Source organism: Rhizobium sp. N324, assembly GCF_001664485.1.
Classification (GTDB): Bacteria; Pseudomonadota; Alphaproteobacteria; order Rhizobiales; family Rhizobiaceae; genus Rhizobium.
Genome location: NZ_CP013632.1, coordinates 168,748 through 284,090, shown reverse-complemented (window position 1 = coordinate 284,090; position 115,343 = coordinate 168,748). Strand labels below are relative to the sequence as shown.

Genomic DNA, 115,343 nt, shown 5'->3' with positions numbered 1-115,343 from the left:
CCGAAAACCGCTCACACTTTTCGGCATCACGCTCTAGGAGTCGTGGACTCTTGGGATTCCCAAAGGTGAGCAAATCAGATTCAAGACTGTCTTTTGGAGGCAGTCATGGGTGTGTTAGATCGTCTCATTCTTCGAGATGACCAGTGGGAGCGGATGTCTCGCCATATCATTGGCGACGATCGCACGCGTGGTTCGTCTGGACGTGACAATCGCATGTTTGTGGAAGCGGTCTTGTGGATCGTGCGGACGGGTTCGCCCTGGCGCGATCTGCCGGAGGTGTTCGGTGATTGGAACAGCGTGTTTCGCCGCTTCAGCCGCTGGAGCCAAAAGGGTGTCTGGTGGCGTGTCTTTGAGGCGATGTCGGAGGATACCGACTTCGAATATCTGATCGTCGACAGCACTATTATTCGCGCCCACCAGCACGCCTCCGGCGCAAAAAAGGGGCTGAAGATCAGGCCCTTGGCCGTTCCCGCGGAGGCTTGAGCACCAAAATCCATATGGCCGTGCGTGGCCTTGGATGTCCCGTTCGTTTCATTCTGACCGCCGGTCAGAAAGGGGATGCCCCGCAAGCCGATCTCCTGATCGAAGACCTGCCAGCCGAGGTCGTCATGGCCGATACGGCCTACGACAGCGACCGGCTACGCAAACTCATTGCCGACAAGGGCGCGCAAGCGGTCATCCCGAACAATCCCTCGCGTGCCAAGAAGTATCCGCTCGACAAGCAACTCTATGCTCAGCGTTATCTCGTCGAATGCTGCTTCTCGAAGCTCAAGCAGTTTCGACGCATCGCCACACGATATGAGAAAACCGTTCGAAATTACAAAGCCATGATCGCTCTGGCCGCAACAATCCTATGGCTCAGATAAGTGTCCACAGCTCCTAGCGCCCGATCATGGCAGCTGGTGGATGGTGACCTCAGGAACGACGTCCCGCGCGATCTCGCAGAGATGCCAGTGATGCGTGAGGTAGATGACCTGTCCGACATTCGCCATTGCGCCGAGCAGGCGGAAAACCTCTTCGGAGCGAGGATTGTCGAAGCTCTCCATAATGTCGTCGGCGACGAAGGGCACGGGCCGGCGAAGCGCTGCGAATTCCTCATAGCCTGCAAGGCGAAGCGCCAGATAGAGCTGGAACTGCGTGCCGGTCGACATCGCGTCCGCAAGCTTCGAGCCGCCGTCACGTGATACGCCGATCAGTATTTCCTTGTCCCGATCGGGCTGGGTCGTCAGGCCGGAATAGTTGCCGCCGGTGATCAGGTGAAAGGCTTCCGATGCGCGGTTCATCATCGAGCTGCGATGTTTTTCGCGATAGATGTGCAGCGCCTGTTCGGCCGCGAGCGTGCCGGCGCGCAGCGTCAGATGCCGCACCGCCAGTTCCTCTATTTCGAGGAAGATGGTTCGGCGCTTGGCCTCGATCCGAGCCACCGCGTCATCGCCGCCGACGGCCTCGAGCTTCTGCCGCGCCAGCGACACGTCGGAATAGAGAAGCTTCGCCCGTTCGGTGAGATCTTCGATCCGCGCGGCAAGCTCCATCGCATCGCGCTCGACGGCATCGGCGTCGATTTCGGCAAGGCGTCGTTCGGCTTCGGAAAAGCTCGTCGCGCGCAATGCCTCGGTGATCTGGTGGCGCAGGATGGAGGCCCGCTCCTCCAGCCGGTCCCGCTCCCGGGCCTGATTCAGGAATACCTCAACTGAGGCAAGCGAGTCCGTGCCGAAATAGCCGGTCAGTTCGTTCTTACGGGCGTTGTGAACAGCCAGGTCTTCTTCCAGCGCTCGTCGTTTCTCCAATTGTTTTTCGCGATCCGCCTGCCGGTCTGCCCGAAGCTGAGCCGCATGGCGGGCTGCCTCATGGCGTTCCGCGAGCGCATTGGCGGAGGCGAGCGTATCGGATGCCGCGCGGCTGAGGCCGCAATCTGCGAGAAGACCGGCAATATCGCCACGGAATTGCTCTTGGTCGCGCTCCATCGCGGCAACGCGGCTGGCGAGGTCATCCCGTTCCTTCAGGATGGCGGGCAGCGCGCCAAGCGCGTTCAGCATGGCGCGGACGGCGGCCATCGAGCCAGCCTTATCGGCAAACCAGGCTCGCGACAACGCCTCCGCCCATTCCCGGTCCCAGGCCGCCATGATGGCTTCCGCCTCCTGCTGGTCGCGCTCGCGCTCCCTGAGATCATGGCTGAGATCGCCGATTGCCTTCTCTTGCGCCTGCCGCGCCGCCCGCTCGGCTTTGGCGGCGGCGAGCATATCATTGGCGGCCTGCATCAGGCCGGCAACCGGCAGATCGTCGGCGTCACGATGGCCGGCATCCGCAAGGCTCGCTGCAAGCGTCGCGGCATGGCTGTCCAGTTCACCGCGAAGCATGTCCGCCGCGTCTTCGGCCCGCTGTAGATCGTCCCAGGCAGCCAGCGCCGCGGCGCGTTCGATGCTCCATGCGTCGAGTGCTGCAATGCGCGCCGCAGCTTCGGCGTCATATTCGATTGCCTCGGGCAGCAGGCCACGGATGCGCTCGGCGAGCGCATCATGTTCGGCGCGCGCCTCGGCAAGCAATTCCTTTTGCCGTTCGACCGCCGCTGCCGTTACCGCTTCCGTCTGGCGGAGTTGCCGCAGATCCGCCAGCTCCTGCGCCCGCGACAGCCGGCCGGCGGACACCACGTCGTCCTGCCGCATCCGCTCCTCGAATGTCCGGGCCGTCGCCGCATCCAGGCTGGTGAGATGCGCCTGCCAGGCGGCATCGCGTTCATCGCGCAGCCTCACGGCCTCGGCATCATCGATCGAACCGCCAGCGACGAAGGCGGCGATCCGGGCTCTGATCAGCGTCTGTTCGGTGCCGAGATCGCGCAGCCGCGCCTCGTGATCCCCGATCCGCTTGTCGATAGCAGTCGCCTGGCCACGCCAGGCCTCGATCTGCCGAGGCTCCGCCGCGCTCGTCAATTGCAAGGCCGCGGCGTCGCCGGTCCAGGGTGCGAGTTGGGCGAAGTGGTGCGCCTGCACTCGTTTCGCCTGGACAAGGGAACGTTCTTCCATGGTCAGCCGCACGGCGAGATCGGACCCGGTCAGCCGGCCGAGGGCGGCCTCGATGCGGCCAAGCCGCGCGGGATCGAGCACTGCGGCTCCGTTTTGCGAGCCGTCTTCCTGGCCCAGTCTTTCGAGATTCTCTCGCGCCCGCACCAGCTCGCGACCCGCGGCAGCCAGTTTCGCCTCAACGCCGGAACGCCGCTCGATGAGGTCGCGGATGGTGCCGATCAGCGAGGCGGGCAGCAGCAGCGCCTCGGGCGTCGTATGGCCCGGCTGCTCGAGATCGGCGAGCAGCCGCACCAGCACACCGTCCTGTTCGGCCAGCGCCAGCCGGCGTTTCGGCAGGTCGCTTTCAGCCGCGAGATAACGCGCCCGGCCCTGATCCAGCAGGTCCATATGGGCGGCGACCGCCAGTGCCTTGTCGTCGATCGCGATCGCCTCGATCTCGTCGGCAAGCTGCTGCAGCGTGCGGTCGGCGGTTTCGACAAGCGCCTGCAGCCGCGTCTCGTCGCGGAAAAGCTGCGGTAGCAGGGTGAACCATTCGGATGGCGGCCGCGGCAGATCGCCCAGGCCGGCCGCATCAGTGTCCAGCCGCCGGAGTTCCAGTGCCGCGGGCAGGGCGCCGAGAAGGCGCGTCAGCTGCTGATGCCGAGCCTTGGCCTCGGCCAGTTCCAGGGTGGTCCCGGCATAGGCGGTCTCGGCCTGCTCGTGGGTCGATTTCAGGGCCGAATAGGTGGAGGCAAGCGTGTCGATGGCACTGCGCTCGGCCTTCAGCGCTTCGAGCGAGCGTTTGTGTTCCGCGAGCTTCGTGCTCGACGACCGCTTCTTGTAGATCACATTGGCTTCGTCGGCGGCCGTCACCAGCGAACGGCTGAGGCCTGCGAGGCCGGAGCTTGCCGAGAACAGCAACTCGCCGAGTTCGCCCTTGCTTTGTATGATGGCGTTGCCGCCTTCCTTGAGCGACTGGTCGTCGAGCGAGAACATGGTGCGATAGGCCTCGCGGCCGATGCCGCCGAGCGCGCCGGCGAGCAGCGCCTCGTTCACGGCTTGCCCCCGATCGTCGACGAGGCTGCCGGTCCGCAATTTGAGCCGCGCCAGTTCGTATTCCGCATCATCGAATTCCAGCCGCGCGCCGACCTTCATCGTGTTGTAGGGATGCAGGAAATTGTAGGTGCTGCGCTCGCCTATGCCGTAGAGCAGATCGAGATAGGCGGCAAAGGTGGTCGACTTGCCCGCTTCGTTTAGGCCGTAGACGATATGCAGGTCGGGCGAGCCCTGACGGGCCGGACCGAAATCGATCGAGTGGTCGGTGAATTTGCCATAGCGGGTGAGGTCGAGGCGGCGCAGGCGCATCAGCTTTCCCCCCGGTCCGCAGCCTTCATCCGGGCGGCGATGTCCTCGGCGCCGTTGGCAAGAAGGTTGTCGATGAAACGTTCGAAGCCCGCCTCGTCATGCCCGGCAAAGGCTCGGCTCTCGGCCGGCAGGTCGGCGAGCAGGTCCCGAACCATCTCCCTGATATCGTCGCGAAAGCCGCTGTGGGCGATCACTTCGTCCCGCATCAGCGCAGCCAGCCCCACGACGGGATCGGCAGCAGAGGCGTCTGCAAGGGTCGAGTGCGCTTCGAAGGCAAGCTCCAGCTTCTCGATCCAGGTCCGGCCGATGAGATCGCCGCGCTGCTCGGCTTCCGCCTGCATGAGGTCGATATCGCGGCGAAGCTGCCAGGAGAGCGGCGTGCGGCCGGAAAGCCGGAGGCGGGCGACGAGGTGCGGCGAGGCGGTACGGTCGCGCTGCGCTGCGAGCGCCGCTTCGATCGCCATGGCCGCATCGCGCCAATCATCGACGCCGGTGAGGTCGACATCGACGCGCTCGAACTGCGCGATGCTGGTGCGCCGCTCCTCGACCGTCACCGTCCGATCGTCGGCCACGGTCACCAGCGACACCGTCTTGACGCCCGACTCATTGATGTCACGGCCCTGCGGCATGCCAGGCATGATGATCGTCGCCGCGCCGGGATGCTGGCTGCGCTGGTGGAGATGGCCAAGCGCCCAGTAATCGAATCCCGAGGCATGAAGGTCGAGCACGTTGCAGGGCGCATAGACGTCGTGGCCGGCTGATCCGGCGAGGCTCGTATGCATGATGCCGATATTGACGGCACCCGCCACCGGCGGCTTGAATTTCGGCAGCAGCGGGTCCGGCGCATGGGGCTTGGCGAAGCTCATGCCGTGGATCGCCACCGACAGGCTGCCTTTCGTCGCCTCCACGGTTTCGGCGTGGCCGCCGAAGATCTTCACCGTATCGGGCATCACCAGCTCCCCGGCGATCTTCGACATCGCATCGTGATTGCCGCGGATCTTGAAGACGCAAATCCCCGCGCGATGCAGCCGCTCCAGCTGGCTTGCCAGGAAGCGCGCCGTCTTCATCGAAGTCTGCTCGCCGTCATAGAGATCGCCGGCGATGACGAGCGCATCGACCTCTTCTTCAAGGCACAGATCGACGATCGCCACCAACGCCTGCCGGCTGGCGTCGCTCACGAGATCGGCCAGCTCGGCGTTGCGAAGCGCCAGCGACCGCAGGGGAGAATCGAGATGGAGATCGGCAGTGTGGACGAAACGATAAGCCATGAATGCAGAATCGTGTTGCGATAGGATGGTGTAACAGATGCGGTCCGACCGATATTCGTGCGGTCGTTGTCACCTGGCCGTAAACATCGGAATATGGAGCACGCGTCCAAGAGGCGCGAGCGAAATGGGCCTGGCAAACCGACCCATCCACAATCAATGTTGCGCGGCCAGCGCCGGTACCGCAGCCAATGCCCTGCTGTCTGAGCCGATCGGCGACCAGCATGAGGAGGTACAGCAGGCAAGCTCTTGTTCCATAACAGAACTTATGCCATTTTGTTACGTTATAACATAGCGCTTAAACTTACAGCACGCTTATGAGGATCGCCTTTCCCTGGCCTCTCCCCGCGAAACCGAACTTGACGGTTTGCTGCAGCTTGAAACTCATTGTATTTGTCGTGTCGACAAGAGGAGTTTTTATGCCCGCCATCGACCCCGGTTCTCTTCCCGAACGCAAACGCGGCTCCGGCGTGAAAATGGTCTACGACCTGCTGCGCGATGAGATACTCGACCTCAAGCTCGCCCCCGGCAGCCCGATCGACGAGGTGCAGTTGGCGGAGCGGTTCAAGATGTCGCGGACACCGATCCGCGAAGCGCTGGTGCGCCTCGCCGGTGACGGGCTGATAGAAACGCTGCCGAACCGCTCGACCATGGTGTCGAACATCGACTTTCTCAATCTCAGCACCTTCTTCGACGCCCTTGTTCTTATGTACCGGGTAACGACCCGGCTGGCGGCGCAGAAGCATCGCCTCGAGGATCTGCCTCCTATCCGTGGCTTCCATCAGGACTATTCGGCGGCAATCGAAGCGCGCGACACGCTGGCGATGATCGCGACCAACGCCGCCTTCCACGCCGCCATCGCCGAGGCTGGACGCAACCCCTATTTCACCGGGCTTTTTCGCCGGCTGCTCGATGAAGGCCGGCGCATTCTCCGGCTTTATTACCAGTCCTACGATGAGCATTTCCCCCGGCAGTTCGTCGATGAACATGCCGAGATCATTGCCGCGATCGAGGCGCGCGATGTCGAGGAGGCCGATCGTCTGGGCAAGGTTCACGCCGAACAGATCGTCGCCCAGGTGCAGAAGCTTTTCAGCCGCACCGGCAAGCTCGACATAGCGCTATAACAGATCTTGTATTTTTCTTGTCGACAAATAGAACACAAGATGTTATCTCCATCCGCGACAGGTCGGCGACCTTTGCCGATCCAGCATCCCCCAGCGCTGAAGGAGATCGACATGAAGGCCACAATTTTTTCCGGCGTCATTCCCGCCCTGATGACGCCCTGCAAGGACGACCGCACGCCGGACTTCGACGCACTGGTGCGCAAGGGCAAGGAATTGATCGGAAAAGGCATGTCCGCCGTCGTCTATTGCGGCTCGATGGGGGACTGGCCGCTGCTGACGGATGAACAGCGCATGCAGGGCGTAGAGCGTCTGGTCAAGGCCGGCATTCCGGTCATCGTCGGCACCGGCGCCGTCAACACCGCCTCTGCCGTCGCGCACGCCGCGCACGCTGAGAAGGTCGGTGCCCAGGGCCTTATGGTGATCCCGCGCGTCCTGTCGCGCGGCACAGTCGTTGCCGCTCAGAAGAGCCACTTCAAGGCGATCCTTTCGGCTGCCCCGAACCTGCCGGCCGTCATCTACAACAGCCCCTATTACGGCTTTGCCACCCGCGCCGATCTGTTCTTCGCGTTGCGCCAGGAGCACAAGAACCTCGTCGGCTTCAAGGAATTCGGCGGCGCGGCCGACATGCGCTACGCGGCCGAAAACATCACCAGCCGCGACGATGACGTCTCGCTGATGATCGGCGTCGACACCTGCGTCTTCCACGGCTTCGTCAACTGCGGCGCCGTCGGCGCGATCACCGGCATCGGCTGCGTGCTGCCGAAGGAAGTCATCCACATGTGCAACCTCGCCCAGGCTGCGGCGGCCGGCGATCCGGATGCCCGCCAGCGTGCGCTGGAACTGGAATCGGCGCTTGCCGTGCTCTCCTCCTTCGACGAAGGCCCGGATCTCGTTCTCTATTTCAAGCACATGATGGTGCTGAAGGGCGACAAGGAATACACGCTGCACTTCAACGAGACGGATGTGCTCTCCGAAAGCCAGCGCGGCTATGTCGAAGCCCAGCTGAAGCTGTTTGACACCTGGTACGCAGAATGGAGCAAGCTGCCGGGCGCCGTGCAGAGATATAAAGCCTCGGCATAATCCGTCGGTTCAAGGTGACGGCCCTCCTCGCGGAGGGCCTTTTTATTTGTAAACCGGCGGAAAAGATGCCGTCGTCACGAGATCGCGTCGAGACCTTTGTCGAGAAGACGATCAAGCAGCTCCAACTCGGCTGCCGACAGTAGGACGCCTTCCGTCTCGGACTTCCGGCGGGCGGCGAAGCGGCGCTGCGACGGCAGGCGGGCGCCGCTGCCGACGATCGCCTCGAAAAGCAGCTCGGCGCGGGCGAAGGGATCGCCGGGGCGGCTGGCGGCAAAGGCCTGCGGCGACATCGCGATGATGAGTTCGCCGTGGAACGGGGCAAGTGTCGTCGTGCCGAGATAGTCGAGCACCTCGGGACTGGTGAGATCGCCGATCATGATGCCGGCGAGGAGTTCGATCATCGTGCCGATCGCCGATCCCTTGTGTCCGCCGAAGGGCAGCATGGCGCCCGCAAGGGCGGCTTCCGGATCGGTCGTCGGATTGCCGTCGGCATCGATCGCCCAGCCTTCGGGAAGCTGCTTGCCGGCGCGGCGGTGGAGCTCGATTTCTCCGCGGGCGGCGACGGAGGTGGCAAAGTCGAAGACGTAGGGCGACGTGTCCCTGCGCGGCCAGCCGAAGGCGAAGGGGTTCGTGCCGAGCAGCGGCTTGTTGCCGCCGGCGGGCGCGACGGTCGCATAGCTCGGGCACATGACGAGGCCGGCAAGGCCCTCTTTGGTCACCGCCTCCACCTCAGGCCAGAGCGCGGAGAAGTGGCTGCAATTGTTGATGACGAGGGCGGCAATGCCGAGCCTGCGGGTGCGTTCGGCCAGCGCCGGCAGACCGAGTTCGAAGGCCGCATTGGCAAAGCCGCCATTGGCGTTGACCTTGACGATGGCGGACCCTTCGTTGAGATCCAGTCCCGGTACGGCGTCCGGCTTCACCTTGCCTGATTTGACGGTGCGCAGCGCGCCCTCGATACGGTAGATGCCGTGCGATTTGCAGGCGTCGCGCTCACCGGCAACGATGACGCGGGCAAGCGCGCCGGCCTGCGCGCTGTTGAGGCCGGCCTTGCGGAAGATGGCTTCGACACGGCTATGCAGGTCGACAATCGTCAAGGTGGTCATCGTCATGCTGCGCTTCTCCTCGGTGAGGATTTATGTTTATCCTGCATACATATAGTATGCAGGATAAATCAACGTCTGCAATTCGCTCGATGGCAAATTTGCCAGGACACTCCCGCCTTTCCTGCCTATTGTAGCATCATGATTATTTCGCTGCCGGAGAACCTGAAGCACTTCGTCGATCAGCAGGTCGTCGAGCAAGGCTATGCCACCTGTAGCGAATACGTATGCGACTTGATCCGCCGCGACAGAGATCGACAGCGTTTGCGCGACCTCCTGCTTGAGGGTGCTTCATCCGAGACGACCGCGCCAGTCGATGCCAACTATTTCGACAATTTGCGCGACCACGCGTTGAGACAAGGGTCCAGGTGACCGCAAGGTCAGATTCCACCGAATTCCCTTGCGATGTTCCATCATGAGGAGCGCAGCAAGGCGCTGATCTCGGCGCGTGACGGCATGGCGGGGGCCGTTCCCGGCCGGGTTACGGCGATTGCGGCGGTCGCAGAGCCGAAACGGACGGCCTCGATCGGCGTTTGTCCTTCGGAAATCGCCGTCGCGAAACCGCCGAGAAAGGCGTCCCCCGCCCCTGTGGTGTCGATGACATTTCCTGCCGAGAATGCAGGAACGAATTGGCTCTGATCGACGGTGTGATAATACGCGCCGCGTCCGCCAAGGGTGATGACCGCCGCCCGCGCCCCTCGATCCAGCAGGGCGCGGCCCGCCGCACGGACCTGCTCATCGGTTGTGATCGCATGGCCCACCAATTCGGCGGCTTCCACCTCATTGGGCACGATGAAATCGCACAGGCCGTAGATTTCGTCCGGAATGGCCCGCGCCGGCGCGGGGTTGAAGATTGTCGTGACCCCTGCCCTTTTCGCCATCGAGAGACCGTGCACGGCGGCCTCGAGCGGCTGTTCGAGCTGCGTCATGAAAATCGAGGCGCTTTCGATCGCCGCCCGGTTCGCATCGACGTCTTCGATGCCGATAAGGCCCGCGGCACCCGGCACGACAATAATGGCATTGTCGCCGCTCACTTCGTCGACGAAGATGAAGGCGGCGCCGCTGGAAACACCATCCATCTTCATCACATTGGCTTTGACGCCCGCCTGCGAATAGGCCGCAAGGGCCATATCGCCGAACGGGTCGTTGCCGACCCGTGAGATGAAGGTCACCTTGCCGCCGGCCTTTGCTGCGGCGATTGCCTGGTTGGAGCCCTTGCCTCCCGGCCCGAGCGTGAAACCCGACCCCATCAGCGTCTCGGCAATATGGGGCAGGCGTTTTGCCTTATAGGCGGTGTCGGCTGCAAAAATGCCGAGGATGACGATCCCGCTTTTCTCGCTCATCTCAGAGCCTCCTCCGCCGGAATGACGCCCTTGGTCAAAAGGAAACATCCATAGAAGCGCAGTTCCCCCGTTGCGATGACGCAATAGGCCTTTTTGGCGATGTCGTAGAAGGCCATGCGTTCGACAGGATACATCGGCGATGGCTTGCCCTCGGCGCGATCGACGATCGCCTGGACTTCCTGCTGAATCGGAGGAATTTCATCCGGCTTGCCGATCACCTCCATGCGGCCCACCGACGGCTGGATCGGCGTGTCCAGCGGCAAGACCGAAAGGATCGCATCGATTGCCTGCGGCGCGGGAATGTTTTCCATGGTCAGCAGCGTTCCCAGGCGAGTCTGCCGGGCAATCGAATCCGACGGAAAATTCATGTCTGAGATGACGAGATAATCGCCGTGTCCCATATTGCAAAGTGCTTGAAGAATGTCGCCGTTGAGTTCGGCCCGAATTCCCTTGAGCATCGATCTTCCATCCTTTTCTCGTTGCCGGAGCACCGGCCTGCTTCAATTCGTATGGCCGGCGCTTTCCGCCTTGGGCTGCGGGCATGGGCCGCTCGAACCGCGCACGATCAGCGATCCGTCGACCATTTCATCCTCCGCACCCGGCGGTTCCGCCAAGAGAAGTCCGACCGCGCGCCGGGCCAGCATGTCGGCCGGCTGACGTATGGTCGTCAACCTGGGAACGACGAGATTGGCGAGCGAAATATCGTCGAACCCTGTCACCGACAGTTTGCGCGGCACGTCGATCTTCAGGTCGCGCGCTGTGCGCAGCGCGCCGATGGCCTGCTGATCGCTGGCAGCCGCAATCGCCGTCGGCCGGTCCTGTGGCGGGCGCGAAAGCAGGTCGCGGGCAATTCTTTCCCCGGACTCGTAGTCGAACCTGCCATAGGCAATTTCCAGTTCAACCGGTTCGCCGGTCTTGCTGAAGCCGTCCATACGGCCGACAAAGCCCTCCTTGCGCGTGCGCCCCGCCTCGGTGTCAACCGGCCCGGCAATATAGGCGATGCGGCGGTGCCCGAGCCCGTAGAGATGGTCGGCAATCAGCGCGGCCGCCTGCGCATGGTTGGTCGACACCAGGGGAAAGGTGCCGAAGCGCCGGTCCAGCGAGATGATCGGCACAGATGCCGGCAGCTGGAGGCCTGAACCGTCGCTCGAAGCTACGACGATGATGCCGCGCACCGACCGGTGGAGGAAGGCTGAAACATGGCTCTGCTCCGCCTCGCGGTCGTCATGCGAGCTTGCCAGCATCAGGCTGTGCGCACGCTCGAGCGCCGCGCGCTCGACGCTTGCCGCAAGCTGCGCGAAGAACGGATTGGTGATGTCGGGAACGATGAGGCCGATGACGTCGGTTCTGCTGGTGCGCAGCGCTCTCGCGGTGACGTTCGGGCGGTAACCGAGCGCTGAAATAGCGTCGTTGACCTTTTCCCGCAGCATTGGTTTGACCGCGGCTTCGCCCGACAGCACACGCGAAACGGTGCCGACAGAGACGCCTGCATATTCGGCAACATCCTTGACTGTCGGCATCTTTGACATATTCGACATCCCGCAGCTACTTGACGGCGCCCGCGGTCATCCCGGCGATGATATGCTTTTCCAGGACGACGCCGACGACAACAAGCGGCAGGATGCCGGCGGTGGAAAGGGCAGCCATCGACCACCAGTTGATGCCCTGGCTGCCTGTCTGGCTGGCAATCATCACCGGCAGCGTGTTGGTATTGGTGGAGGTCAGCAGTGCAGCGAAGAAATATTCGTTCCAGCACAGGATCAGCGCCAACAGGAAGGCGGCCACCATGCCCGGCAGAACGAGCGGCACGATGATGCGGGCAAAGGCGCCCCAGATCGACAGGCCGTCGACCAGGGCTGCCTCCTCGAGCTCCACCGGGATCGTGGCGAACTGGTCGCGCATGATCCAGACGACGATCGGCAGGACCATCAGCGTGTAGACGGCGATCATGCCGGCATAAGTGTCGAGCAGCGCCAACTCCTTATAGAGAACCAGGAACGGCAGGGCGAGGACGACCGGCGGCATGATCAGCTGCGACAGGAAGAAAAACGAAATGTCGGAATTGCGCATATGGCCGAACTTGTAGGAAAAGCGACTGAGGCCGTAGGCCGCCAGCGATCCGAGTACGACCGCAAGCGCGGATGCGGTAACGGAGATGATGACGCTGTTCCAGAGCCGGCGCATAAACTCGTCGCGCACCGTCGATACCTGGGAGATCGTATCGGGAGAGAGCCCGAGCGAGCGCCAGCCGAGCCAGCTGGGCGTAAAGTTGAACCAGGGAACCAGATTGCCGCGCATGACATCGGCGGCTGTTTTGAACGAGGTCGAAACCGTCCAGAACAGCGGGAAGATGCAGACACACGCCCAGGTGACGAGCAGGCCGTAGACGGCCAGACGCATGGCCCACCAGCGAATGCGCTGAGCCCGCCCGTATTTTTCGAAATCGATGCGAACCATCAGAGCCTTCCTGTCATCCGCTTCACGATACGGTCTGCGATCTTCATCAGCCCCGTCATCCCGAAGACGATGATCACCAGATAGACGAGCGCAAGCAAGGTACCGTATCCGACATTCGACCGGTCGCGGTATTCACGATAGATGAAACTGGTGATGGAGTCGGTCGCACCGCCCGGGCCTCCCGACGTCACCGTGATAATGATGTCGGCGAGCTTGAGCTTGAAGATCACGCGGATCATCACCGCCGTCACCGAAACCGGCAGCATGAGCGGGAAAGTGACCTTCCAGAAGCGCTGCCATTTGGTGGCTCCATCGACTTCGGCCGCCTCCAGCACCTCCCTGGACAAGCCCTGCAATCCGGCAAGCAGCATGATCATCATGAAGGGAATGAAGGTCCAGGCATCCATGATCATGATCGACAGCTTCGCCGTCAGCGGATCGCCGAAGAAGGAGGGATTTTCCCAGCCAAGCCAGCGGGCAAAGCGCGCGATCGGGCCGAAACGGGTCTCCAGCATCGACTTGCCGACCATCCAGCTCACCGCGACCGGCGACAGCATCAAAGGGATGAGGAAGGTTACCCGCCAGAATTTTCGGGCGATAATTTCCTGGTTGAGGAGCAGCGCCAGCCCGAAGGCGATTGCATATTCGACCACGATCGCCAGGCAATAAAGGACCATGTTCAGCAGGGCATTGGCATAGAACGGATCGGCAATCATCCGGCGCACATTGTCGAGCCCATTGAAGCGCCGCCCGGTCGAGGAGGCTAGGTTCCAATCGGAAAAGCCGATCCAGAGCGCAAAGAGCAGCGGGAAGACCACCATCGACACGACGAAAAGCGCGGCCGGCAGAACAAAAAGCGCCTTCTTGCCCGGCTCGCCGTAGATGACGACGCGCGTGACGCAAAGAACAGCGGCCCAGAGAAAATAGGCATAAAGAACCGGCCGCCAGTTCGCAAAACCCCAACCGGTCCAGCCGAGTTCATGCGCCCCCTGCAAGACAAAGGATGTGATGAACCATATGGCGCTCAGCCACAGAGCCGTGCGGCCCCAGAAACGACGGCTCGCGGAAATGGAGCCGGCTTCGACCGTGTGCAGCAGGTCGCCTTCGACTGTCGACATGATTTTCCTCGCCCGGACAGAATGGGCGCCGGCGAACCGCTTCCGGTCCGCCGGCGTATTGGTGTCAAACGATCAGAGCCCGAGGCTCGCCCGATAGAGTTTCAGCTGGCTGTCACGGCCGATCTGGTCGGTGATCTTTTCCCAGGCGGCCGCAATCGCATCCGCGGTCTCCTGCGCCGACTTGTACTGTCCGGCAAAGCCCTTTGCCAATTCGTCCTCGGCGACGGAATAATATTGGAAGATACCGGGAATGCGCGGTTCGATGGCGGCGTTCGGGTGGTTGTAGCTGTCCGCGTTCGAACCCAGATAGTCCTCGATATAGGCGCGGTCGTAACCTGCCTTTTCCCATTCGTCGTAGTTGAAGTTGGACTGGCGATAGGGCTGGAAACCGGAGGGATAGGCCGACGTCCACAAGGACAGATCCTTGCCGCCGAGATGGGCGGCGGCGGACCAGGCCGCCTTGCGCTTCTTCTCGTCGCCGGAGACCTGCTTGGTGACATAGATGCCCCAGCCGAGATAGGCCATGTTGGGCGCTTCGTTATACTTGTCTTCCCATTGCCCGGTCTTGCGGTTGTAGACCCGGTTGGAGCCGCGGTTGATACCGAAGCCGACCACATCGCCGACGACCGACGAGTCCGAGGTGCGCGCGCTGGAGCCGACATCGCCCCACCACATCAGCATGGCGCCGGTGCCCGCCAGGAACTGCGAGAAGGCCGTCGTGCCGGGGTCGGCATTGATCTGATCGGCCGGATAGGCCTTGGCCGCGATCAGATCCAGGACGTCCTGGATCGCCTGGACCCATGCGGGGTTATTGACCAGCGGCTTCATGTTTTCGGGATCGAACAGCCAGGCCGGATCGCCGGGATATTTGGCATAGGCCGTCGCGCGGTTCTCGATGAAATAGAAGCCGAAACCACCCCAACCTTTCAGCGGGTCGAGATAGCCGTAGGCCGGCTGGCCGGTCAGCGGATCGGTCTTGCCGATCAGCGCCTTGGAGGCCGCGTTGACCTCCTGCCAGGTCTTCGGCGGCTCGGCCATGCCGCTGATGGAGCCCTCTCCGAAGTAATCCTTGCGATAGGCGAAGGTGTGGCAGTCGCCGTCGATCGTGACGCGATAGGTCTTGCCGCCCCAGGTGCCGACCGGCGGCTTCAGGTAACTCACCAGGTCGTCGGCCTCGATCTGCTTTGCAGCCCAGTCCGGCATCTCGTCCAGCAGCCCGCGTCCGGCAGTATCGCCTTCGAACGGGGCGCCCATTTCCAGAATGTCGAAATCGACCGTGCCGGTCGCGATCGATTGCTGAAGGCGGGCGTTGTAGTCGGCTTGCGCAAGGTCGATCCAGTTAATCTTGGCGCCGGTATAAGCCTCCCAGGGCTTCAGGAAGCCGCGGAACAGGAAATTGTGCAGGTTTTGATTGTTGAGCCCCATGAAGGTCAGCTCGACACCGGCAAATTCGCCCTGCTTGACGTTGGCCTTGGTCGGGCCGAGGCAGAGTTCGCCGACCTTCTGCCAGTCCGCATCCGTTGGCGAGCCCTTGCCGACGCCCGGTATCTGCAGGATCTGGGCGCGCAGATCATCGGCGGCGAACGCCATGCCGGGAATTCCGCCTACCGCGCCGGATAGACCGAGCAGAGCCGCAGCACTCGCCGTTCCGCGCAGGACGTCGCGGCGACTGGCCTGACGGCGCATCAATGCATCGTATATTTCGACTTTCATACTTTCCTCCTCCACGTTTTTGCGCTGCCGCCAGCCCATCTTTCCGGATTGGCTCCGGTCCGATTTTCGCACTGGTCTCGTGCAGAACTATCTGGTAAACAAAAAAATGAAACGTTTCATATTGATGTTCGAAACCGCTCCTCTCGGCCTCGCCAGCGAGAATTAGACGGCAAGCGGCAAAAGTCAACAAGAAATGAAACGTTTCATGGAGGAGCTCCGATAGTATCTTCGAGCAGCGGCAGAGCGCGGTTTCGCCAGGCCTCATGCCTTGGATATTGTCGAGAGATGCATATCTCCGGGGACTGCCGGGGGAGCTGGGAAAGCGAGTGGGAGGCATATGGCTGAGGTCAATATTTCAGAGGCGCGCAAGGCCTATGGCGCCGTAAATATCCTGCATGGCGTCGATATCGACATTCGCGACGGCGAGTTTGTGGTGCTCGTCGGCCCGTCCGGTTGCGGCAAATCGACATTGCTGCGCATGGTCGCGGGGCTCGAAAGCATCACCGGCGGCACGATCTCGATCGGCGGAAAGGTCGTCAACAATCTGCCGCCGAAGGATCGCGACATCGCCATGGTCTTTCAGAGCTATGCGCTCTATCCGCATAAAACCGTTGCCGAAAACATGGTCTTTGCGCTCCGTCTGCAAAAGCAGCCAGCCGATATCATCAAGCAACGGCTGCAGGCGGCGGCGGAAACGCTTGACCTCGTGCCCTATCTCGACCGCTATCCGCGCCAGCTTTCGGGCGGCCAGCGCCAGCGCGTGGCGATGGGACGCGCCATCGTCCGATCGCCGCAGGTCTTCCTGTTCGACGAGCCCTTGTCGAACCTCGACGCCAAGCTGCGCGTGCAGATGCGCAAGGAGATCAAGGAACTGCACCAGCGGCTGAGAACCACGACGATCTATGTCACCCATGACCAGGTCGAAGCGATGACCATGGCCGACAAGATCGTGGTCATGCAGGGCGGCAAGGTCGAACAGATCGGCACGCCGCTGGAACTCTACGATCGTCCCCGAAATACATTCGTTGCGGCCTTTATCGGCTCACCGTCGATGAATCTGCTGAAGGGCCGCTACAAGGCCGATGGTGCGATCTTCGTCACCGAGACCGGCGACGAGATCGCGCTCGGCTTTAACCCGCAGGCGTCCGAGGGGCAGGCCGTACTTCTCGGCGTGCGGCCCGAGCACCTGTCGCTCAGCCCAAGCGGCCTCGACACGACCGTCAGCGTCACCGAACCCACCGGCCATGAGACGATGGTCTTCCTGCGCTACGGGTCCGGCGAGCTTGTCGCGGTGCTGTCCGACCGTCACGATTTTAAACCGGGGCAGGTCGCGACGATCGCCGCCCGGCCAGGAAAGCTTCATCTTTTCGATGCGGAATCCGGCAAGACATTGCGACCGGATTGAGCGGGCATCGCTTCAAAGGAGCCGCGAGGAGCGGGTCTGAAAGATCGCGACGCGCTCTAGCGGCGGCTCAGTTCAATTTCAGCTGCAAAATCAATTGTGCTGGAAGATCGTTGGCTATTGTCGACCCGTCGGTTTGGGCAAAGGCCATTTCGCCCTCCTGCCATGCATCATATTCCATGTCGATCCGTATCCCGCCGCGCTCAAGGACAGCCCAGGAGAAATCGAGGCCGCCACCCTTTCGGACGGACCAGCCGGCAGCCCCCAGCGTTTCGATGACCGCTCGCCAGCTTTCTTCCGATAGGCCGGAAAGATAAATCCGATCAGACATGCCCTCTTTCATCCCACAACGAGACGGGGTCCACGTGGAATATCGGGGTCACGAGCCTCGAACCCATCCACCCGGATATGTAGGCCAATACAGCCCGAACCGCTACGCACTCGATTTGGAGTAGAGACCAAGGTTGTTGCCGACGGCGAATCCGCAACCCTGATAAAATTTCGACAAAGCACCGTCCCGCTGTGAGACCAACCAGACGCTGTTGCATCCTTCGGCCTTTGCTGTTTCGGAAACTGCCGACAGCAGCGCCGTCCCTATTCCCCGACCCTGCGCTTCAGGCAGCACCGAAAGCTCATCCAGATAGATGACCGGACCGGCATGGCGCCGCTGCCGTATGCCCAGCGCGATCCCCAGCACCTTGCCTCCGTCAATGGCCGCAAGGGCAATGGATTTGGGCGTTTCGAGCACGTTGTTTACATTTTCAATCGCCGCTTCAAGCGACCAATTCTCGTTCCACGGCGGTCCCGAATAGGCACTGACCAGCACACCGGCGGCGCCACTGAGATGTTCTCGCATAAGACGTTCAATCCGAAACGACATAATCCACCTGACGTTGAGTGAACTGACATTTGCCGCAGTTCGGCCAGTAACGCAACAGGCTCCGAGACGGGAGGATATAAGCGGAACGACAAAGCTGTAAGCTTGACACGATCCGGGACGGCGCTTTACGACTATCGGCATTCACCAGGGGGGTCCCGGCAAGGGGCTGAGATACTGCTGGACAATCAGGCTTAGCCTGTTGTGGCGCAGTGACCCGTTGAACCTGATCCAGTTCATACTGGCGTAGGGACGGTGCAAGCGCTCGAAGGTTCCGGATTCACGCGTGGAATCTGTGCCGGCGTCTTTCCATCATTCCGGCTGATTGACTGGGTCTCCAACTTACAACTTGGAGCCTCAAACCATGACCATTGCCGCAAAAAACCTCACCCCGACCGTCACCACCGGCCCGCTGCCGGCTTCGCGGAAGATCCATGTTCCAGGAGATATCCACAGTGATATCCGGGTGCCGATGCGCGAAATCAGCGTCCATCCGACCGCCGGCGAGCCGCCTGTCGTCGTCTATGATTCCTCCGGCCCCTACACGATCGACGGCGCCGAGATCCGTATCGAGCAGGGCCTGCCCCCATTGCGCCGAGACTGGGTGCTGGCCCGCGGCGATGTCGAAGCCTATGACGGCCGCCATGTCCGCCCCGAAGATAACGGCTTCGTCAGCGGCGACCGGCTGACGCCGGAATTCCCGGGGCGGCGCCGGCCGCTGCGCGCCAAAGACGGGAAAGCCGTCACACAGCTTGCCTATGCACGGGCAGGCATCATCACGCCGGAGATGGAGTTCATTGCCATTCGCGAGAATCTCGGCCGCAAGGCCAAGGCGGAAGCGCTGGTGCGTGACGGCGAGAGCTTCGGCGCCGATATTCCCGATCATGTGACGCCGGAATTCGTCCGCCGGGAAGTGGCCGCCGGCCGGGCGATCATCCCCGCCAACATCAACCACCCCGAAAGCGAACCGATGATCATCGGCCGGAATTTTCTGGTGAAGATCAACGCCAATATCGGTAATTCCGCCGTCACCTCGTCGATGGCCGAAGAAGTCGAGAAGATGGTCTGGGCTGCCCGCTGGGGTGCCGATACCGTCATGGATCTTTCGACGGGCCGCAACATTCACAATATCCGCGAATGGATCATCCGCAATTCGCCGCTGCCGATCGGCACGGTGCCGCTTTATCAGGCGTTGGAAAAGGTCGGCGGCATTGCCGAGGATCTTAGCTGGGAAATCTATCGCGATACGCTGATCGAGCAGGCCGAACAGGGCGTCGACTATTTCACCATCCATGCCGGCGTGCGGCTGCATTACATCCCGCTCACCGTCAACCGCGTCACCGGCATCGTCTCGCGCGGCGGTTCGATTATGGCCAAGTGGTGCCTGCATCATCACCGTGAGAGCTTCCTCTACGAGCATTTCGAGGAGATCTGCGAGATTTGCCGGGCCTATGACGTCTCCTTCTCGCTCGGCGACGGCCTTCGCCCCGGCTCGATCGCCGATGCCAATGATGCAGCCCAATTTGCCGAACTCGAAACGCTCGGCGAGCTGACGAAAATCGCCTGGGCCAGGGATTGCCAAGTGATGATCGAGGGGCCCGGCCATGTGCCGATGCACAAGATCAAGGAAAACATGGACAAGCAGCTCGCCGTCTGCGGCGAGGCGCCCTTCTACACGCTGGGACCGCTGACGACCGATATCGCCCCCGGCTACGACCACATCACCTCCGGCATCGGTGCGGCGATGATCGGCTGGTTCGGCACGGCCATGCTCTGCTACGTCACCCCGAAGGAGCATCTCGGCCTGCCTGACCGCAGCGACGTCAAGACCGGCGTCATCACCTACAAGATCGCCGCCCATGCCGCCGACCTTGCCAAGGGCCATCCCGCGGCGCGCCTTCGCGACGACGCGCTGTCGCGCGCACGTTTCGAATTCCGCTGGGAAGACCAGTTCAACCTCTCCCTCGACCCCGAGACGGCCCGCTCCTTCCACGATGAGACGCTTCCGAAGGAAGCGCACAAGGTGGCGCATTTCTGTTCGATGTGCGGCCCGAAATTTTGCTCGATGCGCATATCGCATGACATCCGCGCCGAAGCGCAGAAGGAGGGGCTGGACGCGATGGCGGTGAAATACCGGGAGGGCGGCGATCTCTATATGCCGATCGAGACCTCCGCGCACGGGGCGGACTGACATGCGCGTGCTTGTCAAAGGGGCCGGCGTCGCCGGCCTCACCGTCGCCCGCGAGCTGCATGCCCGCGGTGCCTATGTCACGATCTTCGACCCGCACCCGAATTTCGCCCATGCCGCGTCCTGGCTCGCCGGCGGCATGCTGGCACCCTGGTGCGAGCGGGAAAGCGCCGATGAGGCGGTGCTGACGCGCGGCCTCGATGCCGCCGATCGCTGGGAGGCGATCCTGCCGGGCAGCACCGTCCGCAACGGCACTCTCGTCGTCGCCTCGGCCCGCGACCATGGCGAGCTGAAACGTTTTGCCGGCCGCACGACCGGTTATCAATGGGTTGAGGAGAGCGATATCGCCGCCCTTGAGCCCGCGCTCGCCACCCGTTTCCGGCACGGTCTGTTCTTCCCAAGCGAGGCACATCTGGACCCGCGCCAGGCGCTGTGCGCGCTGAAAGAGCAACTGGCGGCAAACGGCGCCACCTTTACCGACGCAGCGCCGGACGATGATGATTTCTCCGATATCGTCGACTGCACAGGTGCCGCCCGCATTGGGCGAGAGCGCGATCTGCGCGGCGTGCGGGGCGAAATGCTCTATCTCCATACCGAAGAGGTCACCCTCGCCCGGCCCGTCCGCCTGCTGCATCCGCGTTTTCCCGTCTATATCGTTCCCCGCGGCAACGGCTTTTTCATGATCGGCGCGACGACGATCGAGACCGATTCCGACGGCCCGATCACCGCGCGCTCACTGATGGAACTGCTGAACACGGCCTATGCGCTGCACCCGGCTTTTGCCGACGCCGCCGTCGTCGAAACCGGCGCCGGCATCCGCCCTGCCCTGCCCGACAATCTTCCGCGCGTCACGCGGGAGGGGAAGATCGTCGTTTTTAACGGCCTCTATCGCCACGGTTTTCTGCTGGCGCCGACCATGGCGGCCGAAGCCGCGGATCTCGTTTTTTCCCAACAGCCGAAGCAAAGGAACACCCAATGCAACTGATCATCAATGGCGAAGCCCAGACGATCGCCGCCACAACGCTTTTGCAGCTTCTGGCCGCGCTCGACTACGAAGGCGACTGGCTGGCGACCGCCGTCAATGGCGAACTGGTCCATCGCGAGGATCGCGGCCAGCATATGCTGAACGATCATGACCGGATCGAAATCCTGACCCCGATGCAGGGAGGCTGAGCATGCTTGATCTTTACGGACGTCAAATCGCATCACGCCTTCTTCTCGGCACCGCCCGTTACCCCTCACCCGCCATCCTCGCCGAAGCCATCAGGCGCTCTAAAACGGAGATCGTCACCGTATCGCTGCGCCGCGAAATGGCGGGCGGGCGCAATGGCGGCGCTTTCTTCGACATGATCCGAGCGCTCGGCGTTCACGTTCTTCCCAACACGGCCGGCTGCCACGGCGTCTCCGAGGCGGTGCTGACGGCAAAGATGGCCCGAGAAGTCTTTCGAACCAACTGGATCAAGCTGGAGGTGATCGGCAATCACGACACGCTGCAGCCGGATGTTTTCGCGCTCGTGGAAGCGGCGCGCATCCTCACCGGCGAGGGTTTCGAGGTCTTTCCCTACACGACCGACGATCTGGTCGTCGCCGAGCGCCTCGTCGACGCCGGCTGCCGGGTGCTGATGCCCTGGTGCGCGCCGATCGGATCTGCGGCCGGCCCTCAAAACCTCGCCGCACTTCGATCGATGCGGGCGCATTTTGCAGACGTGCCGCTGATCGTGGATGCCGGCATTGGCCGGCCTTCGCATGCGGCCATCGTCATGGAGCTGGGTTTCGATGCCGTGCTGCTGAACACCGCGGTTGCCGGCGCCGGCGACCCGGCCGCGATGGCGGAGGCCTTTGCCAAGGCAATCGATGCCGGCAGGCAGGCGTTCGGCGCCGGCATGCTGGAGCCGCGCGACCTGGCCGTGCCCTCGACACCGGTGATCGGAAAGGCGGTGTTTGCATGAAGGTCGATCGTTCCTGATTGCCGGCGAAATCGCCCGGCATCGGAATTGCTCTCGACCTCAAAGGCTACCGGGCAACCCCGCCTGCAAGGCCGGCTGCGATCAAACATTGAAAGTGTATCGGTTTATATCGGCTGGCAGGCGAGTCCACGGGCTCGCCCGTGCGGCCCGTATTTATCGCTTTCCTTCGCCGACAATGCGGCAGAAACCGCGCCCATCTGGCCCGCCTCAAAGGGCGTGCGACGCTTCCATGGCAATTTATTGCGTGTCTCAGCCCGACGCTTTCTTAGAGTGGCGGTCGATCGACAGGGAAAGCCATGACACCGTTGCAACTGAAGCTGAAACCAGAACGCCGCACGCTTGCCATTACCTGGGAAGGCGGCGACATCTCCCTTCTTCCTGCCTCTGAATTGCGCCGCCGCAGCCGCGCCGCCCAAGCGGTGCGGGCGTCCCTCGACGGGCGCGAGACGAGCTTCGACAATGTCACGGTGACAGGCATCGAGCCGATCGGCTCCTATGCCGTCAGGCTGGTTTTCTCGGACGGGCATGATCGGGGGATCTACCCCTGGCAATACCTGCGCGAAATCGCCGATTCATTGGCTTGAGGAATGATGCATGGATAATTTTGTAGAGGGCCTCTCCGAGGTCGCATGCGACGTGCTGGTGATCGGCGGCGGCACGGCCGGGCCGATGGCGGCGCTCAAGGCAAAACAGCGCAATCCCAACTTGAACATCGTCCTGCTCGAGAAGGCCAACGTCAAGCGCTCGGGCGCGATCTCCATGGGCATGGACGGGCTGAACAATGCCGTCGTTCCAGGCTATGCGACGCCGGAGCAATACACCAAGGAAATCACCATCGCCAATGACGGCATCGTCGATCAGGCGCCGGTCTATAAATATGCCTCGCGATGCTACGAAATCATCGAGGAGCTGGACCGTTTCGGCATCCGCTTCCAGAAGAACGCCAATGGCGACTTCGACCTCAAGAAGGTGCACCACCTCGGCACCTATGTCCTGCCGATGCCGAATGGAGACACCGTCAAGAAGGCGCTCTATCGGCAGCTGCGCCGCGAGCGCATTCTGATCTCCAACCGCTACATGGCGACGCGGCTTTTGACGGCGAAGGACGGCAGGATTGCCGGGGCGATCGCCGTCAACACACGCTCGGCGGAGTTTCTCGTGCTGCGCGCCAAGACGGTGATCCTCTGCATGGGAGCGGCGGGACGGCTCGGCCTGCCCCATTCCGGCTATCTCTTCGGCACCTATGAGAACCCGACCAACTCAGGCGACGGCTATGCGATGGCCTATCATGCGGGTGCAGCACTCGCGAACCTCGAATGTTATCAGATCAATCCACTGATCAAGGACTATAACGGCCCCGCCTGCGCCTATGTCGCCGGCCCCTTCGGCGCCTATACCGCCAACAGCGAAGGCAACCGCTTCATCGAAAGCGACTACTGGTCCGGTCAGATGATGCAGGAATTCTACAACGAGCTACAGTCCGGCAAAGGGCCGGTCTTCCTGAAGCTCAATCACCTGCATCACGACACGGTCGGCGAGATCGAGCAGATCCTGCACAAGGTCGAGCGCCCCTCGCGCGGACGCTTCCACGAGGCGCGCGGCACCGATTACCGCGAAAAGATGATCGAGATGCACATCTCCGAAATCGGCTTCTGTTCCGGCCACAGCGCCTCTGGGGTGTTCGTCGATGAATTCGCGCGCACGACGGTCGAGGGCCTCTATGCGGCGGGCGACATGGCGAATGTGCCGCATAACTATATGCTCGGCGCCTTCACCAACGGCGCCGTCGCGGGAGAACATGCAGCCGACGTCGCCGCCGAAACCGAACTTCCCGACTATGATCGCGAATTCGTCGCACGCGAGCGCGAACGCGTGCTGGCGCCGACGCGGCGCGACGACGGCATTCCGCCCAACCAGTTGGAATACAAGGCGCGCCGCCTGGTCAACGACTATCTGCAGCCCCCGAAGGTGACGGCGAAGATGCGGATCGGCCAGCAGCGGCTCAGCGAAGTCCGCGACGATCTCGAGACTGCGCTGGTCGCCCGCGACGCGCATGAACTGATGCGGGCGCTCGAAGTCTCGTCCATCCTCGATTGCGCCGAGATGGCCGCCCATGCCTCGCTGTTCCGCACGGAGAGCCGCTGGGGCCTTTACCACAATCGCGTCGACCATCCGGAGAAGGACGACGACAACTGGTTCTGCCACACGCTTCTCAGGAAGATCGACGGCGGCATGGTTTCGGAAAAGCGCAAGGTGGAGCCCTATGTCGTTCCGATCGAGACCGAGGAACGGACGGCCTACGACCGTCTGCGTGTTCAAAAGCAAGCCTGACAGGAAGATCCATGCCACTCGCCCTCTCCCCCAGCACAGTCCCGGTGACCGTCGACGATGCCAAATGCATCGCCGACAAGGGCTGCACGGTCTGTGTCGACGTCTGCCCGCTCGACGTGCTGCGCATCAGTGATCTGACCGGCAAGGCCTATATGAAGTTCGATGAATGCTGGTATTGCATGCCCTGCGAAACGGACTGCCCGACCGGCGCCGTCACCGTCAACATTCCCTACCTGTTGCGCTGATCATGAGTGTCTTTGAACCTTTCGAAGCCTTCGGCGACATCGAGACCATTGCCGAACGCCTGCTGGATCCGGATGCCGCCATTCGCCGCCTTGCGGTGATCGAGCTTGCCGAAACCGCAAGCCCCGAGGCCTTGCCGCACCTGATCGACGCTGCCAGCGATGCAAGCGGCGAGGTCCGCCTTCAGGCAGCGATCGCCCTTGGCGAGTTCGATGGCGCCGGTGCTGCCGGCGGGCTGGCACGGCTGGTCGTCGACGACGAACCCTCCGTCGCGCAAGCCGCAGCAGATGGCCTGGCGGAGCTGAAGCATCCGGAGGCCGGCAGCAGCCTGTTGCCTCTGCTCGATCATGCCAGCGCCTTCGTGCGCGCGGCGGCGTTTCGTGGATTGAAGGGACTGCGGCTGCAGGACTCGCTCGGCCCCGCCCTGATTGCGCTACGCGACGCAGACGCGGCAGTGCGGGTGCAAGCTCTTGGCACGATCGCCTATCTCAAGCTCGACTCGACGATCCCGTCCCTGATTGCGGCAACGCGCGACGAGGATGCCGACGTGCGCGCCGCAGCGGTCAATGCCCTAACCTTTACCGCGCAACCGGCTGCGGCCGAGGCGGTCGCGGCGGCTCTCAGCGATGCAAACTGGCAGGTCCGGGCGGCGGCAGCGGAATCGCTCGGCCGCATCGGCCACGGCTCGGCGGTCGAAGCGCTCGCCAGGGCGCTCTCCGACGATTATTGGCAGGTGCAGCAGAAATCGCTTGGCGCCCTCGGCAAGCTGAAGGCAAATGCCGCTCTGCCCCGGATCATGCCGCTGCTCGAAAGCGACATGCCCACCTTGCGCAAGGAGGCCGCGGCGGCACTCGGCGAGATCGGCAACCCCGGCGCCCGGGACGCGCTTGCCGCGCATGCCGATGATCCCGATCCCGATGTCCGCAAGACGGTGCGCTGGGCGCTTACCCGTCTGGGATAGGAAAAACCGGGCGGCGTCTTACGCGCCGCCCTTCGAGACCATCGCCATCAGCAGATGCGGCCGCTCGATGCGGATGTGCCGAGGCGTGACGGTCAGCAAGCCTTCTTTCTGAAAACGCTTCATCATCATCGTCACCCATTGCCGGGTGGAGCCGACCATGGCGGCGATCTGGTCGTGGGTCACCTTCGCATTGATGATGACGGCATGCCCGTCTCGCACGCCATGCAGCTTCCCGAGATTCATCAGAAACTGTGCCAGCCGCTCGATGACCGAGCGGGTGCCGAGCATCTGGGCCATGGCGGAATAGCTTTTGCCCTTCGACGCCAGACCCTGGATAAGACAGAGCGCGAAATTGGGCATTTCGACGATCAGCTTGCGCAGAACGGAGCCGGGCAGAAACAGGATCTCACAATCGTCGAGCGCCTGGCCCGACCAGATATGCGTGCCGCCGCCGGTCATCTCAGGTCCGCCGATGAAATTGCCCGGCGTCCAGTAGGCCAATGTGATCTCGCGGCCTGACGGCGCCGAATAAAAGACGCGCACGGAGCCGCGCTCGATGATGAAGACGCCGCCATGTCGGTCGCCCTGGGTAAAGATCGTTTCGCCGGCTGAGAAGGTCAGCTGCCGCCCGTGACTGCGCAGGGTGGCCCACTCTTCGAGCTTCAGCGGATCGAGGAAATGCGACCCCTCGTCGAGCCCGTCGACCGTCTCGCTGAGAAACAATGACTGCGGGCCTGGCAGGATGACCTGCGGGGACAGCTCGGGGCCTGCGTCGCGCAATCCGCGCTTCGGCTCCGACTTTGCGATTTCAAAATCCAGGCTCATCGTCGATCGCCTCTCTGGTGTCGAATGAGTGGGTTAATAGATATAAAATCTATGGATTATAAAGAAATATAATTGCGTATTCAGCGCTAAAAAGGGTCGTTTATCGCCGCACCACCCGCACGCTTATCCAAACGGCCTGGCGATAACCCTCTGTAACTATTTGCTTAAGCATGGCGATACCCGCACCTGCCTTCAGAGGTCCTATGTCCGGCCAACGACTGGCGTTCCGGCAATGCAAATTAATTGCTTCCGCCGTCACAGGCCTCGCCACATAAATTTGCACGACTGGAATTCAACGATTTTCCCGCCGCGAGGCGACGGGCAATAGATGGGGTGGCACGATGCATTTTCGCTTAACTTTGGCAGCTGCAGCTTTGGCTGCGACCAGTTTCCTCGGCACGGCGCAGGCGGAAACCATTCGCGTCGCCATCGGAACGCAAGACACCACGATCAACACCGCCACCGGCGGCCTGTTGATCCGGGAACTCAACCTTCTCGAAAAATACCTGCCGCATGACGGCAAATACAAGGATGCCACCTACGACATCCAGTGGAAGAACTTTACCAGCGGCGCGCCCATCACCAATGAGCAGATCGCCGGCAAACTCGATTTCGGGGTGATGGCGGATTTCCCCGGCTCCTTCAACGGCCTCGCGCATCTGAAGGCGGGACGCAAGAGCCTGTTCATCTCGGTCCTCTCCGGCAGCGTCAAGGGAAGCGGCAACGGCATCGTCGTGCCGACGGATTCTCCGATCCAGTCGATCTCGGAACTGAAAGGCAAGACGATTTCGGTTCCCTTCGCCTCGACCTCACATGGCCTGCTGCTGCGGGCCATCAAAGCTCAGGGCTGGGATCCGGAAAAGGATGTCAACATCATCGCCCAGGCGCCAGAGGTCGCCGGCGGCGCGCTGAAGGCCAACCAGATCGAGGCGCATGCCGATTTCGTGCCCTTTGCCGAGCTTTACCCATGGCGGGGTTTCGCGCGAAAGATCTATGACGGCTCGCAGGCGAACGGCCCCACCTTCCACGGCGCGCTGGTCGATGCCGATTATGCCGAAAAATATCCCGAGGTCGTCACCGCCTATCTGCGCGCCGCACTCGAAGCCGACCAGCTCATCGCCAAGGAGCCGGAAAAATACAGCGAACTGATTGCCAAGGTGACCGGCGTAGAAGCGGAGGTGGACTATCTCTTCCACGGTCCGCTCGGTCTCCAGACCCGTGACCTGACCTGGAAGCCGGAATACCGGCAGGCTGTCGGCACCGCGATCGAAACGCTGCAATATCTGAAAAAGGCCGATAGCGGGCTCGACGTCGACACATTCATCGACGACCGCTTCATCAAGGCCGCCTTCAAGGCCTCCGGTCTCGACTACGAGGCAAGCCTGAAGAACTATGATCAGCTTCCGCTCGACGCCAAGGACGCGGCAACCGGCGAGCCGATCAAGGATGCGAAGCGCGTCGCCGAGATCTGGGTCAAGGACGAGCCGCTCGTCCGCCACTACGCCACGGCGGAAAATGCCTTCAAAGCCTTGAAGGCGCTCGAAGGCGAAGGCAAGGCCATCCGCGTCTTCTATGCGCAGGATCGGGAGAGCGGCATCAAGCTGCTCGGCAATCAGGCCTGGTTCGTTCGTGACGAAAAGGGCGAGATCGGCGCCTTCCTGCTCAAGGAGAGCGCCGAGAGCTGGGCCAAGGCGCATGGCGGCGCCGTGCTCGATTTCGCCAGCGCCAAATCTTCCGTCGTGGCCAGCAACTGAGGCCGATAATGACGACGTGGACGCACCCTGACTACGGATCTTGGCTGCGCCGCGCGGGGTCCATCGCCATCTGCCTGCTCCTGTGGCAGATGGCCTCCACCCTGCGGCTCGATCTCGGCCTGGTCACCTTCCAAAACGTGCCTTCGCCGGTGGATGTGTTCGCCGCCGCCCTGGGGTTCCTCCAGTCGCCGAAACTCATCGCGCATGTCTCCAGCAGCCTCGAAAGGGTGTTTGCCGGATATGCGATCGCCGCCGTTGCCGGCATCGCCTGCGGCCTGATCATCGGCCGGTCGCGAAAGGTCGGAGATTTCCTCCTTGCGCCGCTCGAACTCCTGCGGCCGATCCCGGCCGTCGCCTGGATACCGCTTGCCGTGCTGATGTTTCCGTCGTCCGAGCTGTCGATGATCTTCATCACCTTCACCGGCGCCCTGTTCCCCATCCTGCTCAATACGGTCCACGGGGTCGAAGGCGTCGATCCGCGCCTGATCGCAGCCGCAAAGAGCCTCGGCAGCACCCGCCGCGCAATGCTGTTCGAGGTCATCCTTCCCGGCGCGGCGCCCAGCATCGTCACCGGCCTTGCCATCGGCATGGGCACCTCGTGGTTCTGTCTGGTGACCGCCGAAATGATCTCCGGCCAATTCGGCATCGGCTACTACACCTGGGAAGCCTATACCCTGCAGAACTACCCTGAGATCATCGTCGGCATGGCGGTGATCGGCGTGCTCGGCATGGGCAGCAGCACCTTGCTGCGTGCCTTGGGCAACGCGCTCATCCCCTGGCAGAAAAAGGAAGCGGCACGATGAACAGCCATCAGCGCCTGGTGCGATCGGAGACCGGCAGGATCGTTGCGGAGCAGGTCTCCATCCGCCTCGGCAAGGGAAAGGCCGCTTTCGAAGCCGTCTCGGATGTCAGCTTCTCCGTCAGGCCCGGCGAATTCGTCTGCCTGCTCGGCCCCTCCGGCTGCGGAAAATCGACGCTTCTCGGCGCGCTCGCCGGCCATATCGATATTGCCGGCGGCAGATTGGATGTCGATGGCACGCCGGTCAGCGGCCCGCACCCCGAACGCGGCATCGTCTTTCAGCACCACACCCTGTTTCCCTGGAAGAGCGCGCGCGACAATGTCGCCTTCGGACCGAAGATGCGCGGCGTCGGCAAGGAACAGCGCCGGCGCGAGGCGCAGAGGATGCTCGACCTCGTCGGCCTCAACGGTTTTGCCGATCGCTATCCGGCCCAGCTATCCGGCGGCATGCAGCAGCGGGTGGAAATCGCCCGAGTCCTCGTCAATCAGCCGCGGCTGCTGCTGATGGACGAACCCTTCGGCGCGCTCGACGCCCTGACGCGGCTGAAAATGCAGGAACTGCTGCTTGCCATATGGGAGCAGTTCCGCAAGACCGTCCTGTTCGTCACGCATGACATCGACGAGGCGCTGCTGCTCGCCGACCGGATCATCGTGATGAAGGCGCAGCCCGGCCGCATTCACGAAGAGATCACCGTCCCCTTCCCGCGGCCGCGCTCGACCGATATCGTCGCCTCGCCCGAGTTTTCGCATTTGAAGCGCCATTGCCTTGAACTGCTCCATGAAGACGGAGGCGCGGATACCCTACCTCGTCTGACGCCGCTCGGCCTTGGGCGGCGACGCTCGTAACCTTATGGATCGTTCGTCAGGTGCGCCTCATTTCGAGCTCTGGCGAATACGCGTATAAACTGCCGGAAGGATCCCCGCTCACAGGTAAGCGCGTGAAAAGAACACCGCCGTCGTCAGCAAGGCGACCGCAAGCGTTAGCACCCGGACGACCGATGCCGGCAGCCTTCGTCCGACATGCGCTCCGATCCACCCGCCGATAACGGCCCCGATCGTCATCGGAATGCACTCCTGCCATACGATTGCCCCGGCCAGTACGAAGACGACGACGGCGACCGCGTTTGCGGCAGTTACCATCACCATTCTTGTCGGATTCAGGCTCTTGATGTCCCCGCCCCCGAGCGCGCTCCATGCCGCAAGCATCATAAGGCCCACCGCGCCACCAAAATAACCGCCATAAAGACCGAGAAAGAATTGAACCGTTGCGAAGGCCAGAAAATTCGGACGTGCCTGCGTCCGGAGCTTTGCGCTGAGCCTCGGACCTGCAGCCAGCATCAATGTCGCCACCAGCAAGAGCCATGGCAGGATCCCATCGAAAATCCTGGATGGGGTCAAAAGCAATAACACGCTTCCCGCCACACCACCCACCACTGTCACGATAGCGATAGGCATTACATTGATGCCGCACACACTCCTGACCCCGTCACGGTAGACCCACGAGCTCGTCATACCGCCTGGAAACAAGGCCAAGGTGCTCGTCGCGTTTGCGGCAACCGACGGCACTCCGACCGATATCAGCGCCGGCAGGGATACGAACGACCCGCCACCGGCCAGCGCATTCATGCTGCCTGCCAACAAGCCAGCGAGGAAAAGAAGAATGATATCGTACATGTTCAGGTCGCTTTAGCCTGCAAATTTGATTTCCGCCGAGACGTTTGTCCGAGATGGCGACTGTAGACGGGTTGAGTGCGCTGACGCTTTACCGCGCTCTCGGTGACGCGGCAATCCTCACCATTACCTCAGGAAACACGCGCTCTCGCCTCACGACTGTCCCAAATTAACCCATTATTTAGCAATCGCTTGCATGCGCGAGCCACCATGTTACCGTCGCTGACATCGTGGGGGCGCGTATGACAATTGAAGAGCTGATCGATTTGCAGGAAGCGGGCTCAAGGGCACGGGTGCTCGGACTAAAGGCTCACGAGAACCCATACCTCGCGGCCCATCGATTGCCCACCGGTGATACCGGCGCTCTCGGGGATTGGCTTGCGCGTCACGACGCGTGGAAGTTTGGCTGGGAAGCCGAGGACGCCAGCCGCGAAGGCAGGATTGAAACTCACTTCAAGGCGTTGATCTCGATTCCCAAACGACGGGCATTCGACGCTTAACGCCCTTGATAGTGGTCACAAGCTGCCGGCTCGGTTTTCCTCCCTGGCGACGAAGAACAAGTGCGCGATCAGACGGACTTCGATTGCCGAGAATAAATTTGTATCGCCCTGGCCGGAGGAAGAACTCCGACCATTCGGCGCAGGCGATAGTCAACTATCTGAGCGGAATTGTGCCTGTCCTGTCATCCCAACGCGGACTCAACTGGGGCTTTTCGGTAAAGGTTTAATTGGATTATTCATCTGCCTTTGCGTGTTGAATGAGATGGTAGCCCGCGAACAAAGGATATCGCACGCTGCGGATTCAATATGAGCAGGAAGTCTCAAATCATTTGGTGGATTTTGGCGCTAGCCGTGTTATTCGGCCAAATCGACAAAGTACATCAAACCTATTTCAGCCCGTCGCCACTTTCGATGGCAGAATGGTTTGATTGGCTGATGTCATTTCCTGAATGCGCAGTTGTCTGCCTCTTTGCAGCAAGAATCCAGGTGGGATCGGTCGTCTGGTGGCGCATCTATTCGTTCATATATCCCATTTATGCGCTACTGGTCGTTTGTGTTTGCGTGCGTCTCTATCTTTTTCGGTATATCCCAGACGGCCATCCCATACCTTACGGTATCGCCTTGGCCGTTGTCGTTTTGATGAAGCTCATGTCATTTCAGGCAATCTGGCAATACGCCCGCTATAATAAAATGCATCGATACGCATCAGCGTGAGATCAGCCCGACAGATGAACATGTCCATTTTTGGCGCCGGTCTCTGTGTTTGAGTTCTTCGCCTGCAACCAACATGATGGGCTGCGATGGATAATAGCCGGCGATTGCCGTAACGACCGCTAAGCCGCTGTGTGAGCGTTGCGCCGCATGCAGCTGCTTGCCGGCTCGCCTTCCATCTGCTGTATATCCGGCTCCGGCACAGCGTCAGTAGCGACGAACGTCATGTAGCCGTCGACCACGCCGTTCGATTGCCGAGGACAAATTTGTATCGCTCGGGTCGGATGAAGAACTCCGACCACTCGGCACAAGCGCCATGATCGAAATATGAGGTCCGTTCGAGCACGAGCAAAACCGCATTCGCGGCTGCGCCGATCAAGGATGAGATGCGGGGCGGCACTGCGCGCGCGCCGATGGCGATCTCTGCGGAGACAATATCGGCGCCGGCTTTGTCCTTGAGGAGCGCATAAGTCGGCCGTTGTTCGGCCGTTTTCAAATCCAGTTCCGACATGACGGCGGGCAGGAGGCTTCGACCCAAGGCAATGGGCTCGTCGTCCACCATGTGAAGACGCTCCAACAGCGCGCATTTTGCTCCAAACAACGAGACAAACGCCGGCGGCGTTTCAATCGCAGTCAGCTCGACGATCCGCATCGTGGCATCGAAGCCCTGCACTTTCAGCGACTCGTGGAAACTGCGCAGGGTATCGATCTGATGGCGGACCTGTTTTCCGGCCACAAAAGTCCCCTTGCCTTTCCTGCGCTCGATCAGCCCGTCCTTATCCAGTTGATCGAGCGCGAGGCGGACGGTGACGCGGCTGACGTCAAAGCGCACCATGATCTGCGATTCCGACGGCAACCGTCCGGAGGGCTCGAATGTTCCTTCGGCGATCTCGCGACGAAGGCGATCGGCGATCTGGAGATACATCGCCACCGGGTTGTTGCGTATCAGGCTCATCTCATTTCCATCGGGGTTAAAAAGACCACGGACTCTTGCAGCTTTGGAACAGCGTTCTCCTTTGCCGCCGGACAAGGGAAGGCCCCACGTTGATAACCTGTATTATAATGTATTAAAACTCAGGGCAATTCCAACCCCAGCTCGTTCGAACGCAAATATGGCATCTGTTTCCCCAATTCGGCAGCATTCACCTGGCGCCACCTTCTCGGTGACTGGCATGGGTTTCGCCTATCCCGAAAGCCGACGCAGCATATTCGAAAAATTTTCGCTGGAAGCCCGTCCGGGAGAATTCGTCGCGATCCTCGGTCCGTCGGGCTGCGGCAAGTCGACACTGCTCAATCTTCTATCCGGTTTCCTGCGCCCGCAATCGGGTCGTATCACCATAGACGGCGCGCCGGTTGCGCCGGAACATTCCGCACTCGGCTATGTCTTCCAGTCCCCCAACCTTTTCCCCTGGCTGAGCGTGCTGGAAAATGTCCGCTTCGGCCTTCGTATGAATCGCCGGGGAACGCCGCAGGAGCAAAGGGCGATCGCCCTGCATTTTCTACGGCTTGTGGGCCTGGAAGAACAGGCGCAAGAGCCGCCGCACCGATTGTCGGGCGGCCAGCGTCAACGCGTAGCCCTTGCGCGCTCGCTGGCGCTTGAGCCACGCCTTCTGCTCATGGACGAGCCTTTCGCAGCACTCGACGCCATGACGCGCGCAGCCCTCAACGACGAACTGCTCCGCATCTGGTCGAGCTTGGGCAAGACCGTGCTGTTCATCACGCATGACATCGACGAAGCGATCTATCTGGCGGACCGGGTCCTCGTTCTCGGCCTGCCTCCAACCGGTATCACGGCCGAAGTGAAAATCGATTTGCCGCGCCCTCGCGACCAGCGAGGCACGCGTGCCAATCCCTCGTTCACAGAACTGCGCGAACGCCTCGCCGAGCAGATCGCCGTGGTCATGACCAGCAATCAACCCGCTACCTGAAGGGGAAATCCGATGAAACGCATTCTACCTGCAGCCCTTTTCGCACTCGCTGCTGCCTGGCCCGCCGCTTCGCAGGAATCCCGGCCGCTTCGTATCGGCTGGGTCCAGGCCATGGCGAACGCGCCGGCTCTCATCGCCGAAGAGAAAGGCTACTTTCGGGAAGAGGGTTTGAACGTCGAGCTCAAGGGCTTTGGCGATGGCCCCGTCATTCAGCAGGCGGTGGCGGCAGGGGAAATCGACGTGGCCTATATCGGCGCCCCGCCCGTCTATCAATGGGCCGCGCGCGGGCTTGAAGCGAAGATCATCGCCAAGGTGAATTATGGCCAGGCAGCCTTGATCGCGAGGGCCGACGGCTCGATTCGGTCGCTCTCAGACCTCAGGGGCAAGAAGCTCGCCGGCGTCAGCAGAGGCAGCGGCATGGACGTGCTGCTGCGCGGCTTCGTCCTGAAGGAGACTGCCGGCCTCAATCCCGACGCCGACCTCCAACTATCGCAGATGCCGGTGGGCAATATGAACGCCGCCCTTGATACAGGGGTCGTGGATGCTGCCTTCTCGTGGGAGCCCTTCATCAGCCAGTCGGTGCTCCGCGGCACGGGCCGTGTCGTCTTCGACGTGAACGGCGCTCTTCCGGGCTATCCATGGTATGTCGTTGCAGCACCTTCAAAGACCTTGAAGGAGCGGCCGGACGATCTCGTCAAGCTGCTGCGGGCCAATGCCAAAGCCGTCGCCTTTCTGCGGGAGCATCCCGAGGAGGCCAATCGGATCATCGCACAGAGTTTTAAGCTGGAGCCCGTGAAGGCCGCGGACGGAACCGTCGTTCCGCCGGAAGCGATTGTCGCCGAGGCCAGGAAACGCCTTGGCTGGTCCGCAGAAATCGAGCCGTCCGACCGCGCCTTCATCCAGCGGCTCATCAATTACTCCGTCGATCTTGGCATCCTCAACAAACCGCTTGATGTCGACGACATCGTTGACGACAGTTTTGCCGCCAAAGCGGCCGCCCAGCGGTGAGATCCGATCGATGAAGACATTCACAGCGCGGCTGCGTTTTCCGCAGCCGTCCTGGCGCTGGGCAGCGCTTCCCTTCCTGCTTGCCGTGTGGTGCCTCGCAGCCAGCAGGGTGCCATCCTATGTGCTGCCACAGCCCTGGGAGGTGGCAGCAGAGGGACTGCGCTGGATCCAATCCGGCGAGCTCGGCCGCCAGTTTCTGGCGAGCTTGTTGCGTGAATTCGGCGGCTTCGGCGCGGCGATCCTGGCGGCTGTGCTCATCGGCGTGTCTGCCGGACTTTGGCGGCCGTTCCGTGAGTTCGTCCAGCCTTTGCTCGGCCTTTTCATGGCCATCCCTCCAATCGCCTGGGCGCCGCTCTCCCTGATCTTCTTCGGCCTCGGCTATCTGTCGATCGCCGTGGTCATCTTCATCGCATCGGCTTTCCCGATGGCCGTGACAATCCAGGAAGGCGTGCTTTCGATCGGCGGCGGGGAGGTGCGCGCAGCCCGCATTCTCGGGGCCAATCGGTTTCAACTGCTGGCCCATGTGTATCTTCCTGCCTCCCTCCCCTTCCTGACCGCCGCATTGCGCATCGGCTTCGCCCAGGCGTGGCGGGCGCTCGTCGCCGCCGAGATGATCGGCGCCTCCCAAGGTATCGGCTGGATGGTCGCGATGGGCGGACAGGTCGGCAATTCGGCGCAGGTCCTTCTCGGCATCACGCTGATCGGACTCACAGCGTGGCTTATGGAGAGCCTCGTATTTCGACGGATAGAGCGCCGCTACGAAAGCTGGCGCGGACAATAACGGATTTCTCCCATGACAGAGACTTTGCAGCACAAGGCGTCTCAAGCCGCCGTGCATTCCCCAGCGGGCCTTGCCGACTATTTCGACACGCTACCCTTCCTCGGCCGTCTCACCTGTCAGCGACCGACGCTGATTGCCGGCGATTGGACCGAATTGGAACTCGTCTATGAGGTTGGCGCTGTCGGCCTTGCCGATGGCGCATGGCTGAAGCTCGCCTTCAAATTCTATTCCGACTGGGCCCTGTTCCAGACGACGGACCCGACGGGCGCCAACTACGTTTCCGCCGAATATCACGCCGGGCCGCTGGTCCCTGGGCAGAGCCCGGCGACAGTGCAGGCGCTGAAGGTACGCTTCGACCAGAAGGGACACGAGCGCCCCTTCCAGAAGGCCATCATCATCGATGTCGTCGATGGCTATATCAATCCCGGCGACAGGATCGTCATTCGACTCGGCGATCGGCGCCAGGGCGGCGCCGGTACGCGCGTGCAGACCTTCGTGGAAAAGGCGTTCCAATTCCGGCTGTTCATCGACCCGCTGGGCAGCTCGAAATTTGCCGAAGTGCCGGGCGACTGCAAACTCGAAATCCTGGCCGGCCAGCCCCACGCCCTTCAGATCATAGCGCCGCGCCTAGTTGGCCTTGATCAATCCTTCGACGCGATCGTACGCGTCGACGACATATGGGGAAACACCTGCCGCGACCGCAATCTGCGCGGCACGCTGGTGATCACCGCTCCAGACGCGACCCAACGCACGGAGCCGATCGCGCTTGCAACAGCGGACTGGACATTCGCGCGGATTTCCGGCCTTTCCTTCACCGAAACCGGCGAGTGGAAACTGGAAGCACGGCTGGACGACGAACCCTTCGTCACCGCGGCCGTCGCCTATATGCAGAGTGAAGAAGAGGCCTTGCGTCCGCTCTATGCGGATCTGCACGTCCATTCCGACGACACCGTCGGCACCAACGACGCAACCTACAACCTCACCTATGGACGCGACATCGCCGGGCTTGACGTGGTGGGCTACACCGTCAACGACTTCAACATCACCGAAAAGAATTGGGACAAGGCCGTGGAGATTATCCATGGCCTCAACGAGCCGGGCCGCTTCGTCTGCTATCCTGGCACCGAATGGTGCGGCAACTCCGCAGCCGGCGGCGACCGCAATGTCGTCTTCCTACGCGACGGTAAACCCCGCTTCCCGTTTGACAAAGAGGGGCGGTCACTTCGCTCTTTCGAATGGAACGAGACGACGGCCGGAACCATCCGACCCGGCATCTGGCCTGTCGACCGGCTCCATGCCGCCTATGAGGACGATCCGGAGGGCCATTTGCTGATCCCGCATGTGGGCGGCCGGCGCTGCATTCTGGATTGGAACCATCCGGAGCTGGAACGGCTCATCGAAATTGGGTCCGCCTGGGGACAGTTCCACTGGCTCTACACCGAAGCGCTCGCGCGCGGATACAGGGTCGGCGCCTCGGCGGCAAGCGACGAGCATCAGGGCCGATGCGGCGGCGGCGCACCGGCAACCGGAACTTTCGGTTCGCGCGGCGGGCTGACCGGCGTCATCGCCGACCGCTTCGACCGGGCCGGCGTCGGCAGCGCACTCCGGGCGCGGCGCACCTTCGCAACCACCGGCGAACGCAGTTTTGCTGTTCTGTCCCAAGGACAGCATTTCATGGGCGAGGTGTTCGATGCCGAACCCGAAAAGCCGCTCTCCTATCGCCTGCTCGGCCAGGCCGGCTGGGAGGAGATTCAACTTTATGACGGCGATCGCCTCGTGTGGAGACGCGATCTGCATGCGGAGACGGGCTTCAGCGAACGCAGCCTGCGCATCCGTTTCGGCGGCGCCCGCATCAAGGATCGCTACCGGGCCGCCTATTGGAGCGGCGCGGTCGCCGTGACCGGCGCGGCGCTTCTCGATGCGCGCGGAGTTGGCTTTGACCACCCCGAACAAAGCGTATGGCGCACCGGGCTCGGCACGCTCGGCTTTAGAACGGCAACACATGGCGATGTCGACGGGATCGAGCTGAAGCTTTCCGACCTGAATAACGCTCACATCACGATTGCCGCCGACCTTCATGGCTACAGCAAGATCGGCGACCCGCTCCAGCCGCCACCGCATGTGCATGCCCCCGAAGCACGGCTTGAGCTGAATGGGAAGGATCTCATTGCCAAGGGCTCGGTCACACTCGATCTGCCGGGCGTCGAGTTGCGCCTGATCGTGGAAAGGGTTACGGACCAACCGCTGCCGAGAGATCTTGCGGGTGAAATATTGCTGCGCGACCTGACGCTCGATCCGGAACGCGAACATCCGTTGTTCATAACGGCGCGCCAGCGGGACCAATCTCGAATTTGGACATCTCCGTTGTTCTTGACGCCTCGGTAGTTGAGGTTACCAGACGCGACGATCGACCCGCAACGTGGGCGGCGACTGTCTGCCGTTTCGACGGCTTGAAGGCGACGGGAGGAGCGAGAGCGCCGGCAGAGGCCACCCACCGTCATTGAGCGCAATTGGCCGATATCGACGTGCCCAAGCTGTTTGCGAGGCGGGGATCTGTTGTCTCCAGCCAGCGCTCTGGCGTAAAATACGTCTTCGTCCTCACCTGCGAATCCGAAGTCGCCTTAAGGCCAAGGACAAAATTGAAGTTATTTCCGCTGCCCGCTTCGCGCGTGAAGCTAAGATAGGAGCCGAATCGTTCATATTCGACATTTCGGAGGTTTTGGATCGACACAAGCGCATCCTCGAAATCGGGCCAGCACGCCTGCTTCACAATGATCTCGAAAATGCGCAGGACGGCCGGGGCGAGACGCCCCTCGGCGTCCGTGGTCGGCCCGATGATCTTGGCGCGGATCTCGACGATATCGCCGATTTCATTTCCACGAACCTTGAGGAAGGTGGAGCTGAGGGGACGCAACTCGTCCCGTTGGTAGATGCGCTGAAAATAACATTCATAGCTGCGATTGCGCATCGATGCGGCTTTCCAATCGCTCATCTCGATGTCGGCCTCTCGAAGAGCACCGCAAATATTCGCACCCGAGACGCGCCACATCCGCAGGAACTGACTTGCCAGTTCCGGCTTCGGGACCTCGATCAGCCGCAGCGGTATAGACATTGGCGGGAGAGGAGAAGGAGCCGCCGTGTCGGGGCCGACGGTTATCGGAGAGGATCGGGCAGCCTTGTTGAGACCTCGCTCTTCAAAGGGCTCGACCGGATCTTCGCTGTGGTGAATTTCACCGTAAAAAACAACGATGCCTGCAAGAAGCAAAACGCCTATCAAAAGCGCGGGCCAAAGCAGCTGGCGGCTGTTGCTCCGCAACAGGGAATTCCAGCGCCGACGCCGGATGTCGCGAGGAGGATCGACTGCTGATAAGCCTTTATCCACGGCGCGACCTCACAAGCAAAATCGGAGCGGATGCGAGTTCGAGCCCAGTCAACCTCGATCCTGTTTGCCACCGGCCGATGTCGGTCGGCGTGCGAACCAAAGCCCTCGCTGGCCACTCCTGCTCCGGTGAGCAGCGGAAGTAAAGACGGTACAGTCTGTCCGACTCACCTTCGACACCGCGAGTGTGAGGTCGCCTGTGTGGGGCGTCAAGCAGCAACCCCGGTGGACGGCGGTCGTTCCCCCAAATCGCGCGGAAGAGCGCCGGCTGCCTCTCAGCACAATCACATCAGCTAGCGTCGCATGTCTGACCCGCACGAGCGATCATTGGGAATTCCAGATGAAAACCATGAAGCCGAAAGCGATCGCCATTGTCGTGGTGGCGGCGTAAAGCGTGGTGAACCGGGCAGGACCGGCGGATGCTGCCAGTATCACGCGGCCAATTGCGTTTGCAGCCATGGCGCCCAGTACCGCGTGGACGACGATGTCCGAAGCCTGGAGGTCGGTCCGGCGTAGAGCCGTCAACACTGCGACGTCGACGTCGAAGCTGCCGGAGATGATCGAGGCCAACAGGACCGCAGAATCCCCCAGGTATGCGACCAGCACTTTGCTCGCAGAAAGAGCCAGGACGTATATCGTCGCAAAAAGGAAAAGCGAGCGGACCTCGAAGGGGTTGCGGGCCGAGACGTCGACGGCGTCCCGCTTGTGTGCCGCCCTCGTCAAGAACACGGCCATGCAGGCGAAAACCACTGCCGCGACCGTTGCCACAGGCGCTATCTTCGGCAGGACTGCCGGACCAACGATCAAGGTCAGCCCAGCCACGCGCAGAATAGACACCGTGGCCGCCAAACACGCAGCTCCGGCAAGTCTGCGAACTTCCGCTCCGTCCTTGGCGGAACGAGCCAGCGTTAGCGTCACTGCCGTCGACGAAACCAAGGCGCCGGCGGCTGCCCCGATCAAAGTGCCCTTCCTCTCGCCGAACAGGCGTACGGTGATATAGCCTGCAAAAGAGATGGTCGCGGTCAAGACGGTGAAAAGCCATACTTCGAAGGGGTTCACCGTCAGTGCCCGACCGACATCGCGGTTAGGTAAAAGCGGAAGTATGACGGCCGTCATGACCGCAAGCATAAGAGCCGACCGCAGCTCGATCCAAGTCAATCGCCGGAGGAAGGCGTGAAGAATGTCGCGGCTTGCCAAGATGGCTGCAAGGGCAGTGCCGCCTGCCGCCGCGGCGACGGGATCGCCATCGACCGCCAGAGCGCCGAGTCCGAAAACGCATAGCGCAGCAATGACCGAGGTGACGCTGTAGTCTTCGTCGTCCCAAGCCTCCCGCAGCTTGAAGAGTCCGAAGACGGCGGCAAAACTCATAAAGCCGCAAGCCAGGAGCAGTGAGGACCCGGTCGCGTTGGCCAAGGCCGCCATTATACCTCCCAGCAATCCCGAGATGCCAAAGGTTCGGATGCCCCCGGTTCTGCTCCCTGCCGGAGAATCCCGCTCCCGCCAGCCCCGTTCCAGCCCGACCAGAAGACCAATGGACAGCGCCAATGCAAATCTTGCAACGACCATGGAATTCAAAAGGGGCCTCCCTGCTTCAGAGCAGCTGTGGGTCAGTCGGCACGCGCAATTCCGCCCGGACGGGTTGCAGACATCGTCGTCTGCGGTCCGACATCAATTTGTTCTGGTTGCGCTCCGACCGGACACGGCCGTAACGGCGATGCCGTAGAAGACATGCGGAGACCCTTCGAGCATTGGAAGTTCGTGCGGTTTCATGGCACCGATTTCCCACCAGTCGGAATGCGCTTGAAGTAGCGACCAGGCGTGCAGTCTTTCGCTTCGCCACGCGTCGCTGTCGGGAAACTCTTGAAACCGCCCCTCGACGACGACGCTCGTCCACCCGTCACCGCTAAGGCGATGTTCGACGTGCAGACAGACCTTGTCATTCGCCCGCATCCAGTCGAGCTTCTTGCCCGGCATCGTGAAACTGTAGGCGACGCCATTGGAAAAAGCGAAGTAGATTGCCGCGACATAAGGCTGCCCGGCGTTGCAGCAGGCGAGATGGCCGAAGCGCGCGCCTTCGAGAAGGCGGTAGCACTCCGCCGGGGTAATTTCCGTCAGCGTCATGGGCATGGTGTGCTCTCCACTGCTAGAATGGTGCGATTATACAAGTTCTTCAGAGGGCTGCTTTGACCAAGCGCAATGCGAAGTTCGGCTCGTGATGCATCATGGCGGAGGTGTAACTCAGGAGGCCGGCATGAAACCGCAATTCCATCTCCCTTTGTCAACTTATCCCGACGCAAGCTCCTTCACCATCGTTGACAACGCGATCGACCTCGCCCGCCAGATTGGCGCCGACCTCCTCGCCAGTATCCCGCAGGTACGGGTCCCGCCGATCCACCCGCGGTTTCCAACGGTGGTCGATGTAGACTCATGGCGGGCGCAAGCGGAAGGCTATAGCCGCGACAGCGGAGCCTCGCTTCGAGAGCATATTGCCGACGCGGTCTCGCAAAGCAGCGTCGAGGTGAGAATTCACGGATTCGACGCCAGGGAGCCGTTCGTCTTCGAGAGCTTCGCGAGAATCGCCAGGAGCCACGACCTGTCGATCGTGGAGGCTTCGGAACTCTCTCGCCAGCTTTCGGAGACGCTGTTGCTCGAGAGCGGCCGTCCACTGATCCTGTTTCCTGCCAGCCGCGTCTGCGGTCGCGTCGATACCATTGCAATCGCCTGGGACGGCAGCGCGACCGCGGCACGAGCGATCTCCTGCGCCCGAATATTCGCCGAACGGCTGACGAAGATGCAGGTCATCTCGGTGATCGACGACAAGCAGATCGACGAGGCGAACCGATCGCTGCTGATAGCCTCGCTGAGGCACTCCGGGTTCGAGGTAGAAGACGTATCGATCGAGGCCGGCGGGGGTTCCCCGGCGGCTGCCCTTCAAGCGGCCGCACTCGAACGGAAGGCGGATCTCCTGGTAGCGGGCGGATTTGGCCACTCCCGGCTTCGCGAGTTTATCCTCGGCGGCGTCACTCGGGAATTCCTGTGCAAGGCTGACATGCCGGTCCTTCTGGCGCACTAGACGGCGCGAGGGGCGTTGAGGATCACCGCCGCCGGGGACGGGCGCGGGCATGAAGTCAGCCGGATCGAGGACTTGCGAGGGCGCTCGGGATCTCGTTCTGAGCCGACCGGATCCGTCGCGTCCTACGGTTCGCGTATTGCATTATCCAGCCCCCGCAGCAACGGATAGAGGAAATAGGAGATCACCGTGCGCTTGCCGACCTTGATTTCGGTGGAAACGGTCATGCCGGGAAGCAGCCGCACCGGCATATCCGAAGCATTCAGCCTCGTATCGGCGAGCAGGACGCGAGCCTTGAAGAAGGGCGCGGCCGGCTGGCTGGGGGTGGCGGTCTGGTCCTGCTGGCCGGTCAGGAACGTGTCCTCGCTGATGGTGCGCACCGTGCCGGAGGCCGTGCCGTATTTCTGGAAAGGATAGGCGTCGAGCTTGATGCGCGCCTCCTTGCCGACGGCGACGCGGCCGATGTCGCGGGTGTTGATTGAAACTTCGGCTTCGAGCGGCACGTTGATCGGCACCAGGGTGACGATCGGTTCGGCTTCGCGCACCACCGATCCGATGGAGCGCTGAGCGAGGTCCAGCACGACGGCGTCGGCGGGTGCGGTCAGCGCCACCATGTTGCGGCGCAGCTCCATCTTTTTCAGCTCTTCGTCGGCCATGTCGCGCTGGCCGCGCAGTTCCACCAGTTGCTCCATCGCGGCGCGGCGGAAATCCTCGATGAAGGCCTGCCGGTCGGCCCTCAGCTTGGCATAGGAGTGGGCGGCCTCGTCGGCTTTGCCACGCACGGCAGTGAGGTCGGACTCGACGTCGAGGCGGGCGTCGCGCGAGCCGAGCAGCGTGATCAGCGAGCCGCTCTGCTTGTTATAGAGCCGCTCCCGCGCTGCCTCGATCTGCGAGAGCCCGTCGCGCCGGTCGTTGAGCACCGCCTCCTGGTTCTTGCTTGCCGCAAGAGCGGCCGATTGGCCTGCGATCTGCTGGTCGAAATTCTGCAGCTGCGCCACGTAGAAGGCCCGCCGCTGGCCGAAGAGCTGCGCCTGCAGCATCTGGTCGGGCGTATCTCCCGCCATCTTCGTATAATCGTCGCCGGCAAGCTCCGCCTCGATGCGCTTCACCTGGGCGTCGAGTGCGGAGAATTTCGCCTGCTGCTGGTCGACATCGGCCTGGCTGAAAGTGGCGTCGAGGGTCGCGAGTGTCTGCCCGGCATGCACCACCTCGCCGGCCTTCACCTCGATCGTGCGGATGATCGAGGTCTCCAGCGGCTGGACGACGATCGTCGGCTGGGTGGTGACGAGCTTGCCGGGCGCGATCACCACCTCATCGATCGAGGAGACCGAGGCCCAGGTGATCGCCGCGCCCAGCAGCGCCGTCACGCAGTAGAGCGTCATGCGCGCTACCCGCGGCGGGGCGCGTTCCTCGAGCTCGACGGCGTCGGACTGGAATTCCGCGATCGCCGGCGGCAGCGGCGGCCGGGCGGTCAGTTGCCTTCCCTTGCCGGAGGGGCCGTGGTCCGAGGGGCGCTTGTCTGCCGGAACCGGCAGGTTTTCACTGGATTTTCTGGCGTGCGCGTTCATGCGACCTGCCTCATCTGCTGGGCCCACAAGTGGCGATAGGTCATGCAGCGCGACACGAGTTGATCGTGCCGGCCGATATCGGCGACCTTGCCGCGATCGATGACGAGAATGGCATCGGCATCGACCAGCGTTGAAAGCCGGTGCGAAACGATGATGACGGTGCGGCCGGCGGCAATGCGGCTCAGATTCTCGCGAATGATCGCCTCGCTGTCGGGGTCGAGCGCGCTTGTCGCCTCGTCGAAGATCAGCAGCTTCGGATCGGTGATCAGCGCGCGGGCAATCGCCAGGCGCTGCTTCTGGCCGCCGGAGAGGTTGGCGGCATTTTCCTCCAGCATCGTATCGAAACCGCGCGGCAGCCGTTCGATGAATTCCTCGGCGCCGGCGATGCGGGCGACCTCCATGATCTCCTCGATGCTGGCATCGGGCTTGGCGGCGGCGATATTGTCGCGCACCGAGCCGCGGAACAGGAAATTGTCCTGCAGCACGACGCCGATGCTGGTTCTTAAGTGCACGAGATCGATCTCGCGGCTGTCGTAACCATCCATGCGCACCAGCCCCTCCTGGCTTTGATAGAGCCCCTGGATGAGCCGCGTGATCGTCGTCTTGCCCGAGCCGCTCTTGCCGACCACGCCGAAGACACAGCCTGCAGGAATGGCGAAGGAGACATTGTCGAGCGCCGGCGCGGTGTCGGGGGCGTAGCGGAAGGTGACTTTGTCGAATTCGATGTGGCCCCGCAGATGCGGCCGGACACCGCGCCCGCGGCCCGCCTGCTCCGGCCGCTGGTTCATGATCTCGCCGAGCATGCGCACGGAGAGCGCCACTTCCTGATACTCATGCACCATGGTGACGATCTGCACGAGCGGTCCGGAGACGCGGCCGGCGAGCATGTTGAAGGCGACCAGCGCGCCGATCGTCATCGTGCCCGAGAACACGTCGAGCGCGCCAAGCCCGATGATCGCGACACTCATCAGCTTCTCCAGCAGCCCGGTCATCGCCTGGGCGATGGTCGAAATCTTCTCGACCCGGAACCGCACCGAAATCGATTGCGCCGAATAGTCGTCCCACACCTTGCGCTGGCGCGGCTCCAGTGCCAGCGATTTGACGGTGCGCATACCGTGCACGGTTTCCACCAGCAATGCCTGCCGGTCTCCCTCCGCTTGGTAGAGTGCCTGCAGGCGGCGCTGGAACGGCCCGACGAGCATCATCACCACGAGGCCGACGAGCGCTGCGAAGCCGAGGACCACAAGCGTCAGCTTGACGCTGTAGAGAAGCAGGATCGGCACGAAGACGAAGAGCGAGACGCCGTCGAGAAGCGTCAGGAACAGCCGGCCCGTCAGGAATTCGCGGATACGCCCCGTCTGCTGCATGTGCTTGACGAGAACGCCGGCCGAGGCTTGCTCGAAGAGCGCGATCGGCAGGTTCAGCAGATGGCCGAAGGTGCGGGTCGCAACGCGGATGTCGATCCTGTTGGTGGCGTAGAGCAGCAGATAGCGGCGCAGGAAGCTGAAGGTTGCGTCGAAGACGAGCGCCACCGCAATGCCTGCCGTCAGAACCGTCAGCGTCGCATAACTCTGATGCACGAGCACCTTATCAATGACGAGCTGAAAGAACATCGGTGTCGTCAGCCCCAGGCCATAGAGCACGAAGGCGGCAAGTGCCACGTCGCGGAAGAAGCTGCGCTGTCGGATAATTTCGGGGATGAACCAGCGGAAGCCGAAGGGCCGGTCCTCATCCGACATGCGATAGTTGCGCTTGAGCAGCACCACCGATCCGAGCCAGGCCTTGGCGAATTGCTCTTCGCTCAGCATCATCGCTTCGGCGCGTGACGCCAGCGGATCGAGAACGCGAATTCTCTCATCCTCGCCGCTCCCGACAGCGTCGGCGATGACCACCCAATTGCCGTTCGAAAGTTCGGCAAGGACCGGGAAGGCTTCGCCGAGCTGAAACAGGGATCGCCAGTCGAGTGTCAGATGCCGGGCTCTGAGACCGGCATCCTTGGCCATGCGCAGCAACTGCCGCACGGCAACGGGATCGTTGCCGACGGCATAATCATGCTGCAAGCGCTCTGGCGCAAGATCGACGCCGTGATGGCGCGCGACGAGCGCCAGACAGTGCAAGTTGGTATGCAGAAAACCACTCATGGCCCACCCGAAACCCAATACGAAACCGAGGCGATATTTGTTTTATCAGTTGAAGTTCGGCGAAGCGTTCGAAGCGCCGGCCGGCGTCGACTGGATATCGGCAGCGGCAGCCGCCGACATATCGCCGACGCGACGAACCGCACCTGCCTCGACCAGCCCGCCGAGTGCCTTCTGCATGAGATCGACCGCATTGGCGAAAGCATCGACAGGCATGATGATGCGCTGGCGGAAGACCGGCTTCGGGTTGTTGTTGGCGTCACGATCGGTTGCCGAAAGCGACATCAGGTCGATGCGCACGATCGTTCCGGTGATGGTGATTTCGCCGATGCCGTCTGCATAGAGTTCGTTGCTCATTGTTCTCTCCTCCGGTTGATGAATCAAAACGCCTTCACTTAGGGCGCTTTACGTTCCTTAAGACGCTCTAACTATGTGAATGCGCAGGAATATGCCCGTGCCGCCAGGCCGGAAACGGATCGCGAATGCCGACGGCGGTCTGCGGGTCGAAACCCGTCTCCTCTCCGATCAGGCAATAACCGAGAGCGGCGCGGATCGCTTCCTCGTCGAAGCCGGAACCGATGAAGACGAGCTCCTGGCGGCGGTCGCCCCAGACATCGTCCCAATGCCGGTCGATGAGCTGGCGGAACTGCGGAAAGCGCGGCCATTGTACCCGCGGCACCGAGGCCCACCAGTACCCCCTGGTCTCGATGCGGCACTGGGTGCCGGCAATCGACAGAAGGCCGATCTCATCGGGCCTCGTCGCCAGCCAGAAATGACCCTTTGCGCGGATGAGGCCCGCCCATTTTCGGTCTAGGAAATCCTTGAGCCTCAGGGGGTGGAAGGGCCGGCGGCTGCGATAGACGAAGCTTCTTATGCCGTATTCCTCGGTCTCCGGCACATGATCGCCCCAGCCGAAGAGTTCCTTGTGCCAGAGCGGGTGGCGGGCGGCTTTCGCCTCGCTGAAGAGGCCGGTATCCAGGATCGTGCCAAGCGGCACCTGGCCGAAGACCGCCTCGACGACTTGAGCCCCCGGATTGAGCGCGGCGACGACCCGGCGAACCTCGGCAAGGTCGGCGCAGGACACGTCGCCTGCCTTGTTGATGATGATGACGTCGGAAAATTCGATCTGCTCGACGAGCAGTTCCACGAGCTTGCGCTCATCATGCCCGTCACGCCTTTCGCCACGATCGGCAAGAAACTCGGCGCTCTGGTAATCGGCGAGCAAGTTGACCGCATCGACGACGCAGACCATCGTGTCGAGACGCGCCACGTCGCAGAGGGCCGCCCCGCTCTCGTCGCGGAAGGAGAAGGTGGCTGCAACCGGCAGGGGCTCGGCAATGCCGGTGCCCTCGATCAGCAGATAATCGAAACGGCCGGCGGCTGCCAATCGCCGCACCTCGCTCAGGAGATCGTCGCGCAGGGTGCAGCAGATGCATCCATTGGTCAGCTCCACCAGCGTCTCGTCGGTGCGCGAGAGGTCTGCACTCCCCTCGCGCACGAGATCCGCATCGATGTTGACCTCACTCATATCGTTGACGATGACGGCAACCCGGCGGCCCTCCCGATTGCTCAGGACATGATTGAGGACAGTCGTCTTGCCGGCGCCGAGAAACCCGGCGAGAACAGTTACGGGCAATCTGTTGTCTGCACCCATCATCGAAACTCTCACTCTTTACAGCATGCTTGGCCTTACATCCTCGCGGGTTTTACGCCGCGAGCTGCGGTTTGAACGCCACGTCCACATAGTAGTTCGTGCTGTTATAGCTGGCTGTCGGGAACAACCCGCCCGCGCCATAGGCATAGACGCCGTTGCTGCCGCCGAGCGCCTTGAGATCGCCATTCGTCACGTCGCTGGCAAAGTAATTGCCGGTCGCCGAGTAATTGCCGTTGCTCGAGTAGGAAACGACGTAGGTCGTATCCGCCTGGATGGCGATCTGCTGGGTGAGTTGCGCGGTCTGCCAGCCGCTGGCAGTCTCATTGTTGAAGGTGACGCTGCCGAGCAGAGTGCCGGAGGCCGTCCACAGATAGCCGTTATGCGAGCCGGTATTGTCGGCCCCCTTGTAAAAGCGGATGCCGGTGATCCAGCCTGAGGTATCGGCCTGGAATTTCATGCCGAGATTGACCTGCTGGTTGTCGTTGACCGAGACGACCGAGGGCGTCGCGTTGGCGGCGAAGAGATTCTGCTCCGGTCCTGCCGACTGGCTGCCGTTGATGGTGAGCGCAACCTGCGCCGAGGCCGTGCCGCCCTTGCCGTCCGAAATCGCGTAGCTGAAGCTTGCCGGTCCCGAATAGCCCGCGGTTGGCGTAAACGTTGCCGTCTGGGCCTGGGCGTTCCAGGCGACCGAGCCGTTGACCGCGGCGCTGACGCCGGTGATGACAAGCGCATCGCCATCACCATCGGTATCGTTTGAGAGCAGTGCCGAGGCCTGGATGGTGATCGGCGTGCCGGTATTGGTCGAGAAGCCGCTGTCATTGGCGGCGACCGGAACCGCGTTCTGCGCGCCTTGCTGGTAGCGAACATCCACCCAGTAGTTCGTGGCGTTGTAGGAGGAGGTCGGGAACAGGCTGCCTGTGCCATAGGCATAGACGCCGTTGCCGCCGCTGACCGAACTTGCCGGCGCCGTCAGCGCACCGCTCGTATGGTCCGTCGTGAAGTAGTTTGCCGTTGCCGAATAGAAGCCGTTCGAATGGTAGCTCGCCACATAGGTGGTGCCGGCCGTCACGTTGATCGGTTGGGTAAAGGAAACCGTCTGCCAGCCGCTCGCCGTCTCGTTGATGAAGGTCGCCTGGCCCAGAAGCTGACCACTCGCGGTCCAGAGCGAGCCGACATGCGTGCCCGTATCCTGAGCGCTCCTGTAATAGGTGAGCCCGGTGATCTGACCGTTGGCGGAAGCGATGAACTTGACCCCGAGTTCGACCGAATTGGCGTCATTGGCGGCGGCAACCCCCGACGTATCTGCGCCGGTGAACAGACTCGACGTCGTGCCGCCGGGCGTGCCGACAGTGAGGCTGACCGTGGCCGAGGCTGTTCCGCCAACCCCATCCGAGATCGAATAGGAGAAGCTTGCCGCCCCCGTATAACCCGCCGTCGGGGTGAAAGTGACTGATTTGGTCTGGCTGTTGAAGGTCACCGTTCCGTTGACCGCACCATTGACGCCGGTGATGTTGAGCGGATCGCCATCGGCATCGGTGTCGTTTGCAAGCAGGCTGGCTGCGGCAATCGACAGCGCCGTGTCGGAATAGGTCGTATAGCCATTGTCATTGGCTGCGACCGGCACCGCGTTGCCTGTCGACTGGTTGTAGACGACATCCACCCAGTAGTTCGACGACTGGTAGCTGGAGGTCGGGAATGCCGAGCCTCCGACCGTGTAGACGCCATTACTGCCGGCGAGCGCCGTCAGCGCCCCGTTGGTATGGGCTGACGTGAAATAGTTTGCCGTCGCCACATAGGAGCCTGTGGTGCTGTAGGAGGCGACATAGGTCGTGCCGGCCGCTATATGCACCGCATTGGCGAATGTCGCGGTCTGCCAGCCGTTGACCAATCCGCTGTCGGCGAAGGTGACGGTCGCGACCAGCGTCCCCTCCGCCGTCCACAGGGAGCCGGTATGGGGCCCGGCATCGCCTGATGCCTTGTAGTAGCGGATGCCGGTAATCATGCCGCTGGACGAAGCGATGAACTTCATGCCGAGTTCCATCGCCTGGCCGTCGTTGAAACTTGCGCCCGCCGGCCCTTCGCTTGATGTAAACAGCGTTTCCCCTGTAGGCCCCGGATTCACGGTGAGGCTGACGCTGCCCTGATCCGTGCCGCCGCGCCCATCCGATAGCGTATAGGTGAAGCTTGCCGGCCCCGAATAATTGTTGGTCGGCGTGAAAATGACGGTGCCGTTCTGCTTGTTGAGCGTCACCGTGCCGTTGACGGCATTGCCGACGGCCGAAATCGTCAACGCATCGCCATTGGGGTCCGTATCGTTTCCGACAAGCGAGGCGATCGAGATGGTGACGGTATCGTTGCCGGAGATAGTGAGCCCCGGATCGTCGGTCGCGACCGGCGCACTGTTGGGGCCGGCATCGAAGACCACGTCGACCCAGTAATTGGCGCCGGTGCCGGGGCTTTGGCCGGGGAAGGTCCCGGCAGTGGTGCCATAGGCGAAGACGCCGCCGCCATCGACGGCCTTCACCCCGCCGCTGGCATAGGTGCCGCCGGTGAAATAATTGCTCGTCAGCGAGTAGAAGCCGCTGCTGTGATAGGAGGCTACATAGGTCGTGCCGGCCGCAATCTGGATCGGGCTGGAGAACATCACCGTCTGCCAGCCGGAGAGCGATTCATTGACGGACAGGCCTGATGCCAGCAACGTTCCGTCGGCGCTCCAGAGGCTGACGGCATGGTCGCCGATATTGTAAAAGCCCTTGTAGAAGCGGATGCCCTCCACGAAGCCTGCCGTCGTCGTCTGGAAGCGCAGGCCGAGCTCGACGGAATCGCGATCGATCGCCACTTCGGTCGCGGGCTTGTCCGCCAGCGTCCAGAGGCCCTGCGTACCCGGCAGGGTGACGGTGACCTGCTTGCCGGCCGCTGGCGCCTCCATGTTGACGCTGTCGTCGACGGCGCGCGACAGGATCGTATAGGTGCCGCTCGCCTGCACGACCCAGTTATAGTTCCAGCTCTCACGGCCGGTCGCTTTAAACCAGTGCTGGCCGCCATCTGTGGAAACCTCAACGCCGGCAATGATGCCGCCGCCGAAATCCTGCGCCGTGCCGGTGATCGTCACATGCTGGCCTTCGAGGAAGCTTGCTCCGACGATCGGCGATGTGATCGACGAGGTCGGCTTCAGCGTATCGGTCGATTGCGTCGCCAGGATCAGGCTCGCATCCAGCGTCGTCGGTTGGATACCCATATCCGCGAACATGTTGACCATCGCCTGCTGGACGTTGCGATCGGTCGAGGTCGTCGGGCCCTGATGGTTGTCGCTGAGTCCCCAGGACCAGAAGACCGTGCCGGCGCCGAAGACCAGCGCACCGCTTGCCGCCCGGTACATGGTGAGGCTGTGGGTGGCGACGGCCGAACCGATCGTCGCGCCATAATCGCGCAGATAAGTGTCGACCGAGACGGAGGAGAGCGACAGGTTGACGAGCCCATCCGGCCGGAAGCCGTTCTCGACATCGGAATCCCATTCGTAGCCGAGCAGGTTTTGCACCAGATTGTAAGTGCCACCCTCCTCGGTCTGCGAGACGTCCGTGTTGCGCCAGAACCGCAGGTTGGAATAGTCATAGGGAATGGAGATCGTATCCTGGCGGTAGCTGTCCACCTGGAACATCGTGCCGGTCAGCGAATTTTCCGGCTCCTGACCGGGATCGGCATAGCGCGGATCGCGCCAGGTGCCGGTGCCGACGTTGCTCGGATCCGTGCTCGTGCCCCAGGTTTCCTTGTAGCAGACCATAGTGCGGTAGGCCTGGCCGCTGCCGTCGATGCTGCTTTCCCAGCGGACCTTCCAGTAGCACTCGTTGCCGCTCCAGAAGGCCAGATTGACACCGGCATCGCGGGCGGCCTCGACATTGGCGCGCTGTTCGGCGGACCAGTATTCGTCATGGCCGACGGAGAGATAGGCATCGTGGTTGAGCAGCAGTGTGCCGCTGCGCGCCGCATCGACGCCGGAAATATAGGAAACGTCGTAACCGTTCTGCTCCAGCCACGAGATGGCGGAGGATTCAACGCCGAAGATGTAATCGTGCGAGCCGCCGATCGGGCTGGTATTGGTGATGATCGGTCTATTATAGCTGACGGCCGAGGCGCGGCCGATGGCGGTCAGGCCGCAGCTGCAGTTCGGCGGCAGGTAGCCGATCATGTCGGCCGGATCGACGGGCACTTGGCCATAATAGAGGCTGGCGCCGCCCCAGGCATTATAGGCCTGCCAGGTTGTGTCGGACGTCTGGAAGACGATATCGCTGGTCGAGGCATCGTCGCGCACGACGAAGGGAATGATGCTGGCATCCTCGGTGCCATCCTCGCGCACCAGCTTGGCGAAATAGACGCCGGAGACGGCATCGGCAGGGATCCGCCAGCTGGCGGAAACCGACCAGTTGCCGCAATCGATGAGCCCGAGCGACATATCGACGATCGGATGCGGCTGGACCTGCGCCGTGGTTAGCGATTTCTCGATCGAGTCGACCTTGCGAGCCCCGTCCCCGCCATAATAGCCCATGCGATAGATATCGATGCGGTAGTGGGTGGAATCCGTGGCGATCTTGAAATCGACGGTTTGGCCGATGTTGGTGCTGATTTCGGTGGCAAAGCCCTGGATGGTGCCGCCGCCGTCGCCCTCCAGACCCCATTCGCTGATCGGGTTGCCCTGCTTCAGGTTTTCGAGCGCGATCTTGTTGGGTGTCACTGCTGCCGCTGCAGGCGCCGCCAGTGCTGTCGGGGCTGCGGTCGTCTCAGCAGAAGCGTCCTGGCTCGGTTCCACCGAGATGGATGCTATCGAGGCCTGAAGGCGCAACGAAGTTGTGCCCAGACTGCTGGGAGAGCTGACCGGCGCCGCCGTCTTGGCGCTGCCGGTATCGGCATCGCTGGTAACGCCCGTCAGCGCGGGGGCGGCAGGCAGTGTCGCAGCCTCCTCGGCCGGATCCGGGCCAAGCACGGTGCGTTGCAAGGTGGAGGAAGGCGTCTGGAAGACCGACGCGACCGACGCCGTCTTCGTGGGCGTGTCCTGCGCGCCGCCATCGGCAGCAGGCGCCGGCATCGCCGTAGACGGTGCCGGAGACGATTGCATCTCGCCTGAAGATATCAGGGAAGATGTGACCGTGGCAGTGAAGGAGGATTGGACGGTGGCGCTGCCCTGATTGGCAAAGTTCGGGGCACCATCGGTACTTCTCGACGACACGACCGTCGCGGAGGCAAGGACTGCGCTCCAGGCAGAGGGTGCACGACAGATACTCAACGCTCCACCAAATGTACTCAGATACTCACGATTACTCACATGAATTCTCCGCATCAGCGGCGTCCCCTTCCGCATCGGCCGGCCTTTCGACCGCTGTAGCAAGACGTTCATTCTGGCACCTTTGCTAAGGGAACGTACGACAGCAATCCGGGGTATGAGGGAGGTATCCCCTACGCCCATAGGATGACCCTCACCGCATACGGGCCGGCCCCCAAAAACTGCCTACGGCTCTGCCAAGGGGCTGACTCTGCTTGAAAGGGAATTCCGATTCCGTATTATTTTGCGGCTCCGGCCGGTCGAGCCGGTCAACTCGAGCGCTGTCCTGCGCCGCCCCGTGCTACCAGGCCGGAAACGGATCTTCGAGAGTGGCCCAGTCGCGCGGATCGGCGCTGGCGAGACATCCGTCCAGCGCGCGCCGCACACCTGTCTCGTCCATGTCGACGCCGATAAAAACCAATTCCTGCCGACGGTCGCCCCAGGCGCTGTCCCAGCGGCTCTCGAGCTGCTGACGAAACGGCTGGTGGCTCGGCCAGTCCTGCCGGGGCACGGCGGCCCACCAGAGCCCCATCGGCTCGCAGCGCCGCTGGATCCCGGCAGCCGACATCAGGCCCACATGACGCGGGCGCGTGGCAAGCCAGAAATGGCCCTTGGCGCGCAACACTCCCGGCCAGGGCTCGTCCAGGAATGCCCGAAACCGCATGGGATCGAAGGGACGCCTGGTGCGATAGACAAAGCTCGAGACCCCATATTCCTCCGTTTCCGGAACATGCTGATCCGGGCTGTACAATTCCTTGTGCCACAGGGGATGCGCAGCCGCCTTTGCTTCATCGAAGAGACCTGTATCGAGGACGGTTGGAAGCGAAATCTTACCGAAATCCGTCTCCACCTGGAGCGCATCCGGGTTGAGAGACGTCACGATCTTGCTCACCTCAGCGCGGACCTTTTCAGTCGCGTCCGAGATCTTGTTGATGACGACAACATCGGCAAACTCGATCTGATCCACCAGCAGGTCTATGAGTGTGCGCCGGTCCTCGCCGTCGCGCTGCAGGCCGCGGTCGGCAAGCAGGTCGGCACTGCTGTAGTCGGCTAACAGGTTTGCGGCGTCGACCACGGTGACCATCGTGTCGAGTCTGGCAAAATCGGCGAGGGAGACGCCGTTCTCGTCGCGGAAGGAAAAGGTCGCCGCAATGGGACGTGGCTCGGCGATGCCGGTGCCTTCAATCAACAGATAATCGTAGCGCTCCGCTTCGGCCAGCCGTCGCACTTCCGTCAGGAGGTCGTTTCGCAGGGTGCAGCATATGCAGCCGTTGCTGAGCTCGACCAGTGCCTCCGTCGTATGTGACAGGTTGCAATCGCCGTCGCGGATGAGACTGGCGTCGATGTTCACTTCGCTCATGTCGTTGACGATGACAGCGACCCGCAGGCCCTGACGGTTATTCAGGACGTGACTGAGGAGCGTCGTCTTGCCAGCCCCCAGGAAGCCTGCCAGCACTGTTACCGGGAGCCGTTCGATCCCGTTCATCTGCATTCCTTGAATAGAGGCGGTCGCAGCGCGCCGCGCCGCGCCCAGTAATTTCGTTGGATTTGCCTCATTCGAAACCGGTCCCTTACCTTCTCCTTTGCTCAGGCGACGAGCTGCGGCCGGAAGACCACGTCGGCATAATAGTTGGCTGAATTGTAGGTGCTAGTCGGGAAGAGACCCGTGGTGCCAGATCCCCCATAGGAATAGAGGCCGTTGCCACTGGCTGTCGCCGTCAGCGGGCCGCTGGTGACCGCAGTGGCGAAGAAGCTGTCAGTTGCCACATAGGCGCCTGTGGTGTGATAGGAGGCGACGTAGGTTGTGTTGGCTGCGATGGTGACTGGTGTTGAGAAGTTCACGGTCTGCCAGCCGCTTCCGGTGGTGCCGGCGAATGTGGCGGTGGCAAGCTTGGTCCCGGTGGAGCTCCACAGATCGACAACGTTCTGGCCGTTATCGTTGGCGCTGCGGTAGAACTTGATGCCGGTCACGTCGCCGGCGACGCTCGAGGTGAACTTGACGCCGAGTTCGAGCTGCTGGCCGTCGTTGAGGCTCGTCTGGGCCGGCGTGCTGGAGGCGGAAAACAGGCTGTAGGTCGATGGCCCCGCCGCGGCAGTGATGTTGAAGGTCTCGTTGGCCGAGAGGCCGCCGATATCGGTTGCCGTCACCTTGACGCCGTAACTGCCTGCCGCCGTCGGCGTGCCGGAGAAGGTGCGGGTCGAGGCGTTGAAGCTCAGCCAGGCAGGCAATGCCGTGCCATCGGCGGCCGTTGCCGAATAGGTCAGCGTCTCGCTGCTGTCGACATCGGTGAAGGTCGTCGTCGGCACCACGAAGGAGAAGGCGGAGCCGACGGTAGCGTTCTGGGTCGTCGTCTGGACGGCGAGCACCGGCGCGTCGTTGGCGCCATGGATGGTGACGGTCAGATTGGCCGTGGCGGTGGCCCCGGCAGTGTCGCGCATCGTGTAGCTGAAGACATCGCTCACCGTGTTGGTGGACAGGCGCAGCGCCTGCACGGCGGCATTGGTCTCGTTGATCGTATAGGTATAGGTACCCGATGCATTGAGCACCAGACTGCCATAAGTGCCGTTCAGCGCCGAGCCCAGCGTGCCTGAGGTTGCGCCGAACTTGATTGCGGTCACCGTCTTGGTGTCGCCGGAATCCGGATCGGTGTCGTTGGTCAGCACGTTGCCGCTGGCAACCGCACCGCCCGAACCGTTGGCCACACCGCCCTTCTCGGTCGCATCCCCCGTATCGGCAACCGCCGTCGGTGTCGTGTTGTTCGCATTCGAGGGGTTGAACATCACATCGACCCAATAGTTCGTCTGGTCGAAGCTGTTCGTCGGGAACGCGCTGTTGCCATAGTTATAGACGCCGTTGCCGCTGGCCGGCGCCGTCAGCGGGCCACTCGTCACGTTGGAGAGGAAGTAGTTGGCGGTCGTCGAATAATTCCCGACATTCGTATGGTAAGATGCCGTATAGGTCTGCCCGGGGGTCAACGTCACCGGGCTCGAGAACGTAGCGCTCTGCCAGCCGCTGGCGGTCTCATTTGTGAACGTCAGGGTCGCAAGCCGCGTACCCGTGCTTGACCACAGTGAACCGGTATGTGTGCCCGTATCCAGGCTGCTCTTGTAAAACCTGATCCCGCTGACCGTGCCCGCCGCGGAGGACTGGAATTTGACCCCGAGCTCGACGGCTCCGGTATCGTCGGTGTTGACGATCGCCGGCGTCGCGCCACCGAAGAGTGATGTAAAAGTCGGTCCGGTGACGGTGACAGTGCGCCCCGCCGAGGGTGTCTCGAGGTTGATGCTGTCATCCACCGCCCGCGACCGGATCGTATAGGTGCCCGCAATCGCCGGCGTCCATGTGTAGGTCCAGTTCTCGTCGCCGGTCGCCGGATGCCAACTCGCACCGTTGTCGGTCGAAACCTCGACGCTGGCGATGACCCCGCCACCCGTATCGGCAGCGGTGCCTGAAATCGTCACGGTTGAATTAGCGGTCACCGTGGCAGGCACCGTGATGACGGAGGTCGGAGCAACATTGTCCGTGGAACCGGTTGCGGCAGTAAGCCCGGATTGCAACGTCCCTGGCTGAACGCCCATATCGGCAAGCAGATTGACCATTGCCTGCTGCACGCGGGGATCGGTGGGGGTCGCCTCATTATCGTGATTATCGCTCAGGCCCCATGTCCAATAAACGGTACCGGCGCCGAACACCAGCGCGCCGCTTGGGGCGCGGTAGAGGGTCAGATTGTGGGTCGCGGTCGCACTGCCAGTCGTGTTTCCGTAGTCGAGCAGGTAGGTGCTGACCGGCAGCGTCGTCGACGACAGCTTTACGAGCCCGGCGGGATCGAAGCCATTGTCAGGCGCTTCATCCCACTCGTAGCCGAGATAATTCTTGGTGAGCGTTGCGGTCTGGCCGGGCTGGAGGTTTGCGACGCTCGTATTGCGCCAGAAGCGCAGGTTGGCATCGTCATAGCCAACCTTGATCGCGGCAAGATTGCCGCCGACGTCGTCGACCTTGAACAATTGACCGGTCAGCGAGTTCTCAGGATTGCCGCCGCCGATGGCAGGCGGGCTGAGGCGCGGGTCGCGGAAGGTGCCTGTCCATTCGTTGGAAGGATCGAGGCTGGTACCCGGAGGGCCCCATGTCTCCTTGTAGGAGATCAGAGTGCGATAAGGTGTTCCGTCGGCGCTGTAGGCATTCCCCCATCGGGTACGCCAGTAGACCTCGTTACCGCTCCAGAACATCAGATTGACGCCCGCATCGCGTGCGGCTTCGACATTGGTCCTCTGCTGACCTGACCAGTATTCGTCGTGCCCGGCATCGATATAGGTCTTGTGATTGAGCAGCAGACTTCCATAGCGGTCGACGTCGACGCCCGACATATAGGAGACGTCATAACCGTTCTGTTCCAGCCAATAGATGCCTGCATATTCGGCGCCGAACAAATAATCCTGCGGGCCGGCATAGGTGCCGACCCCGTCGCGCGTTGCAATCGGCCTGTTGTAGCTGACCGCATAGGCGCGACCGGCGCCCTGGCCCGTCGCAGGGCCGTTGCCGCCATAGAAGTTCGCGCCACCCCAACCGTTGTAAGCCTGCCAGGTCTCGTCTGCGGTCTGGAACACGATATCGCTGTGACTGGCGTCGTCACGCACGATAAACGGGATTTGATTTTCGCCGAAGGTGCCGTCCTGACGCACGAGCTTGGCGATATAGACGCCTGACACGGAATCGTCGGGGACGGTCCAGGACGCCGAGACGGCCCAGTTGCCGGCATCCACCGTGCCGGTTGTTGCGTTGCGCAGCGGACTGGGCTGGGTCTGCAATCCGGTATGCTGTATGGTCGTGACCTTGCGGGCACCCATGCCGCCGTAATAGCCGAGCCGATAGATATCGATCCGATAGTTGGTGGAATTGGTATTGATCTTGAAGCTGATCGTCTTGCCGTTGTCGACGCTGATGTCGGTCGCAAACCCCTCGATGTTGGTGCTGGCAGTGTCGATGCCCCACTCGCTCTCCGGATTGCCCTGCTTCTGATTTTCCAGCACGATCGCGTTGCTCGCCGCCGCGGCCGCGAGATCTTGTGTCGCCAACGACCGCTGGGCAGAAGGTTGAGGTGGCGTCGTCACCGAGCCGGAAAGGACGCCGACACCTTTTGTCGTGGTGCCCTTTCCGGTCTCTCCGCCGCCTGGCAACGATCCGTCCAGGGCCGTTGATCCTGTCCAGCTTGCGGTTGCATTCCAGCCCGAGAGAGGCGACAGGCTGCGATCGAGCAGAGGATCGCTGACCGAGGCTCCGATGGCCTTCTTGGCCGTCTCTACGAAGTCCGGTCCTTCGGTTAGCCTTGTTCCCGGCAGCTGACCATCCTGCTGAAGCAGGGCGCCGCCATGGGCCCAGTCCAGCATCCGGATGGGGGACGTATAGTAGCCGCACCCGCACACGCCAAAGGGCATGCCAACCGCCAGCGCATTCGCTCCGGCATGCTGCGCGGTCGACTGCGCCGACGGCGTCGATTCGAGAATGACGACATTGCCCGAGTGCGACCGCTCAGCCGCCACCGTAGTGGAAGCTTGCCCGGACGCTGCCGGTGCAGAGCCTTGCGGCAGGTACGATGCCAGAGGATCGTCGCCTATGGAACTCCCGGCATAGGTGCGCGGAAGGGACGGTGCGGCCCCGAACGCAACCCTGTCCGCATTAGGCGCGAAATGGACAAAACCCGGGGTCTGAACGGAGAGCACGGACCGGGCCATATCACCGCTTCGCTCTCCTATTTCGCGATTGATCGTGAAAGCGTCCGGCAAAGGCGGCGCTGCGAGGCTGTCGTCGGCCCGACCGTCCGCCTCGCCATTCGCACCCTGCCCAGCATCATGCTCGTTTAGCGCCGCGTCCTTATGGGGATCATCGACAAGGGTGCCCTGCTTGCTTCCATCCACGGTTTGCGCCGCTGCCGCGAGTTGAGCGCTATCTGCGTGTTTTTCGGCAGGCTTGCGCGGCCTTTCCTTTCCGCCGACCGTCAACCATCGGGGAATCAACGAATCCATCAGGAGTGAGCGCGAAGTCCACCGGCGAGCGTTGCGATACATGACAGAAACCTCTCGCGAAATTTATAGGATCGAATCTATGAGGATCGCTCAAATACGAAGCGATGAAGTATAGTCGAAAAACAACAGAGTATATCATTACGCCTTTCGCTCTACAGGCTGCATCCTTTGGGCAAGCGGCTGTTTTGCCGCGACAGAAAGCCGCGCGCTGGACCGTTCGAGCGATAGAAAAGCCTGTTGGAATCGCGGCATCTTCGATCTGGCGCCAGCGCACTACCGCCGGCAGCCGGTCGCCGTCCTTCTCGGTCGGCGTGCCTATTCTTCGGTGCAAACCTTTGATCTTCCGGGATGATAACTCTGCGCCGCGCGGGATATGGGCTCCTGCTCGATCGGGTTGAAGCCCCTCTCCCACCTCATCAATAATGATGAGGCAAAGCAAACGGCCTCCACCTTTCTCAAGGCTTCGCCAGACTGCACACTAGCGATGCGGCTCCGGGCCTGTCGTCCGGCTGCCGAACAGCGTCAAGGCATTGGACTGGCATCCGTTTAAGGGTGTTTTGCAGGCGAGATATGTACATGAATTCATCGCACCGCGCCCCCCGCCCGTTCCTTCGCGCGACGTTTGCCATCAGCGCACTCGTCTTTCTGGCCGCAGCCGCGCCGCCAGCTCTCGCCGACAGCACGTCCTTGGCGCCACAAACGAAAATCCGCCTGACGATCGTCCAGTGGGTGCAGTCCAGGGGCCAGTATGAACGATGGGATGCGCTTGGCGGCGAATACAGGGTCGCCGATGACGGCTCGGTCTCCTTGCCGTTCATTGGAACCCTTTCCGTGGGCAATCTGAAAGACATCGACCTCACAAACGAGATCGGCAAGCGCTTGCAGGAGAAGATCGGTTTGGTTCAGGCGCCGTCGGTCAGCATCGAAATTCTCGAATACCCTCCAATCTACGTCGTGGGAGACGTGACCACGCCTGGGCAATACAGTTTCCGCCCCGGATTGACCGTCCTGCAATCGCTCGCAATGAGCGGCGGACCGCGTCGCGCCAAGGAACAGCAGGAAACGCATTCGATCCAGATCGTCGGAGAATTGCGCGAGATCGATCACTCGATTCTGCGCAGTACCGCGAGGCTGGCGCGGCTCCAGACCGAAATGAATGGAGCGAACGAGATTATCTTCGATCCGGCGACGGGCGCCGATCAGCAGTTTGCTGCCGGCATATACAACGAGGAAAGAATTATCTTTCGGGCTCGCGCCAATGCATTGGAGAGGCAGGCAAGAGCTTTCACCGAATTGCGCGATCTTTTGACCACTGAGATATCGACGTTGGAAGAGAAACTGACTGGCGCAGACGACAATATCAAATCCGTCGAGGACCAATTGGTCAGCGTCAAGTCCTTGGTCCAGAAAGGCCTGACGATCTCGTCAAGGCAGATGGATCTGGAGCGGTTGCTGACGACTTACCGCTCCGACAAACTCGACCTAGTCACCGCCGTCATGCGCGGCCGTCAGGCGGTCAGCGAAACCACGCGCAACCTCGAGGGACTGTACGACGCACGCCGGAGCGAAGTGGCGACCGAAGCACAGTCCGAACGGGCAAGTCTCGATCAATTCAAGCTGAAGCGCGAAACACTGCAGAAGCTGCTCATCACGGACCTTGGGAGCAATGACGGCGTTAAAAGTCTCGTCGATGACCTCCCGCTTACCTTCAGCGTGACCCGTCGAAGCGATGGACAAATCAATCAGCTCGAAGCCTCGGAAACGACGGTCCTGGCACCGGGCGACGTGGTGAGAGTCATTCAGCCGCGCATTCTGGAGAATGCGCCTCAGGCCGACACGGGGCCGTCTTTCGAAACCCAAACGCTCGCAGATCGAGCCGTCCAGTGACCCGCGACGTGCACTTGTTCTCGACATACACGGAGCAGGCGTTCGAGCGAGATCAAGACCCGCAGGCGCTCTGCCTGGAAGAAGTCGCCGTTGATTTGGGCCGGCCCGAACCGAACCACACGGCTGGGGCCCAGCGATGACGTTACGCATGATTCCTCCCAGCGGCCAGACTTATACCCAAATCCTCAAGTCGACGATGCTGATGGGCGGTTCCTCGCTGGTAAATGTCGCCCTGAGCATCATTCGCAATAAGGCACTCGCCCTTTTGCTCGGTCCTGAAGGCGTGGGGCTCCTCGGCCTTTACGGGGCGATCCTCGATATCGCGCAAGCGATAGCTGGTCTGGGCGTGAGCAGCAGCGGTGTGCGCCGGGTCGCCGAAGCGGCGGGCGCCGGCGACGAAGAGAAGATCGCGCGGTCAGCGACAGCGCTCAGGCGCATCTCGCTGGTGCTCGGGTTGCTTGGCGCGCTTTTGCTTGCGGCGCTGGCGTTTCCGGTGTCGAATTTCACCTTCGGCGACTACCAGCATACCGGCGGCATCGTGCTGCTGTCGCTGGCGGTATTCTTCCGGCTCGTGTCTGCCGGGCAGGCCGCGTTGATCCAGGGCTTGCGAGGGATTGCAAATCTTGCCCGCATCAACGTGCTTTCAGGCCTCTTCGGGACGGCAATCAGCATCCCGCTCATCTATCTGTTCGGCGAGCGGGCGATCGCACCCTCTCTTGTGGCCATCGCCGCCGTCTCGCTTCTCCCCACCTGGTGGTACAGCAAACAAATATCCACGTGCCCACCGCCAATGTCGATGCGCCAGTTTGGTCGGGAAGCCAAAGCGCTGCTCAGACTTGGAATCGCTTTCATGGCAAGTGGACTCCTGACCTTCGGCGCAGCCTATGCCATCCGCCTTATCGTGCTCAATGAAGGAGGCGTCGTAGCGGCGGGATTATATCAGGCGGCCTGGGCGCTTGGGGGGCTATATGCCGGGTTCATCCTTCAGGCGATGGGAACGGACTTTTATCCGCGCTTGACTGCAACCGCAGACAACGATGCCGAGTGCAACCGACTGGTCAATGAGCAGGCGGAAATCAGCTTGCTGCTGGCTGGCCCTGGCCTGCTTGCCACCCTGACGCTGGCGCCACTCGTGATGAGTTTGTTCTATTCGGCAGCGTTTGATGGGGCCGTGGAGCTTCTGCGCTGGATCTGCCTTGGAATGATACTTCGGATCGTCGCTTGGCCGATGGGTTTCATCGTCCTGGCGAAGGGTGCGCAGATGATCTTCTTCTGGACGGAGGTCGCCGCAACGGTGGTACATGTCGGGCTGGCGTGGTTCTTCGTATCAAAGTTCGGCACGCCAGGCGCCGGCATTGCGTTCTTCGGCCTCTACGTTTGGCATAGTATTCTGATTTACGTGATCGTGCGTCGCCTTACCGACTTTCGCTGGTCACCGGCCAATCGCAGGCACGCGCTTCTCTTCCTGCCTGCATCGGGATTGGTCGTCTCGGCCTTTTTGTTCTTGCCGCCATGGTCGGCGATCGTGATTGGCTGCGTCGCCGTCGTCGTCACCGGACTTTACTCGCTGCGCATGTTGATCGAACTGCTTCCACCGGAATCGGTGCCCGCAATTGCCAGAGGATGGATCACGAAATCAGCATAACGAACAATGCGCGCATCCGAAGATACGCGCATTGTTCATTTTGCTGCTTTGTTACGTCAGGCAAATGCGGGTTCAGGCGACAGCGACATCCCTGGCCCGTTGCACGCTGACGGCTTCGACGGTCGCGTCCGCAAGGGCTGCGCGAAGTGCCTCGACAACCCGATCCATGTCAGACACCGTCATCTGGGCATAAAGCGGCAGGATGATCGTTTGCTGCTGCGCAGATACGCTTCGCGTCAGGCTCGTGGCGGCGCGGTAGGAGCGCTCGGCTGAATAGGCTCCCTCCAGATGAATGTTCATCACACCGCGCCGGGTCGATATGCCCTGATCGAGCAGGGTCTGCATGACCGCCCGCTGGTCGACCGTATCGGGCAATCTCACGCAGAAGCTCTGCCAGTTGCTGCGAGCCCAGCGCGGTTCGGCCGGCAGAGAAAGCCCGGCAATCGTCTGCAGACGTTCGCAATATTGCTCGGCAAGCAGCCTGCGCTGCGCAACCAACTCCGGCAGCCGCCGCAACTGCTCGCGCCCGACGGCCGCCTGAAGATCGGTCATCCGGTAATTGTAACCCAACTCGTCATAGTCTTCGAAGATGACTTGCTTCGAGCCGTGACGAACGGCATCGGTGACGCTCATGCCGTGCTGGCGCCAGAGCCGGAATTTCCGGTCATATTCGGGATTGGCCGTCGTCAGCATGCCGCCATCGCCCGTCGTGACGACCTTCCTGGGGTGGAAGGAGAAGCACGCTATGTCGCCATGCGCTTTGCCGATCTTTTCCCAACGCCCGTCCCACAGGATTTCACTTCCCGTCGCACAGGCTGCATCCTCGATCACCGGTATCTGATGGCGCTTGCCGACCTCCACGATGGCGCGGAGATCGCACGGCATGCCGAGCTGATGCACGCAGAGAATTGCCTTCGTGCGGGGCGTGATCGCCCTTTCGATCAGACCGGCTTCGATGTTGTAGCCATCTTCTTCTATATCGACGAAAACGGGCACCGCATCGCAGTATCGAACCGCGTTTGCGGTCGCGATGAAAGAATGACTGACCGTGACGACTTCATCGCCCGCCGATACACCGACCGCCTTCAGCGCCAGATGCAACGCCGTTGTGCAGTTGGACATGGCGCAAGCATGCGCGGCGCCGACAAAGGCAGCGAATTCGCGCTCGAAAGCCGCGACCTCCGGCCCCTGCGTCACCCATCCCGACAGAATAACGCGGCGCGCAGCCTCGGCTTCCTCCTCTCCGAGGACGGGTTTGGCGACCGGGATTGTCGCCGGAATTGTAGATTGAGATGAACTCATGCTGCCTGCCCCCCTGCGTCGGTCTGCATTTGCCACCAGGCAACGAGATCACGAAGCCCTTGCTCCATGGAGATCTCCGCCTTGAAGCCGAGGAGCCGCTCGGCCTTGCTGATATCGGCAAGTCGGCGAGTTACGCCGTTGACCGTGCGGGCCTCCTTGTGCTGCGGCTCAAGTGAAGAACCCATAATGTCGCTCAGCATCTTGGCGAGTTCCAGCAGGCTTATTTCCGTGCCGCTCGCAACGTTGAACACTTCGTCCGTGACATCGCTTTTCGCAGCCAAGATGTTTGCGCGGGCGATGTCGCGTGCATCGACAAAGTCCATCGTCTGGCTACCGTCCCCATAGATGAGAGGCGGCATTCCCGCCACCAGACGCTCCATCCAACGGATCAGAACTTCGGTATAGGCGCCGTAAACGTCCATTCGTGGCCCGTAAACGTTGAAATAACGCAGCGCGACATAGCGCAGGCCATACATTTCCGCAAAGCTGCGCAGCAAACCCTCGTTGAACGTCTTGGCAGCGCCGTAAATCGTCCGGTTATTGTAGGGGTGATGCTGCTCGGTCGTCGGGAAACTTTCGGCGAGTCCCAGAACGGAAGCCGAGGAAGCAGCGACCACCTTCGAGACACCTGCCTTGACGGCAGATTCGAGAACGTTGAACGTGCCCTCCGCAAGGACGTCAAAGGCCAGTCGTGGCTCTTCCGCACATTGCGTGATGCGAATGGCGGCCTGATGAAACACGACGTCGACGCCTTCGAAGACTTTTGCCAGAAGTGCTCTGTCGCGGATATCTCCCTCGACGATGTTAACGAGCCCACTGGCTATTGCCGTGCTGAGATTATCCCTGCGTCCGCGCACGAAGTTGTCGAGGATGATGATCTCACGCGGTTTTTCCAATGCGACGAGATCGGCAATATGCGACCCGATCAGTCCGGCTCCGCCGGTAATGAGCACCCGTTGATTTCTCACGATCTTCCTCCATGCGATATATCAAGCACAGGATCGGCTTCCGTGCGCCAGCGTATGAACTTCGCCGGCACACCGGCGACAACTGAAAACGGCTCGACATCCGAGACGACAACGGCGCCCGCACCGACGATCGCGCCTTTCCCGATGGTCACACCGGGCAGGATTGTGGCGTTGGTGCCGATGTCGGCCCATGCGCCGATACGGACCGGCTTGATTTCAAGATCCGTGCGAATGATCGGCACATCCACCGGCAGTGCCGTGTGGGTCGAGCCAAGCACCTTGGCGCCAGGTCCCCACCCGACAGAATCCTCGATCACCAGATCGCGAGCGTCGAAATAGGCCATCGGCCCGATCCAGACATTGTCGCCGATCGTGCATCGGCCGTCGAAACGTCCCTGGATATAGGCCTGAGCACCGATGAACACGCCATTGCCGATGTCGAACGTCTCCGGATGTTTGAAGCCGGCGCCGCCTGCGACCTGCAATCCCGTGCCGCAGCTCCGCGTGATCGCTTGCCAGATGGCCTTGCGCATCAGGGTGTCGACGACACCATCCCCCGTCGCGAAGCGCCCGTAGAGTTCGATCAGGCCGGCGCGCCCATAGGATTGTCTGAGCTCTTCGGCTAGCCCGGCCTGGTAGGCAGGATCTGCCGGCCTTACATGACGGCCGTGGACCGCCGGCACGATCCGGGCCCCGCCCGTAGGATTAGTCGACATAGGCGTATTCCAGCGCTGCGGCCACCTGATCGACGTGCCACGCGGGCATCTCGGGATAGATCGGAAGCGACAGCACCTCCCGTGCGGCGGCTTCCGAGACAGGGAAATCGCCGGCCTTGTAACCGAGGTCGGCATGAGCCTTCTGCAGGTGAACGGGGATCGGATAGTGCAGCCCGGATTGAATGCCCTCCGCGCTCAACACGCGCTGAAGCTCGTCGCGATCGCGGCTTCTGATGGCATAGACGTGGTAGACGTGGCGCCGGTCGGCTTTCTCGACGGGCGTCGTCAAATGCGCCGCCCCCCCAAGCAGCAAGGAGTAGCGGCGGCCATGGGCGCGCCGCGCCTCGGTCCAGGCTTCGAGATGCCGGAGCTTGATGCGCAGGATCGCGCCTTGAATGGCATCCATACGGTAGTTGAAGCCCTTCAGCAGATGGTGATAACGCTGTTCCTGACCCCAGTCGCGCAGCATGCGCATCGTCTTGGCCTGATCGTCGCTGTTGGTGACGACGATACCCCCCTCGCCGCAGGCGCCGAGGTTCTTGCCGGGATAGAAGCTGAAGCAGCCGGATTCGCCGATGCTGCCGGCGCGGGCGCCTTTGTATTGCGCCCCGTGCGCCTGGCAGGCGTCCTCGATGACCGGTATCCGGTAGTGGTCGGCAATCGTCTTGATCGCGTCCATATCGGCCATCTGACCGTAGAGATGGACGGGAACAATGGCCTTGGTTCGGGGTGTGATCTTTGCCTCGAGCTGCGCCGGATCCATGGTGAGCGTCACGGGCTCGACATCGACGAATACCGGTCGTGCACCTGCGTAGCAGATCGCCGATACGGTGGCGACGAAGGTAAACGGCACGGTGATGACTTCATCGCCGGGGCCGACGCCTGCCGCAAGCAGCGACAGATGCAGGGCACTCGTCCCGGTGTTGACGGCTATCGCATGTTTGACGTTGCAATAGTCCGCGAATTCCTGCTCAAGGCGGGCGACCTCCTCGCCCAGTATATATTGCCCCGAGGCCAGCACGCCGAGTACGGCGGCGTCGATTTCGCTCTTGATGGAATTATATTGTGCTTTGAGGTCGAGGAACGGGATCATGCAATGAGCCTCGCCTCTTCGAGTTCGATGATGCGACCGCGCTGGGCGAGCGACCGGCTTGCGGCTTCAAGGATGCGAACGACACGCAGCCCGGCCTGGCCGTCGGTAATCGGCCGCGTATTTTGCTCGATGCAATCGACGAACTGATCCAGCTCGCGTTTCAAAGCCTCGGTCATATCAAGCTTGGGCGCCCACATGTCGCCGCTGCGATAGCCGACCATCATCTGATGCACCTTCTCCCCGTAGGCCTGGGAATTCGGGTTCAGCGTGATGCCCTTGTCGTAAACCTTGATCTTTTCGCTAGGCTCCAGATCATCGTAGACGACCATCTTGTTGCTGCCGCCGATCAGTGTGCGGCGCACCTTGACCGGCGCCAGCCAGTTGACGTGGATGTGGGCGATGAGCTTGCTTTCGAAAAACAGCGTCAGATAGGCGATGTTCTCCGGCTCGCCGAGCACATGGCTCATGCCCGTCGCAGAAACAGCCACCGGTCTTTCCTGCACGACGTGGTCCAGGATGGACAGGTCATGCACCGCGAGGTCCCAGATGACGCTGACATCGTGCTGGAAGAGCCCCAGATTGACCCGCACCGAGTCGTAGTAATACATGTCGCCCAAGCCGCTTTCGACCAGCTCGCGCATCTTGCGGACGGCGCCGGTGTGGACGAAGGTATGATCCACGGCCAGCACCAGGCGTCTGCGCGCGGCCTCCTCGACCATCCGCGCTGCTTCCTCCGTCGTCGATGCCATCGGCTTTTCGACGAAGACATGCTTTCCGGCCATCATCGCCTGCATTGCGAGCTTGAAATGCGTCGAGACCGGCGTTGCGATGGCGATCGCATCCACTCCCGGATCGCGCAGAACCTCCTCGAAATTGTCGGTGATCGTTACCGCGGGATACCGGCTTTTCACAGCCGCCAACCGTTCGACATTCAGATCACAGACTGAAAGGAGCTGCGCGCCGGCCGCTTCCGAAATGTTACGAACCAGGTTCGGACCCCAATACCCATACCCAACAACAGCAATGCCGATCATCGCATTCCTCCCAACGCTTGCATGTCAACTGACCGGTCATGAACGCGACCGGTGATTCTCGCCGGAACGCCGGCAACAATGGCGCCGTCAGGCACATCCTTCGTTACAACCGCGCCGGCGCCGACTTGGGCGGCCACTCCGATGGTCACGCCAGGCAGAATGGTGGCGTTGCTGCCGATCGACGCATGGCGCTTGACCAGAGTGGGGATGACGACCCAGTCCGCCTCCGTCTGCAGACTGCCGTCCGAATTGACGGCGCGCGGATAGGTATCATTGGTGAACATGACCCCGTGGCCGATAAAGACGCCGTCTTCCAGCGTCACGCCTTCACAGAGGAAGGAATGGCTGGAGATCTTGCAGTCTTTTCCGACGAGGACGTTTTTCTGGATTTCAACGAAGGTGCCGATGCGTGTTCCGGCGCCGATTGTACAGCCGTAGAGATTCACAAGATCTCGATGGTGGATTACGCAGCCGTCACCCAGGTTGACGTTCGATGCAATCATCCCAACTCGCCCCCTACTCTTCAACAACCCTGATGTGGGTGAAACCGGCAATCGCAAGAATGGATCCAAGATTTCGTTTCATCAGAGCAAATATTTCTTCCCCTTCAAAAAGAATTGTTTTCTTCTTCTGAGTAAAGAAACAAAACGGTGAAGCTCATTCACCTAAAGGCGTATCTGCTTACGAAAATTGGATGACGATCGCATGCGAACGTCTGTGCCATCGATCATCAGCAGCGACAGGTCACGCGCCGATCGATCCTGGTCCTCCACGCCGAGGACGGGCATAGTTTACATGGGTTTAGCGAGCTAGAATGAATATATGTAGCAACTTCATCGATCGACATACAAATGAATTAGACACATGCTGATCAGTTTCAACGATGTAACCATTTGTATCTCTCTATGGAACTTATGTGTTGGGGTAACCACTATTAATTAGTTTAACATCCTCGGAACTGTGGTATTAAATTAGCACTTCTGGTAATTAAACTCCGATATTCACAGAGGAGTTTGATGTTCGACTTTGAAGTACCGCGTAAAAAAAGGCTGGGAGGATAGGGCTTTGGATACAATAAATATAAACCACAGGCAGGAAAACGTATCTCTTCCGTTGGAGATGGAAGAGAGTTCGACGGCGTTTGCCCGACCGTCAAAGTCAAAGCACTCACTTGTCATTCTCGACAAGAGGGAACTCGATCGGCACTGCCTTGCGCAATGCATGGCCGCCCATACGGCAGATTTCGCGATTCTGGCGTTCGGATCGATTGAAGAGTGGAAGCAGAAGCGCGAAGAATATCCTCCGCTTTCGGCAATACTCCTGAACGTCGGCGGCAAGACGGTCGACGACCCTGCCGTTTCGGAGCAGATCAAGAGCCTTTCGTCGGAATTCGTGTCGACACCGGTCATTATTTTGTCTGATAGTGACGACTTCGCTCAGATCGTCAGGGCGATCGACTACGGCGCCAAGGGTTACATACCTGCCAGCGTCAGCATCAGCGTCTGCATGGAGCTGATTGCGCTCTCGGTAGCAGGAGGGCTTTTCGTGCCCGCAAGCGCCCTGTTCGCCATGCGTCACTTGCTGCAGTCGAACAACCCGACAGCGCACCCGCTAGCCGGGATATTCACCGATCGCCAGGCCGAAGTCGTAGCGGCACTGCGGCGCGGCAAGGCGAACAAGATCATTGCCTATGAGCTCAATCTGCGGGAAAGCACCGTCAAGGTGCATGTCCGCAATATCATGAAAAAGGTCAAGGCAACGAACAGGACAGAGGTTGTGTTCAAGCTTAACGACTTGTTCCAAAGTACTGTTCCGGCATGAGCGTGAATAACACGTCGTGCTGACACGGTTGTGTCGGCAAGTTATTTCTTCACTACACAGCCGGGTTCGCTTTAACTTCTCGTCGGTGGCCGCGTCGTAAGTCGGCCACCGACGCAGCCGGTCTCGTGCCCCGGCACCTCTTGGGGCAGCCGCCCAAATCTGCGGAAATTGTGATGAGCGCCTTCGGTTGTTAAGGTCTCGCATACATGTGGCAATTGCTAACGTCCAAACGTAGGCTTGGAGAGCACCATTCGGATCCTGCGCAACTTACCTCTTTGGGAGCGGGGAACCAGACCGCGCGCAAGGCGCCCAAGATATTCGAACTCCGGCAGGGGCGGCACGTTCGGTCTCAACTTGTTCAGACGCATTTTGATCAATAGCGCATCAATGCCCAGATAAAATCGCGCGCGCCAACCAAGATTAAGTTTGACGCGTGAAGCTGCCTCACGCTCGCGCGTTTTCTTCACGGGAAGTGGCACATAACGAAGAGCGCTAGCAAGATCTGACTTTTGACAACGCTCAAGAATATCGGCAACCCATAAAAGCCATTCATGATCGTCCCGCTTAGGAAGCTGGTGAATGCTTTTTCGATCACTGGATTGCCGCTCCGGGACAGGCCGATTGCTTTCTCGACACAGTTGTTCGAGCATAAGACACACGCGCCTGAGTTCCTCATGGGACAGAGTTGGATAAAAGTGGCGCAGCCTCCGCGCCTGCTCAAGGTTCCCTTTGCAGACTAAAGCAAGGAGAAAATATGCCCATTCGACTGGATCCGGGTCGGTCGCTCCATAGTCGATCGTCGTAATCTTGACTAAGTTCGCCAAAAGGTCATAGGCGCGATCAGCTTCGCCGTCACGCAACGCGCAGATGGCAAGACGGAGTTTGGCTTCGGGCAGGTAAGACACATAGTCGAGGCAGCGGACATAAAAGTTCTTGGCCTCCTCAACCCTGCCCTGCTCAAGACACAAATCGCCCTGCTTCAACAAAGCGCGATCGCCCGCCTCACCAACGACGTGGATGCTCCCTCTCTGTGAGATACGTTCGACCTTTATTAGATCGGCGAACGGCCCCGGCTGGACGATTTTTTCACCGGGTTTTAGGCTTCTGTTCAAAATGAACCATTGATATATTTGCGCTCTGTGGTTCAGCGTGTGACGCGAGTGGACCAAATTGTAGCCGGCTGTCGCGATACGATTTATATCGTCGGGATTAGCAAAGAGGTATTCTAGTCGTTCAACCACATTGTGCTGGTCGGCAAAGACGCAGTTTTCCATGTCGGAAAAGCCAGCGGCCTCAACCGCTGGCGTTCGTTCCGTCAAAAGACAGGCGTTTGCCCCGGGGATCTCGAAGTGCTTCCGCACGACCTCGCCTCCCGCGGTGCCACACGTGGGGACCACGAAGCTCGCATTGAGAACGCGCGCATAGGCTTCTCCCGACAACAACTGGGAGGCAAGCTTGCTCTCATAGGTGTGTTGCGGCGAGACCAGGCAGGGATAGCGGTCGCGGATTATTGGAAAGACATTCTGGCGCCAAGGGTAAAGGCCATAGACTTGGCCCGTGAGCGTGACCGGTATTATCTTCCGCTGCCCATAGTCGTGATAGACTTCGGGGTCGACGAAGTTTGGCCAGACGAATAAACTATCCTTGAGCTCCGGCATGTATTCAGGAGTCATGGTTCCAATAGAGAAATATGTCTCGATGCCCCACTGCTCCATGTCGGAAAGGAAGCCGCTGCGCCGGTCGCACCATGGATCGGCGTTGTGAAGACCAAGCTTCGGAACTTGGGCATTGGTGTTCCTGATTTTTATCCGCTGCGACCCGTGGGACCGGTAGCCGCTTTCAAACAGCGTCAGATCCGGTTCGTATCGATCGCATATTTCTGCATAATCACAGTCGCGGTTTATAACGATTACATCGAAGTGCGTTGCGAGGCATTTGACCTGCTGCTGCATGTGCAGCAGCAGATAACCAGCAGCGCTAGCATTGGGCTGATGGTCCCACTGGAAGAATACCAGCCTTGGTTTGCGCTGATCGACGATCTTGTCCATTTGCCTATCGTGTGATTTCCTGAACAGGAAGGCCGATGGCCGGGGTTGCCGGATAAGTGTATGCCGTCGGCGAAGGTCGGACTCCCGACGTGCTCTTGGCTCCGCCAGAAAGCTTCCACTCGAAATACGCGATCGTTTTCTCGAGTCCCTCCCGCAGGTTCACCGTCGGCTGCCAGCCCAGTTCCTGCGTTGCGCGGCGGATGTCGGGCTTGCGCTGGGTCGGATCGTCAATCGGCAGAGGATTGTAAACGATGCTTGATTTCGACCCCGTCATCTCAATGACCATTTCGGCGAGTTCCCGGACCTGGAATTCTCCCGGATTACCGAGATTGATCGGACCCGTAACGCCGGCCGGCGCACCCATCAGGCGGATGAAGCCCTCGATCAGATCGTCCACATAACAGAAGGAGCGCGTCTGCGTGCCGTTGCCGAAGATGGTGATCGGTTCGTTTTGAAGCGCCTGAACGATGAAGTTCGAGACGACGCGGCCGTCATTGGTCTGCATGCGCGGCCCATAAGTATTGAAGATCCGTGCCACCCGGATTTCCACGCCGTATTGACGATGATAGTCGAAGAACAATGTTTCGGCACACCGCTTGCCTTCGTCGTAACATGCCCGCGGCCCTATGGTATTGACGCTGCCTCGATATTCCTCGGGTTGAGGGTGGACTGCCGGATCACCGTAAACTTCGCTGGTGGAGGCCTGGAAGATCTTCGCCTTGGTGCGCTTTGCCAAGCCGAGCATATTGATGGCTCCGTGCACATTGGTCTTCACGGTCTGCACGGGATCGTGCTGATAGTGGACCGGAGATGCCGGGCAGGCGAGGTTGTAGATCTCGTCGACCTCCACATACAGCGGGAAGGTGATGTCGTGGCGAAGAATTTCAAAACGTGGGTCGTCGAGAAGGTGCAGCACATTGTCGCGCGAACCGGTATAGTAATTGTCCACGCAGAGAACGTCATTACCCTCTCGCAAAAGCCTTTCGCACAGGAATGATCCCAGAAACCCGGTGCCGCCGGTAACCATTATTCGCTTGTATCCGTGCATTGGTGTGCTCCGTTGTTGATGATTGCCTCGTGGAAGCGAGGATGGTCAGCAGGCTCCCCTGCGCTTGAAGACCGCAGGGATTGTGCCGAGAAGAATTTGGCAGTCGAACCACAGGGACCGATTGTCGATGTAGAACTCGTCGAGTTGCTGCTGCAGCTCGATATCCGCATCGCTTCGTTCGGATATTTGCCAAAGGCCCGTGAGCCCCGGCGTGACGGAACGGCGCTTGTCCCGAAATTCGCCGTCCATCGCAGAAAGGTGATATTCCGGGAATGGGCGCGGTCCCACGAAGGCCATCTCGCCCGCAATGATGTTCGCCAATTGCGGGAGCTCATCGATGCTCGAAGAGCGCAGCATATGCCCTATGATCGGAAGAACGCGCGGATCCTCCTTGAGCTTAAAGTGGCTCAACCACTCGGCGCGCATCGCCGGGTTCTCTCGGAATAGGGCTTCAAGGCGCTGTTCCGCATCCTGGTACATCGTCCTCAATTTCAGGACGTGCACCGGCTTGCCGGACCGTCCTTCCCTGGCATGCCGGAAGAAGACGGGGCCCGGATCGATGGCATAGATTGCAGCCGCTGCGATCGCGATGAATGGCGCGACCACGATCGTTGCAGGGATGGCGATTGCCAGATCGAGGAATCGGCGAACCGGATCCGAGTTGATCGAACTCACTCTGGTGGTGAGGCGAATGCCGATCTCCCCGCCGATATCCGCAGGTCGCAATCCACTTACCTTGAAGTTCGGCGTGTCGGACAGCAAAATGACTTCGGCAAACTTCCGACGCATCGCCGGTAAGTCGGACGCCAGCGAGCCTGTGTCGCCTGCAATCACGGCTACGCATGGCCCGCCATCGGGAAATGCTTCCAAACTATCGGGAAAAAAGGGCTCCGGTTTGATGCCGTACTGCCAGTGTTCGTTGAAATGGGCCACGAGCGCGGAAGCAAGATTGCGCCCCCCTATGACAACCGCGCGCTCCCCCCAAATTCCAAGTCTCCAGCAAAGGCCTCGCACAAGCCAATGCACAAATGGCTGCACAATCAGCCCGAGACCGAGGAACACAAGAATGGCAAGTAGCAGCGGTTCCCCCGCCGGCAGGATAATTGCTCCGAATACCGCCAGGACTGCCGCTTTGACGGCAGCTTTAGTGCGCCGCCGCAGATGTTCGTGGTCATGCAGCCGATATCCAGGATAGAGGCCGGCCGATGCGTAAAGAACAATCGCAGCCAGTGCGGCGACCGTGAACGCACGTTCCACAATCGTGCCCTCAGAAACACTGGGAAGAATGGACAGGAGAATAAAATAGGTCATCAAGTAGCTTGCTATGTCGCCGGCGACCAGGAGGGACGACGTTGCAAGCCGGGGAAGCCGGCGCTGTAGTGCGACGGGCATGGTCAGCCCTGCCCGTACGAAAGCATCGGCGGTCTTGGCTGCTATGGGCGGCACGGACCCTGTCGGAATCGCCCGCGATGTCATGTCATTTGATGTGGATGCCTTCGACGGACCCGGTGTCATCGCTGACGGCATAAATAAGGACATGACGCTTTTACTCCCCTACTGCATTTGTCCCGACGCACTCGATCCGGAAACGCCGTCTTCGATGGGAAACTTCCGAAGTCCCAGTCTCTGGAATGCCGTCAATGAGATGAAGGCCGGCACGACGAGCGCATAGCGTCGCCACAGCCGTCGCGGCTCGCACAGAAGACGAAACGCCCATTCGAAGCCGCTTCTTTGAATGAACCTCGGAGCCTGCCGCTTCAGGCCGGCATGGAAATCGAACGCAGCTCCGACACCGATCAGCATCGAAGCGTCCAGACGATCGCGCATGCGCGCCATCCAGAGTTCCTGTTTGGGACTGCTCAGCCCGACCCAGACGATATCGGCGCCCGAGCGATTGAGCCGGTCGGCAATATCCGCTTCCTCCCGCGTCGACAGTTTGCGAAAAGGCGGCGCATAAGAGCCGACGATCCGCGCTTGCGGAAATTTTGCGAGAAGGCGCGCCTGCAGTTGTTCGAGCGTTTCAGCCGTTGCGCCATAAAGGAAGTGGCGCAAGCCGTTGGCGCCGCCGGCATCGAAAACGGACAACATGAGATCCGGTCCATAGACTCTGTCGCTTTCCGTATGACCAGCATGTCTCAGCGCCCAAACAAGCGGCATGCCGTCGGGGGTTACGAGGAACGCCTGGTTATGTATCGACCGGAGTTCGGGATCGTCCTGACATCGGACGATGCCGTGTGCATCGCGAACGCAGACATATCCCTTCCTGCCGTCTTCGATCGCTTTTTGAATACATCCAGTCGCGCTTTTGAGATTGACGGCCGAAACGCGAACACCCAGGACATTGGTCCATCCAAAAGAGCCCTCCGGACGAAGAACTGAAGTTGGGCTGCTGCCTGCTGGTTGTTTTCTCATGACCTGCGCTTTCGCGACTGAAACTGTCATCAGAATATCTCGGCAAGTCGATTGCCTCCATACTTGCCGCTCCAGCTATTGGACGTAGAAGAGACTTCATATTTACGTCTTACGCCGGGATGACGTACGATATTCGAAGTAAGTCTCCGTACCCCTTGGCTGGCTATGTTGCTCTTTTTGATGACCGCAGCGCCGCAGACGATATCCGCCCTCGGCGGCAAAGCCGGGGAGGATCGCGCTCTATCCAGGATCAGAATGAAGTCCCGCCAGTAATTGAAGGTTGGACCGAAAACGCATCTCAAGGGCCGGCAAAGAACCTGCCTGAGATGGGGCGGCGCGTACGAGCGGGCGAGGCGATCATGCGCGGATCGAAAATGCCGGCAAATGCCGACGCTGGTTGACAGGAGCCAGTAGATCTTCAAAGCGATCTGGCTGTGGCTTCGGCTGACGCCCAAGGGCCTTCAGGTTGCGATCGATCATTCGCGGATCGGCAAGATCGCTGCGGACTTTTTCGCGGTAGAAGACCGCTCGTCTCGGCGACTTTTGTTAGTCGGGCGCGGCCACGCTTCCGGTGTCCGCTCCAGCCTTCTGAAGATCTCTTAGGCTGCCAAACTCTCCCGAACGCATAATCCTCGGATCTATTCGGAAGCTCTTGTTGTTCAAGTTGCCGCTGTAGCGGTTGCGCGCGAATTGCACAAATCCAATCCCAAGATCGGAAGCGTTGACATACGCGACAATGCCGCCGTCACTGTCAACCGATACAACATTCTCCTCAATACGATTAGGGCGTGCCCATGGCGGACGCCAACCCCTGCCGGTACCGTCATCGACGCGAAAGGCCGCGCCCGACCCGTGCGTGATGACGTTTCCCACCACCAGGTTGCTCCAGCCGCCGTTGATACCGATCGCCGCGACATTGCCCGTGAGCGTATTCCCTTCGATACGCAGCCCGCTCGCCTTCCCATCCGTATAGATCGCCCAGCTGATCGGAGACGGCCATTCGCTGGTATTCTCATATCCGGGAGGCCAGAACGTTCCATCGGCCCTGTTCATCAGATGACCGGTCCCGGTCACGAGATTGGAGCGGATGGTGCTGTTCAAAGGGTCGGCCTGCTCGCCCATCATCTTGATGGCGCCGCCATCCGCCGTCTGCTGATTGGCATTGTGGACCGCATTGTGCTCGATGACGGCGTTATAGACGGCGTCATTGGAACCCCACAGCGAACCGCCGGCGATTCCGAACTGCGCCGTGTTTTCGATCAGGTTGTCGGCGATCCTGACATTGTCAGCCGCCTGGAACCATATTCCGGCTGTTTCAATGTAGACCTTTCCGATATCATGGATATGGTTTGAAAGGATCCGGGCGCCGTTCGACTTGCCGAACGTGCCATAATTTGTGCCGACGTAGATCCCGTTGCCAGCCACGTCAGCAATCACATTGCCGGCAATCAACGCATCCTTGCTTTCCGTCACATGGACCCCGACGCCGACGTTCTCGATCGTGTTGCCGACAATCTTGACGCCGTCAGCGTGTTCGATTCTTATGGCGCCAAATCCTCTGGTCTCCGTATAGAATTTGCCGCTGCCTTCGGGGGCTCCATCTCTCAACTCGAGCCCTGAAATAACCATCCCATTGGCGCCGTCCAACTTGAAGAATGTCGGCAGAATCCCGGCAACAACGACGGAATCGGATAAGGCCTGATCGACAGGGATATAATAAAGCTGACCTAGGGCCGCGTCGTGCCACCACTCTCCGGGAGCATCGAGCAAGGCTTTGGCTCCGGTCAGGAAATAGCGGCTGCCTTCTGCGGTAAAGAAATAGTCTGTGCCTTTCGTATGGACCGTCCGGCCTGCGCTATCGATGGATACGACAGGAAGCGTATCATTGCCCCACTGGCTTCCAGGCTGATACCCTCCAACGATGTTCACGAACAGGCCACTTGTATCATCTATTGCCGGAAGGTCGCCGGCATGGAAACAGAAGCGCATGTTTGCTTCCCGCGCGTCGATGGCAGGCTCGCACCTTGCGGCAAACAACCATCCCTTGCGTGGATCGCCATCAGCGGGGGCGTTGGGAAATCGAGCCCTCGTTTGGCGGACCCCATTGACGAAAAGGTCACCGACCCCTTCATCCGCCGGTAATTTCAGTGGCGCCGTCCACCGACCGTCGGTCTGCCGCGCAAAGTTGCGCACGCGTTGCCCCCCATGCAAAATCGGCGCTTCATTGCACCTCGCTGTGAGGATCAAGCCCGTATCGCGGCCGTCAAAGATGACGGGCTGAGTAAGGTAGTAATCACCTTTACCCAGCGCGATAGTATTGGCGCCGCCTTTCTCGCGGGCAGCATCACGGGCTCTGTCAATGCTGGCGAAAGGGCCGTCGCCACCCTCCTGATTTGCGGTCGGAAGAAGGCCACTCCAGGTATCATTGCCATCGGGAGAAACGTAAAATATCGTCCGTGCGCCCGTGCTGCCGTTCAATACGTCGCTTAAGGAAGTCCCGTTCAACTTGGCTGCCAACGTCGCGGAAGCTTCCGCGCACGTCGCCTCCCTGACAAGCGTCTGAAGGTGTTCCGGCGCATCTATCTCAGTCCAGACCGAGGCCGAATTACCGGACTGCGGAAAGAGCATCACAGGCAAGATGCTCAGGATCAGTCCAGAACGTCGTCTCATGATGTCTGCAACCCGCTCGTAAGACCACGCGCGGGCGCCCGCCAAGGTGGCGAATGGCTCATCGAAACGACGGGCGCGTACAGCGAAAACATGATGATGGCCGTGGTAAACAGGATGAAAATGGCGTCATTCTGAACGAAAAAAATACTTTCGGTCAGATTCATCACCAGAATCATGATCGTAAGGACATTGAGCCAGAGCCACCCATACTGCGGATCATGACATTGCAGGAACCCGCCCTGTCTGATTGCATAGGGAACCATCAGAACAAACGGAACCATTCCCATGATTCCAAAGCTCAACAAGATATCGCGGTATCCGTTATGCGCGTGGGGCGCCGCCCATCCGAGCTTGAACCACATATGCGTCGCTTCTGGATTCTCGACCGTCCAGAAAGCCTGGTAACCATAGCCAAGCAACCAACGGTCGGATATTTCGCGATCAACCAGCTCCCACAACGGCACCCGACCGGTCAATGTCGCGTCCTTGCCAAGCGCTTCAAGGGCCGGAACCAGGAATTCATGCAGCGAAATCAGAATGCCGAGAGACAGCTGAACGAAAAACAGGACCATGACGACGCGGCCAATGCTGCTGCTTCTTTGCAGCAGGGAATAAAAGCCAATCAGGCAATACGCCACTGATGTTGCAATGATCGCCGTCATCGATCCTGAGCTTGCAAGGCAGATTACACCCGCCGCTAACAATATAAATGCGGTTCGCCGCAGGCCGAGCGCGCCGTCGATCAGCACGGCCGTCGCCACCAGGATCATCAGAGCCGCATACCAACCCAGGACGTTCTTGTGAATGAAGACGCCCCGCATCGCACCATCCGGCATACTGGCGAGACTTGGTGACACCACTGATATAACCACGCTGAGACCGATACAGGCGCCCAGGGTTACAAATAGCAGGAACAGCAGCTGCCTCGGCGTGAAACGTATCGCCAGGACGTAGGAAAGAAGCACGCAAAACAAAAGGCCGATCGCGCGCCTCAAGGTCGTCGGCGGCGCTATTGACCACAGGGTAGACAAAAACGGCAAAGCAAGCATGAGGGGAACTAGCAGATTTCGCCTGAGCGCCGTTATAAACTGCGGAAAATTGCGTATCAGGATCACGGCTGTAAATACATACACAGGAAAGCAAGGAAGACGCAGTATAGATTTGGCAGATTCGCTGAGCGTTCCGTCCGCATCGGCCAGCATAAGAGGCAAAAAAGCGCCTGCCTGAAAAAAAAGGGATATGCCGGCGCCCCAGCATTCTATGACCCGCCAACTGATGGTTGGCCCGCTGGCGGTTCTAAGCCTATCTACTCTCATTATCCGTCCCGACTGATTTGAACAGACAAGCGGCCGTTGATCGCGGCAGATCAAAAAAAACAGGTGTCGCCTTCGTGGCGCGCGCTGCTCTCAAGCAATCATCCAGCCCCATCCGCGGTCAACCTGTCCTAGTGAAGGGTGGGCTACGCCTAATGCACCCTCACTCCACCCAAAGGCGGTGTTGCGCCTAAGCTTTCAGCCGGCATTTACCCAAAAGACGGGCCTTCATGTCCGCCAATTGCCCTTAAGAGCAGATGTTGCGCTTGTCCGTTCATCGGTACCGTGGCGAAGAATGTCTTATGGAGCGTGGTGGGGTAAGCCGCGGCTCCACTGCAATGAGGCAACAATTCTGACAGAGACTTTCTCTGCAGTCGAAGCCTGGAAGGTTAGGATTGCTATGTTCCTGCGTTATGATCCTAGTTCTCTATGCAACACGACGGGCGCTCTACTCGTCGTGGCGTTGTCAGCGGCGATCTTATCGGCTCTGCGCGAGATGCGGTTCGGCCGACACGCTATTTTAAATATCAACATCACCGATGCTCCAAACCGCAATGGCTGCGGAAAGGTCGGCTTCCTTAGCAACTTTGCGCTGCGTAGCGGTGCATCGCGGCAACCCGCCTGAGAGCGCGTCATGGAGCGGCCGCCCCTCAGTGTCCTCATCAATAATTACAACTACGCCCGCTTTGTCGGGCGGGCTATCGACAGCGTGTTGAGCCAAGACGCACGCAACGTCGAGATCATCGTCGTTGATGACGGCTCGACCGATCAGTCGCGGTCTGTTCTGCAGGCGTATGACAGCCGCGTAAAGGTGATCTTTCAGGAGAACGCAGGACAGGCGGCTGCGATCAATACCGCAGTCGGATCAAGCTCGGGCGAGATCCTCTGTTTTCTGGATGCCGACGACTGGTGGGCGCCGGGCAAGCTGTCGGCGACGGCTGCAGCGTTCCGTGCCAATCCCCGAGCATCGCTGGTCTATCACCGCCTGCAACCGACGCTTGTTGATGGCACGCCAACGTCCAAGCCGATTCCTCGAACCCTGTGTTCGGGCGCTTTGTCGTCGCGGCTCGCCAGATCGGCTGGTTGGTGGCCTTTTCCGATGACGTCAGCCGTCGCGGTACGGCGAAGCGCATGGGATGCTGCGGGCAGCATTCCAGAACAGTTCCGGATATCGGCCGATGCTTGGCTGGTGGGGATCTACCCGTTTCTGGGGGACGTGATTGCCATGCCGGATCCCCTTGGATTCTACCGCATCCACAATAACAACTGGTATCGCTCGACCGAGGATGCCTCGACGCTAAGGAGGCGGATGACGCACTGGCGGCATACCGTTGAGGCAACCAACCTGTTTCTTTCAGCCCATGAACTGCCAGCAAGGCTGCATCTGGCGGATCATTACCCCTACCGCGTCGCGTCGGCGAAGCTACACGGCGCCGATGCTCTCAGCCGGTTCAAGCTTGCCGTCGGGGGCCTCTTCTTTGCCGGTGAACCGAACCTGCTCAGGCGGACGCGCGACAGTTTGCGCTCGGCGTACCGCCTGTCACGGCTCGGTCTTGATGTAGGCTTGTCGGAGGCAGCGAAATGAAGGCGCTGTTATTGGTTTCCGAACTGGAAGACTATACCATCTCCTTCGCTAGCGGCGTTGCCCGGCACCTGGACGTCGTGCTTGCCGTGCCGCGAAGGCGGTATGCACATCTCGCCTCTTCCTTCGATCCGGCCGTTGACCTGCACCTTCTGGACTGGCCGAGACACCGTTCTCTCTCCAATCCCTGGTTTCTCTACCAGCTTACGCGGCTGATCCGGCGGGAACGGCCGAACCTCATTCATCTCCTCAGCAATTCCACACTTTGGCTGAACCTCGCCGTGCCGTTCTGGCGTCCGATCCCGCTTGTGACGACCATCCATGACGTGGAAATCCATCCCGGCGATTCCGACACGCGTACGCTGCCCGACTGGGCTCCGGAATTGATAGTGAAACAATCCGGACATCTTGTCGTCCACGGTGAGGGACTGAAGCGGCTGGTCCTCGATCGATATTCAAAATCACCGGACTGTGTCCATGTCCTGTCGCATCCCGCCATCCTTCGCTATGCGGAACTCGCCCGGCAACGGAAAATGACGCCGCGGCCAGCGGATGGAACCATCCGCGTCCTGCTCTTCGGCCGGATTTTTGCCTACAAGGGCCTGGAACATCTGATCCGGGCCGAAGCGATGCTCAAGGACGCGCTTCCCAACCTGCGCATCACGGTCGCAGGCCGTGGCGACGACCCGCGGATATTCCAGCCGCTCATGGGCGATGCCGGCCGCTACGATATTCGCAACCGTTTCATCGAGGATGCGGAGGTCGCCCAGCTTTTCCTCGACACTGATATTGTTGTGCTTCCCTATACGGAAGCATCCCAAAGCGGCGTGCTCAACCTTGCAGCCGCGTTTGGCAAACCGGTCATCGTTACGGATGTCGGCGAGTTGGGTGGCACCGTTCAGCCTAACGGGTTGGGAATGGTGGTCCCTCCCGGAAATGCCAAAGAGCTCGCGGCAGCCATCAGGACATTGGCAGACAACGGCGCGCTTAGAAACAGGTTCGGTGCCAACGCGCTCGAATGGGCCAAAGGACCGAATTCGCCTGAACGGGTCGGCGGCCAGGCCGCGGCCGTTTATAGGGAGGTTGTGGGGTCATGCTGATGGACGCCCTCACGGACAGAAATCGGCTGGCGGCACGGAGCGCGGCTAGCGTCCGCCACTATGTTCCGGGCGGCTGCGAGAACGGCGGCGGCATTGGCAGGTTGGTCGGCTATATAACGGAGACGGCGAAAGAGACCGGCACGAAACATTTCGTCACCGATACGAGAGGGTCTCGATGGTCCAAATGGACGTCGCCGGCGCGCCTCATCGGCGCCATCCTGACGATGGCAAAGGACCGGATCGTTGCACCCGAGCGCATTCACCATATCCATATCGCCGGCCGCGGCAGCACGTCGCGAAAACTGATCCTGACCGAGGCTGCCCGATTGTTCGGGTGCTGCCACATGTTGCACCTTCACGACTACGACTACGCCGGCGACTTTGAGCAACGCTCGCCGCGCCAACAACGGCTCATACGTCGGATGTTTCAGAATGCCGATTGCGTTGTGGCGCTGGGCCGGCGCGATCAAATAACGCTGACGACACTTCTAGGCGTTGACGAGCGCCGCACGGTCATTGCCCATAATTGCGTCCCCGATCCCGGGGCGCACGATATTCGCGTCGGCCAGACACCGTTGATCGTTTTCCTTGGCCGGTTGAGCGAACGCAAGGGTGTCACCGAACTCCTGTTGGCCCTCAGCCACCCGGTCATGAGGGAACTCCAGTGGCGGGCCGTATTGGCAGGCGACGGACCTGTCGAGGATTATCGCCGTCAGGCTGACGCCATGACGTTGTCCGGTCTGGTAGAGATGCCCGGCTGGCTCGACGCCGGCGAGGCGCGAGCGCTCTGTGCGCGCGCAGATATTCTGGTCCTGCCTTCGCACGCCGAAGGTCTGGCAATGGCCGTGCTCGAAGGGCTGTCCCACGGGCTCGCCGTCGTCACCACACGTGTCGGGGCGCATGACGAAGTCATCACCGACGGCGAGACCGGCGTCTTCGTACCCGTCGGAGACCCGAATGCCCTGGCTGCAGCCCTGGCGAAACTGGTGACTGATCCGGAAACCTGCATCCGCCTCTCGGTCCAAGGGCGCACGCACTACCTCAACCATTTCAGCATGAGAGCCTATATGCGGTCGCTCGAGAAACTTTACGAAACCGTTTCCGCGAAAACTCAGGCAATGGTTGGCGCACGATGACGATTTCCACTCTTCCGCCAGACCGCAACCTTTCGATCTCGCCCATGCGCTATGATCCTCGCTTTCAGGTTGAGACCAAAGCAGACCGGTTCGATTTGGCCTCCATCTTCGGTCTCATCAGGCGAAGAATGATCATGATCATCGCAATAACCGTGCTACTCATGGTGCCCGCGGCGAGTATGATCTCCGGGTTGAAACCCACCTATCAGGCCTGGGCCCGATTGATTGTTCATCAGCCTCTCGCGACATCACTTGGTGCGGACGATATCAGCCGCGGTGATGCACTGGATGTGAAATCGGAGAACGAGCGACTTTTATCCAGGAGTATCTCGGAGCGGGTCGTCCGCGAAATGCAGCTCAACAAGCTGCCGGAGTTCAATCCGGCGCTGCGGAAGATCTCGTTCATAGAGAGAATCCGGGCGACGTTGCGAGGCCTGTTCGACGCCAGAAAACCCGCTTTGCCGGTGGGGGATGGCATCGAAGCCACCATGCCGGAATATTATCAGGCGCTTGGTGTGTGGCACGAAGACAAGAGTGAAGTTATACAGATCAGCTTCACTGCGAGTGATGCTGAACTCGCGGCCGCAGTTCCGAACCGGCTCGTCAACATTTACCTCGACGAGCGGAAGGGTAGTGTTCGTGCGCGCCTCGTCTCAGCGGAAGAATGGATCCGGCAGCGCATTACCGGACAGCAGACTCGCGCGGATATTGCTCGCGACGCTGCTCGGAACTACCAGGAATCGATGGACATCGTCTCGAAAGAGGACGCTCAGGATGAACGGATCAAAACACTCCTGGAACTCACCGGCCGCGAAGGCAAAATCGAGGAAAGCCGAGTTGAGGTAAAGGCGACGATTTCAGCGCTTGAAGCAACGGATAACGCATCGATTGCGGTGCAGAATATCATTGTCCCCGATAGCATCACCGCAAAGCAGCGCGATCTTCACGCACAAGAGCAAGATCTCACCCGTCTGCTTGAGACATATGACGGCAATGCCGAGGCCGTGGTGGATTTGCGCAGAAAGATCGAACAATCCCGTATTGATCTCGACCATGCGACCAAGCAATATCTTCTGGCAATGCGCGCCAAGCTCGCCGCCCTTGATCATGAAGCCAACGCAGTGCAATCCATCCTGGCTGTCGCTCAGGAAAAACGCACACGCGATGCCCTGGCCCAGACGGAATTGACGCGACTGCAGCGTATTGCCGAAAAGGAGCAAGCGTCACTCGACAAGCTCGAGGACCAGCGCCGTGACCTTGCCGCCAAAGCCATGTTGCCGGGTGCGGAACTGGAGGTTTTCTCACCGGCTTCGGTGCCGCTCGTGCCACAGGGGCGTGGACGGCTTTTCTATCTGGTGGCCACACTCATGGCTGTGATCTCGGCAGCCGTGACGACCGCTTTCATGATCGAGATGTGGGACCGGTCGGTTCGCAGTTTCGACCAGCTCGCTGGAATTGGGCGCACGATACCGGCTGGACTTATCCCGCGTCTGGCGCGGAGGGAAAATTCAAAGACGATATTCGCACATATGCCGGTACCGATGTTCGACGAAGCCATCCGTACCGTGATGCTTTCACTCAAGCAGTCCAATGGTGGCAAGTTGCCGAACAGTCTCGTCGTTACGTCGGCTCACAGCGGAGACGGCAAGTCGCTTGTTGCGCGATCGCTCGCTATGGAACTTGCCGCAGCTGCTATTCCGGTGCTGCTGGTCGATGGCGACCTTCGACGGGGAAAACTCGATACGTTTTTCAGATCGGGGCTAACCTACGGACTGAACGAGTTCCTCAATGGTCAGGCCGATTTCCGCGACATCGTCTACCACCATCCAAGCGGCATCGATTTCATTCCATCTGGGAAATTCAGTCTCCAGCGGCGCGTCCGTCCGAACGGCTTGGCAGAAATCATCGAGACGGCGGGCGCGGCCGGCCAGATTGTCATCTTCGACAGCGCGCCGGTGCTCGCCTCGACAGATACTGTGCATTTGACTGCCCTGGCGGAAAGAACACTGGCAATCGCTAGATGGGGAAAGACGAGCCGCCGCGCGGTCGAGTTCAGCCTGCAGCAAATGAAAAGCGCGCGGAATTCGGACATCGTTGTGGCGATCAACAGCGTCAACCCCGAAAAGCATGCACTGTATAATTTCAGTGACTCCGAGCTGTTTTCGAAATCCCTGATGAAATACTACAATTTCAAAGCATGAATACATCGATAACGAGGCTTATACGCTCAACATTCTTATTCGCGCAAACCACGCAGCATAAGTTTCTTTTGCATTAGTAACCAGAGTTGGAGGAACCATGGATACGGGAATGAGAGAGAACCGAAAAGTTGCGCTCATCACGGGCATAACAGGCCAGGACGGTGCGTATCTGGCCGAAATGCTCCTGGAGAAGGGCTATATCGTTCACGGCCTCAAGCGTCGCTCATCGTCCTTCAACACCAGTCGCATCGAGCATCTCTACGAGGATCCCCACAGCGAGAGCCCTCGCTTTATCCTGCATTTCGGCGACATGACCGATTCAACGAATCTCATCCGTGTCGTTCAGGAAACGCAGCCGGACGAGATTTACAATCTCGCCGCACAAAGCCACGTTCAAGTCTCTTTCGAGACGCCGGAATATACAGCAAACGCGGATGGAACCGGCACCCTTCGGCTGCTCGAAGCCATTCGCCTCCTGGGGCTGACCAAGAAGACCCGCTTCTATCAAGCGTCCACCTCGGAGCTCTACGGCAAGGTCCAGGAAGTCCCGCAGAGCGAAACGACGCCTTTTTACCCGCGATCCCCCTATGCGGCGGCCAAGCTCTACGCCTATTGGATTGTGGTCAATTATCGCGAGGCCTATGGCATGCACGCCTCGAACGGCATTTTGTTCAATCACGAAAGCCCGATCCGCGGCGAGACATTCGTGACGCGTAAAATCACCCGGGCGGCGGCGGCGATCCACCTTGGACTGCAGGAAAGGCTCTATCTCGGCAATCTGGATGCCAAGCGCGATTGGGGACATGCACGAGAATATGTCCGCGGCATGTGGCTGATGCTGCAACAGGACGAACCGGAGGACTATGTGCTTGCGACCGGCGAAACGCACTCGGTTCGCTCCTTTGTCGACAAGGCCTTTGCCAAGGTGGGCATGTCGATCGATTGGCGTGGGAGCGGGGTTGATGAAAAGGGATACGACAAGACATCCGGTCGATGTGTCGTGGAGATCGATCCCGCTTACTTCCGTCCGACTGAAGTCGATCTTCTGATCGGTGATCCGACGAAGGCGCACACCAAGCTTGGCTGGAAACATGAGACCAGTCTCGACCAGCTGGTTGCGGAGATGGTTCGCGAGGACCTGAAAGTCATGGCAAGAAACGTTCCGTCGGTCGGCGTCACCAAAGGGTTTGCTTATGCCTGAGGTGATCTACAGCCTTGCCGGAAAAAGGGTCTATGTCGCGGGCCACCGCGGCATGGTGGGCTCTGCGATCGTGCGGCGTCTCGCTTCCGAGGGCTGCGAGATTTTGACGGCCACCCGCGCCGAACTCGACCTCAGACGTCAAGACCAGGTGGAAGCCTGGATGAGCAGGAATCGTCCCGACGCGGTCTTCCTGGCTGCTGCGAGGGTCGGCGGCATTCTCGCGAACGCTACCTATCCGGCCGACTTCCTTTACGACAATCTGATTCTCCAAGCCAACGTCATCCACGCCGCCCATAAAGCTCACGTCGAAAAACTGATGTTTCTGGGTTCGTCCTGCATCTACCCGAAATTCGCCGACCAGCCGATCGTGGAGGACTCGCTTCTGACGGGATCGCTTGAGCCCACGAATGAATGGTATGCGATCGCCAAAATTGCCGGATTGAAGCTCTGTCATGCCTATCGCAAGCAGCACGGTAACGATTTCATCTCGGCTATGCCGACCAATCTTTATGGTCCGGAGGATAATTTTGACCTCGGCTCAAGCCATGTCATGCCGGCGCTCATACGCAAGGCGCATGAGGCCAAGATCAACCGGCAGCAGGAGATATGCATCTGGGGCACCGGCACGCCGCGGCGCGAATTCCTGCATGTTGACGATTGTGCCGACGCCTGCCTGCATCTCATGAAGACCTATTCCGCCGACAGTCATGTGAACGTGGGTTCCGGCGAAGACATTGCCATCCTCGAATTGGCACACCTCGTCTCCCAGGTCGTTGGCTTCGAAGGCAAGATCAAACGCGACCCCACCAAGCCGGATGGCACGCCACGTAAACTCTTGAACGTCGACAAGCTTCGCTCTCTCGGCTGGTCTCCCAAGATCGGTCTGAAGGAGGGCATCGCCGACGCCTACCGCTCCTTCCTGGATGGTCGTTATCTCGAACGCAGTAACGGGGCTACATCCAGCGACTTGACCGATCAAAACGACATCAGTTTCGAGAGAGCCGAGACTTCCGCGCTGCATGCGCCGCCGCTCTCTACGGTCGCACATCATCCTCGCGCATAGCGAACTTGCCCGAGGGATAAAAATTTGTCCGGGGGACGCATATGCTGGGATGGGGCAGATAGTGCAACCAGTCGAAATCAGGATTGCAGCGCTCATTTTCCTGATAGTCGTGTGGGCGGTGATTATCGGTGCGGCCATGGATTTTTTCGCGGTCGAGATACCGATATCGCTTGTCGCCCTATTACACAGATAATCCGCCCGGATGTCTCGGTGAGATTACCTCCTATTGAGTTGGCGGAATGACCAGCGCTGCAATATAGTTGACAGGCGCGACTATTTGCTGATCCAAGCGGAGTAGGCTGAATTCCGGCCGGTCCTGACGCGCCGTCTGCTCGCGCCTGCTCCAAAAATATTCTCATCGCGCGTATGGCACACCATCGGCTGACGTCCTGTGGGAACCTTCGTCATTTTTACGGTTTGGTGCTTTGCTACCCGGACGGGAGAATATGTCTGCGGACCTTAGCACAGACCTCGCAGGACGAAAGAGCCCGCTTGATCAGGAGGAGCCACTCAATTGCAACGCTCAAGGGAGGGGTGCTGGGTGCGAAATGCGCAACCAGCAGCCAATTTACTGAAAATTCCTGGATTTCACCTTCAGCGTATCGATATGAAGATCCGGCGTGAACATGTCCCTTGCCCGAACCCGCGGAGGCGCTTTTTCGCGCGAATCCGGGCTGCCCGGCGAACCATGGGCGAACTCGTCACCGCGCCCGGTCGGCGGATGAAACGTGCCGTCGCGCCCCGCAAGCCCTGACAGATCACCCGATAAATCGAACAGCTGCTGCGCGACCAGGTGAACCACCTCACCTTCGCGCTGGATCCTGCCGTTGATCGCCATTATGCTGGCGCCGAGCACCACGCGGCGCGAGCGCTCGAACAGCTTCGGCCAGACGACGACATTGGCAATGCCGGTCTCGTCCTCGATGGTGATGAACATCACGCCCTTGGCCGAACCCGGCCGTTGCCGCACCAGCACCAGCCCGGCCGCCATCAGCCACTGGCCGTCGCGCGCCGTCATCGCCTCGGCACAGGTGACGATCCGGCGCTTGGCGAGATTGGCCCGCAGGAATCGCAAAGGGTGCTCCCGCAGTGTCAGCCCGACGTGACTGTAATCCTCGACGACGTTATGCCCCTCGGTCATCTGCCTGAGTTCGACGTCCGGCTCCTGCTGCTCGGCGATCGCCCGCGCTTCGCGTTCGGCCGCGGCCGTGAAGAGAGGCAACGGCTCGTCGCGCAGCGCCTTGATCGCCCAGAGCGCATCGCGTCGTTCGAATCGCAAGGATGGCAGGAACGCATCTGCCTCGGCAAGCTCGACAAGGGAAGCGGCCGGCACGCCCGACCGGCGCCACAGGTCGTCGACCGAAGCGAAGGGTTCGTCGCCGCGCGCGGCAACAATGCGGGCTGCGTCAGCGGTTGCCAATCCGCGCACCAGCCGCATGCCGAGCCGCACCGCATGGCGGTCAGTGCCTTCGACCTCCTCCAGCGTGCAGTCCCAACGCGAGCGATTGATGCAGACCGGTCGCACCTCGACGCCGTGTTTCCTCGCATCTGCTACGATCTGGGCCGGGGCATAAAAACCCATCGGCTGCGAGTTCAGGAGAGCCGCGCAGAAGACATCCGGGAAATGGCATTTGATGTAGCTGCTGGCATAGGCGATCAGCGCGAAACTGGCAGCATGGCTTTCGGGGAAACCGTAGGAGCCGAAGCCTTCCAATTGGCCGAAGGTGCGCTTGGCAAACTCCGGTGAATAGCCGTTGCGGATCATGCCGGAAACGAGCTTGTCCTCAAACCTGCTGACGCCGCCGGTGAACTTGAACGTCGCCATGGATTTCCGAAGCTGGTCGGCTTCGCCGCCCGTGAAACCGGCACAGACCATCGCGATCTTCATCGCCGACTCTTGAAACAGAGGCACGCCCAGCGTCCTGTGCAAGACCGCCTCCAGTTCGGGCGTCGGATACTCGACCTTTTCCTTGCCCTCGCGGCGGCGCAGATACGGATGGACCATGTCACCCTGGATCGGTCCGGGCCGGACGATCGCCACCTGGATGACGAGGTCATAGAAGGTCTCCGGCTTCATCCGCGGGAGCATCGACATCTGCGCCCGGCTCTCGATCTGGAAGGTGCCAAGCGTGTCGGCCTTGCAGATCATCGCATAGGTGGCCGGGTCTTCCTGCGGGATGGCGGCGAGGTCGAGTTCCTGATGCTTGTGGGCGCCAATGAGGGCAAAGGCTTTGGCCATGCAGGTCAACATGCCCAAGGCCAAGACATCGACCTTCATCATTTTGAGCGCCTCGACGTCATCCTTATCCCATTCGATCACCTGGCGATCGGCCATCGCCGCCGGTTCGATCGGCACAAGATGATCCAGCCTGTCGTGGGTCAGGACAAATCCACCCGGGTGCTGGCCGAGATGCCGCGGTGCTCCCATCAACTGCTGGGAAAGCCGGAGCGTCAAGGCGAGACGCCGATCCTCCGGATTGAGGCCGAGGGCCCGCACCTGGCTCTCGCCGACGGTTTCCGACCAGGACCAGATGCCGGCGGAAAGCGCCTTGATCAGGTCCTCGGGCAGGCCGAGCGCCTTGCCGACATCGCGAATGGCGCCCTTGGCGCGATAGCGGGTCACGGTAGAGCAGAGGGCTGCCTTGTCATGGCCGTAGGTCTTGTAGATCCATTGGATCACCTCCTCTCGCCTCTCATGTTCGAAGTCGACATCGATGTCGGGCGGCTCGTCGCGCTCCTGGCTGACGAAGCGCTCGAAGAGGAGATTATTGGTATCAGGATCGATCGAGGTGATGCCGAGCACATAGCAGACTGCGGAATTCGCGGCCGATCCCCTGCCCTGGCAGAGAATGCCCTGCGATCGGGCATAGCGGACGATCGAGAAGACCGTCAAAAAATAAGGGGCGTATTTCATGGTCTCGATCAGGGACAGCTCGTGACGGATCGTCTTTTCGACATGCGCCGGCAGCCCTTCCGGATAGCGCGTCGTAACGCCCTCCCAGGTGTAATGCTCCAGCGACTGTTGTGCCGTCATGCCCGGGATCAGCGCTTCTTCGGGATATTGATAGACGAGCTCCTCCAGACTGAACCTGCAGCGCTCGACGATTTCCTTCGAGCGTGCCAGCGCTTCCGGATAGCGGGGAAACAGACGCGCCATTTCTTCCGGCGGCTTCAGGTAGCGGTCCGCATGCCGCTCGCGCTCGAAGCCAACATCGTCGATGGTGGTGCCAGTGCGAATGCAGGTGACGACATCCTGCAGCTGTCGCCGGCCGGGCTCATGAAACAGGACGTCATTGGTGACGACCGTCTTCACCCGGTGCTGCGCCGCCAGGTTCGACAGCTCGTGCAGCCGTAGCTGATCGTTCGGCCGCCGGCGCAGACAGAGCGAGACATAGGCGCGGTCGCCGAAAACCTCACCCATCTTCCTCAACTGCACGGCGCAGCCATCGTCCGGCATATCCGGGACCAGGATGCCGATCAGGCCTTCGCAATAGTACATCCTCGAGATGCAGGATGCAGTTGGCTTTGCCGCCGCGGCCCTTGCCCAAGGTCAAAAGCCGCGTCAGCCGCGAATAGGCGGTGCGGTCGGTGGGATAGACGAGGATCGACATGCCGTCGGCGAGATCGAGCCGGCAACCGACGACGAGCCGCAGGCCGGTGGCGCGGGAAGCTTCGAGCGCCCGAACAATGCCCGCCAGGCTGTTGCGGTCGACGATCCCGAGCGCCTCGATGCCCATCAGCTTGGCGGTCGCAAAGAGTTCTTCGGCCGAGCTTGCGCCGCGAAGGAAGGAGAAATGCGTGGTGACCTGCAGTTCGGCGTAGCGCATCAGGCAAACACCCCGTGCAGGAACCATTGGTGCGATCCAGTGTCGGCGTCGACGCCATCGCCGGAGCGGAAAATCCAGAAGCGCTCACCGGCATCATCCTCGACGACGAAATAGTCTCGAACCGCGACCCATTCGGAGCTGCTCTGCCACCACTCTCCGAAAATCCGCTCCGGGCCGTCGGCGCGCTTCACCCGGCGCCGGTTGCCACGCCAGGTAAAGGAAACCGGCGGATGATCGGGCAGAAGCGCAATCACCTTGATCGCTTCCGGGTGCGGCAAGAGCCGCGACGGCCGCGGCCAATGCAGCGGCCAGGTGGCGCCGATTTCGTCGGCCGTCGGTGCGATCCGCCGGACACTGCGCTCAGGGACATCGCTTGCCACCGGCGCGACACGGAAAATCCGCTGACCGCCGCGGTTTCCCAGCACGTCGATGAGCGGCGTCACGTCGGTCACCTGTTCTTCGATCAGGGAGGAAGCCGACTGCGCCTCAACGAGCGGTTCGGCGACGATTGCCGCGAGGCTCAGCTTCTCGATGCCGAAGCCCGGCTCGATCTTCTCGATCCGGTCGCGGAAAAGTTTTGTCAGCCAGGCGATATCTCGGGCGGGCTTGGCGGTGCCCGCCCGAAGCGACTGGATTGTGTTGTCGACGCGGTGGACGATGAGGTCGGCGCGCCGCACGCCAAGGCCTCGTTTCTCGAGCTCCAGACAAAGCTGCCGCACCAGGCGGCCCACATATTTCTCGATCGTCTCCGGTGCGCCGATCGGTTCGGCAAAGGATTTTTGGACCTCGACGAGATCCGCCGGCCGGATCGGGTCGATGGGCTCGGCGAGCCGGCCGAACATCTGATCGAGGCGCCGTCCGACTTCCCGGCCGAAACGCAGCGTCAGCGGCGCCCGCGGCGTCACTGCCAGATCGCCTATTGTGGCGAAGCCGAGGGTTCTGAGGCTCCCGACGATCTCGGCCGGCAGCCGCAGCGACGACAGCGGCAGACGATTGACCGCTTTGGCGGTCGCGCCGCGCGGGATGATAACAGTCTGGCGATCCGTGGATCGGACGAGCGCATGCGCCGCACCCCACGTATCGGCGATCGCCGCGCGCGCGGCGAGACCGCGGCCGCGGAAGCGGTTGACGAGACCGGAGAGCATCAGGTCCTCGCCGCCCTGCAGATGGTCGGCGCCCTCGGTGTCCATGACGATGCCATCAGGGGGATCCATGGCAACGACGGGAGAATATTGCGACAGGGCCCAAAGCGTCAGCCGTTCAAGTGTCGCGATGTCGGCCGCCGGATCGGCATCGATCATCGTCAACCCTTGGACCAGCGCCTGCGCCTTGGCGGCCGGCATGCCGACGCGCAAGCCCAGTTTGGCAGCGGCCTGATCGGCCGCCGCCACCCATCGTTTGGACCCACTCCTGGCGATCACCACCAGCGGCGTGTCACGATTGAGCGAAGGATCGGCGCGTCTGATCCGGTCGGTCGGCAGCGTCGGAAGAAAGACAGATACGACCCTGGCCATCACATGCTCCGATAGTGAATTCCCCTCTCTCGCCAGCCCTGACCCGCATGAGTTCCGCCAGCCAGCGCGCGCGGCCGAGGCCCGGCACGGGCAGCGGCTCGGACGGCAGCACCGAGATCCGCCAGCGGGTCGCCGCGGCCGTCGGGATGCCGAAATCGGAGGCTTCCGTCTGGCGCCGCCATCGGCGGATCACCAGACCCAATGTGCCGGACTTTTCCGCCGCAAGCTGCAGCCGGCGCGATGCCGTCATCGGCAGGCGCACCAGCTCGGCGACGACGGCGCCGAGGCCGCCATAGCGCAAAGCCTCTTCGAAGCTTGCGAGCACCGTCTCTTCCTTGTCGCATTCGACGAAGATGACGCGATCGGGGTGAAGTCCGACCTGGGCAAGTGCTGGAAAGAACAGATCGAAGCGGGTGACACACCAGACCACCTTGCCGGTGGTGCGGGCAGCGATGCCGCCAATGAAGAGCGCCGCAGCCGCGCCGTCGATGGCACCGTTTCCGCCGCCGGCGACTTCGTGCAGCGCACCGAAGGCCAGGCCACCTCCCGGCAGCTGCGCATCGATCTCACCAACACCGAACGGCAGGACGCTGCGGCGGCGCGAACCGGCACCTTCCAGGCTGGCGATTTTCTCGCGCAACTCATCCAGAACAGCATTCGAAATGGCGGCTGATGTAGGCATGATCTCCTTCGGAGCACCGGTTTCTACTTGAGAGGTGCAGTTATGTTCTCTATTTGTTCTCAAGCCGACAACGAGTCAATGCGCACTCAACGCGCTTAAGTTGTGCGCATCGATGTAACCAGCGGATTTCCCGAGCGGATTCAACTCGATGACCGGATTGAAATTTTTTTTGGATCGCAGCTGGGAGCGTCCGACCTCCCGGCTGGCCGCGATCAATATATCTGCATGCCGCGCCGCTCCAATTCCTCGAAGATATCCTGCGTGGTCGGGTACGGCTAAAAGCTGCCCGCCTTTTTGAGCCCCGGCAGACCGAGCAAAGGCATCCGGTCAGGGATCAACTTGCTGGAACAGGGAACTGCTGGAGCCTGCCAAAGTTAGTTTTGTTAAACTATGGCGGAGTTCGATAGTAACCACGTCGAAATCGTTGGACATCAGCATCTGGCTTAGCGGCAGGGTCGTCGCGCCACTCGATGAATAAAATTGGGAGTTCCGCATGGAGACCGAGACAATAATTTTCCAGCCGAGCGACTGGGTCCCGAACAATCCTCGCCTTCCTGTATTGCTTTACCGGGGACTGGTAGCCAACGATGGGGCTATTGATTTCCAAGGACGCTTCGCGGCGAACGGCTGGACAGGCATCTGGGCAAACGGTGTGTTCGACTACCAGCACTTCCACTCCGGCGCCCATGAAGTGCTGGGAATCGCCCGTGGTACCGCAACGCTGCTGATTGGCGGCCCAGACGGCCAGGCGCTGGCGGTGGCGGCGGGAGATTGTTTGGTATTGCCAGCCGGCACAGGCCATCAAAACCTCGGCTGCTCCGCTGACTTCCGAGTTATCGGCGCCTACCCTGACGGCCAGGATGCCGACATTCAAACATCGGCTGCTTCAAGCGACATGCTGTCCAAAATATCGGCAGTACCCTTACCCGCTACCGATCCCGTTGAAGGATCGTCGGGATTTCTCATTGAGGCGTGGCGCTAACCATCCGCGTGCCGCACCGCAAAATCATGACAGGCAAGACGCGCCGTTTCGAGCAGGGGCTGCCAAGACGCGAGCGAAATATTTCGCACGGCCCGCCGTCTTAGAATCTTCCGTTTTTGGCGTCCGCAGCGAAATGAGTGATGAAGCGAATTCCGCCGCTCCTCCTGCACTGCCAGGTTCATTTCACGCGTACGACGATCTGCTCCAGCTTAGGGAGCTTTTTTGCCATAAATGCGCCAATCCGCCGTCTCCCGCACGAGGTCATAGTGGCGGGCTATATAATGCGCATAGATGTCCCGCATGCCGTTCCCTGTCCAGATTTCGATGGGCCACTTCGGATCGAGGATCAAGTCCACGTCGGCAAACATCTTTTCCGCCGCCGGATGATATTCCTGCCCAAGAGTGCGCCCCCAATGATACCAGACACTGTCGCCGGCCGGCGGCGTCAGTCGCAGCCCGGCGGAAAATGGATTGACGAAGTCCAGAACGGCGACACGCTGAGATTTCCCATCCAGTTGCGAAAGAGCCGCCGACGCGTCGGCAAGCGTTCGGTTGTAGTCCTGGAAATATTCATATTGGCCGGCGCTCCACATCTTCACCAGGCGGACCCCGGAGAAGGCGGGCAGCGGAATAGCGTCGCCTCGCCCGCCAGCGGCATAATAGGCATGGATGGCAAGTGACGCAGCATTACCAACCGCAGCCGGGGTGAGCAGGAATGCTAAGAGTAGCGGCAGGGCGATCCGCGCTCTTCCATACCGGGAAGGAAGCTCTGCGCGAAAGAAACATGCCGACAACACGGCAGCGGTCGCGCCAAGCGTCACAATCCCAAAGAATTGGAAGTTCTGCGAGATCAGGAGGATCCCGGTTGTGATGCAGAACCCCACGAAGAGCAGATGCCGATAGGTTGGCGTCAGGATGAGAAGGATGACGGCGACAGCCAGGTAAGCAAGAAGGTCGACGAAGTTACTCCGTACCACGTGACCGATAGCCGTCATCGTCGGGAGACCGCCGCTGTTCTTCCCCGCAAGACTGATGTCGAGGAGGTAGTTGACCCCTCCGCCCCAGAGCGTCTCCGTCGCGAGGATGCTGGCAGCGATGATCCCAAACGCGAGCGCCACCCAGCCGATCTGGCGCCGGTCAAAGAGCATGAACATCAGAAAAGCGACGCCCACCACTCCATATGTGATCTTCGTGTAAAGCATCAGCAGCACGAGGAAGCTGGCGCACGTGGCGTCCGCGCCTTTGCGGTTTGAGGCGCCTGGCAACCGGCGCAGGTACATAACCAGCAGCAAACTGAGTGACGCCCAGCCGATCCGGTTGTAGAACATGGCAAAGCTGAGTTCCCCGATCCGTTCGCCAGGGTTTGCAGGAGCCGCGAGCACCAGAAGCAGACAGGTTGCCAGCGGCAGCCCAATCGCCCAATGCATCCGGCTGCCGACGATTGCTGCGGCTACAAGCGAAAATAGGAGGATCAGCAGAGACATTCCCACTGGCATCGCCGCCCCCATGCTACCGGACAAAGCGTAACCGACCGCCGGGATATAGAATGTGAGCGGCCCGAGAGACGTATGGAAATCAACGTTCGGCACCTGCCCTGCCGCAATCCGATAGGCACCATCAAGGAAAACGAAAAGGTCATTGACGTATTTGGTTGTGACCGTCGCGCCGGGCAGAGCCAGGAAGGCGGCAAGAAACAATCCGATGCTGGGGACAACGGCACACCACCAGTTCAACTTAACGGCGGGTCGCGGTGTATCTTTCTCCGTCATCGCCCTCGATGCTTGTGTCACCGTGCCTCACTTTGCGCCTTTGCCTGGCGCCATTGGTAAACCGTCCATTCGGATGTCTTCCGCACCACATCGAAGTTCGCCGAAAGGAACGGGCCATATAGCTCCTGCAGCGGCAGGCTGTTGATACCTGTCTTTGGCACCATGACGATCCTGACGTCGGCAAAGAGCACGTCCGGCGGGATGTAAGACCTTTGATTGATGTTGCGGTTCCAGTGAAGCCAGGCAGTATCGCCGGCGGGCGGGCGAATGCCGAGTCCGGCCGAAAATGGGTTTGCGAAATCCAGGACAAAAACTCTTTCGGCTTGAACCGGCAAAGACTGGAGAAGCGCACCACCGCTGACAATGTCATCAAGGTAGCGCCTGATGAAATCGGGCTCCCCGCCAGGCGGATCAACTTCCCGGACATCAGCAAATCGCGGCAGCCCGAGAGGCTGCCCCGCCTTCTCCGCCGCGAGGGCCGTATGCAGGACGAGGGCCGCGCTGTGGTGCACGATCGGAGGCAACAGGAACAGGATAACCATTAGCGGCAGGACGCCCGCAGCACGAGCTGAGCGTCCTGCTGGTCCGCCGTCATGGCCCGGTTGAAGCCAGGGCGTCTTCTGGGCCAGCGCGGTTGCCCCGCAATAGAGCGTGATGATGCCCCAGCTGTGGGCGTTCTGATTGATGAGCGCGACGCCCGCCCCTAAGCAAAACCCACAGAAGAAAAGATCTCGCAGGCTGCGGCTTTGCCAGATGGCGAGCGAAGCGACGGCAGCGAATACGGCGAGATCGGATATATTTTCGCGCAAATTTTTCAGAATGCTGCCGACATCATGACCACCGCTGACGCGGGCGGCCGCCCGCAGATCCTCGATGTGCTGGGCAGTTCCGCGCCAGAAGAACTCGATGGCGACCATCGCCAGTCCCGTCAGCAGCAGAGCCGTCACGCCCCAGCGGCGTTGCTGCCGATCCGACAAAATGATGAGGATCATCCCGGTGCCCGCAAGACCGTAGGTCACCTTGGTGTAGAACGAGACAAGCAGAAGAAAGGCAGCTGCGAGAGCATCGGCACTATCATTGCGCCTGCTAGATGACTGCGGTGCCAGATACATGACCAGCAACAGGCCGAGAGCGGCCCAACCGATGCGGTTATAGAACATCGCGAAGGAAGGATACCAGATGGAGCTGCCAAGATTGATCGGAGCTGCAAGAATGAGAACAAGGAATATCCCGAGTGCGGCGGCCAAAGACGTGTCCAGACGCGACACAAGGATGCGGATCATCGCGGGGATGAAAGCGACGAGCACGATCGCCATCCCCAGTGGTACGGCAGCTCCAAAATTTCCGGACAGAAAGTATCCCGCAGCCGGAATGTAAAAGACGAGTGGCCCGAGCGCCGTGTGGAAATCTCGGTTCGGCACCTGACCCCAGGCGATGCGATGCGCGCCGTCGATAAAGATCAGAACGTCATTGATGAAGGCGGCATTGATGGTCCTGCCCGGCAGTGCGAGCATGGCTGCACAGGCCAGGGCGACGACGATGATTGCAAGTTCCGCCGACAGGAACCGCCGTACCCAGGCTGCGGATCGTCTGTGGGCACCACCTCTGGCTCCGATTGCGTAGGCGGCCTGATTGGTGGGTTTCGTCACAGCCGCAACCTCTTGAAGATGGACTCAGGGATTGACCTGATTACCGTCATGAGCGGTCGCCATATCCCCCTGACGTAGACCACGTCACTGCGGCTACCGCCCTCGGCGACCGCGAAGATCTTTTGCGCCACCTCCTGCGGTTCGGCCGTAAGAAGCGACGGAAGCCTCATTCCGTCCGTCATCCGCGTGCGAACAAAGCCTGGCTTCACGGTCAACACGCGCACCCCCGAACGGGACAGCCTGTTCCTCAGGCCGGACAAGAACGCGGTCAAGCCGGCTTTGGCGGCGCCATACACGTAGTTCGACGCCCGTCCGCGATCGCCGGCGACAGAGCTTGTTCCCACGATCGTGCCCGATCCGCGCGCCGCAAATCGCTCAGCCAGCAGACCGAGGAGCAAAGCCGGCCCCTCGAAGTTTGTCCGCATGACCATGGCGGCGTATTCGAGCTCCTTTTCAGCCCGAGACTGCTCACCAAGTTCGCCGACGACGCAGATCACCGTGTCAGGCAAAGGTGACAGGGCGCCGAGGAAGGCCTCGAAACGAGCCGTCTGGAGGATATCCAGCTCATGAACCGTGACAGATGCGCCCGTGCGCGTAGCGATGTCGTTGGCTTCACGTTGGACGGCCGCGTGCGCCCGTCCGGCCAAATGGATGTCCCAGCCTGCCTCGCCATAATAGCTTGCCGTCGCACGGCCTATATCAGAGGTCGCCCCGATCATGAGCAGTGTCTTGCCGATCCGCTTCATATGCCGAGCCTTTTTGCCAAACGCGAATTGAAACGACGGTCGGCTCCGGTTGCTCTTCGCAGTACTTTGAACGCGTCCAGTCTGGGGTAACCGCATTCGAACGTAAGGCGGGACTGGCGCGCATCTTTGGCCAGATAGAGACGCCCCCCTGCCTTGACAACCAGCTCATCGATTTCGTCGAGCAGCCGCAACACCTCCTGCGTGGCTGGGAGGTCGAGCGCGAGCGTATAGCCCGGCGCAGCAAAAGAAAGCAGACCCGCACTGCCTCGCAGCCTTTTCAGCACGGCAAGAAAGGAGCCTTTGCCCGACTGCGCAAAACGGTCGAGGATGCTCGAGAGGACCTGGAGCGCGTCAGCATCCGGTACCACGCATTGATGCTGGATGAAGCCTCGTTTGCCGTACAATCTGTTCCATCGAAGGATGCGGTCGAGAGGGAAGAAGTAATTATCCCAATGGACCAACATGGGCTTGGCCGACTTGCGGATACCGGCCCGGAAGTAAAGCTCATTGAAGGCGGATACGCTCGCCTTGTTCAAGAGCCAAGCCGGCATATCGAGCGGCAGGGTAAGGGCTGCGCTGTTCGGCGAGGGAAAGAGATCGGCCCTTAGCGTCTCCCTGACCTGATCCGGTGTCGCGTGCTCACCCGCAAAAATCAAAGACCGTCCGAGCGAAGCGCCTTTCGACAGACAATCGATCCAAGCCACCGAGTAGGTCGCCTCCTCCGATTGCCGCAACGCTTTTAATGCTTCGGCGAGGTTCTCGGCTACGGTCGTCTTCTGCGCAATCCAGCCGGTCTCAATCTGTCTCAAGCGAAAGGTTGCTTCAGCAATTACTCCAGTCAGGCCCATCCCGCCGACCGTCGCTGAAAAAAGCTCCGCGTTCTGCGAGCGGCTACACGTGAGGATTTCGCCGTTGGCGGTCACCAATTTCAGTTCGTTGACGTGATCGCCGAATCCGCCATCGCAATGATGATTCTTTCCGTGAACATCTGACGCAACCATCCCCCCGATCGTCACGAACTTCGTGCCCGGAACCACCGGCGGAAAACAGCCCCGGGGCACCAGCGAGCGCAGGACGTCGGAAAGCATGACGCCGCCCTCTGCGGTGAGGACGCGATCGGCGGCATCGAAGCTTTTCATCCGGTTCAATCCACCGCACATCAAGGTCGAATTCTCGCCGATCGCAGCGTCACCATAGGAGCGGCCATTGCCACGAGCGATCAAACCTGGACGCGATGCCACAAACCTGCCTAGGGCCTCCGGAACCCGGCAGTGCAATACCTCGCTCTCATGACGCGGATAGCGTCCCCAGCCCTCCATCGTCGCTACGCCTCCCTTGGCTTGAAGACGAATTTTCGGTCGAGAGCGTATTTCGCGATATAGCCAATCCCCAGGCCGATCGCGCCACCGGTAAATTTGGCAAGCTCCGTCTTCCAGATTGTCCAGAAGGCGATTTCGAACCCCCAGAATATGAGCGTCGTCAGCACGCTGAACAAGCCATACAGTACGACCTTCGACACCTCGTCGCGATGAGAGGTGTAACGGTCGAAGAATATCCAGTTTTTATCGAGAACGTATTTCAGGGCAAAGCCGGCGGCGGTGCCCGCGAGGATCGATGGCATCAGGCCGCACCGAGGCGCCATTTGGAGAACGATTGCCTGGACAAAGAAATTGGCGGCGGTGGAGAGCACCGCGAAGGCGACATAGCGGACCGCGACGCCGGTGGTGGTGGTGCTTCGCTGCTGGAACTGCGAATCCATGATGACCACCTCACATCGCGGCCAAGACGAATAGGCTGGCGGCCCCGAGTGTCGCGAGACTGACTTTATCCTTGATGGCAAAGACAACCGGATCATCATGCATCTGGCCGCGGTGGGCGAGCATGAGAATGCGCGCGATCCAGCAGGCGAGGATCGGGCCCACGAGCCATAACATTCCCGGCCGCGCAAAGATGTCTTGCGCGTTTTCGCTCGCGGCGTAGAGGGCAAACAGCGTCAGCGCATTCATCCCGGCGCCCGCTGCCAGGGCACCCACCATGCCGATGTCGGCCTTCCTGTAGTCCCGGCCCTTGGAGTCCGGCAGGCGCGCAGCGCGGCGCCCGATCAGCTCGGTGTATCGTTTGACCAAAGCGAGCGAGAGAAACCAGCTCATCATGAACGCCAAGAGCCAGGGCGACGGCCAAACCGAGACGGCGGCCGCCCCGCCGATCACCCGGGTCGTATAGAGAGACGCGAGAGCCACGACATCCAGGATCATCCTGCGCTTGAAGAAAAACGAATAGGCGGTGGTCAACGCAAAATATCCCCCCAAAACAAGAACGAACCCCGGCGTCACCATGACGGCGACCGTGAGCGATAGGAGAAGGAGGATTGGAATGACGGCAATGGCGTCCGAAAGCGGAATGTCACCGCACGCAAGAGGCCTGCGGCATTTCGTGCGATGGCCGCGGTCGTCCTGGAGATCCACCAGATCATTGAGGATATAGACGCCGGAAGCACAAAGTGAGAATGCGAGGAAAGCCAGACCGGTGCTGACAAAGCTGTTGACATCGAAGAGCTGATTTATCAGCAGCGGGATAAAGACAAGCCCGTTCTTGACGTACTGATGCAAACGCAACAGCCGCGCCCAGGTGCGCCAGGTCGCTTTTTCATAGGGGAGATATTGGACGTCAGCGCACTGTAGCGCGAGTTTTTGTGCGACCGCGGGCGGAGTTCGTATCGCATAGGATTTGGCGGCATAACGCCAAACAGGAAGGTCTGCCGCGTCGTTCCCGATGTAGTCAAATCCGCTTTTTCCGAAAGCGGCTATGAGTTTTCCCGCTTTGACATCGGCCGCGCAATTTGTTGTTTCGCTGGTTGCAAACCAGCCGTCGAAAAGGCCGAGATGTTTGGCGACTGCGGCAACGAGACGCTCATGGCTCGCGGACGCGAGATAGATGGACCGTCCTTCCTCTCTTGCGGCCCGTATTACCTTCACGACCTCCTCGTCATACGGAAGGAAAGCGGGATCGAAATCAGCTGGTTGCGAAAGACGGTGCTTCAGGCAGGCCTTTCCGCGGCACACAGCCTTGACCAGAGCCACAGCCGAGTGAGGGTGACGACCGAGTTCGGCGAATGCGGTTTCGATCAGGAGATCTGATCGTACGAGAGTGCCGTCGAGATCGACCACCAACGGACAAGGCTGCAGTAACGTTTCAAGGGCTTCGGAACCGACCGCCGATGGCGACGCGTGCGTTGGCTCAAGGCGGTCATCCTCCCGGAGTTCTGGCGGAAACTCTCTTTGCAGGAGGAACTCACGATGCAGCTCGCTCAAAGGAACCCCCTCTGCTTGAACCTCAGGAACCCCTCGAACCACGGCCAAGACGGTTAGTTCCATTATCCAAGACGCGGGGCTTTCCGGCGTTCGCGAGAGATGCCCCGCAGGGGCTCCCCGCACGGACATGCTGAGACTTTCCGGGAAACCGGTGTCTCGCAAAAAGGCGGCATTTCGATCTGGTGCCGCCGAGCATGGTCGTCAGCGTCGGGGACAAGCCCTGGCCGAACTCCTGCTCACCCGACAAGCGGGTTATGGTCTTCTTGCAGTTGCCGTAGGTGGTTATGCACTGCGACCGCTGCTATCTCCCCTTGCGCCATGGCCACACCCAGTTGATTAAGGCCGGTCACGACATCGCCAACTGCATAGAGGCCCGGGACCTGGGTCGTCTGATGTGGGTCAACCTTTATGCGCCTGTCCTGCTCCAACTCTGCCCCCAGCTGTTCGGCGAGCTGTGAACGCGGGGCTATCCCTAACGCCGAATATAGGACCACCCCTTGCAACGCGGCCGAGGCCTTCATGATGAGATCAACGGTTCCGTTCACCGAACGAAAGCAGTGCACCAGCTTCTCGCCACGGATGGTGACACCGTGCTCGATCAACCGAGCCAACGTAGCGTCTTCCACATCCAGTCTTTCACCGAGTGTCGCGATGGTGATCTTTTTCGTGAACGATTTAAGGAAAAGGGCTTCTGACGCCGCTCGCTGTGTCGCGCCAATCACCACCGTGGATCTTCCAGCAATCTCATAGCCGTCGCAAATCGGGCAGAGGCGAATATGTCCTGACCGAACGAAATCAGTCGCTTCGCTGATAGGCGGCAATCGATCTTCGACACCCGTCGCCAGGATGATGTTTTTGGCGCGCATGTGCCGGTCTTCTTCAAGTCCCGCGATGAAGCCGGAGTTACCTTCCCGCTCGACCAGAGATACGGCTTCCCGCACGATCTCGACACCCAGGTTCTGCAGCTGCGTTTTCATGCGTCTCGATAGCTCGCGCCCTTCGATGCCTTCGGGAAAGGCCGGATGATTTCGCGAGAGCGGGATAAGCAGTGCACGGCTGTGGCCTGAATCGATGACGACAACGCTGCGGTTTAGCCGTGCCAGGTAAATGGCGGCCGCCATGCCTGCCGGCCCGGCACCTATCACCATCGCGTCCAGTATTGCCGGCGTAGCTGTCATCGCTGGAACTCCTTTGCAGCCCTCCAACCTCGACGAGACGTCACGGTTCCGGCGCCGGTGGTCGCAATCGAACGCTGCGCATCCAGGCGAATGCATGCCTCGCCCATCGAAGGTTCGGATGCTTCACGCTTGATCAACATGGACGGACTGGAAGTCGATTTATCGATCAAAAAAAGCCCCGCAAGTTTTGCGGGGCAATGATATTCAGTGGAAAGGCGGATGGGGGAAGAAGGGACCCGCATCCGCCCGTCGAACTCACCGCTTGTAAATAAGTTCCCACTCTTGCGAGCTTTACATCAGCAACCGCACCAGAGCGTCCTCATCTTTCACCCCATGTCGAAACGACTGAAGAATTCGATTGGCCAGTTCCTCGCGCTCCGCTTCCGATTTGATCCGTCTAGCGGCAACGAGGTGGTAGAACACCCTCTGACACAAAGCGAGATCGGCCTTTTCGAGGGGTTTGCACCTTGTGCAGTTTGCCACGGGAACATGATAACCTCAGAATCCCTGTATTGAGGGTAGGTTTGGGAGGCGCCAGATTCAGCCCGCGCATCCGCTCCAGAAGATTTCAGGTCGCTATATTCAGGTCGGGGAGCGACTATTATCGTCTGCTCGACTAGCGCCGATGTCAGCGGCCGAGTGAGGCTACCGTGCTGAACCATCACGTCTCGAACGTGGCTCTGATCGTCGCGGTGCCGCCGTCCGCTCAGTGTCTCTGATAGAAGGTTTCCACAGAATGAGAACGCCTTGGGCGGCTGGAAGTTCGGCGCAGAACCGAGGCATCCGCGGGGATAGTTGATATAGCGCCGAAGCCTGCTATGTTCTCTCTTTGTTTCGGCTTTGATTGATTGCCGATCCCATAGACTAGCGCTGAAGCCGCCATGAACGAACGATGAGCTCGACCCCCTTTCGAAAAATCGTCCACGTCGACATGGACGCCTTCTACGCGTCGGTCGAGCAACGCGATAATCCCGAGCTGCGCGGCAAACCGATAGCCGTCGGCGGATCGGCCGCCCGCGGCGTGGTGGCGGCAGCGAGTTACGAGGCCCGCGCCTATGGTATCCATTCGGCGATGCCGTCGGTGACCGCTAGGAGAAAATGCCCGGACCTCATCTTCGTGCCGCCACGCTTCGACGTTTATAAGGCGGTGTCGCAGCAGATCCGCGAGATCTTCGCCGAATACACGCCTGACGTCGAGCCCCTCTCGCTCGATGAGGCCTATCTCGATGTCACCGAAAATCTCAGGGGCATGCAGATCGCCACCGACATCGCCCGGGAGATCCGAACCAAGATCAAGCAGATCACCGGCCTCAATGCGTCGGCTGGAATTTCCTACAACAAATTCCTCGCCAAGATGGCGAGTGACCTCAACAAGCCCAATGGTCAGGCCGTCATCACGCCGAAGAACGGCCCAGCTTTCGTGGAGGCCCTTCCGGTCAAGAAATTCCATGGCGTCGGTCCCGCGACGACTGAGAAGATGCACCGGCTTGGGATCGAAACCGGCGCGGACCTCAAGCAGCAAACCCTTGAGTTCCTGGTGGAGCATTTCGGGAAGTCGGGACCCTATTTTTACGGCATTGCGCGCGGGGTCGACGAGCGCCAGGTCAGGCCGAACCGAGTGCGCAAATCCGTCGGCGCCGAAGATACCTTCTCCAAAGACCTCCATGCCTACGAGGCGGCGCGCGAAGGTCTTCAGCCGCTGATCGAAAAGGTGTGGGGCTATTGCGAGGCCAATGGGATCGGCGCCAAAACGGTGACGCTTAAGGTCAAATATGCCGACTTCAACCAGATTACCCGCAGCAAAACGATTCCGGCTCCTCTCGCGGCGATCACCGATCTGGAGGACATCGTCAGCCTGTTGCTGGCGCCGGTCTTTCCGCCTCGAAAGGGCGTTCGGCTGCTCGGCGTCTCGCTGTCATCGCTGGAGCGGCAGAGCTTCGGGACGGAACCGCAGCTGAGACTGGCGCTTTAGACCGCCAGCATCGGCTGGGCAGGCGCGCCAGCGTGGCGCTTGACCCGGAAGGTGCCCGCCGGCAGCGGCCGTAGGATTTCCTCTTCGGGGACAAGTCCGTCCAGCCAAGCCATGCGCTGGTCGCGTGTCAGCGCCGCCATCTGCCGGTCGTGGAACGGCGCGATATCGGCATTTGCCTCGATCGTCAGGACGGCATAGGCCTCCGCCCAATCCGCAGCTGTCGGCCGCCAGATTCCCGCGAAATAGAACCAGTCGCCATTGGCGAGCGAGAATCTGAAGCTCTTGTGGCGAAACTCCGAGACCGGCACCAGGCAGCGGTGTGTCGGAAATCTCCGTCCTTCCGAACGGATGACGTTCACCGCGCGCGGACCGCCGTCGCGTGGGCGCAGGCCCCACGGCAGTTCCACCATCTCCACATCGCCGTCATGGCGCCGGATGATGACGCGGCGCTCATTGAGCGGAGCATCGGACCGAAAAACGATCGCGTTCATAACTTCTGGAACATACCAAGAACACGCATATTAGACAAGACCGATGGATAAAACTGTGCTGATAATCGAAGACTGGTAGTCCAATGGATGCGTGCAAATGAGACTGTACTTCAGATGGTCATGCGGCACGTTCGCGATCGCCCACCCATCGTCGGGCGGCAAACTTTACTGATCAAAGACTGGTCGCGCTCCGCCTGCCGACAAAGAAGGCGGGCGAACGCCTCACCCCGGGGCGCATACAATTCGAGCATATTTTGCACCTGTAGCGCCTCAATGACTGGACCACACGTGAAGGGAAGAGCGATGTGCAATGATTATCGGCTGATGGTGGATGTCGCCTCGGTTGTCGAGGATTTCGCCGATCTCAAGATCAAGATCCGTTTCGGTGAAGGCGCGCCCAATCTCGAAGCGCGCGAAGACATCAAGATCACCGATATAGGCCCGATCGTCAGGACGATCGATGGTGACCGCGAGGAAGCCGAGCTCGTGCAGCGGCGTTGGAGCTGGCCCGGACCGAACAAACGGCCGGTTTATAACTTTCGGTCGGAAGGTCGCGAGTTCACTTCCAATCGCTGCCTGATTGTTGCCGGCGGCTTTTACGAGTTCACCGATCCAACAGACCCGAAAAAGAAGCGCAAGGACAAGTGGCTGTTCACGAAGAAGAACGAACCGATCTTCTGCATTGCCGGCATCTGGCGCGAAACACCGGAGTTGGGCCAAGCCTTCACCATGCTGACGATGGAGCCAGGGCCGGACATCGCGCCGTACCACGATCGGCAGATTGTCATCCTGGAACGCGGCTCCTGGGCAGATTGGCTTGACCCGACCGTTTCCGCGAAGTCGTTGATCAAGCCGCTCCCGGGGGGCACCCTTTCTGTCGAGCAGGTCGGCTGAGTCCCCGGATCTGCTACGCAGAGCTGACCATGAGCCGCGGCCTGGAGTAGCAGACGGCCCTGATCGTCCTGTCCGCTAACGGTGGCAATCATCTGTGACGCCCAAGGTCGGTCGCCTGTTTGAAAAGCGCGGCAAGCGGTCAGCGGATAAGCAGATCGCCGCGGCAAGGACCATCAGTCCCATGCCGATAAATCTTTGCGGTTCAGCGGGCTCGTCGGCGAAGATCACGCCGACTGAGACCGCAATGGCAGGAGACACGAAAGCGAAGCTGCCTGCTCTTGCAGGGCCGGTGTCGCGCAAGAGCTGCATATAGATGCTGTAGCCGAGCAGCGAACCGAAGATGACGAGGAATAGCCAGCCGGCAACCGCTTGCCATTCCCAGGGCGTGACCAGGCTCTCGGCCGACCGAGGCTCTATCGCGAGCGAGGCAATCAGCAACACGGTACCGCCGATCAGCGTCGTCAACCCGGAAAGGCGCCAGCTGCCATAGTTTGATATCAGAGGTTTTGCCAGCACGGATCCCCAGGCCGAGGAAACGGCTGCCCAGGCGATCGCCCCGAGCCCGATCATCGGCGAACCTTTCTCAAGCCCAGTCAGATCGACCGACGGCGCGAAAAGAAGGCCAAGGCCAAAAGCGCCAAGGAGCATGGCGAAGGCGCGAAGGCCATTCCAATGTTCCTCCCCCAAGGCAACGCCGAAGGCGAGCAGTGCAAGTGGGGTCAGCGACATCTCCAGAACCGCTGCGGTCCCCGAAGGCACGAACTGCATGCCCCAGAACAACGGCCCGTAGCAAAGCGTGATCATCAGCAGACTGACAATGATCAGGCGTCTTATATCCGCCTTTGCGACGGCTTTTCCTTGTCCTCTCGCCCACGCCAACACGATGAAGGCAGCACCTGCCACCATGAATCGCGTTGCGGCAAACACCATCGGGGGCACCGTTTCGACACCGAGCTTGACGGCGATCCAGGTCAGCCCCCATACGCAGCATAAAACAGCAAATTTCAGAAAATTGCGCCTAGACATGTTCCGGCCTTGCGATTGTAACGGTTAAAGACCATTTATACCGTTACAACTTTATTCTCCGGGAGTTGTTCCAGGCATGGCCAATTCGACAGCTGACATGCGCCTGAGCGGCGGTCATCCGGCCCTCGACCTCGCCAATACCGTGGACAGCCGGCGCGGCCGCTGGGGGCCGGACTTTCTGCGGTCATTCGACGATTTGCTTGTCCTGGCCGAACGGCTGGACCTTGTCGATCAACAAGCGGCGGCGCGTCTTCGCAGGCAGGCGGAAAACGATGCGACGAAGGCGGCTGCAGCGCTGGCAGACGCTCTGACATTGCGTGAATCGATCTACCGGCTCTTTCTTTCCGAAGGCGCCGGAGAGCCCCACCCAATCGCAGATCTTCACCTCGTGGAGGACTGGGCGCGACGCGGCCGGGCCCATCAGGTCCTCGCGGCAAATGAAGCTGGTTATGCGTGGACTTCACCCTTTGACGATCTTCCCCAACTGGTCCAGCTCTTTGCGATCAAGGCGATCGATCTGTTGCTGGAGCGCAATCGGCGGCGCGCGGTGCGTGAGTGCAAGGGCAGCAACTGTGGATGGCTGTTTGTTGATCAATCCAAGAGTGGGCGACGACTGTGGTGCTCTGACGCGAGCTGCGGCAGCCGCGCTCGTATCAGACGCTTCCGATCCCGAGTGAAAGGCACATAAGGGCCTGACCTCACCGCGCGACGACGGTTGCGGCCGCGCCGACCAGATACTTTCCATTGGCATCGTCGGCGACATGGAACTTCTCACGCTCCGCTTCATAGTCTTGCCCTTGTAGCTTTTCGCGAGCTTGGGTGCGGTTTGCCTGTTCGAGTGGGCTGGGGAGTCGTTACCAAATCTATTGCGCCGTGACGCGCTGCGATCGCACGGTGATGGGAACCGCGGTCAGATAGCGTGACATCTTTCTGAGATAGGCTTCGCGTTTTTTGAACGAGGATGAAGCTCCTCATCCCCACTCAGAGAGTCGTCCGGGCACGACGAACCCGGAGCATAGAGTTCACTGCGTGCAAATTCGCAATAGCAGGACTTGTTTTCCGATGAGCATCCGATGGCAAGCCTTGGCGGCTCATGATGTGGGCCAATAAGGAGGCGGCTCAAGCCGCCTCCTCCTTGTTGAGATCCGGCTGCAGGTCATGCAGGTAGTCGACGGCCCGTTGCGCATGAGCTGCCGCTGAAAAGATGGCGCGCTTGTCGTTGCCGAGAACCTTGAGCCAGCTGTCGAGATAGCTCGCGTGGTCGGGGCGCGGTTCGAGCTCTGGAACGACACCAAGATCGGCGCAGAGAAAGCAGCTGCCAAGTTCGGCAATGAGCTCTTCGCGGGCGCGTTCGCTCCTGTCTTTCGCGTAGCGGCTCAGATCCCGATCGAGCCTTCGCGGTGCAGCGGTCCAGTGCGTCATCTCGTGACTGAGGACGGCGACGTAGGAGGCATCGTGCCGGAAGGCGTCGACGCATGGCATCTGGATGTAGTCCCGAGCAGGAGCATAATAGGCCGCCGATCCACCGTGGCGGATCAGGGCGCCGGTATTGGCAAAGAAGCGGCCGGCAGCACCGATGCGGCTCATCCAATCCTGGTCAGGCGCGATGGAATGGGCAAGGCCATTGAGCCCGGTGATCTGATCGGTGTTGAACACGGTGTAGGTTTTGAGAAAGGGGATATCCCGTTCGATTTCGGCGCCTGTCTCCGTCCTCTCGGCGCGAATGAAAGAGCTGGCAAAGACGACGGTCGTGCCGGTTTCGCCCCTGCGAACGGCGCCGCCAAGCTCGATTGCCTGACGAAACGTCATCCACCTTGGTGATGCGAAGCCGCGGGCGATGGCTTCAGACCAGAGGAGCAGAACATTGATGCCGGTGTATGGTTGGCCATTGTGGCGCAGTGGCCGGCTGACCTCGGCCGTCCCGCTTCCCGCCGTCCACGGCTTGGTCCATGGACGGACGCCCTGTTCGAGATCGGCGATGATCTTGGTGGTGATGCGGCTGTAGATATCGGATCGTTGATTGGATTGCTGCCTGTTCATGTCTGAACCTCCGTTCGAGGTCGCGGCCATCGCGACCTCGAACGGAGGTCCAAAAGCCGGGCTGCAAGCGCGGCCCGCATCCGCAGGGCCGCAACGAAGTGGAGGACGGCAAAGCCGTTGTGGGCGGCGCGAGCCTGGCAGGACCAGAGCCGGGGCAGGACGCGATGGCTGAAAGACGACGGCCAGGTTTTGACGCAGGCAGAAATGGCAAATCCAATCCCCTATCTCGCCGCGCCGCGCACATGAAGAGCATCGAGGATGGCTACATGCCGGGCGCGGCAGTGAGCGGGCGATATCGACGATGTAATCGCGCAATGCAGTCCCACTTCCCCGAGGACTTTGCCGTCAAAATCAAGATGGTTGTTCGGTCTCTCCAATTCAGGTGAGCACGGATCAAAGAGATTCGCCACGAGAGGATATCCCCCATGAACAAGTTCGTTTTCGCGCAGTGCTTCTGGGCGCTTCAATAATGCCGACCAATCGCCACGGCGATTATTCCAACGCAGGTGAAGGCGCGGGTGCTGGTGCGGGTATCGGCGCCGTCGGCGGCGGCACCGGCGGACATCTTACCGGCCTCGCCTTGATGGCAATTCCAAGACTTGGCCCCGTCGTCGCCGCTGGCTGGCTGGCGGCAACCGCCGCCGGTGCTGTCGCTGGCGGTGCCACAGGCGCATCATTGGCGCGATGACGAATTCCGGCGTGTACGCCGAAGGCGTCCGCCGGGGTGGCTCATAGGTCACTGCAAGGGTTCAAGACGCCCTTGTCCCCGAAGCGGGAGCGATCCTCAAGCGGTCCAACTTTGTCGACCCGGCTGAGCGCCGCGCCGCTTACATAGCAGAGGGGTGGACCAGGTTCGATGACGCGCTCGACCCCTATAGTCCCGAACAAGTGGCGAAAGAACGCAGCCGTTATCGGCTCTGAAGGTCGCGAGCGCGCCCCGCGAGGGTCGCACCGCTGAGTGATCAAGCTGTACTCCGCTGTCAAGGAAACGGTGAAGCTCCCCGCGAAAGCGAAAAGCTATGTGCATCCAGACGTCGTTTCTCTGATCGCTGTGCTGCAGATGGCAAACGCCGATGGCACCTTCACAAGACAGCTGGGTTGCGGGTTTTCACAGGCTCGATTTCGCGGAGTTCGCGTGGCGCCTTCATCTTACGCGAAGCGCTTCGCTGCTCTCGCGAGCGCCTTCGCGGCGACTTCGTCTCGATTTCGAGGAGGTTGAGAGGTCTCCAGCGAACTCAGCAGCTCCTTGGCGCACTCCGCGATCGTAAGGACAGCCTGCTCGAAAGCCGCCTCGTTGCGTTTTGACGGCTTGGTAGCTCCGCTTAGCTTCCGCACAAACTGAAGCGCAGCGTCATGAATCTCCTCATCCGTCGCTGGCGGGTCGAAATTAAACAGAGGTCTGATGTTTCGGCACATGGCTTGCTCCCGGTCGTTTCCCCTGGTGAGAGGGAGATTGCCCTTAACGTAGTCGCAAGAGCGTGAAATACAAACGGCTCTCCGACTGATGGGGCGTGGTGGAATCAGGACGCGTTTGTTGTCGGCTGTTTGAGGAGCTCTTCCGCCTGATCAAGGCGTTCCGGCCCGAATGATCAATGCGACCAGCCACACTTGCGTCTCGAAAAAGGCATCGGACATACCGCCCGAATAGGAGCCCAAGATCGTCGCAACCGTCGCCACCATGCGCAAGCTGCTCACCATCCTCAACGCCATCATCAGGGACGGACGACCATGGCAAAACGCTTGACAACGAAGACAGTCGCTCTCCCGCAACCTCGCCACTTTCATTGCATCGCCGCGGACCCAGACCCTTTGCCTTTAGGCTGAGGAGCGGACTCAATCGGGCAAGGGTATGAACTCCCCGCGGTCGTCGGCAGGAAGGTCGAAACGGCCCTCGCCCCATTTTCCGGCTCGCCATTCGGCCTTGGCGTCTTCGATACGTTCCATCGACGAGGCGACAAAATTCCACCAGATGTATCTTGGCCCACAGAACGTTGCGCCCCCGAGTATCATGATCCGGGCGCCCCGCTCGCCGGCCGCGACGGTTATACTGTCGCCGGGACGGAATACCATCATCTGCATCGTGCCAAACTCCTGTCCGGCGACCGAGATCGAACCTTCGACAACGTAGATCGCCCGATCTTCATGTTCATCGGGCATGGGTAGACGCGCGAGCGGATTCAGCTTGACGTCGGCGTAAAAGGTCTCCGAAAACATTCTGGCGGGAGCGTGCTCGCCGTAGGCATTTCCCAGGATCAGCCGCGCCGAGATGCCGTTGTCTTCGATCATCGGAAGCGTGTTCCTGCCGTGGTGCTCGAAAGAAGGCGCCACGTCCTCCTGCCCGTCCGGCAGCGCCAGCCATGTCTGGATTCCAAATAGGCTGTTTGGGCCGGTCCGGGCCGCCGAGCTCGTGCGCTCCGAATGCGATACACCCCTGCCCGCGACCATCCAGTTCAGCTCGCCCGGCTTGATGATCTGGTCAGCTCCAGTGCTGTCGCGATGGTGGAAGTCGCCGCGGTAGAGGTAGGTGACGGTGCCGAGACCGATGTGAGGGTGGGGCCGGACGTCGACGCCCTGCCCGGTCAGGAGTTCGGCGGGGCCGGCCTGGTCGAAGAAGATGAACGGGCCGACCATCTGTCGGTTCGGCGCAGGTAGCGCGCGTCGGACCTCGAAACCGCCGAGGTCGCGGGCTCGTGGAACGATCAACGTTTCGATCGCGTCCACGCCGACCTGATCAGGGCATCCGGGTTCGATCGCGGGGTTCCAGCTCATGTTCTACATCCTCCTTGTGGCCTGATCTCCGTTCGTAGAGGGAGAGCAAGCTGCGACAGAGCGCATCCCACTCTCCGTTTACGTCGGATTATACTCCTGCGCCAGCCCTTGGTGCCGCCGTGTTGAGCAACTGCTGCTCCCACAGATATGCAATCCCGCTACCGCCTGAATGCTGGACGATGACGTCCGTGATCTTCGCAGCCTGTTCGGCGCGCGCCCAGTCCCGCTGCCACTCAGCTGCGAGCGCCAGCCAGGTCATCATGTTGACGCCGGCTGCGATCATGCGCTGGATCGCGATCTGGTGCGCCTCAACCGAGACGCCCCCCGACGCGTCGGTGATCACCGTGACGTCCCAGCCCTCGCCGGCTGCCTGAATTGCCGGCATGGCAACACATACCTCCGTCCAGAGGCCCGCGATGATCAGTTGCCTGCGACCGGTCGCCTTTACGACATCGACGACCTTCGGATCCTGCCAGGTGTTAATGAACGTACGGTCGATGATCTCCTGGCCGGGAAACACGTCCGCGATCTGCGGGAAGAGATTGCCGCCGCGCTCCGCGATGACGGTCGTGAGGATCGTCGGGACCTCAAAGGCTTTTGCCGCCTTTGCCAGTCCGACCGTGTTGTTGACCACCATCGTGGGTTCGTGGCTGTTCACGTTCGCGAGTTGGTACGCCTGATGGTCGATGAGAACGAGTACCGAGTCTTGCGGGCGAAGAAGCGAGTTGAGGCCGTTACGAAAGGTCATGCAATGTCCTTGGCTGTTCGTTGAAACGAAAGGCGAGCGCTCTCTAAGGAGCGATCCACGCTGACCTTGTCAGTCCAGGACGCGATACGGTAGTCCTGAAAGGAGGCAAGCCGTGTTGCAGGTTGGGGAACGCCAATGGAAGTCGAGGATCTCAGGACCTTTGTGGAAGTCGCCGATGCGGGCGGTGTGACGCCTGCCGCGCAGCGCCTCGGCGTCTCGAAGTCCATGGTCAGCAGACGGATCGCCAGGCTCGAAGCCGAGCTTGGCGCGCAGCTCGTCTCGCGTACGACGCGGGGCATCGCACTCACGGAAGAAGGGACGACTTTCCGGGACTATGCCGCTCGGGTAACGGCCGAAATCGACGCCGCTCGCGAGACGATCCTGCCGGCAGGCGAGCTTCGAGGTCGCCTGCGGGTTGCGGTGCCGCTATCCTTCGGCCCGACGCACTTCGCCCCCGTCTTGTCTCAGATGGCGCGCCGACACCCGCAGCTTCATGTCCACTCCTGCTACACCGACCGCTTCGTCGATCTGCTCACCGAGGGTTTCGACTGCGCCATCCGGATCGGGTATCTGCCGGACTCGAACCTCATTGCCCGACGCGTGGGGCCTCTCTACGGGAAATTCGTAGCGAGCCCTTCCTACATTGCCGCAAACGGCGCCCCCGAAACGCCGGACGAACTCCTCGAGCATGAAGCCCTCATGCAGGGAACGGAAGTCTGGCAGGTGACCGATGGCGACCAGATCCTTAACATTCGCCCGCAAGGCCGCTTCAAGGCCGACAACGGGGTCGCGCTCCTTGCAGCCGCGCTCGAAGGAATTGGAATTGCAAGACTTCCGAACGGCCTGACGGACCAGCATGTCGCCGCCGGTACGCTCGTCGAGGTGATGCAGCGTCACCCGCCGCCGACGGCCGGCATATTCGTGGTCCGACCTCCCGGACAGCACCCGTCCCGGAAAGTACGAGTGCTGACCGAGATGCTGATCGAATGCTTCGACGCCGGCTCCAAGTCCTAGCTTCACGCGTTCACGGCCTTTCGCTAAGCCATAAAAAACTAAACAGACAGTTTGTCTGATGGCGATGGACAACGGATCTTGGGCTCAATAAAGCTTTTGAGAAACGCGCTCGGCCATGAAATCAATGAAAGCGCGAACTTTAGGCGCTCTTGCCGACATAGGGGGCCAGACAAGGGAAACGCTGCCACGTTCGTCCGTGTAATGTGCGAGGACGGCTTGGAGACGCCCCGCCGCAATGTCATCGCTCACGAGATAGCTCGGCACCTGAATGATTCCTAATCCACCCAGTGCGGCCGATGCAAGTGCCTCGCCGTCGTTCAAAATCGTAGACGGCTTGATTGGCGTTGCTTGGGGTGAATTCTTGAACGCCCAAACCTCAGGCCGACCGGTGGTTGGAAAACGATAGTATATACAGCAATGATTATGGAGATCTGCTGGACTTTGCGGAATGCCGCGGTGGGCAAGATATTCGGGTGAGGCGCACGTTGTGAACGTATGTGGTCCGATCCTTCGTGCGCGTAAGGTTGAGTCGTCCAGCTCTCCAAGTCGCAGCACCACGTCATATCCGCCCTCGATGATATCGACCTTCACGTCATCGAGGCTGATTTCGGTCGTCACCTCTGGAAACCGGGTTCGAAAATCAAGGAGCGCCGGCATGACGATCTTGCGACCTAACACTGTGGGCACGCTCACCTTTAGGCGACCTCGGGGCGCCTTCTGGACCAGATGAAGCTCTTGCTCAGCATCTTGCAGTTCTTTCACGATACGGGTGACGTACCGGTACAGGATGTCACCTTCGCCGGTCACGGCTAGCGACCTGGTCGTACGGTTCAACAACCGCAGACCTAGACGCGCTTCAAGGCGCTCTACCGCTTTGCCCACGGCCGATGCGGATAGGCCGAGCTTCCTTCCCGCAGCCGCGAAACTTCCGGTTTCGACGGCGACTGAAAATGCGACAAGGCCGCTGAGGGACTCTATGGTGACGATTGACGACATTATGTCCGGTATGATGCGACGCGTACCCCTATTCCGTCAACTACTACGATTGTTCAATATCAGGCAGCAAACGCTGGCGCAGATCGCCATAAAATGTCGAACTAGCTTTGGGAGGAAGTAGTCATGTCTTTCACTCGCGCACCCCTATCTACCAACGCGCCGGCTAACGGGTCGGACAAGTAATGACCCGGCTGCGACAGGCGATCCTAGAACGCTTGAAAACGACCGTGATGGTTTGGCTCGCCGTCTACCCGAGCGTCCTTCTGATTATTTGGCTTGTGGGCGACCGTACGCAAAACTGGCCACTGCCACTGCGTGTTTTGGGCGCAACGCTCATGATCGTACCGATTGTAACCAACGTTAGCCTGCCCACAGTCAGGACAGTTGTCGGGAAAATGGAAAAGGCAATTGTGCGGTGGCAATCGAGAAACCGGCTCTAATCTCGTCCTTCTTGGACGATTACTCGAAAGTCGAAGGATCCAGAGATATGACCACGACCCCTGACAGCATAGCGAGCCGCAACGCCTTCAATTGGATCAACGGATCTCAGTGCCAAGAAGGTCAGTTGAAACAGTCAATTGACCCAGCGACTTATAACGTAATCGGTCACTACCCCGACTATGGCCTTGAGGCAGCGAAATTTGCGGTGGCAGCAGCCTCTAAAGCCTTTCGTGAGACCATGTGGGCGCATGATCATGAATTGCGGGCGCGTGTGCTCGATCAACTAGCCTGCGCCTTTGAACGAAACCGCGACAGACTGCTTGAAATTCTGTCGCTGGAGAACGGCAAGGTGAAGGCAGAAGCCGCGTTCGAATTGGACATGGTTGCGAGCAAACTTCGC

The 115,343-nt window shown here is 60.6% G+C and carries 92 protein-coding genes, 3 pseudogenes and 1 riboswitch (1 of these 96 running past the window's edge); of the genes and pseudogenes, 42 read left to right on the top strand and 53 right to left on the bottom strand.

The window, feature by feature from the left end; genetic code table 11:
- Positions 1-105 precede the first annotated feature (105 nt).
- Positions 106-866, top strand: a protein-coding gene (locus tag AMK05_RS33625; RefSeq protein WP_088930309.1) for an IS5 family transposase whose coding sequence is annotated in 2 segments (ribosomal slippage) — positions 106-433 and positions 433-866 — 762 coding nt in all. Because the reading frame shifts where the segments join, the coding sequence is not laid out codon by codon here.
- 24 nt (positions 867-890) lie between these two features.
- On the opposite strand, the gene AMK05_RS25035 is transcribed toward AMK05_RS33625, so the two are convergent.
- Together AMK05_RS25035 and AMK05_RS25030 are read right to left on the bottom strand one after the other, a co-directional pair.
- The gene (locus AMK05_RS25035; RefSeq protein WP_064842019.1) at positions 891-4,364 is read right to left on the bottom strand and encodes an AAA family ATPase; all 3,474 of its coding nucleotides are present in this window, start codon (positions 4,362-4,364) and stop codon (positions 891-893) included.
- On the bottom strand, positions 4,364-5,632 hold the full coding sequence (locus AMK05_RS25030) for a metallophosphoesterase family protein (RefSeq protein WP_064842016.1): 1,269 nt from the start codon (positions 5,630-5,632) through the stop codon (positions 4,364-4,366). Before AMK05_RS25030 ends, AMK05_RS25035 begins: the two co-directional genes overlap by 1 nt.
- 416 nt (positions 5,633-6,048) lie before the next feature.
- On the opposite strand from AMK05_RS25030, the gene AMK05_RS25025 reads away from it, so the two are divergent.
- The gene (locus tag AMK05_RS25025) at positions 6,049-6,753 is read left to right on the top strand and encodes a GntR family transcriptional regulator (protein ID WP_064842014.1); all 705 of its coding nucleotides are present in this window, start codon (positions 6,049-6,051) and stop codon (positions 6,751-6,753) included.
- A gap of 111 nt (positions 6,754-6,864) precedes the next feature.
- Complete coding sequence (locus tag AMK05_RS25020; RefSeq protein ID WP_064842012.1) at positions 6,865-7,833, top strand: dihydrodipicolinate synthase family protein; 969 nt, start codon at positions 6,865-6,867, stop codon at positions 7,831-7,833.
- 74 nt (positions 7,834-7,907) lie between these two features.
- Here AMK05_RS25020 and AMK05_RS25015 read toward each other — a convergent pair whose 3' ends face one another.
- The gene (locus tag AMK05_RS25015; RefSeq protein WP_064842009.1) at positions 7,908-8,942 is read right to left on the bottom strand and encodes an Ldh family oxidoreductase; all 1,035 of its coding nucleotides are present in this window, start codon (positions 8,940-8,942) and stop codon (positions 7,908-7,910) included.
- 132 nt (positions 8,943-9,074) lie between these two features.
- Between AMK05_RS25015 and AMK05_RS25010 the strand changes: the two genes are divergently transcribed.
- Entirely contained in the window at positions 9,075-9,305 is a 231-nt protein-coding gene (locus tag AMK05_RS25010) for a hypothetical protein (protein ID WP_064842007.1), read from the top strand.
- A gap of 41 nt (positions 9,306-9,346) precedes the next feature.
- Here AMK05_RS25010 and rbsK read toward each other — a convergent pair whose 3' ends face one another.
- The 6 genes from rbsK to AMK05_RS24980 form a co-directional block, all read right to left on the bottom strand.
- Positions 9,347-10,276 carry a ribokinase gene (rbsK, locus tag AMK05_RS25005; RefSeq protein WP_064842005.1) on the bottom strand — a complete coding sequence of 310 codons (930 nt, stop codon included), beginning with the start codon at positions 10,274-10,276 and terminating at the stop codon, positions 9,347-9,349.
- Positions 10,273-10,734 carry an RbsD/FucU family protein gene (locus AMK05_RS25000; RefSeq protein WP_064842003.1) on the bottom strand — a complete coding sequence of 154 codons (462 nt, stop codon included), beginning with the start codon at positions 10,732-10,734 and terminating at the stop codon, positions 10,273-10,275. Before AMK05_RS25000 ends, rbsK begins: the two co-directional genes overlap by 4 nt.
- A 42-nt stretch (positions 10,735-10,776) precedes the next feature.
- Positions 10,777-11,805 (bottom strand): LacI family DNA-binding transcriptional regulator, encoded by a 1,029-nt coding sequence (locus tag AMK05_RS24995; RefSeq protein WP_064842315.1) that lies wholly within the window; start codon positions 11,803-11,805, stop codon positions 10,777-10,779.
- Between the two features lie 16 nt (positions 11,806-11,821).
- Complete coding sequence (locus AMK05_RS24990) at positions 11,822-12,733, bottom strand: carbohydrate ABC transporter permease (protein WP_037146530.1); 912 nt, start codon at positions 12,731-12,733, stop codon at positions 11,822-11,824.
- A complete protein-coding gene (locus AMK05_RS24985) occupies positions 12,733-13,851 on the bottom strand; it encodes a carbohydrate ABC transporter permease (protein ID WP_064842000.1) in 1,119 nt (372 codons plus the stop codon). Before AMK05_RS24985 ends, AMK05_RS24990 begins: the two co-directional genes overlap by 1 nt.
- Before the next feature lie 72 nt (positions 13,852-13,923).
- Entirely contained in the window at positions 13,924-15,564 is a 1,641-nt protein-coding gene (locus AMK05_RS24980) for an extracellular solute-binding protein (RefSeq protein ID WP_064842313.1), read from the bottom strand.
- A gap of 337 nt (positions 15,565-15,901) precedes the next feature.
- On the opposite strand from AMK05_RS24980, the gene AMK05_RS24975 reads away from it, so the two are divergent.
- Complete coding sequence (locus AMK05_RS24975) at positions 15,902-16,969, top strand: ABC transporter ATP-binding protein (RefSeq protein WP_064841998.1); 1,068 nt, start codon at positions 15,902-15,904, stop codon at positions 16,967-16,969.
- A gap of 67 nt (positions 16,970-17,036) precedes the next feature.
- Here the strand turns inward: AMK05_RS24975 and AMK05_RS24970 are convergent, their stop codons facing one another.
- Together AMK05_RS24970 and AMK05_RS24965 are read right to left on the bottom strand one after the other, a co-directional pair.
- Positions 17,037-17,309: a hypothetical protein gene (locus AMK05_RS24970; RefSeq protein ID WP_143535757.1), complete on the bottom strand. Its 273-nt coding sequence runs from the start codon at positions 17,307-17,309 to the stop codon at positions 17,037-17,039.
- A 90-nt stretch (positions 17,310-17,399) separates the two neighbouring features.
- Positions 17,400-17,846 carry a GNAT family N-acetyltransferase gene (locus AMK05_RS24965; protein WP_064841994.1) on the bottom strand — a complete coding sequence of 149 codons (447 nt, stop codon included), beginning with the start codon at positions 17,844-17,846 and terminating at the stop codon, positions 17,400-17,402.
- Positions 17,847-17,982: 136 nt separating this feature from the next.
- Positions 17,983-18,114: riboswitch (TPP riboswitch) on the top strand.
- 93 nt (positions 18,115-18,207) lie between these two features.
- Between AMK05_RS24965 and thiC the strand changes: the two genes are divergently transcribed.
- The 8 genes from thiC (at position 18,208) to AMK05_RS24925 (ending at position 25,533) form a co-directional block, all read left to right on the top strand.
- Complete coding sequence (gene thiC, locus AMK05_RS24960; RefSeq protein WP_064841991.1) at positions 18,208-20,034, top strand: phosphomethylpyrimidine synthase ThiC; 1,827 nt, start codon at positions 18,208-18,210, stop codon at positions 20,032-20,034.
- Between the two features lies 1 nt (position 20,035).
- Entirely contained in the window at positions 20,036-21,016 is a 981-nt protein-coding gene (thiO, locus tag AMK05_RS24955) for a glycine oxidase ThiO (RefSeq protein WP_064841989.1), read from the top strand.
- The gene (gene thiS / locus AMK05_RS24950) at positions 21,007-21,204 is read left to right on the top strand and encodes a sulfur carrier protein ThiS (protein ID WP_064841986.1); all 198 of its coding nucleotides are present in this window, start codon (positions 21,007-21,009) and stop codon (positions 21,202-21,204) included. Before thiO ends, thiS begins: the two co-directional genes overlap by 10 nt.
- A 2-nt stretch (positions 21,205-21,206) precedes the next feature.
- On the top strand, positions 21,207-21,980 hold the full coding sequence (locus AMK05_RS24945; protein ID WP_064841984.1) for a thiazole synthase: 774 nt from the start codon (positions 21,207-21,209) through the stop codon (positions 21,978-21,980).
- Positions 21,981-22,294: 314 nt separating this feature from the next.
- A complete protein-coding gene (locus AMK05_RS24940; protein WP_064841982.1) occupies positions 22,295-22,582 on the top strand; it encodes a DUF971 domain-containing protein in 288 nt (95 codons plus the stop codon).
- A 10-nt stretch (positions 22,583-22,592) separates the two neighbouring features.
- The gene (locus AMK05_RS24935; RefSeq protein ID WP_064841979.1) at positions 22,593-24,329 is read left to right on the top strand and encodes a fumarate reductase/succinate dehydrogenase flavoprotein subunit; all 1,737 of its coding nucleotides are present in this window, start codon (positions 22,593-22,595) and stop codon (positions 24,327-24,329) included.
- Positions 24,330-24,340: 11 nt separating this feature from the next.
- Positions 24,341-24,574 (top strand): 4Fe-4S dicluster domain-containing protein, encoded by a 234-nt coding sequence (locus AMK05_RS24930; RefSeq protein ID WP_064841978.1) that lies wholly within the window; start codon positions 24,341-24,343, stop codon positions 24,572-24,574.
- A 2-nt stretch (positions 24,575-24,576) separates the two neighbouring features.
- Entirely contained in the window at positions 24,577-25,533 is a 957-nt protein-coding gene (locus AMK05_RS24925) for a HEAT repeat domain-containing protein (RefSeq protein ID WP_064841977.1), read from the top strand.
- 18 nt (positions 25,534-25,551) lie between these two features.
- On the opposite strand, the gene AMK05_RS24920 is transcribed toward AMK05_RS24925, so the two are convergent.
- Positions 25,552-26,358, bottom strand: coding sequence for a Crp/Fnr family transcriptional regulator (locus AMK05_RS24920; RefSeq protein WP_082935736.1), 807 nt, complete (start codon positions 26,356-26,358; stop codon positions 25,552-25,554).
- 341 nt (positions 26,359-26,699) lie between these two features.
- Here AMK05_RS24920 and AMK05_RS24915 point away from each other — a divergent pair, with 341 nt between their 5' ends.
- Genes AMK05_RS24915 through AMK05_RS24905 form a run of 3 tightly spaced genes read left to right on the top strand, consistent with a single transcriptional unit; the run spans position 26,700 to position 29,757 of the window.
- The gene (locus AMK05_RS24915) at positions 26,700-28,112 is read left to right on the top strand and encodes an ABC transporter substrate-binding protein (protein ID WP_064841976.1); all 1,413 of its coding nucleotides are present in this window, start codon (positions 26,700-26,702) and stop codon (positions 28,110-28,112) included.
- Between the two features lie 8 nt (positions 28,113-28,120).
- Positions 28,121-28,915, top strand: coding sequence for an ABC transporter permease (locus tag AMK05_RS24910; protein WP_064841975.1), 795 nt, complete (start codon positions 28,121-28,123; stop codon positions 28,913-28,915).
- A complete protein-coding gene (locus AMK05_RS24905; RefSeq protein WP_064841974.1) occupies positions 28,912-29,757 on the top strand; it encodes an ABC transporter ATP-binding protein in 846 nt (281 codons plus the stop codon). Before AMK05_RS24910 ends, AMK05_RS24905 begins: the two co-directional genes overlap by 4 nt.
- A gap of 78 nt (positions 29,758-29,835) precedes the next feature.
- Here the strand turns inward: AMK05_RS24905 and AMK05_RS24900 are convergent, their stop codons facing one another.
- The gene (locus tag AMK05_RS24900; protein ID WP_049732731.1) at positions 29,836-30,585 is read right to left on the bottom strand and encodes a sulfite exporter TauE/SafE family protein; all 750 of its coding nucleotides are present in this window, start codon (positions 30,583-30,585) and stop codon (positions 29,836-29,838) included.
- 239 nt (positions 30,586-30,824) lie between these two features.
- Between AMK05_RS24900 and AMK05_RS24895 the strand changes: the two genes are divergently transcribed.
- Positions 30,825-31,082 (top strand): CrpP-related protein, encoded by a 258-nt coding sequence (locus AMK05_RS24895; RefSeq protein ID WP_049732732.1) that lies wholly within the window; start codon positions 30,825-30,827, stop codon positions 31,080-31,082.
- A gap of 306 nt (positions 31,083-31,388) precedes the next feature.
- Positions 31,389-31,796, top strand: coding sequence for a hypothetical protein (locus AMK05_RS24890; protein ID WP_064841973.1), 408 nt, complete (start codon positions 31,389-31,391; stop codon positions 31,794-31,796).
- A gap of 220 nt (positions 31,797-32,016) precedes the next feature.
- Here AMK05_RS24890 and AMK05_RS24885 read toward each other — a convergent pair whose 3' ends face one another.
- Positions 32,017-32,748, bottom strand: a complete 732-nt coding sequence (locus AMK05_RS24885; RefSeq protein ID WP_064841972.1) for a GntR family transcriptional regulator — start codon at positions 32,746-32,748, stop codon at positions 32,017-32,019.
- Between the two features lie 157 nt (positions 32,749-32,905).
- Here AMK05_RS24885 and AMK05_RS24880 point away from each other — a divergent pair, with 157 nt between their 5' ends.
- From AMK05_RS24880 to AMK05_RS24865, 4 genes are read left to right on the top strand one after another with little or no spacing between them, the layout of a single operon-like run.
- Positions 32,906-33,721, top strand: a complete 816-nt coding sequence (locus tag AMK05_RS24880) for an ABC transporter ATP-binding protein (protein WP_064841971.1) — start codon at positions 32,906-32,908, stop codon at positions 33,719-33,721.
- 12 nt (positions 33,722-33,733) lie between these two features.
- Entirely contained in the window at positions 33,734-34,729 is a 996-nt protein-coding gene (locus AMK05_RS24875; RefSeq protein WP_064841970.1) for an ABC transporter substrate-binding protein, read from the top strand.
- A 10-nt stretch (positions 34,730-34,739) separates the two neighbouring features.
- A complete protein-coding gene (locus AMK05_RS24870; RefSeq protein WP_064841969.1) occupies positions 34,740-35,510 on the top strand; it encodes an ABC transporter permease in 771 nt (256 codons plus the stop codon).
- A gap of 12 nt (positions 35,511-35,522) precedes the next feature.
- Positions 35,523-37,895 (top strand): hypothetical protein, encoded by a 2,373-nt coding sequence (locus AMK05_RS24865; protein ID WP_064841968.1) that lies wholly within the window; start codon positions 35,523-35,525, stop codon positions 37,893-37,895.
- Between the two features lie 112 nt (positions 37,896-38,007).
- Here AMK05_RS24865 and AMK05_RS24860 read toward each other — a convergent pair whose 3' ends face one another.
- The 3 genes from AMK05_RS24860 to AMK05_RS24850 all read right to left on the bottom strand — a co-directional run bounded on the left by AMK05_RS24860 (position 38,008) and on the right by AMK05_RS24850 (position 41,016).
- Positions 38,008-38,892 (bottom strand): DUF6030 family protein, encoded by an 885-nt coding sequence (locus AMK05_RS24860; RefSeq protein WP_171899854.1) that lies wholly within the window; start codon positions 38,890-38,892, stop codon positions 38,008-38,010.
- A 321-nt stretch (positions 38,893-39,213) separates the two neighbouring features.
- The gene (locus AMK05_RS24855; RefSeq protein ID WP_064841966.1) at positions 39,214-40,455 is read right to left on the bottom strand and encodes an MgtC/SapB family protein; all 1,242 of its coding nucleotides are present in this window, start codon (positions 40,453-40,455) and stop codon (positions 39,214-39,216) included.
- Between the two features lie 102 nt (positions 40,456-40,557).
- The gene (locus AMK05_RS24850) at positions 40,558-41,016 is read right to left on the bottom strand and encodes a pyridoxamine 5'-phosphate oxidase family protein (RefSeq protein ID WP_064841965.1); all 459 of its coding nucleotides are present in this window, start codon (positions 41,014-41,016) and stop codon (positions 40,558-40,560) included.
- 124 nt (positions 41,017-41,140) lie between these two features.
- Here AMK05_RS24850 and AMK05_RS24845 point away from each other — a divergent pair, with 124 nt between their 5' ends.
- Positions 41,141-41,962, top strand: a complete 822-nt coding sequence (locus tag AMK05_RS24845) for a universal stress protein (protein WP_064841964.1) — start codon at positions 41,141-41,143, stop codon at positions 41,960-41,962.
- Positions 41,963-42,084: 122 nt separating this feature from the next.
- Here AMK05_RS24845 and AMK05_RS24840 read toward each other — a convergent pair whose 3' ends face one another.
- The 5 genes from AMK05_RS24840 to AMK05_RS24820 all read right to left on the bottom strand — a co-directional run bounded on the left by AMK05_RS24840 (position 42,085) and on the right by AMK05_RS24820 (position 52,123).
- Positions 42,085-43,527 carry an HlyD family type I secretion periplasmic adaptor subunit gene (locus tag AMK05_RS24840; RefSeq protein WP_064841963.1) on the bottom strand — a complete coding sequence of 481 codons (1,443 nt, stop codon included), beginning with the start codon at positions 43,525-43,527 and terminating at the stop codon, positions 42,085-42,087.
- A complete protein-coding gene (locus AMK05_RS24835; RefSeq protein ID WP_064842309.1) occupies positions 43,524-45,668 on the bottom strand; it encodes a peptidase domain-containing ABC transporter in 2,145 nt (714 codons plus the stop codon). The genes AMK05_RS24840 and AMK05_RS24835 overlap by 4 nt, the downstream gene beginning before the upstream one ends.
- 45 nt (positions 45,669-45,713) lie before the next feature.
- Entirely contained in the window at positions 45,714-46,022 is a 309-nt protein-coding gene (locus AMK05_RS24830) for a hypothetical protein (RefSeq protein ID WP_064841962.1), read from the bottom strand.
- A gap of 67 nt (positions 46,023-46,089) precedes the next feature.
- Positions 46,090-47,322 carry a GTP-binding protein gene (locus AMK05_RS24825; protein WP_064841961.1) on the bottom strand — a complete coding sequence of 411 codons (1,233 nt, stop codon included), beginning with the start codon at positions 47,320-47,322 and terminating at the stop codon, positions 46,090-46,092.
- 49 nt (positions 47,323-47,371) lie between these two features.
- Positions 47,372-52,123: a DUF4082 domain-containing protein gene (locus tag AMK05_RS24820; protein WP_237352231.1), complete on the bottom strand. Its 4,752-nt coding sequence runs from the start codon at positions 52,121-52,123 to the stop codon at positions 47,372-47,374.
- 40 nt (positions 52,124-52,163) lie between these two features.
- Between AMK05_RS24820 and AMK05_RS35650 the strand changes: the two genes are divergently transcribed.
- Positions 52,164-52,499: a hypothetical protein gene (locus AMK05_RS35650; RefSeq protein WP_237352230.1), complete on the top strand. Its 336-nt coding sequence runs from the start codon at positions 52,164-52,166 to the stop codon at positions 52,497-52,499.
- Between the two features lie 435 nt (positions 52,500-52,934).
- Here the strand turns inward: AMK05_RS35650 and AMK05_RS24815 are convergent, their stop codons facing one another.
- Positions 52,935-54,119 (bottom strand): GTP-binding protein, encoded by a 1,185-nt coding sequence (locus tag AMK05_RS24815; RefSeq protein ID WP_064841959.1) that lies wholly within the window; start codon positions 54,117-54,119, stop codon positions 52,935-52,937.
- A gap of 101 nt (positions 54,120-54,220) precedes the next feature.
- Positions 54,221-58,696: a DUF4082 domain-containing protein gene (locus AMK05_RS24810; protein WP_064841958.1), complete on the bottom strand. Its 4,476-nt coding sequence runs from the start codon at positions 58,694-58,696 to the stop codon at positions 54,221-54,223.
- Positions 58,697-59,224: 528 nt separating this feature from the next.
- On the opposite strand from AMK05_RS24810, the gene AMK05_RS24805 reads away from it, so the two are divergent.
- Together AMK05_RS24805 and AMK05_RS24800 are read left to right on the top strand one after the other, a co-directional pair.
- Entirely contained in the window at positions 59,225-60,541 is a 1,317-nt protein-coding gene (locus AMK05_RS24805) for a polysaccharide biosynthesis/export family protein (RefSeq protein ID WP_064841957.1), read from the top strand.
- 136 nt (positions 60,542-60,677) lie between these two features.
- A complete protein-coding gene (locus AMK05_RS24800; RefSeq protein ID WP_064841956.1) occupies positions 60,678-62,186 on the top strand; it encodes an O-antigen translocase in 1,509 nt (502 codons plus the stop codon).
- 72 nt (positions 62,187-62,258) lie between these two features.
- On the opposite strand, the gene AMK05_RS24795 is transcribed toward AMK05_RS24800, so the two are convergent.
- The 6 genes from AMK05_RS24795 to AMK05_RS24770 are packed head-to-tail and all read right to left on the bottom strand — an operon-like array spanning position 62,259 to position 67,802.
- Positions 62,259-63,488 (bottom strand): DegT/DnrJ/EryC1/StrS family aminotransferase, encoded by a 1,230-nt coding sequence (locus AMK05_RS24795; protein WP_064841955.1) that lies wholly within the window; start codon positions 63,486-63,488, stop codon positions 62,259-62,261.
- Positions 63,485-64,456 carry an NAD-dependent epimerase/dehydratase family protein gene (locus AMK05_RS24790; RefSeq protein ID WP_064841954.1) on the bottom strand — a complete coding sequence of 324 codons (972 nt, stop codon included), beginning with the start codon at positions 64,454-64,456 and terminating at the stop codon, positions 63,485-63,487. The genes AMK05_RS24795 and AMK05_RS24790 overlap by 4 nt, the downstream gene beginning before the upstream one ends.
- Positions 64,453-65,172 (bottom strand): acyltransferase, encoded by a 720-nt coding sequence (locus AMK05_RS24785; RefSeq protein WP_064841953.1) that lies wholly within the window; start codon positions 65,170-65,172, stop codon positions 64,453-64,455. Before AMK05_RS24785 ends, AMK05_RS24790 begins: the two co-directional genes overlap by 4 nt.
- Positions 65,162-66,265, bottom strand: a complete 1,104-nt coding sequence (locus tag AMK05_RS24780; protein ID WP_064841952.1) for a DegT/DnrJ/EryC1/StrS family aminotransferase — start codon at positions 66,263-66,265, stop codon at positions 65,162-65,164. The genes AMK05_RS24785 and AMK05_RS24780 overlap by 11 nt, the downstream gene beginning before the upstream one ends.
- On the bottom strand, positions 66,262-67,299 hold the full coding sequence (locus AMK05_RS24775; protein WP_064841951.1) for a Gfo/Idh/MocA family protein: 1,038 nt from the start codon (positions 67,297-67,299) through the stop codon (positions 66,262-66,264). The genes AMK05_RS24780 and AMK05_RS24775 overlap by 4 nt, the downstream gene beginning before the upstream one ends.
- Entirely contained in the window at positions 67,296-67,802 is a 507-nt protein-coding gene (locus AMK05_RS24770; RefSeq protein WP_064841950.1) for an acyltransferase, read from the bottom strand. Before AMK05_RS24770 ends, AMK05_RS24775 begins: the two co-directional genes overlap by 4 nt.
- Before the next feature lie 562 nt (positions 67,803-68,364).
- Here AMK05_RS24770 and AMK05_RS24765 point away from each other — a divergent pair.
- The gene (locus AMK05_RS24765) at positions 68,365-69,120 is read left to right on the top strand and encodes a response regulator transcription factor (RefSeq protein ID WP_064841949.1); all 756 of its coding nucleotides are present in this window, start codon (positions 68,365-68,367) and stop codon (positions 69,118-69,120) included.
- Between the two features lie 218 nt (positions 69,121-69,338).
- Here the strand turns inward: AMK05_RS24765 and AMK05_RS24760 are convergent, their stop codons facing one another.
- The 6 genes from AMK05_RS24760 to AMK05_RS24735 form a co-directional block, all read right to left on the bottom strand.
- Positions 69,339-71,168: a glycosyltransferase gene (locus tag AMK05_RS24760; protein WP_064841948.1), complete on the bottom strand. Its 1,830-nt coding sequence runs from the start codon at positions 71,166-71,168 to the stop codon at positions 69,339-69,341.
- A 4-nt stretch (positions 71,169-71,172) separates the two neighbouring features.
- Complete coding sequence (locus AMK05_RS24755; protein WP_064841947.1) at positions 71,173-72,216, bottom strand: UDP-glucuronic acid decarboxylase family protein; 1,044 nt, start codon at positions 72,214-72,216, stop codon at positions 71,173-71,175.
- A gap of 45 nt (positions 72,217-72,261) precedes the next feature.
- Entirely contained in the window at positions 72,262-73,755 is a 1,494-nt protein-coding gene (locus AMK05_RS24750) for a sugar transferase (RefSeq protein WP_064841946.1), read from the bottom strand.
- A gap of 15 nt (positions 73,756-73,770) precedes the next feature.
- On the bottom strand, positions 73,771-74,628 hold the full coding sequence (locus AMK05_RS24745; RefSeq protein ID WP_064842306.1) for a WecB/TagA/CpsF family glycosyltransferase: 858 nt from the start codon (positions 74,626-74,628) through the stop codon (positions 73,771-73,773).
- Positions 74,629-75,174: 546 nt separating this feature from the next.
- The gene (locus tag AMK05_RS24740) at positions 75,175-77,298 is read right to left on the bottom strand and encodes a right-handed parallel beta-helix repeat-containing protein (RefSeq protein WP_064841945.1); all 2,124 of its coding nucleotides are present in this window, start codon (positions 77,296-77,298) and stop codon (positions 75,175-75,177) included.
- Positions 77,295-78,614: an O-antigen ligase family protein gene (locus tag AMK05_RS24735; RefSeq protein ID WP_064841944.1), complete on the bottom strand. Its 1,320-nt coding sequence runs from the start codon at positions 78,612-78,614 to the stop codon at positions 77,295-77,297. The genes AMK05_RS24740 and AMK05_RS24735 overlap by 4 nt, the downstream gene beginning before the upstream one ends.
- Positions 78,615-79,011: 397 nt before the next feature.
- Here AMK05_RS24735 and AMK05_RS33620 point away from each other — a divergent pair, with 397 nt between their 5' ends.
- The 7 genes from AMK05_RS33620 to fcl all read left to right on the top strand — a co-directional run bounded on the left by AMK05_RS33620 (position 79,012) and on the right by fcl (position 86,894).
- Positions 79,012-79,236: a hypothetical protein gene (locus tag AMK05_RS33620; RefSeq protein ID WP_082935743.1), complete on the top strand. Its 225-nt coding sequence runs from the start codon at positions 79,012-79,014 to the stop codon at positions 79,234-79,236.
- 9 nt (positions 79,237-79,245) lie between these two features.
- On the top strand, positions 79,246-80,196 hold the full coding sequence (locus AMK05_RS24730; RefSeq protein WP_064841943.1) for a glycosyltransferase family 2 protein: 951 nt from the start codon (positions 79,246-79,248) through the stop codon (positions 80,194-80,196).
- A complete protein-coding gene (locus tag AMK05_RS24725) occupies positions 80,193-81,293 on the top strand; it encodes a glycosyltransferase family 4 protein (RefSeq protein ID WP_064841942.1) in 1,101 nt (366 codons plus the stop codon). The genes AMK05_RS24730 and AMK05_RS24725 overlap by 4 nt, the downstream gene beginning before the upstream one ends.
- Positions 81,287-82,429 (top strand): glycosyltransferase, encoded by a 1,143-nt coding sequence (locus AMK05_RS24720; RefSeq protein WP_064841941.1) that lies wholly within the window; start codon positions 81,287-81,289, stop codon positions 82,427-82,429. The genes AMK05_RS24725 and AMK05_RS24720 overlap by 7 nt, the downstream gene beginning before the upstream one ends.
- Entirely contained in the window at positions 82,426-84,630 is a 2,205-nt protein-coding gene (locus tag AMK05_RS24715; RefSeq protein WP_064841940.1) for a GumC family protein, read from the top strand. Before AMK05_RS24720 ends, AMK05_RS24715 begins: the two co-directional genes overlap by 4 nt.
- 97 nt (positions 84,631-84,727) lie before the next feature.
- Positions 84,728-85,831 (top strand): GDP-mannose 4,6-dehydratase, encoded by a 1,104-nt coding sequence (gmd, locus tag AMK05_RS24710; protein WP_064841939.1) that lies wholly within the window; start codon positions 84,728-84,730, stop codon positions 85,829-85,831.
- Complete coding sequence (fcl, locus tag AMK05_RS24705; RefSeq protein WP_064841938.1) at positions 85,824-86,894, top strand: GDP-L-fucose synthase; 1,071 nt, start codon at positions 85,824-85,826, stop codon at positions 86,892-86,894. The genes gmd and fcl overlap by 8 nt, the downstream gene beginning before the upstream one ends.
- Positions 86,895-87,462: 568 nt before the next feature.
- Here fcl and AMK05_RS24700 read toward each other — a convergent pair.
- The 3 genes and pseudogenes from AMK05_RS24700 to AMK05_RS24690 all read right to left on the bottom strand — a co-directional run bounded on the left by AMK05_RS24700 (position 87,463) and on the right by AMK05_RS24690 (position 92,917).
- Positions 87,463-90,721 (bottom strand): annotated as a pseudogene (locus tag AMK05_RS24700) (error-prone DNA polymerase).
- Positions 90,721-92,235 carry a Y-family DNA polymerase gene (locus AMK05_RS24695; protein ID WP_082935734.1) on the bottom strand — a complete coding sequence of 505 codons (1,515 nt, stop codon included), beginning with the start codon at positions 92,233-92,235 and terminating at the stop codon, positions 90,721-90,723. The pseudogene AMK05_RS24700 and the gene AMK05_RS24695 overlap by 1 nt, the downstream one beginning before the upstream one ends.
- Positions 92,156-92,917: an ImuA family protein gene (locus AMK05_RS24690; RefSeq protein ID WP_064841937.1), complete on the bottom strand. Its 762-nt coding sequence runs from the start codon at positions 92,915-92,917 to the stop codon at positions 92,156-92,158. Before AMK05_RS24690 ends, AMK05_RS24695 begins: the two co-directional genes overlap by 80 nt.
- A gap of 493 nt (positions 92,918-93,410) precedes the next feature.
- On the opposite strand from AMK05_RS24690, the gene AMK05_RS24685 reads away from it, so the two are divergent.
- Positions 93,411-93,899, top strand: coding sequence for a hypothetical protein (locus tag AMK05_RS24685; RefSeq protein ID WP_064841936.1), 489 nt, complete (start codon positions 93,411-93,413; stop codon positions 93,897-93,899).
- A 209-nt stretch (positions 93,900-94,108) separates the two neighbouring features.
- On the opposite strand, the gene AMK05_RS24680 is transcribed toward AMK05_RS24685, so the two are convergent.
- The 7 genes from AMK05_RS24680 to AMK05_RS24650 all read right to left on the bottom strand — a co-directional run bounded on the left by AMK05_RS24680 (position 94,109) and on the right by AMK05_RS24650 (position 102,552).
- Entirely contained in the window at positions 94,109-95,668 is a 1,560-nt protein-coding gene (locus AMK05_RS24680) for a hypothetical protein (protein ID WP_237352240.1), read from the bottom strand.
- A 17-nt stretch (positions 95,669-95,685) separates the two neighbouring features.
- Entirely contained in the window at positions 95,686-97,317 is a 1,632-nt protein-coding gene (locus AMK05_RS24675; protein ID WP_064841934.1) for a hypothetical protein, read from the bottom strand.
- Entirely contained in the window at positions 97,314-98,063 is a 750-nt protein-coding gene (locus tag AMK05_RS24670; protein WP_064841933.1) for an SDR family oxidoreductase, read from the bottom strand. Before AMK05_RS24670 ends, AMK05_RS24675 begins: the two co-directional genes overlap by 4 nt.
- Entirely contained in the window at positions 98,060-99,382 is a 1,323-nt protein-coding gene (locus tag AMK05_RS24665) for an FAD-binding oxidoreductase (protein ID WP_064841932.1), read from the bottom strand. Before AMK05_RS24665 ends, AMK05_RS24670 begins: the two co-directional genes overlap by 4 nt.
- A gap of 5 nt (positions 99,383-99,387) precedes the next feature.
- Positions 99,388-99,822 (bottom strand): GtrA family protein, encoded by a 435-nt coding sequence (locus tag AMK05_RS24660; protein WP_064841931.1) that lies wholly within the window; start codon positions 99,820-99,822, stop codon positions 99,388-99,390.
- Between the two features lie 10 nt (positions 99,823-99,832).
- A complete protein-coding gene (locus AMK05_RS24655; protein ID WP_082935742.1) occupies positions 99,833-101,374 on the bottom strand; it encodes a UbiA family prenyltransferase in 1,542 nt (513 codons plus the stop codon).
- 236 nt (positions 101,375-101,610) lie between these two features.
- Complete coding sequence (locus AMK05_RS24650; protein WP_064841930.1) at positions 101,611-102,552, bottom strand: NAD(P)/FAD-dependent oxidoreductase; 942 nt, start codon at positions 102,550-102,552, stop codon at positions 101,611-101,613.
- An 892-nt stretch (positions 102,553-103,444) separates the two neighbouring features.
- On the opposite strand from AMK05_RS24650, the gene dinB reads away from it, so the two are divergent.
- Complete coding sequence (gene dinB / locus AMK05_RS24640) at positions 103,445-104,524, top strand: DNA polymerase IV (RefSeq protein WP_064841928.1); 1,080 nt, start codon at positions 103,445-103,447, stop codon at positions 104,522-104,524.
- Here the strand turns inward: dinB and AMK05_RS24635 are convergent.
- Complete coding sequence (locus AMK05_RS24635; protein ID WP_064841927.1) at positions 104,521-105,015, bottom strand: SOS response-associated peptidase family protein; 495 nt, start codon at positions 105,013-105,015, stop codon at positions 104,521-104,523. The two genes, dinB and AMK05_RS24635, sit on opposite strands and share 4 nt — an antisense overlap.
- A 303-nt stretch (positions 105,016-105,318) precedes the next feature.
- Here AMK05_RS24635 and AMK05_RS24630 point away from each other — a divergent pair, with 303 nt between their 5' ends.
- Entirely contained in the window at positions 105,319-105,909 is a 591-nt protein-coding gene (locus AMK05_RS24630; RefSeq protein ID WP_064841926.1) for an SOS response-associated peptidase, read from the top strand.
- A 75-nt stretch (positions 105,910-105,984) separates the two neighbouring features.
- Here the strand turns inward: AMK05_RS24630 and AMK05_RS24625 are convergent, their stop codons facing one another.
- Positions 105,985-106,935 (bottom strand): DMT family transporter, encoded by a 951-nt coding sequence (locus AMK05_RS24625; RefSeq protein ID WP_064841925.1) that lies wholly within the window; start codon positions 106,933-106,935, stop codon positions 105,985-105,987.
- Between the two features lie 76 nt (positions 106,936-107,011).
- On the opposite strand from AMK05_RS24625, the gene AMK05_RS33610 reads away from it, so the two are divergent.
- The gene (locus AMK05_RS33610; RefSeq protein WP_082935733.1) at positions 107,012-107,623 is read left to right on the top strand and encodes a CGNR zinc finger domain-containing protein; all 612 of its coding nucleotides are present in this window, start codon (positions 107,012-107,014) and stop codon (positions 107,621-107,623) included.
- Between the two features lie 431 nt (positions 107,624-108,054).
- Here AMK05_RS33610 and AMK05_RS24610 read toward each other — a convergent pair whose 3' ends face one another.
- On the bottom strand, positions 108,055-108,975 hold the full coding sequence (locus AMK05_RS24610; RefSeq protein WP_064841922.1) for an ArdC family protein: 921 nt from the start codon (positions 108,973-108,975) through the stop codon (positions 108,055-108,057).
- Positions 108,976-109,393: 418 nt separating this feature from the next.
- On the opposite strand from AMK05_RS24610, the pseudogene AMK05_RS24605 reads away from it, so the two are divergent.
- Positions 109,394-109,896 (top strand): annotated as a pseudogene (locus AMK05_RS24605) (hypothetical protein).
- A 228-nt stretch (positions 109,897-110,124) separates the two neighbouring features.
- Here the strand turns inward: AMK05_RS24605 and AMK05_RS24600 are convergent.
- On the bottom strand, positions 110,125-110,391 hold the full coding sequence (locus AMK05_RS24600; protein ID WP_064841921.1) for a DUF2277 domain-containing protein: 267 nt from the start codon (positions 110,389-110,391) through the stop codon (positions 110,125-110,127).
- Between the two features lie 232 nt (positions 110,392-110,623).
- Between AMK05_RS24600 and AMK05_RS34745 the strand changes: the two are divergent.
- Positions 110,624-110,719, top strand: a pseudogene (locus tag AMK05_RS34745) (IS110 family transposase); the annotation flags it as partial.
- A gap of 89 nt (positions 110,720-110,808) precedes the next feature.
- Here AMK05_RS34745 and AMK05_RS24595 read toward each other — a convergent pair.
- Together AMK05_RS24595 and AMK05_RS24590 are read right to left on the bottom strand one after the other, a co-directional pair.
- Complete coding sequence (locus AMK05_RS24595) at positions 110,809-111,744, bottom strand: pirin family protein (RefSeq protein ID WP_064841920.1); 936 nt, start codon at positions 111,742-111,744, stop codon at positions 110,809-110,811.
- Between the two features lie 88 nt (positions 111,745-111,832).
- Complete coding sequence (locus AMK05_RS24590; protein ID WP_064841919.1) at positions 111,833-112,492, bottom strand: hydrolase; 660 nt, start codon at positions 112,490-112,492, stop codon at positions 111,833-111,835.
- Between the two features lie 135 nt (positions 112,493-112,627).
- Between AMK05_RS24590 and AMK05_RS24585 the strand changes: the two genes are divergently transcribed.
- A complete protein-coding gene (locus AMK05_RS24585; RefSeq protein WP_064841918.1) occupies positions 112,628-113,506 on the top strand; it encodes a LysR family transcriptional regulator in 879 nt (292 codons plus the stop codon).
- A gap of 84 nt (positions 113,507-113,590) precedes the next feature.
- Here AMK05_RS24585 and AMK05_RS24580 read toward each other — a convergent pair whose 3' ends face one another.
- Entirely contained in the window at positions 113,591-114,502 is a 912-nt protein-coding gene (locus AMK05_RS24580; protein ID WP_082935732.1) for a LysR family transcriptional regulator, read from the bottom strand.
- Between the two features lie 487 nt (positions 114,503-114,989).
- On the opposite strand from AMK05_RS24580, the gene AMK05_RS24570 reads away from it, so the two are divergent.
- Positions 114,990-115,343: the beginning of an aldehyde dehydrogenase family protein gene (locus tag AMK05_RS24570; protein ID WP_064842296.1), read on the top strand. It continues 1,125 nt past the right edge of the window; 354 of the gene's 1,479 nt are visible here — the first part of the coding sequence; its start codon is at positions 114,990-114,992; its stop codon lies beyond the right edge, outside the window.

What these genes read in the sequence shown, in the direction of transcription:
- AMK05_RS25035 (WP_064842019.1), bottom strand. Translation starts at nt 4,364, where the DNA reads ATGCGCCTGCGCCGCCTCGACCTCACCCGCTATGGCAAATTCACCGAC.
- AMK05_RS25030 (WP_064842016.1), bottom strand. Translation starts at nt 5,632, where the DNA reads ATGGCTTATCGTTTCGTCCACACTGCCGATCTCCATCTCGATTCTCCC.
- AMK05_RS25025 (WP_064842014.1), top strand. Translation starts at nt 6,049, where the DNA reads ATGCCCGCCATCGACCCCGGTTCTCTTCCCGAACGCAAACGCGGCTCC.
- AMK05_RS25020 (WP_064842012.1), top strand. Translation starts at nt 6,865, where the DNA reads ATGAAGGCCACAATTTTTTCCGGCGTCATTCCCGCCCTGATGACGCCC.
- AMK05_RS25015 (WP_064842009.1), bottom strand. Translation starts at nt 8,942, where the DNA reads ATGACGATGACCACCTTGACGATTGTCGACCTGCATAGCCGTGTCGAA.
- AMK05_RS25010 (WP_064842007.1), top strand. Translation starts at nt 9,075, where the DNA reads ATGATTATTTCGCTGCCGGAGAACCTGAAGCACTTCGTCGATCAGCAG.
- rbsK (WP_064842005.1), bottom strand. Translation starts at nt 10,276, where the DNA reads ATGAGCGAGAAAAGCGGGATCGTCATCCTCGGCATTTTTGCAGCCGAC.
- AMK05_RS25000 (WP_064842003.1), bottom strand. Translation starts at nt 10,734, where the DNA reads ATGCTCAAGGGAATTCGGGCCGAACTCAACGGCGACATTCTTCAAGCA.
- AMK05_RS24995 (WP_064842315.1), bottom strand. Translation starts at nt 11,805, where the DNA reads ATGTCAAAGATGCCGACAGTCAAGGATGTTGCCGAATATGCAGGCGTC.
- AMK05_RS24990 (WP_037146530.1), bottom strand. Translation starts at nt 12,733, where the DNA reads ATGGTTCGCATCGATTTCGAAAAATACGGGCGGGCTCAGCGCATTCGC.
- AMK05_RS24985 (WP_064842000.1), bottom strand. Translation starts at nt 13,851, where the DNA reads ATGTCGACAGTCGAAGGCGACCTGCTGCACACGGTCGAAGCCGGCTCC.
- AMK05_RS24980 (WP_064842313.1), bottom strand. Translation starts at nt 15,564, where the DNA reads ATGAAAGTCGAAATATACGATGCATTGATGCGCCGTCAGGCCAGTCGC.
- AMK05_RS24975 (WP_064841998.1), top strand. Translation starts at nt 15,902, where the DNA reads ATGGCTGAGGTCAATATTTCAGAGGCGCGCAAGGCCTATGGCGCCGTA.
- AMK05_RS24970 (WP_143535757.1), bottom strand. Translation starts at nt 17,309, where the DNA reads ATGAAAGAGGGCATGTCTGATCGGATTTATCTTTCCGGCCTATCGGAA.
- AMK05_RS24965 (WP_064841994.1), bottom strand. Translation starts at nt 17,846, where the DNA reads ATGTCGTTTCGGATTGAACGTCTTATGCGAGAACATCTCAGTGGCGCC.
- thiC (WP_064841991.1), top strand. Translation starts at nt 18,208, where the DNA reads ATGACCATTGCCGCAAAAAACCTCACCCCGACCGTCACCACCGGCCCG.
- thiO (WP_064841989.1), top strand. Translation starts at nt 20,036, where the DNA reads ATGCGCGTGCTTGTCAAAGGGGCCGGCGTCGCCGGCCTCACCGTCGCC.
- thiS (WP_064841986.1), top strand. Translation starts at nt 21,007, where the DNA reads ATGCAACTGATCATCAATGGCGAAGCCCAGACGATCGCCGCCACAACG.
- AMK05_RS24945 (WP_064841984.1), top strand. Translation starts at nt 21,207, where the DNA reads ATGCTTGATCTTTACGGACGTCAAATCGCATCACGCCTTCTTCTCGGC.
- AMK05_RS24940 (WP_064841982.1), top strand. Translation starts at nt 22,295, where the DNA reads ATGACACCGTTGCAACTGAAGCTGAAACCAGAACGCCGCACGCTTGCC.
- AMK05_RS24935 (WP_064841979.1), top strand. Translation starts at nt 22,593, where the DNA reads ATGGATAATTTTGTAGAGGGCCTCTCCGAGGTCGCATGCGACGTGCTG.
- AMK05_RS24930 (WP_064841978.1), top strand. Translation starts at nt 24,341, where the DNA reads ATGCCACTCGCCCTCTCCCCCAGCACAGTCCCGGTGACCGTCGACGAT.
- AMK05_RS24925 (WP_064841977.1), top strand. Translation starts at nt 24,577, where the DNA reads ATGAGTGTCTTTGAACCTTTCGAAGCCTTCGGCGACATCGAGACCATT.
- AMK05_RS24920 (WP_082935736.1), bottom strand. Translation starts at nt 26,358, where the DNA reads ATGAGCCTGGATTTTGAAATCGCAAAGTCGGAGCCGAAGCGCGGATTG.
- AMK05_RS24915 (WP_064841976.1), top strand. Translation starts at nt 26,700, where the DNA reads ATGCATTTTCGCTTAACTTTGGCAGCTGCAGCTTTGGCTGCGACCAGT.
- AMK05_RS24910 (WP_064841975.1), top strand. Translation starts at nt 28,121, where the DNA reads ATGACGACGTGGACGCACCCTGACTACGGATCTTGGCTGCGCCGCGCG.
- AMK05_RS24905 (WP_064841974.1), top strand. Translation starts at nt 28,912, where the DNA reads ATGAACAGCCATCAGCGCCTGGTGCGATCGGAGACCGGCAGGATCGTT.
- AMK05_RS24900 (WP_049732731.1), bottom strand. Translation starts at nt 30,585, where the DNA reads ATGTACGATATCATTCTTCTTTTCCTCGCTGGCTTGTTGGCAGGCAGC.
- AMK05_RS24895 (WP_049732732.1), top strand. Translation starts at nt 30,825, where the DNA reads ATGACAATTGAAGAGCTGATCGATTTGCAGGAAGCGGGCTCAAGGGCA.
- AMK05_RS24890 (WP_064841973.1), top strand. Translation starts at nt 31,389, where the DNA reads ATGAGCAGGAAGTCTCAAATCATTTGGTGGATTTTGGCGCTAGCCGTG.
- AMK05_RS24885 (WP_064841972.1), bottom strand. Translation starts at nt 32,748, where the DNA reads ATGAGCCTGATACGCAACAACCCGGTGGCGATGTATCTCCAGATCGCC.
- AMK05_RS24880 (WP_064841971.1), top strand. Translation starts at nt 32,906, where the DNA reads ATGGCATCTGTTTCCCCAATTCGGCAGCATTCACCTGGCGCCACCTTC.
- AMK05_RS24875 (WP_064841970.1), top strand. Translation starts at nt 33,734, where the DNA reads ATGAAACGCATTCTACCTGCAGCCCTTTTCGCACTCGCTGCTGCCTGG.
- AMK05_RS24870 (WP_064841969.1), top strand. Translation starts at nt 34,740, where the DNA reads ATGAAGACATTCACAGCGCGGCTGCGTTTTCCGCAGCCGTCCTGGCGC.
- AMK05_RS24865 (WP_064841968.1), top strand. Translation starts at nt 35,523, where the DNA reads ATGACAGAGACTTTGCAGCACAAGGCGTCTCAAGCCGCCGTGCATTCC.
- AMK05_RS24855 (WP_064841966.1), bottom strand. Translation starts at nt 40,455, where the DNA reads ATGGTCGTTGCAAGATTTGCATTGGCGCTGTCCATTGGTCTTCTGGTC.
- AMK05_RS24850 (WP_064841965.1), bottom strand. Translation starts at nt 41,016, where the DNA reads ATGCCCATGACGCTGACGGAAATTACCCCGGCGGAGTGCTACCGCCTT.
- AMK05_RS24845 (WP_064841964.1), top strand. Translation starts at nt 41,141, where the DNA reads ATGAAACCGCAATTCCATCTCCCTTTGTCAACTTATCCCGACGCAAGC.
- AMK05_RS24840 (WP_064841963.1), bottom strand. Translation starts at nt 43,527, where the DNA reads ATGAACGCGCACGCCAGAAAATCCAGTGAAAACCTGCCGGTTCCGGCA.
- AMK05_RS24835 (WP_064842309.1), bottom strand. Translation starts at nt 45,668, where the DNA reads ATGAGTGGTTTTCTGCATACCAACTTGCACTGTCTGGCGCTCGTCGCG.
- AMK05_RS24830 (WP_064841962.1), bottom strand. Translation starts at nt 46,022, where the DNA reads ATGAGCAACGAACTCTATGCAGACGGCATCGGCGAAATCACCATCACC.
- AMK05_RS24825 (WP_064841961.1), bottom strand. Translation starts at nt 47,322, where the DNA reads ATGATGGGTGCAGACAACAGATTGCCCGTAACTGTTCTCGCCGGGTTT.
- AMK05_RS24815 (WP_064841959.1), bottom strand. Translation starts at nt 54,119, where the DNA reads ATGAACGGGATCGAACGGCTCCCGGTAACAGTGCTGGCAGGCTTCCTG.
- AMK05_RS24810 (WP_064841958.1), bottom strand. Translation starts at nt 58,696, where the DNA reads ATGTATCGCAACGCTCGCCGGTGGACTTCGCGCTCACTCCTGATGGAT.
- AMK05_RS24805 (WP_064841957.1), top strand. Translation starts at nt 59,225, where the DNA reads ATGTACATGAATTCATCGCACCGCGCCCCCCGCCCGTTCCTTCGCGCG.
- AMK05_RS24800 (WP_064841956.1), top strand. Translation starts at nt 60,678, where the DNA reads ATGACGTTACGCATGATTCCTCCCAGCGGCCAGACTTATACCCAAATC.
- AMK05_RS24795 (WP_064841955.1), bottom strand. Translation starts at nt 63,488, where the DNA reads ATGAGTTCATCTCAATCTACAATTCCGGCGACAATCCCGGTCGCCAAA.
- AMK05_RS24785 (WP_064841953.1), bottom strand. Translation starts at nt 65,172, where the DNA reads ATGTCGACTAATCCTACGGGCGGGGCCCGGATCGTGCCGGCGGTCCAC.
- AMK05_RS24780 (WP_064841952.1), bottom strand. Translation starts at nt 66,265, where the DNA reads ATGATCCCGTTCCTCGACCTCAAAGCACAATATAATTCCATCAAGAGC.
- AMK05_RS24775 (WP_064841951.1), bottom strand. Translation starts at nt 67,299, where the DNA reads ATGATCGGCATTGCTGTTGTTGGGTATGGGTATTGGGGTCCGAACCTG.
- AMK05_RS24770 (WP_064841950.1), bottom strand. Translation starts at nt 67,802, where the DNA reads ATGATTGCATCGAACGTCAACCTGGGTGACGGCTGCGTAATCCACCAT.
- AMK05_RS24760 (WP_064841948.1), bottom strand. Translation starts at nt 71,168, where the DNA reads ATGGACAAGATCGTCGATCAGCGCAAACCAAGGCTGGTATTCTTCCAG.
- AMK05_RS24755 (WP_064841947.1), bottom strand. Translation starts at nt 72,216, where the DNA reads ATGCACGGATACAAGCGAATAATGGTTACCGGCGGCACCGGGTTTCTG.
- AMK05_RS24750 (WP_064841946.1), bottom strand. Translation starts at nt 73,755, where the DNA reads ATGTCCTTATTTATGCCGTCAGCGATGACACCGGGTCCGTCGAAGGCA.
- AMK05_RS24745 (WP_064842306.1), bottom strand. Translation starts at nt 74,628, where the DNA reads ATGAGAAAACAACCAGCAGGCAGCAGCCCAACTTCAGTTCTTCGTCCG.
- AMK05_RS24740 (WP_064841945.1), bottom strand. Translation starts at nt 77,298, where the DNA reads ATGAGACGACGTTCTGGACTGATCCTGAGCATCTTGCCTGTGATGCTC.
- AMK05_RS24735 (WP_064841944.1), bottom strand. Translation starts at nt 78,614, where the DNA reads ATGAGAGTAGATAGGCTTAGAACCGCCAGCGGGCCAACCATCAGTTGG.
- AMK05_RS33620 (WP_082935743.1), top strand. Translation starts at nt 79,012, where the DNA reads ATGTTCCTGCGTTATGATCCTAGTTCTCTATGCAACACGACGGGCGCT.
- AMK05_RS24730 (WP_064841943.1), top strand. Translation starts at nt 79,246, where the DNA reads ATGGAGCGGCCGCCCCTCAGTGTCCTCATCAATAATTACAACTACGCC.
- AMK05_RS24725 (WP_064841942.1), top strand. Translation starts at nt 80,193, where the DNA reads ATGAAGGCGCTGTTATTGGTTTCCGAACTGGAAGACTATACCATCTCC.
- AMK05_RS24720 (WP_064841941.1), top strand. Translation starts at nt 81,287, where the DNA reads ATGCTGATGGACGCCCTCACGGACAGAAATCGGCTGGCGGCACGGAGC.
- AMK05_RS24715 (WP_064841940.1), top strand. Translation starts at nt 82,426, where the DNA reads ATGACGATTTCCACTCTTCCGCCAGACCGCAACCTTTCGATCTCGCCC.
- gmd (WP_064841939.1), top strand. Translation starts at nt 84,728, where the DNA reads ATGGATACGGGAATGAGAGAGAACCGAAAAGTTGCGCTCATCACGGGC.
- fcl (WP_064841938.1), top strand. Translation starts at nt 85,824, where the DNA reads ATGCCTGAGGTGATCTACAGCCTTGCCGGAAAAAGGGTCTATGTCGCG.
- AMK05_RS24695 (WP_082935734.1), bottom strand. Translation starts at nt 92,235, where the DNA reads ATGGCCAGGGTCGTATCTGTCTTTCTTCCGACGCTGCCGACCGACCGG.
- AMK05_RS24690 (WP_064841937.1), bottom strand. Translation starts at nt 92,917, where the DNA reads ATGCCTACATCAGCCGCCATTTCGAATGCTGTTCTGGATGAGTTGCGC.
- AMK05_RS24685 (WP_064841936.1), top strand. Translation starts at nt 93,411, where the DNA reads ATGGAGACCGAGACAATAATTTTCCAGCCGAGCGACTGGGTCCCGAAC.
- AMK05_RS24680 (WP_237352240.1), bottom strand. Translation starts at nt 95,668, where the DNA reads ATGACGGAGAAAGATACACCGCGACCCGCCGTTAAGTTGAACTGGTGG.
- AMK05_RS24670 (WP_064841933.1), bottom strand. Translation starts at nt 98,063, where the DNA reads ATGAAGCGGATCGGCAAGACACTGCTCATGATCGGGGCGACCTCTGAT.
- AMK05_RS24665 (WP_064841932.1), bottom strand. Translation starts at nt 99,382, where the DNA reads ATGGAGGGCTGGGGACGCTATCCGCGTCATGAGAGCGAGGTATTGCAC.
- AMK05_RS24660 (WP_064841931.1), bottom strand. Translation starts at nt 99,822, where the DNA reads ATGGATTCGCAGTTCCAGCAGCGAAGCACCACCACCACCGGCGTCGCG.
- AMK05_RS24650 (WP_064841930.1), bottom strand. Translation starts at nt 102,552, where the DNA reads ATGACAGCTACGCCGGCAATACTGGACGCGATGGTGATAGGTGCCGGG.
- dinB (WP_064841928.1), top strand. Translation starts at nt 103,445, where the DNA reads ATGAGCTCGACCCCCTTTCGAAAAATCGTCCACGTCGACATGGACGCC.
- AMK05_RS24635 (WP_064841927.1), bottom strand. Translation starts at nt 105,015, where the DNA reads ATGAACGCGATCGTTTTTCGGTCCGATGCTCCGCTCAATGAGCGCCGC.
- AMK05_RS24630 (WP_064841926.1), top strand. Translation starts at nt 105,319, where the DNA reads ATGTGCAATGATTATCGGCTGATGGTGGATGTCGCCTCGGTTGTCGAG.
- AMK05_RS24625 (WP_064841925.1), bottom strand. Translation starts at nt 106,935, where the DNA reads ATGTCTAGGCGCAATTTTCTGAAATTTGCTGTTTTATGCTGCGTATGG.
- AMK05_RS33610 (WP_082935733.1), top strand. Translation starts at nt 107,012, where the DNA reads ATGGCCAATTCGACAGCTGACATGCGCCTGAGCGGCGGTCATCCGGCC.
- AMK05_RS24610 (WP_064841922.1), bottom strand. Translation starts at nt 108,975, where the DNA reads ATGAACAGGCAGCAATCCAATCAACGATCCGATATCTACAGCCGCATC.
- AMK05_RS24600 (WP_064841921.1), bottom strand. Translation starts at nt 110,391, where the DNA reads ATGTGCCGAAACATCAGACCTCTGTTTAATTTCGACCCGCCAGCGACG.
- AMK05_RS24595 (WP_064841920.1), bottom strand. Translation starts at nt 111,744, where the DNA reads ATGAGCTGGAACCCCGCGATCGAACCCGGATGCCCTGATCAGGTCGGC.
- AMK05_RS24590 (WP_064841919.1), bottom strand. Translation starts at nt 112,492, where the DNA reads ATGACCTTTCGTAACGGCCTCAACTCGCTTCTTCGCCCGCAAGACTCG.
- AMK05_RS24585 (WP_064841918.1), top strand. Translation starts at nt 112,628, where the DNA reads ATGGAAGTCGAGGATCTCAGGACCTTTGTGGAAGTCGCCGATGCGGGC.
- AMK05_RS24580 (WP_082935732.1), bottom strand. Translation starts at nt 114,502, where the DNA reads ATGTCGTCAATCGTCACCATAGAGTCCCTCAGCGGCCTTGTCGCATTT.